A 115,343-nucleotide genomic window follows, 5' to 3' on the forward strand; every position below is an offset into this window, starting at 1 on the left:
GTCAGGCCCCGGCGAGTGCCGGCTGGCCTTCATTCTCCGGATGCAACGGCAGCAGCGGCGAATGCGGGTCGTTCTTGATGGAGGCACGCCACACATCGATCCACGCCGCATTGTGCTCGGCCCAGACCCGCTCGTGCAGGCGGCTCAAGGCGACCGGGTCGCTGAGCAACGCCAGGCGGGTATTGAGGTCCAGCCCTTTCGGCCCGACCTCGATGGCCTTGGCCACGCGCTCGGCACGCAGCGCCTCGATCGGCGCCGCCTGCCCGTGGCGGGCCGTGGCCATGGCGCAGGCCAGGGCGTTCTGCCGCGGGTCGACCACTGCGTGCACGAAACCGTCATGCAGGGCATGCCAGCGGTTTTCGTGGGTGTACTGGTCGGTCGCCAGCAGCTCCTGCGGCGTCGCGTATTCCTCGGGGATCAGGAACAGCTTCTCGTCCTTGGCCGCCAGCCCCAGGCGGGTGCGGCTGGAAATGACCGATACCGGGATCGACAGCATCAGCGAACCGACGATCGGCGCCAGCCACCACAGGAAGCTTGGGTTCAGCCATGCCACCAGCCCGGCCCAGGCGATGCCCAGCAGCGTCTGCGGGCCATGCCGACGCACCGCTTCGCTCCACGGTGTGGAGTCGTCGTCGCGCTGCGGCGAGTTCCAGGTCGCCGCCCAACCGAGGAACGCGGCCAGGACGAAGCGGGTGTGGAAGATCATGCGCACGGGCGCCAGCAGCATGGAGAACAGCATCTCCATCAGCATCGACAAGGTGACCTTGACTCGCCCGCCGAACTCGACGGCGCCCTTGGCCCAGATCAGGATGACGCTGAGCAGCTTGGGCAGGAACAGCAGCACGATGGTGGTGGAGAACAGCGCCACGGCCTTTTCCGGGTGCCACTGTGGCCACAGCGGGTACAGCTGGTACGGCTCGATGAAGTACTGCGGCTCCATCAGCGTGTTGGTCGCCAGCAGCGCGGTCGACAGTACCAGGAACAGGAACCACAACGGTGCCGACAGGTACGACATGACCCCTGTCAGGAACACCGCGCGGTGAACCGGGTGCATGCCCTTGACCAGGAACAGGCGGAAGTTCATCAGGTTGCCGTGGCACCAGCGACGGTCACGCTTGAGCTCGTCAAGCAGGTTCGGCGGTAGCTCTTCGTAGCTGCCCGGCAAGTCGTAGGCGATCCACACGCCCCAGCCGGCACGGCGCATCAACGCCGCTTCGACGAAGTCGTGGGACAGGATGGCGCCGGCGAAGGCCCCCTTGCCCGGCAACGGCGCCAGCGCGCAGTGCTCGATGAACGGCTTCATGCGGATGATCGCATTGTGGCCCCAGTAGTGCGACTCGCCCAGCTGCCAGAAATGCAGCCCGGCAGTGAACAGCGGACCGTACACGCGGGTGGCGAACTGCTGCATGCGCGCATACAGGGTGTCCATGCCCGAGGCTTTCGGCCCGGTCTGGATGATACCGGCGTCCGGGTTGGCCTCCATCAGGCGCACCAGGCTGCTCAAGCATTCGCCACTCATGACGCTGTCGGCGTCGAGCACGACCATGTACTTGTACTCGCCACCCCAGCGACGGCAGAAGTCGTCGAGGTTGCCGCTCTTGCGCTTCACGCGCCGCCGGCGGCGGCGGTAGAAGATCCGGCCAAAGCCCTTGGTTTCACGGCATACGTCCAGCCAGGCCTGCTGTTCGGCCACGGCGATGTCGGTGTCGTTGGTGTCGCTGAGCACGAAGAAGTCGAAACGGTCGAGGTTGCCACTGGCGGCCACCGATTCGAACGTCGCCCGCAGGCCGGCGAATACCCGCGGCACGTCCTCGTTGCAGATCGGCATCACCAGCGCGGTACGCGCCTCGGGCGCAATCGGCTCGTTGCCAGCGCTGCTGCCGGAGATCTTGTACTTGTCGCGCCCGGTGAGCAGCTCCAGGAAGCCCATCAGCGCGGTCCAGAAGCCCGCCGACACCCAGCAGAACAGGATGCCGAAGAGGATCAGGATGGAAGTCTGCAAGGCATAGGGCCATACCTGCACCACCGTATCCCACAACGGCTGGTTGAGCACTTCGTCGAGGTCGACGAACGACCAACCCTGGTACGGCAGGATGCTCTTCATGTACCAGCCGGCAACGATGGTCTGACCGATCATCAGGGCCAGCAGGATGTAACGGCGGATCGAGCCGACCGTACGCCAGCGCGCTGCCGGGAGCTCGCGCTTGGGCGGCTGCGGTGCATTGGGGCGCCCGGTCATGCGGCGCCACATGCGGACCAACAGGTTGGTGCGCCACGGCTCCGGCACGACCTTGGTACGCTTGATCGGCGGGGCAATCTTCAGGCACAGGCGGCCGCTGCCGTCGACGCCGAGCATTTCGGCCTCTTCCAGCTCGGCGGCGCTGCCTACGGTGAGGCGCGGGCCCACCGAGGCCTGCACGGCCTCGGCAGGGCTGGCGGCCGGGTTGGCCGCCAGGCGTTGGTGCAGTTCACTGAACGAGGTGCAGCTGGCCAGTTCTGCCCGCTGCTCGTCGCCCAGTGGTAGGTGGGCCAGGTACTCGCCAAGCGATTCCGGCCTTGCGCTTGAGTTACTCATCGGCAGGCAACTGATAGCTCCAGGTCTCGGTCAGCACCTTCTCGGTGGTGGCCGGGGCCCCGTTGGTGGGCGCCGCGTCGGCGGCAGGTTGTTCGGCCTTGGCGGCCTTGTCCGCTTTGTCGGCCTTGGCAGGCTTGGCGGTGGCCTTGTCCTGCTTGGCGTCCTGGGCAGGCTTGGCCGGTTCGGCTGGCACATCACGCACCAGCGCGGCACGCATTTCGGTCGACTTGTTGGCCTCTTTGACCTTCAGCCGCAGGGTCAGGCGCCAGCCCTTGGTCTCTGGGTTATAGCGCAGATTGTTCTCGACCACTTCAGCATTGTCGCCCACGCTGACCTGGCTGCGCAGCGGAGTGTCCTCAGGCAGGGCAGCCAGCGCCGGGCCATCGAAGTCGACCACGAAGGCCACGCTGCCGTCTGGCTGGCGGATCAGGTTGGACTGCTTGACGTCACCCGTGGAGCGCAGGGTCTGCTTGACCCAGCCCAGGTCAGGGGCCTGGAACTTGGGTTCATCGATGGTGAAGTGCAGACGATAGGCGTACTCGAACGGCTTGCCGGGTTCAGGCAGCTTTTCCGGGCTCCAGAACGCCACGATGTTGTCGTTGGTCTCGTCGGCAGTCGGGATTTCGACCAGGTCGACGGTACCCTTGCCCCAGTCACCCTTCGGCTCGATCCAGGCGCTTGGGCGCTTCTGGTAGTTGTCGTCGAGGTCTTCGTAGTCGCTGAAGGCACGCTGACGCTGCATCAGGCCGAAACCGCGCGGGTTTTCCACGCTGAAGTTGCTGACCGACAGGTGTTTCGGGTTGTTCAGCGGGCGCCAGATCCACTCGCCGTTGCCAGCGTGGATGGACAGGCCTTCGGAGTCATGCAGTGCCGGGCGGTAGTTGAGCACTTTGGACGGCTGGTTAGGGCCGAACAGGTACATGCTGGTCAGCGGGGCAATGCCCAGGCGGCTGACCTGATCACGCAGGAACACGCGGGACTGCACGTCGACCACGGTGTCGGTACCTGGGCGCAGGATCAGTTTGTAGGCGCCGGTGGAACGCGGCGAGTCCAGCAGGGCGTAGATCACCAAGTGCTTGTCAGCCGGCTTGGGCTTCTCGACCCAGAACTCGGTGAAGCGCGGGAACTCCTCGCCCGACGGCAGCGCGGTGTCGATGGCCAGGCCACGGGCCGACAGGCCGTATACATGGCCCTTGCCGACTACGCGGAAGTAGCTGGCACCCAGCAGGGTCATGATTTCGTCCTGCTTGTCTGCCTTGTTGATCGGGTAAAGCACGCGGAAACCGGCGTACCCCAGGTTCTTGGTGGTATCCGGGTCGTGTGGCACGTCACCGAACTCGAAACGGCTCGGGTCGTACTTGATTTCCTCGACCTTGGTCGCGGTGACTTCGTTGATTTTCACCGGTGTGTCGAAGTGCATGCCCTGATGGTAGAAGGACAGCTTGAACGGGGTCTTGTCCTTGGCCCACTCGGCCTTTTCCTGCAGGAAGTGGATCTTCTGGTAGTCAGCGAACTTCATGTCGCGGAACACTGCCGGCAGGTTGCTTTTCGGTGCCTCGTACTTCTGGCCGGCCAGATCCTTTGCCTTGGCTGCAACATCGTCAAGATTGAATGCCCACAGCTGGCCCGCGCTCATCAGGCCAACCAGGGCCATGCTGGCCATCAGGGCCTTGCGCAACCGGATGCCGGGGATTCTTGATGCTTTTTGGGGACTAACAATCACGAGCAACCCTCGCCGAAAACAGATCATGAAACCAACGGCCAGCGACAAATGCCGGGTTGGCGAGCACTGTTCGGACCCCGAGAGGGCGTAATGATTCCCCAAACGGTTCCAGACAATGCTCGAGTCAGAGTGAAACGAACCTGCGAACGCAGGTCCATGCAGCGCGCGATTATCCAGCAGGTCGCGTGACAACGCATCAGGCTGGAACAACTATTTATCGTACAAAACCCCTTGTTTTCCTGTGAACAAGGGGTTTATTGACCTCAAATTTGTAACATAAATGTCACAGGGCCATCATTTACCAGATGCACCTGCATGTCTGCGCCAAAACGGCCGCTGGCCACAGGGGCATATTGGCTGTTGGCCTGCTGCAAAAGATAGTCGAACAGTTCGGCCCCGAGCGCCGGCGGCGCAGCCGTCGAGAAGCTCGGGCGCAGGCCGTTGCGGGTGTCTGCCGCCAAGGTGAACTGCGACACCAGCAGCAAGCCGCCGCCCACATCCTTGAGCGACTTGTTCATCTTGCCCTGCTCGTCGCTGAACACCCGGTAGTTCAACAGCTTGTGCAAAAGCTTATCGGCGTGTTCGCGGGAATCTTCAGGCTCTACAGCAACCAGCACCAGCAACCCCTGGTCGATGGCACCTACCACCTCGCCCGCGACTTCTACCCGCGCCCCACGCACCCGTTGCAGCAGGCCCCTCATGCTTCTTCCAGCGGCAGGTCGAGCAAGCGGCGTGCCATTTGGTCGGCGGCACGGACCAGTGCATCGGTAATGCCAGGCTCGGAGGCCGCATGGCCAGCGTCACGGATCACCTTCAGCTCGCTGTTCGGCCAGGCCTGGTGCAGGGCCCAGGCGTTGTCCAGCGGGCAGATCACATCGTAGCGGCCGTGCACGATCACTGCCGGCAAATGGGCGATTTTCGGCAGGTCGCGGATCAACTGGTCCGGCTCGAGGAACGCGTTGTTCATGAAGAAGTGACATTCGATACGGGCAATCGACAGGGCCCGCTGCGGCTCGGAGAAGCGGTCGACCACCAGCGGATTGGGGCGCAGGGTGGCGGTGCGACCTTCCCAGGTGGACCAGGCCTTGGCGGCGTGCATCTGGGCGATCTGGTCATTGCCGGTAAGGCGTTTGTGGAAGGCCGCCACCAGGTCTCCACGCTCCTGTGCGGGGATCGGCGCAATGTAGTCCTGCCAGTAGTCGGGGAACAGGCGACTGGCGCCCTCCTGGTAGAACCACTGGATTTCCTGCGGCCGGCACAGGAATATGCCGCGCAGGATCAGGCCATGCACCCGCTCGGGGTGGGTCTGGGCGTAAGCCAGGGCCAAGGTGGAGCCCCACGAGCCACCGAACAGCACCCATTTATCGATACCCAGGTGCTCGCGGATACGCTCCATGTCTTCGACCAGGTGCCAGGTGGTGTTGTTCTCCAGGCTGGCATGGGGCGTGGAGCGGCCACAGCCGCGCTGGTCGAAAGTGATGATGCGATACAGATTGGGGTCAAAATAGCAGCGGCTCTGGGCGTCGCAACCAGCGCCAGGGCCACCGTGGATGAATACCACGGGCAAACCTTCCGGCGAGCCGCTTTCGTCGACATACAACACATGCGGCGCTTCCACGGCCAGATCGTGCCGGGCGTAGGGTTTGATCTGCGGGTAGAGGGTCTGCATCGCGCACTCCGTGTGAGGATATATTCGGCCGTTGGCCATCATAAACCTGAATTGCGCTTAGAGCATGTACCTAAGCGAGATCATCTTATGTGCAGGGCGCAGGCGAGCCTCCCTAGCATCGGGGAACACCCTCGAAGTGAGACTCCCCATGATCGATTCCACCAAACCTGCAGCCTGCGAGCCCGACTTCTACCACCAGTTGGTCAGCAGCAAGCTACCCGCCTGGGTGGTCGACGCCCGGCCAGAGCAGCGCCGCCAGCTGCGCCAAGCGGCCAGCCAGCGCGACCACAGGCTGGAACGCGCATGCCTGGCAAACCCAACGGTAGCCAAGGCCCTGGTGCAAACCTATGGCCAACACGTGCAAGCCGAGGCGAACCTGAGCGCACTCCTGGCAACCCTGCCCGACCTGCAGCGCTATGCCACCGAGCTGCTGTCCACCGCGGTCAGCCAGCGCTTCGGCACCACACTCGATGTCGAGCGTACCTACCTGATGAACCTGAACAGGGCGGCCGCCCTTACCGAGGCGCTCTCCAGCCCTGGCGGCGATCCTTTCGTCACCTCGTCCCGCGCGCTCAAGCTGGCCACCCAACCCCTGCTGCACAGTGCCTTGCAGAACTTCGAGGCCTTCGAGGCCCAGCCCAACGGCTTGCGCGCCGGCGGCCAAGCCTCGGCCATTCTCGATAGCAACGACGTTGGCCTGGCCTCCCAGGCGGTGCAACTGCCCATCGTCGCGGAAGCGTTCGCGGCCCTGGCACGCGAGCTGGATATCGGCGGCAAGTATCAACGGCTGCTCGACGCGCTCGACCCACCGGACGAGCAGCCCAACGCGCCGGCCATTGCCGGCGTGTTCAAGGCTGCCGAGCGCTCCACATTCGAGCTGCAGGTTCACCACGCCTGCCTGCTGGGCCGGATCGACACGGCCCTCCATGCAACCTTGCTCAAGCTCGCCAGTGAGCCAAAGGTTGAACACGATGGCCGCCCGGTTCTGTGTGCGGGCATCGAGTTGCTGCATGTTCCTCTGACCGGGGCCATGGCGATTGGCCTCGACGCACGCCGGCCAGTGGGCGCCGGCCGATTCCCACCAGGGCCGGTGTACCCGTATGCGGGTTGGGTGGTGCTTTACCTGCCCGGCATGCCCGAGCCGTTGACCCAGCACGCCAGTAGGGCCGATGCCGAAGCGTTCCTGCGTGAACAGTTGCCTGCGTTCCGCCGCCCGGAATGCCAGCGCCTGCTACCCGATCGGCACAAGCGCTCCTTCCTGGAGCGCATCGCCAACGCGCAGGTGCGTCTGCACGTGCAGCCCTTCACCCGCCCGTACCTGGACGAGCTGGCCTGCCAACGGCAGAAGCGGCTGAGGGATGACGGGCTGTTCCATGCGGTGCCGACAGCCATGCAAAACGGCAAGACTGCGCAACGCCACCTTGACTACTTCAAGGCCCTGGCCTTCGTCAGCCTGAACGTTGCCGCCCTGTTCATCCCCCCGCTCGGCGCCGCGATGCTTGGGGTAACGGCCCTGCAACTGGCCAATGAAACGTTCGAGGGCATCGACAGCTGGCTCGACGGTGATCGCCAGCAGGCATTCGACTACTTGATGGACGTGATCGACAACGTCGCCATCATGGCCGCACTCGCGGCAGCCGGCGGGGGGCAGGCTACCCCGGTGGTCGAGCGGATCCCCGTGGAGACGCCATCATTCATCGAGGAACTGCAGCCGATCGACCTGGCCGACGGCGAGCGCCGCCTGTGGCACGCGGACCTGGCGCCCTTCGCCCACGACCGGGTATTGCCGGGTGGGCTGGAGCCAGACGAATCCGGCCTGCTTCACTACGGCGGCAAAACCTGGCTGCCCGTGGAAAACCGGGTCTACTCGGTGACCCCCGCTGCGACGGGTTACCGCCTTGAACACCCGACCCGCCCGGCAGGCTACCAGCCCAAAGCGCTGCACAATGGTGCAGGGGCATGGTTGCTGGAGTCCGAGCAGCCCCAAAACTGGGACGGCGCACGCCTGCTGCGCCGCCTGGGGCACCTGAGCGGGTCTTTCGATGAAGCGACCTTGCAGCGGATCCTGCACGTCTGCGATATCCACGAAGACACGTTGCGCCACTGCCTGGCCCACAACCGGCGGTTGCCCGCACTGCTGGAAGACACCCTGCAGCGGTTCAAGCTGGATGCCCACATCCGCCAGTTGCCAGACCAAAGCGCCTGGCCTGCAGCGTTCACCACGGCGTACGCGCGCCTCGCTACCCCCCTACCGGCCACCAGCGAGGTGATCCGCCGGGTCTACCCCAGCCTGCCAGCGCCGATCATCGATGAACTGGTGCGCAACGCGAGTGCCATTGACCTGCAAGCCCTGGGTGCCGGCAAGGTGCCTCTGCACCTGGCCGAGGAAATTCGCGCCTACCAACAACACGTGCGCCTTGCCCGCGCTTATGAGGGCCTGTACCTGGCCGGCGCGCAAAGCTGGGACAGCGACCGGCTGATCATGCAAACCTTGCCCCGCCTGCCGGGCTGGCCCGCAGACACGCGGCTGCGCCTGTTGCAGCGCAGTCACTGGCCCGACCAGGACCATGCCATCGGCGCGCACGGCAGCAGCCCCTGGGCGACCATCACCCACTCGCCGGCCGGCTACATCGTTCACGCGCAGGGCGAGCCTGGGGCGGCGGTGCGTCGCTACCCGCAGCTCTTCAGCGCGCTGCATGCAGCCTTGCCCGAAGCCATGCAAGGCCTGGGCGTCGCCAGCGGCGAGGCCCTTCAGCACCTGCTGCAACAGAGCCCGCTGTTACCCCGCCCGGCCTTGCGCGATGCGTTGGGCATGCAACCGCCCCGGCCCGGCTATCGCTCGCCGATGCGTCTTGCCGATGGCCGCGTTGGCTACCGTTTGAGCAGCGGTGATGACCAAAACCAGGGCAGCATGCGCCAGCACCTGCTGAGCACGCTCAGGGCCACCGGCATTCCGGAGCGCACCGGCAGGCCGGCCGAGCAGGTGCTGATGTCGCTTGCCGCCAACGGCCGCAACCGGCTGCAGATCCTCGAATACCTGACCACGCTGATGGAGCAACGCAACGCCTTGCAACGCAGCCTGGACGACTGGAGCGAAGCCATTTCACCGGCCTCCGACCAGGCGGCCCGCACCTATGACACCCTGCGTGAAGCGATCATGCAGCACTGGTACGACACCGCCCTGGAGGATGATGCCGCGCTCGGTGCCGAACTGCGCGTGCAAGGCGTACCGCTGACTGACATCCCGCTGACCCTGCCCGATTTCTTCTACCGCCGCGTGCGCAGCCTGCACCTGCTCGACCTACCAAGCGGCACCCTGGCAGGTTGGGGCCAGAGCGAGCGGCTGATGCAACGCTTGCTGCGGCTGATGCCCGGGCTGGAAGCACTGGAAATCAGCAGGCCGTACAACCCCAGAGCAACCCCCTCGCTGCTGCTGCCCAGCGTGCCGACCATTGCCTCGACCCTGCCGAACCTGCGCAGGCTGGCCATGACCAACCAGAACCTGGCGTTCAGCAACAGCCACCTTGGCGAGCTGGCAGGCCATGCACGGCTTACCCATCTGGACCTCAGTGGCAACCGCCTGCAGCAAGGCATCGACAGGGCCAGCTTCCACTGGTTTACCTTGGATTACCTGGGCTTGAACCGGATGCAACTGAGCCAATGGCCCACCGGTATCGACAGCGAAACCCTGAATCGTATCGGGCACCTGTCGTTACAGGACAACAACCTGACGTCACTGCCCGCGTTCCTGCTGGGGGAGACGCCGCTGCAACGCGCGCCGGTGATTTCGCTGCAAGGCAACCCCATCAATGAAATGCACCTGCAACGCCTGCTGCTCAACGAACGCCCGGAAACGGCCCAGGTCACCGTGGATCAGCCCCTGGCGCTGAACCAACGGCTGGAACGCATCCGCAGCGAGCGGCAACTCATGCGCGATGCGATCGATGGCTGGGTCCAGGCCTCGAGTTCGAGCAACCCGTTGACCCAGGCGGCCCTGACCGACCGGCAGCGTATGGCAACGGCGATAAACGCATTCTGGGAGCGCCAGGAGCAGGGCCAGCAATACCTTCGCCTGCAACTGGAGGACGTTGCCATCGAACACTTCCCGCGCCGCCTTCCGGCGTTCTTCGGCGAGCGTGTGCATGCGATGACCCTGACCCGCCTCAGTGGCACTTCAGCACAACTCAGCGAACTGCTTGCCCGCTTTCCGAACATCACCCGCCTGACCATCGATGCCCACCAAGGTGCTACGCCTGCACTGGCATCGGCCTTGCCACGCCTGCCGCGCCTGACCTACCTGGAGTTTCGCAACATGGGCCTGGAGGTCGACCAGACCATGCTGGAAACCTTTGCCGAGCTTGAGCACCTGACCTCGCTCGACCTGTCTGGCAACCGCATCGGCAGCATCACCCAGGTGCCTGCGCGGTTGTCCTCCAACCTGACGTCCCTCGAACTGACCAACATGAACCTGCACGCGTGGCCAGACTGGTGTGACGCGCTGCTACCCCTGGAGTTGCTGGACCTCAGCTCGAATAACATCACCCAACTGCCCGAGCACATCCTCTCCAACCTGAACAACGCCATGCCGATTTCGTCGATTTCGTTGTTCGACAACCCCTTGCCCGACGCCACCATCCTGCGCGTGCGGGCCTACTCGGATAGCCAGCGCAGTTACTCGTTCGCCCTGGACATCCCAGACAACCTGATGCTGGTCAACTCCTCCAGTGAAGGCTCGCTCGACCACCCACATTTCCCGTTGCAGGGCGACGACACCCCCAGGCTCGAAGACTGGCTGCTGGGTGACGAGGCTCAGAACGAAGCCTTGCGCAGCTGCTGGCAACAGCTGGAGGGCAGCGACCTGCTGCGGCTGGCAGGCCGTTTGCACAATGCCGCGCCGTTCGTCGACCCCACCACCCGGGGCGACTTCTGTGCGCGGGTGCGCCTGATGCTGGTGGCTGCCGCAGCCAACCAGGATGAACGGCCGATCATGGAAAGCATTGCCGCAGCGGCGCTGCCCGACCCTGAAACGGGGTCGCAGACGTGCCACGACGGCGCACTTCAGGAGTTCAACAACATCGAACTGTACCTCATGGCCAACCGCCTGCTGATCGACGCTGGCGATACCCTGCACAGCCTTCACCAGCGCCTGTTACGGCTGTTCCGCGTCGACCAGCTGGAAAAGCTTGCTGCCACGCGCACCGGTTCAGGCGACCTGGTCTCGGTGCGCCTGGCCTACCGTCGCGAGCTGGCCAGGGAGCTGGACCTGCCGATCGCCGACAGCATGCGTTTTCGCGGGGCCGCAAACCTGGCCCGAGGCGAGCTGTCGCGGGTACTGGAAAGCGTGCGCCAGAGCGAACACAGTGAAGTGTTCATCGATTACCTGCTGGCCAATTCCGGCTGGACCCAGCGCCTGCGCGGCGAACATGCGCCGCGCTTCGCGCAGATAGAGGCCCGTTACCGCCAGCGGGTACTGGAGCTGTCCGGCAGCGAGCACCCGCTGCACGAGGAAGTCGCTCTGCAGCAGGGCCTTTGGGAGGACAAGCACCAGGAAGAACTGGCGCTGCTGCGCGAACTCACCCTCACCTTCGTGGGTAACAGCTGAGTAAACCCACGCGACGGCGCGCCGCCCATTACTTGCCGTGATGCTCCCGGCCCCATGCCAATGCGGCCTGGAGCAACGCCTTCAACACCTCGCGCGTCGGCTGGGCGCGGTCTTCGCGGTAGGTAAACGGCTCCTGCTCTTCCATGTAGGTGCTTTGCGCCAGCTCCAGCTGTACGGCATGGATGTCATGCGCCGGGTCGCCGTAATGCCGGGTGATGTGGCCGCCCTTGAAGCGCCCGTTAAGCACATGGCTGTAACCCTGGGCTTGGCTGCACACCTGCACCAGCCGCTCGGCCAGGCCCGGGTCGCAACTGGCGCCATTGAACGTGCCCAGGTTGAAGTCCGGCAGCTTGCCTTCGAACAGGTGCGGGATCAGCGAACGAATCGAGTGGGCATCCCACAGCAGCGCGTAGCCGTAGGTTTCCCGCAGGCGCGCCAGCTCATTGCGGATCGTTTGGTGATAAGGCTGCCAGATTGTCGCCAGGCAGGCCCTGCGCGCTTCGGCAGTGGGCTCCAGCCCCTGCTTGAACAAAGGCTCGCCATCGAACAGCGTGGCCGGATACAAGCCGGTTGTAGCGCCGGCATATAACGGTTTGTCGTCAGCCGGGCGGTTCAAGTCGATGACGAACCGCGAATATTGCGCGGCGACCACGCTGGCCCCCAGTTCCCGGGCAAAGTCGTAAAGACGTGGTATGTGCCAATCCGTGTCGGGCAGGCTGCGCGCTTGGTCGACCAGGCCCTGGTCTACGGCCGGGGTCAGCTTGAGGCCGGCGTGGGGCATGCTGATCAGCAACGGCAAATGCCCCTGGTGGAAACTCAATACCTTGTCCATCTTGCCTCCCTCAATTGGAAATCTCATGGCCACTGCGCACCACGCGCTTGGGCAGGTCGCCGCCGAGCCAGTACGCCAGATCGGCGGGGCGCTCGACCTGCCAGGCGACGAAGTCGGCCACCTTGCCAACTTCCAGCGAGCCGTGGCTGTCACCCAGGCCCAGCGCGGTGGCGGCATGCACCGTGACGCCGGCCAGGGCTTCTTCCGGCGTCATACGCAAGCACGTACAGCCCATGTTCAGCATCAACCGCAGCGACAACACGGGCGAGGTACCCGGGTTGAGGTCGCTGGCAAGGGCGATCTTCACCCCATGGCGGCGCAAGGCGTCCATCGGCGGCAGTTGCGTTTCGCGCAAAAAATAGAAAGCGCCCGGCAGCAGCACCGCGACCGTGCCCGCCTTGGCCATGGCCATGGCGTCTTCTTCAGTCATAAATTCCAGGTGGTCGGCCGACAGCGCCCGGTAACGCGCAGCCAGGCTGGAGCCGTGTAGCGAAGACAACTGTTCGGCGTGCAGCTTGACCGGCACCCCCAATGCCCGCGCCTTGATGAACACCCGCTCGACCTGGGCCGGGGTGAACGCCAGGTGTTCGCAGAAGGCGTCCACTGCGTCCACCAGGCCTTCGCCGACCAGGCTTGGCAGCAGTTCGTCGCAGATGTGCGTGATGTAGTCGTCCGCCCGGCCGGTGTACTCCGGTGGCAAGGCATGAGCAGCCAGGCAGGTGGCCCGCACCGTCAGTGGCAGGGCATCCGCCAGCCGCCTGGCCACGCGCAGCATCTTGCGTTCGTTGGCCAGGTCCAGGCCGTAGCCGGATTTGACCTCAAGGGTTGTCACGCCGTCGCGCATCAAGGCTTGAACCCGCTGGCGCGCACTGGCGAACAGTTCATCCTCGCTGGCCGCGCGGGTGGCCCGCACGGTGCTGGCAATGCCCCCGCCCTGAGCGGCGATTTCGGCATAGCTGACGCCTTGCAGGCGCTGTTCGAACTCGCCACTGCGGTTGCCACCGAATACCGCGTGGGTATGGCAGTCGATCAGCCCGGGGGTGACCCAGGCGCCGCCCAGGTCCACCGTGCGCTCGGCCTCGACCGGGCCCAGCCCGGCCCGCGGGCCGATCCATTCGATCAGCCCGGCGTGGGTGACGATGGCCGCATCTTCGATAAGCGAATAACGGCCTTCGGCCATGGTTGCCGCATGGCAGTGCTGCCAGAGGGTTCTCATGCACAATCTCCTGTACTAGCGGTGTAGCTCAACCGGCTCTGCAACTGGCTGGCCCTGCCCTGCCCGCGGCTTGCACCACAGCAGGTAGGACGCCACCAGGAACACCACCCAGACCACACCGACGATCAACGCCGCCTGGGTGTCCGGGAAGTAACCGAGCACGCCAAAGATGAACACCATGAAGGCAATGGCCATGGCCGGGCCATAGGGCCAGAACGGTACCGGGAACTTCAGCTGGGCGACCTCTTCACGGCGCATGCTGCGGCGCATGGCCACCTGGGTAACCAGGATCATCAACCACACCCAGACGGTGGCGAAGGTGGCGATCGAGGCGATCAGCAGGAAGACGTTCTCGGGGATAAGGTAGTTGAGCAGCACGCCGACCAGCAGTGCGGCCCCCATCACGACCACGGTCATCCACGGCACGCCGTGCCTGGACAACTTGCTGAAGCCGCGCGGCGCATGGCCTTGCTGGGCCAGACCATACATCATGCGGCCGGCACCGAAGATGTCGCTGTTGATGGCCGAGATCGCCGCCGAGATCACCACCACGTTCAGCACCGCAGCCGCCGAGCCGATGCCCAGGTTGCTGAAGATCTGCACGAACGGACTGCCCTGGCTACCGATCTGCGGCCATGGGTACAGGCACATCAGCACGAACAAGGTGAGCACATAGAACAGCAAGATGCGCAGCGGCACCGCGTTGATCGCCTTGGGGATCACGCGCTGTGGGTCTTTGGCCTCACCGGCCGTGACACCGATGATCTCGATGCCGCCAAAAGCGAACATCACCACGGCGAACGAGGCGATCAGGCCACCGACGCCATTGGGCATGAAGCCGCCATGGTCGAACAGGTTGCTCACGCCAACGGCCTGCCCGCTGCCCACCTGGCTGAAGCCGAAGGCCATGATGCCCAGGCCGGCGAGGATCATCGCCACGATGGCGCCGACCTTGAGCAACGACAGCCAGAACTCCATTTCGCCAAAGACCTTGACGTTGCACAGGTTCAGGCCGCCAATCAGGAACACGATGCCCAGCACCCAGATCCAGCGGGCGACCTCGGGGAACCAGAACCCCATGTAGATGCCGAAGGCGGTCACATCGGCGATGGCGACGATGACCATCTCGAAGGCGTAGGTCCAGCCGAGGATGAAGCCGGCCATAGGGCCGAGGTAGGTGGTGGCGTAGTGGCCGAAGGAGCCGGCCACCGGGTTGTGCACGGCCATTTCGCCGAGGGCGCGCATGACCATGAACACGGCGGCGCCGCCGATCAGGTAGGCCAGCAACACGGCTGGGCCGGCCATCTGGATGGCCGAGGCAGAGCCGTAGAACAGCCCGGTGCCGATGGCCGAACCGAGGGCCATGAAACGGATGTGGCGGGCGCTTAGCCCACGCTTGAGACCTTGAGCTTGTTGCATGTCACGTCCTTGAATTGTTTTTGTGGTCGTGAGGTCGAGAGGGGGGCTGCCTTGCAGCCAGATCGCCGGCAAGCCAGCTCCCTCACTGTGGGAGCCGGCTGGCCGGCGATTGGGCCGCATGGCGGCCCCAGAGGCATTACAGGCTTGGCAGCACACCGGCCGGCAGCAAACCGGTCAGGCTCCCCTTGGCCAACAGTTCCACGGCCTTCTCGATGTCTGGCGCAAAGAAACGGTCACGGTCGTAGTGCGGCACTTCGCTGCGCAGTGCCTGGCGCGCCTGCTCCAGCTTGGTGGAGGTCTTCAGGCCTTTGCGCAGGTCGAGGCCCTGGCAGGCACCCAGCCATTCGATGGCCAGGACGCCTCGGGTATTCTCGGCCATTTCCCACAGGCGCTTGCCGGCAGCCGGGGCCATCGAAACGTGGTCTTCCTGGTTCGCCGAGGTGGGCAGGCTGTCGACGCTGTGCGGGTGGGACAAGGCCTTGTTCTCGCTGGCCAGCGCAGCAGCGGTCACCTGGGCAATCATGAAGCCGGAGTTGACCCCGCCATTTTCCACCAGGAACGGCGGCAGCTGGGACATGTGCTTGTCCATCATCAGCGAGATGCGGCGCTCGCTGAGCGAGCCGATTTCGGCGATGGCCAGGGCAATGTTGTCGGCGGCCATGGCCACCGGCTCGGCGTGGAAGTTGCCGCCGGAAATCACGTCCCCTTCGGCAGCGAACACCAGCGGGTTGTCGGATACGGCGTTGGCTTCGACCGCCAGCACTTCGGCGGCCTGGCGCAACTGGGTCAAGCACGCACCCATGACCTGCGGCTGGCAGCGCAACGAATACGGGTCCTGCACCTTGTCGCAGTTCTTGTGCGACAGCGACACTTCGCTGGCGTCGCCCAGCAGGTCGCGGAAGCACGCCGCGGTGTCGATCTGGCCGCGCTGGCCCCGCACTTCGTGGATACGCGCATCGAATGGCGAACGCGAACCCAGCGCGGCTTCGACGCTCAGGCCACCGCAGGCAATGGCGGCGGCGTAAAGGTCTTCACCCTGGAACAGGCCGCGCAGGGCATAGGCGGTGGAAGCCTGCGTGCCGTTGAGCAGGGCCAGGCCCTCCTTGGCGGCCAGGGTCAATGGCTCGAGGCCGGCCACAGCCAGCGCTTCGGTCGCTGACAGCCACTGGCCCTTGTAGCGTGCCTTGCCTTCGCCCAGCAGCACCAGCGACATGTGCGCCAAGGGGGCGAGGTCACCGGAAGCCCCGACCGACCCTTTCAGCGGGATGTGCGGGTAGACTTCGGCGTTGACCAGGGCGATCAGCGCGTCGATGACCTTGCGGCGAATGCCGGAGAACCCGCGGCTGAGGCTGTTGATCTTCAGCACCATGATCAGCCGCACCAGGTCGTCATCCAGCGGCGCACCGACACCGGCAGCGTGGGACAGCACCAGCGAGCGTTGCAGGTTTTCCAAGTCGTGGCTGGCGATACGGGTCGACGCCAGCAGGCCAAAGCCGGTATTGATACCGTAGGCGGTGCGGTCTTCGGCAATGATCTGCTCAACGCAGGCCACACTGGCGTCAATGGCTGGCGCGGCGCTGGCAGCCAGCTGCAGGCGCACGGGCGCGGCGTGAATGGCGCGCAGCTGGGCCAGGGTCAGGGTGCCTGGCTTGAGGGTGAATTCGGTCACGTTGCTACTCCAGTCGCTTGGAGCCACAGGCCCGTCTGTGGTGCCTGCGCGCTCCTTCTTGTTGTTGAGTATCACCCCTTGCGGGGTGCGAGCCAAAGCCGGCGATCAGCCCGTGATCATCGGCAGATCCAGGCCCTGCTCCCTGGCGCAGTCGATGGCAATGTCGTAGCCGGCATCGGCGTGGCGCATGACACCGGTCCCCGGGTCGTTGGTCAGCACGCGGGCGATACGCTCGGCGGCTTCGTCGGTACCGTCGCAGACGATGACCATGCCCGAGTGCTGGGAGAAGCCCATGCCCACGCCGCCACCGTGGTGCAGCGAGACCCAGGTGGCGCCGCCTGCGGTATTGAGCAAGGCGTTGAGCAGCGGCCAGTCGGAGACAGCGTCCGAGCCGTCGCGCATGGCTTCGGTTTCGCGGTTGGGGCTGGCCACCGACCCGGAGTCCAGGTGGTCGCGGCCAATCACTACCGGCGCCGACAGCTCGCCGCTGCGGACCATTTCGTTGAACGCCAGGCCCAGCTTGGCACGCAGCCCCAGGCCAACCCAGCAGATACGCGCCGGCAAGCCCTGGAAGCTGATGCGCTCGCGGGCCATGTCCAGCCAGCGGTGCAGGTGGGCGTCGTCGGGGATCAGCTCCTTGACCTTGGCGTCGGTCTTGTAGATGTCGACGGCCTCACCGGACAGCGCCGCCCAGCGGAACGGGCCAACGCCGCGGCAGAACAACGGGCGGATGTAAGCGGGTACGAAACCTGGGAAGTCGAAGGCGTTCGCTACGCCTTCTTCCTTGGCCATCTGGCGGATGTTGTTGCCGTAGTCGAACGTCGGGACGCCCTGCCTCTGGAAGTCGAGCATGGCCTGCACGTGCACGGCCATCGACTGCTTGGCGGCCTTGACCACTGCCGCAGGTTCGGTCTGCGCGCGGTCGCGGTACTGTGCCCAGGTCCAGCCTGCGGGCAGGTAACCGTTGAGTGGGTCGTGGGCGCTGGTCTGGTCGGTGACCATGTCCGGGCGCACGCCGCGCTTGACCAGTTCGGGCAGGATTTCGGCGGCGTTGCCGTGCAGGGCGATGGAGATTGCCTGGCCTTCGGCGGTGTACCTGGCGATGCGGGCCAGGGCGTCGTCGAGGTCGGTGGCCTGCTCGTCGACGTAGCGGGTTTGCAGGCGGAAGTCGATGCGGCTCTGCTGGCATTCGATGTTCAGCGAGCAAGCCCCGGCCAGGGTCGCCGCCAGTGGCTGGGCACCGCCCATGCCGCCCAGGCCGGCGGTGAGTACCCACTTGCCTTTCAGATTGCCGCCATAGTGCTGACGACCGGCTTCGACGAAGGTTTCGTAGGTGCCCTGGACGATGCCCTGGCTACCGATGTAGATCCAGCTGCCGGCGGTCATCTGGCCGTACATGGCCAGGCCTTTGGCATCCAGCTCGTTGAAGTGCTCCCAGCTGGCCCAGTGCGGCACCAGGTTGGAGTTGGCGATCAATACACGTGGGGCGTTGCTGTGGGTCTTGAACACCCCGACCGGCTTGCCCGACTGCACCAGCAGGGTTTCGTCGTCTTCCAGGCGGGTCAGGGTTTCGACGATCTTGTCGTAGCACGCCCAGTTGCGCGCGGCACGGCCGATGCCCCCGTAAACCACCAGCTCCTTCGGGTTCTCCGCGACCTGCGGGTCGAGGTTGTTCATCAGCATGCGCAGTGGCGCTTCGGTGAGCCAGCTTTTGGCGGTGAGCTTGTTGCCACGTGGGGCACGGATTTCAACGTCACGGTATTTATTGTTGTCGGTCACGGGAAGGGTCCTCTGCGGTCGTCCGCGGGCGGGTATGTCGTGGTCGATATACAAACACACCTTTACTTGTATGTACAAGCATGGACAACCAAAATAATCGGAACGGTCCGCTGAATGGATAGGACAACAAAGGGGCCGCTGCGCGCCCCAATCGCCGGCAAGCCAGCTCCCACAGGTAAACCTTAGCCTTCGAGACTTGTGGCATACCTGTGGGAGCTGGCTTGCCGGCGATTGGGATGCAAAGCAGCCCCGGCTATCTCAAGTTGGAATGAGTTCGATCAGGCAGCACCGCCCCTGCACATCCAGCTCCAGCAACGCTTCGTTGCCCTCCAGCCGCAGGCAGTCATACAACCCCAGCCGCTGCGTCTCACGCCCAGCCAAGGCCACCTCGACCTGGCTACAGGCCGCAAACAGCAACACCGTCGACGCCGAGCTGTACATGCGCTGGGTACCGTCCAGCCACTGCAACCGCGCGCGATAACGCTGCGGCGCATAGATCAGGTTGAAATCGCGTATCGCCCCGCCCAGCAACCTGCAACTGACCTGGCTCTCGCCACTGAAGGCAAATGCATCGCAGGCCAGCAAAGGCCGGCTGGCCTGGCCGTCCACCACCAGGCGCATGCCGTCGCCCTGCAGCACAGTGATGATCCGCTGGTAACCGGCAAACGTGGAAAAGCCGCCCGAGTCCTCGATATCGGCGATCGACAGACGCCAGCCGAAGCCGTCCAGGCCTTCGCCGCTGTCGCGGGTGATTTCTTCAGTGAAACCGCCACCGTTCTTCCATGGCATGCGCGGGTAATCCTGCGCGCGCAGCACCTGCAACTGGCTCATTTGCTGAAACGCCCCTCCAGGCGATGACGCGATCCGGGGTGGATCAGCCGCGCGGCAGTCACCGGCTGGCGGCCCGACCAGGTGCGGCGCCGGATCAGCAGGCAAGGCTCGCCCCGCTCGATCTGCAGCAGCCGGCATTCCTCCGGCTCGGCGAGGATCGCCTCGACCACGTGCTCGCCTTCGGTCAAGGGCGCGACCTGGGACAGGTAGGCGTAGGGCGTCTGCCGGGTAAAATCCTGCTTGAGGTAGTCGGGTGCGATCGCCGCATTGACGTAACGGTCCTCGATCTGCACCGGCACGCCGTTCTCGAAATGCACGATCAGCGAATGAAACACCCGCTGGCCCTCGCGCATGTCCAAGGCCAGGGCGCGCTCGGAGCCGGCCGCTTCCTCGGTGAGGGTGATGACCTGACACGTATGCTTGTGGCCACGGGCGGCAATTTCGTCGGCGATGTTGTTCACCTCGAACAGCGCCGACCGACCTTTGGGCTCAGCCACGAAAGTGCCCACCCCTTGCATGCGCACCAGCAGGCCTTCGGCCGTGAGTTCTCGCAGGGCGCGGTTGATGGTCATGCGGCTGAAGCCGAGCTCGTTGACCAGCTCGCTCTCCGAGGGGACCCGGTGATGCGGCGGCCAGCTGCCGTTGTCGATCTGCTGGGCGATCATCTGTTTGACCCGCGCATACAGCGGCGCCGGGCCCTCGCCCATCTGGGCAACCAGCGCGGAGACAGGAGGTGTCGGCACGGCGTTGGATCCTTGTGCAAATGTAATGGGCGGTAGCTTGCCGCAGTTTACCCGGCAGGCAAACGCCTGTATATGTATATACAAGCTAACAATAACAGGATTTGCACCATGCCCGCCTACTTCGCCGAACGTGCCCTGCTGCCCAGCGGCTGGGCCCGCCATGTCCGCATCGAGGTCGCCGGCGATGGCTACGTGGCCAGTATCGAGCCTGGGGCTGCGCCTGAGGGGGCCGAACGGCTCGCCGGGCCTTTGGTCCCCGGCATGCCCAACCTGCACTCGCATGCCTTTCAACGCGCCATGGCGGGGCTGGCCGAGGTTGCTGGCAACCCCAACGACAGCTTCTGGACCTGGCGCGACCTGATGTACCGGCTGGTCGGCCAGGTCAGCCCAGAACAGCTGCAGGTCATTGCCCGCCAGCTGTACATCGAGATGCTCAAGGCCGGCTACACCGCGGTCGCCGAGTTTCACTATGTGCACCATGACCAGGCCGGCAAGCCCTACGCCGACCCCGCCGAGTTATCCCGCCGCATCAGTGCGGCCGCCGCTGACAGTGGTATCGGCCTGACCTTGTTGCCGGTGCTGTACAGCCATGCCGGGTTCGGCGGCCTGGCGCCGAACCACGGCCAGCGACGCTTTATCAACACTACCGACCAGTACCTGCAACTGCAGGCGCAACTGGCCCCCGCGCTGGCCGCACAGCCCGCGCAGCGCCTGGGCCTGTGCTTCCACTCGCTACGGGCGGTGGCGCCGGCGCAGCTCGCCGAAGTGCTGGCGGCCAGCAACACGCAAGCACCGGTGCATATCCATATCGCCGAGCAGCAGAAGGAAGTCGACGACTGCCTGGCCTGGAGCGGCCTGCGGCCCCTGCAGTGGCTGTACGAGCATGTCGACGTCGACCGGCGCTGGTGCCTGGTACACGCCACCCACGCAGCAGCCGACGAAGTGGCAGCCATGGCCCGCAGCGGCGCAGTGGCAGGCCTGTGCCTGACCACTGAGGCCAACCTGGGCGACGGGATTTTCCCGGCCGTGGAGTTCCTGGCCCAGGGCGGGCGCATGGGCATTGGTTCAGACAGCCATGTATCGCTGAGCGTGGTCGAGGAATTACGCTGGCTGGAATATGGCCAGCGGCTGCGTGACCAGCGCCGCAACCGCCTGTATCGCGGCGACCAGCCAATGGTCGGGCGCACCCTGTATGACGCCGCGCTGGCGGGCGGCGCCCAAGCTCTGGGGCAGCCAATCGGGGCGCTGGCCGTGGGCAAACGTGCCGACTGGCTGGTGCTCGACGGGCATGACCCTTACCTGGCGATGGCCGAGGGTGATGCCATCCTCAACCGCTGGCTGTTTGCCGGCGGCGATCGCCAGGTGCGCGATGTGATGGTGAATGGGCAGTGGGTAGTGCGCCAGGGGCGGCACGCCCAGGAGGAACAAAGCCGGGTGGCGTTTGCCGAGGTACTGCGGCAGTTGCTGGGGTAATTCAGGGCCATCACAAAGCTTGAGAACTACGTAGCACCTGTGGGAGCTCACACAGCCCTACGGGCTGCGCTGTCCAATTCGTAAGCGCGATGCGGGCCTGTGGGAGCGGGCGCGCCCGCGAAAAATCCACCGCGGTGGCTTGCACCGGCTCCGCCGGTGTTCGCGGCGGTTCGACGCCTCGACACGCCCGCTCCCACAGGGCCCCTGCTAAATCTATAAGTTATGTAGTGCTCTATGAGAGATGGCTTGCCGGCGATAAGGCCGGCAACGCTGCCATCAATGCATCTTGACGATTTGCTGGTCGGAAGCGCGCCAGATCAAGCGGCTGGTGTCATAGCCCTGCTGGCGGGCCTTGGCCAACAGGTTCTCGCGCTGCCAGGCCGGTAGGGTCGGCGTGCGTGACAGGATCCACAGGTACTTACGGTCCGGGCTGCCGACGATGGCAGTGCGGTAGCGTTCGTCGACGTACAAAATCCAGTACTCACCCCGCGCCACGCCCGGCACCAGCTTGGTGAACCAGTTATCGAACTCGACCCACAACTTATCGGTATGGCCCGGCTCCTGGATATTGGCATGTCCCTCGGCGCGCAACCATTCGTCACCCATGGTGCGGCAACGGTTGAGTACCCCGTAGCTGCCATCGGGCTTGAGGTTGTAATGGGCCTCGGACTGTTCGCAGCCCTCCTGGAAGCGCATGGGCAGGCGTGCCAGCTCGTACCATTTGCCCTGGTAACGCTTGAGGTCTACGTTGCCGGCGGTTTTCGGCGCCAGCGGGTCATGCACAGAGCCCGCGCAACCGCCCAGCAGCACCGCCAGGCAGACCGCCATCAGCAGGTACACACACCTCATTTGAGGCCCTGCCCTGAGTACATCAGCACTTTGTCAGCCGCATACTGCACGCTGATGAAGCTCTTCTCGTCCCCCCAGGTGCAGCTGCTCATGCCCAACGCGCCGGAACATTCGGTCGGTGTGCCGAGCAACTGCTCGACCTCGGCCTTGCTCATACCGGCCTTGATCTTGGAATAGTTTTCCTGGTTGATTTTGCTGCAGGCAGTCAGCACGACGCACAGCGACAACAGGGCGAGGGAACGCAACGACATTGAAGGACACTCCTGGGTAGATGAGACAGGCGAGTGGCCTGCAGTGACCTTCGACGTGAAAATCCCTCCTTTGTTCCCTGCCCTCCCCCCTATACCCCTACACCATTGGTCGGGTGGCCACTACTGTGCGATTAATCACAAAGCATTAGTTAACGGGCAATAAAAAAGCCGCCCCTTGTGGGAGCGGCCTTGTGTGGCGATGGCCTGCGTAGCAGGGCCCTGCAATCTCAGAACCTGGACCCGGGCTCCAGCAGGAAGTCCATCTCTTCGCTGGTGCTCGGGCGATCCAGCACCAGGTTGCGGTGCGGGAAGCGACCGAACCGGGCGATCACCCGCTGGTGCTGCTGGGCGTAGTCGAGGAAGCCTTCGAACAACCGGCGGCTGGCCTCGGGCTGCTCGGCCAGCAGCACCTGAAAGCGCTCGACGCACAGGTTTTGCCAATCCAGCACCTCGGCGTGCTCCAGCACCACCAGCACGAACACCCGCTGGATCGGCAGCAGCTGGTAGTCCCAGCCCTTCTGCAGGCCCTGCATGGCCACCACCTGGGCACGCCGGTCACCCTCGAAGGCGCGCGGCGTGTCGCGGTAGATCATGCGTGGCAGCTGATCCAGCAGCAGCAGCAGACCCAACCAGCCCTGCGGGCTTTGCTGCCACTCGTCGAGCCCGCCGGCCAGGGCCTGCTCAACCAGTTCACCGAACTGCGCATGGGCCTCGGCATCGTGGTGCTTGCCGAACCACAGCGTGCTCTTCTCGTCAGCCACGGCCTGGGCACTGGTGCCCCAACCGAACCACCATTCCAGCAACGGCTGCCAAGGTGCGAGCATGACTTACTCCTTGTGGTAGGCGGTAACGCGCTCGACCTCTTCTTTCGAGCCGAGAATGACCGACACACGCTGGTGCAGGCTCTCTGGCTTGATGTCGAGGATGCGATCGTAACCATTGGTAGAGGCGCCACCGGCCTGTTCGATGATGAACGACATAGGGTTGGCTTCGTACATCAGGCGCAGCTTGCCCGGCTTGCTTGGCTCGCGGGCGTCACGTGGGTACATGAACAGGCCGCCACGGGTCAGGATGCGGTGCACGTCGGCCACCATCGAGGCGATCCAGCGCATGTTGTAGTTCTTTTTCAGCGGGCCGGTCTCGCCTGCCAGCAACTCGCCGACGTAGCGCTGCACCGGGGCTTCCCAGTGGCGCTGGTTGGACATGTTGATGGCGAACTCGGCGGTGGTTTCCGGCACGCGGATGTTCTCGTGGGTAAGCACGAAGCTGCCCAGCTCGCGGTCCAGGGTGAAGCCCTTCACGCCGTTGCCCAAGGTGAGGATGAGCATGGTCTGCGGGCCGTAGATGGCGTACCCGGCAGCCACCTGCTGGGTGCCTGGCTGCAGGAAGGCGTTTTCGTTCAGGGTTTCATTCTGGCTCAGGTACTCGTTAGGGCAACGCAGTACCGAGAAGATGGTGCCGACCGACACGTTGACGTCGATGTTCGACGAACCGTCCAGCGGGTCGAAGACCAGCAGGTAGGCGCCTTTGGGGTACTTGCCAGGAATCTGGTAGGCGTTGTCCATTTCTTCCGAGGCCATGCCGGCCAGGTGGCCGCCCCACTCGTTGGCCTCCAGCAGGATATCGTTGGAAATCACGTCCAGTTTCTTCTGGACTTCGCCCTGCACGTTTTCCGTGCCCATGCTGCCCAGCACACCGCCGAGGGCGCCCTTGGACACGTGATGGCTGATTTCCTTGCACGCACGCGCCACCACTTCGATCAGGAAGCGCAGATCGGCAGGGGTATTGTTGCTGCGGGTCTGCTCAATCAGATAGCGACTCAGGGTAACGCGGGACATGTATGGCTCCGAAAGGATGGGGGAGATGAAAAACCCCCGCAGTTTACAGGGAGAGTTGCAGGCTAGCGAGTGATGAGACTCGCCACGGCACTCTGACGGCACAATCGGTCGGTAGTTCAGCGTGTGCCAGGCCGGTGGTCGGCGCCCGCCTTCTTCGCGAGCGAACCCGTGAAGAAAGCGGTGCAGGCATCTTCAATCCAGCGCCTTCCAGATCTGCGTAGCATATTCGCGAATGGTCCGGTCCGATGAGAACCAGCCCATCCGCGCCGTGTTCAGGACCGCCATACGCCACCATTGCTCCGGCGTGTGCCACAAGTCCTCGACGCGCTGCTGGGCATCCCAGTAGGCATCGAAATCGGCGCATACCAGGAAGCGGTCGTAGGCCACCAGCCCATCGATCAAGCCGGTGTAGCGCGAAGGATCGTCCGGCGAGAACACGCCGCTGCGAATCGCCTGCAATACGTCGTTGAGGCGGTTGGACGCAGCAATCGCCGCAGTGGCGCCAAAATCACCCGCCCGCTTGCGCGCCTCGACCTGCTGGGCGGTCAGGCCGAATATGAACATGTTGTCGGCACCGACCTGCTCGCACATTTCCACGTTGGCCCCATCCAGGGTACCGATGGTCAGTGCGCCGTTCAGGCCGAACTTCATGTTGCTGGTGCCCGAGGCTTCGTAACCGGCCGTGGAAATCTGCTCGGAGAGGTCCGCAGCCGGGATGATGCTCTCCGCCAAGCTGACGTTGTAGTTGGGCAGGAACACCACCTTCAACAGGCCACGCACGGTCGGGTCGTTGTTCACCACCCGGGCGATGTCGTTGGTCAACTTGATGATCAGCTTGGCCTGGTGGTAGCTGGCCGCCGCCTTGCCGGCGAAAATCTTCACCCGCGGCACCCAATTGGTGCCAGGGTCGTTGCGCATGGCCTGGTACAGGGCCACGGTATGCAGCAGGTTGAGCAACTGGCGCTTGTACTCGTGAATACGCTTGACCTGCACGTCGAACAGCGCTTCGGGGTTGACCGTTACGCCAACGCGGTCCTGGATGATGCTGGCCAAGGCACGCTTGCTGTGCAGGCGCTGAGCCGCGAACTGCTTGCGGAAACCCGCCTTGTCGGCGAACGGCACCAAACCGGCCAGGCGCCCCTCCGGGTCGTCCTTGAGCTCCGGCCCCAGCGCCGCCACCAGCATGTCGGTGAGTTGCGGGTTGGACTGGTACAACCAGCGGCGGAAGGTAATGCCGTTGGTCTTGTTGTTGATACGCTGCGGATACAACTTGTGCAGCTCGGCGAACACCGTGCTCTTCATCAGCTGGCTGTGCAACGCCGAAACCCCGTTGACGCTGTGCGAGCCGAGGAATGCCAGGTTGCCCATGCGAACTCGGCGGCCGTTGTCTTCCTCGATCAGCGACACCGCCCGCAGCACGTCGAAGTCGTGCAGGCCTTTGGCACGCAGGCTGTCGATATGGTACGCGTTGATCAGGTAGATGATCTGCATGTGCCGCGGCAGCATGCGCTCCATCAACGCCACCGGCCAGGTTTCCAGCGCTTCGGGCAACAGGGTGTGGTTGGTGTAGGCCAGGGTGCCGACGGTCAGCTCCCAGGCCTTGTCCCATGGGATTTCGTGCTGGTCCACCAGCAAGCGCATCAGCTCCGCCACGGCAATGGACGGGTGCGTGTCGTTGAGCTGGATGGCGGCCGCATCGGGCAGATTAAGCAGCGAGGCATGCTGGTTCAGGTGGCGGCGCAGCAAGTCCTGCAGTGACGCGGATACGAAGAAATACTCCTGGCGCAGGCGCAGTTCCTGCCCGGCCTCGGTACTGTCCGCCGGGTACAGCACACGCGAAATGCTCTCGGCACGCGCCACCTCGGCCACTGCGCCCAGGTGGTCACCGGCGTTGAAACGCTCCAGGTGCAGCTCTTCCAGCGCCCGTGCCCGCCACAGGCGCAGGGTGTTGACGCTCGAACCCCGCCAGCCGACCACCGGCGTGTCGTACGCCACCGCACGCACGGTCTCGCCAGGTGACCACACCTGGCGTTGGTTGCCGTTACTGTCGTGCACCGTTTCGACGCTACCGCCAAAGCTGATCGGGTAGATGACTTCGGCACGCTCGAACTCCCAAGGGTTGCCGAAGTCCAGCCAGTTTTCGGTCTGCTCCTGCTGCCAACCATCGACCAGTGCCTGGCGGAACAAGCCATGCTCGTAGCGGATCCCGTAGCCATGGGCGGCAATGCCCAGGGTCGACATGCTTTCCATGAAGCAGGCGGCCAGACGCCCCAGGCCACCGTTGCCCAATGCGGCATCGGGCTCCAGCAGGCGGATGCGCTCCAGGTCCACGTCCAGGTCTTCCAGGGCCTCTCGGGCGATGTCCAGCAAGCCCAGGTTGCTCAGGCTGTCGTAGAGCAGGCGGCCAATCAGAAACTCCAGGGAGAGGTAGTAGACCCGTTTCTGGCTGCGTCGATAGGCCTGGCGGGTGTGGTCCATCCAGTGGTCGACCATGTGATCGCGCGCGGCCAGGGCGATGGCTTCGAACCAGTCATGGTCGAAGGCGTGCTCCGGGTCCTTGCCAACCGCGTAGGTCAGCTTGTTCAGTACGGCAGCGCGAAAATCCGCGACTTCGGCGTCACGAGCTTCAGGTTCCTGAGACATGGGGCATCCTCGGGCAAGTTGACGAAAGCGGAGGGAGAGTGTTCAGACTAGACCCTTCGACAGGGGGAGACAGTTACGGTTCGCAGTTTTCATGCCGACTTGGTGATTCCGGCAAAAGGTTGTTCATAAATTGAACAATTCCGGTATCATCGCGCGCCCCAAGACCGTGATCCGCCCTTTATAAAGATGAAAACGACCCTGATCGCCGCAGCCGAAGTCGACCGCCTGGAGACCTGGCAGCGCTACACCAGCAACATGTGCCATGGCTGCCATTCGACCTGCTGCACCCTGCCGGTGGAGGTGAAGATCAAGGATCTGATCCGCATCGGCGTAGTCGACGAATTCGAGAAAGACGAACCGCCGAAGAACGTGGCCAAGCGCTTGCAAAAAGAAGGCATCATCGAGCGCTTCAACCAGAAGTCAGGCATCTTCACCCTGACCCGGATGAGCAACGACGACTGCATGTATCTGGATCGTAAAAGCCGCCTGTGCACCATTTATGACAAGCGCCCGGACACCTGCCGCAACCACCCCAAGGTTGGCCCGCGGCCGGGGTATTGTGCGTACAAGCCCAAGGTGGTCGGGCGCTGATCAGGTAGCTGGGCGGGCTTTCACCCGCTGCCAGCAGGGAAACTCTGGCAGGCCCCGCCGTGGTCTGTTGGCGGATGCTCCGGATACGCCTGCGGCACCACGCTGACCGCACTGGTGGCGATGAACCCGTCCGCGAATTTCGCTTCTACAAACTGTGCCTGCCACCCCACGGCCGGCATCGGCCGCTGCAGCATGAAGCGCTGGCTGGGCGCGAGCGCTTCAGCTTGATAGCGCACGCCGCAGGCATAACGGAAGTCGCGGTCCTGGCTGTTGGTTGCCGTCCACACCGTCACGGCCACAGGCCGCTCGGACAGCTCGAAAAGTGTTTGTCCTGGCTGCTCGCCGGCTGACGCTCTTACGCTGGGCAGCGGTTTTTCATCGCGCAGACGCACCAGCGCCGGCACCAAGGTACTGATTACCGCGTGGCGCACGCCGCCATGGTCGGAGTTGGGCAGCACCCTCAGGCTGGTCTGCCCTGGGAGGCGTTGCTGATAATCGGTGACCGGGTCAGGGGCGAAGAAATCGTCACCACTGGCCGATACCAGGTATTTGGGTATCGCCAGGCGCTGGCCGTCCTCGTCCAGGTACTGCATCGGGTCCATCATCGCCATCAGCTTGTCGAAGGGCGCAGTACCCAGTTGTTGCAGCACCCCGGCCTGCTGGTAAGGGGCCAAAGCCAATGGCCAGTTGCCGCCATAGCGCTTGCGCAAACCAGCCAGCATGGCTGAGGTATCCGCAACGTCGATCACGCTGGGCACGATGGCCATTACTCGCTCGTCGGCCAATGCCGTCAGCCAAGCGCTCCAGCCACGCTTGGAGGCGCCGGTGATGATGAATTGGTTCACCGTGAGCCCTTGCAATTGCAGCTCCTTGACGGCCAGGTCCATTGCCCGGCTTGCCGCTGCAGCCATGGGCACATGCAGGGGCAACTCCGGGGCTGCGGCCCCACGTAGCGCGTGCGCCCAGGTATGCGCTACGGCGTCATCTTCACGCAGGGGCTCGCTGGCATCGCTGAAAGTCACGTACTGGTTGGGCGCGTCGCTGACCATGACCACGGCCATCTGCGTCTTCATGGCGACCTCACGCAATGCGTCGCGAGCGTAGTCCGGGGTTTGCGCCGGACCGTGGCGCACGCCGTTGTTCACCACCAGCAGGGCTTTGCCGGGCACCGCATTGTGCGGGATGTGCAGCTCCACATCATGCTGCCAGCGGCGTGGTTCCACCACCGGCTCCGGCGCCCACGATTGCGAAACCATCTGTAGCCGGCGAAACGCGTAACCAGGCTCGAACACCTGTTCAACCAGCACGGACTCCAACGGGGTTTGGCGTACGTTGTCGATATGGCAGCGCGCAACGTGCTGGGGGCGCAGGCCTGTGCAGTCCTGCAGCGCGCTAGCGGGCAAGCTCGCCACCAGGCAGGGGACGAGGAGCGCGAACCGGTATTTCATGAGTGCTTCCTTATCTAGACATCACTCCACGCTAGGTCACCCTGCCGCCCCCCACAAGGGCGGAAAGCCCATGAGTGGCGTAACTTACGCCTGCTTAAGACATAGACTACAAACCACTTCGCCAAACAAACGAAAACGCCCCCGGCCTTTCGACCGGGGGCGTTTTCATTCAGCCTGAGCTAACTCAGTTCTTGGCTTTCTTGGCAGCGCGGGTACGCTCGCCTTCGTCCAGGATCTTCTTGCGCAGACGGATCGACTTAGGCGTGACTTCGCACAGCTCGTCGTCCTGGATGAATTCCAGGGCCTGTTCCAGGGTGTGGCGAACTGGCGGTACCAGGGCGATGACTTCGTCTTTGCCCGAAGCACGCATGTTGTCCAGCTTCTTGCCCTTGGTCGGGTTCACGCCCAGGTCGTTGTCACGGCTGTTCAGGCCGATGATCTGACCGTTGTAGATCTCCTGGCCGTGTTCAACGAACAGCTTGCCGCGAGCCTGCAGGGTTTCCAGCGAGTAGGTCAGTGCCTTGCCGGTCTCGACCGAAACCAGAACACCGTTCAGGCGGCCAGACATCTGGCCCGACTTCATGGTGTCGTAGCGGTCGAAGATCGAGGTCAGGATGCCTGCACCGTTGGTCAGGGTCAGGAACTGGTTACGGAAGCCGATCAGACCACGGGCTGGAATGTTGTATTCCAGGCGAACACGGCCCTTGCCATCCGGCACCATGTTGGTCAGGTCACCCTTACGCAGGCCCATCTCTTCCATGACCTTGCCCTGGGATTCTTCAGGGATGTCGATGGTGACGTTCTCGAACGGTTCCTGCTTCACGCCGTCGACTTCGCGGATGATCACTTCAGGGCGGCCAACAGCCATCTCGAAGCCTTCACGACGCATGGTTTCGATCAGTACCGACAGGTGCAGCTCGCCACGGCCCGATACCTTGAACTTGTCAGGGGAATCGGTTTCCTGAACGCGCAGGGCTACGTTGTACAGCAGCTCCTTGTCCAGACGGTCCTTGATGTTGCGGCTGGTGACGAACTTGCCTTCTTTACCGCAGAACGGCGAGTCGTTGACCTGGAAGGTCATCGAAACAGTTGGCTCGTCAACGGTCAGCGGCTTCATCGCCTCTACCGCGTCCGGGGCGCACAGGGTGTCGGAGATGAACAGCTCATCGAAACCGCTGATGCAGACGATGTCGCCAGCCTGGGCTTCTTCGACGTCGACGCGGTGCAGGCCGTGGTGGCCCATCAGTTTCAGGATACGGCCGTTACGTTTCTTGCCGTTGGTGTCGATGGCGACCACCGGGGTGTTCGGCTTGACGCGACCACGGGCGATACGGCCAACGCCGATAACACCGAGGAAGCTGTTGTAGTCCAGTGCGGAGATCTGCATCTGGAACGGGCCGTCACGGTCAACAGACGGTGCAGGTACGTTGTCGACGATCGACTGGTACAGCGCGGTCATGTCTTCGCCCATGGCGGTGTGGTCCAGACCGGCAATGCCGTTCAGGGCCGAGGCGTAGACGACTTTGAAGTCCAGCTGTTCATCGGTGGCACCGAGGTTGTCGAACAGGTCGAAGATCTGGTCCAGAACCCAGTCCGGACGCGCGCCCGGGCGGTCAACCTTGTTGATCACGACGATGGGCTTGAGGCCGGCTTCGAAGGCCTTCTTGGTCACGAAGCGGGTTTGCGGCATCGGGCCGTCCTGGGCGTCGACCAGCAGCAGCACCGAGTCGACCATCGACATTACACGCTCGACCTCGCCACCGAAGTCGGCGTGGCCGGGGGTGTCGACGATGTTGATGTGGTAGCCGTTCCAGTTGATAGCGGTGTTCTTCGCCAGAATGGTAATACCGCGCTCTTTTTCCTGGTCGTTGGAGTCCATGACGCGCTCGTCGTTGAGCTCGTTACGCTCCAGGGTGCCGGACTGACGCAGGAGTTTGTCGACCAGGGTGGTTTTACCATGGTCAACGTGGGCGATGATGGCGATGTTACGCAGATTTTCGATCACAAGTGTATCTCGATCAGAGGATTCGGTTGCCGCCCAGTGTAGGCGGCGAATATGTACTGTTTGAGGCTCAGCGGGCCCGGCGGTCGGGAGGGCGATGGCGGATACTGCCGCCATACAGCCCCGGCGTCTTATGTCGGACGATAAACACGCACATTGGCATGTCCCTCACTGAGCAGGTGGTGTGCGTGCAAACGGCTCATCACACCCTTGTCGCAATACAGCAAGTACTGGCGCGTGGGGTCCAGGTGCTTGAACTTGCTGTTGATGGCATAGAACGGCATGGCCTGAACCTCGATACCTTCCAGTACCAGAGGCTGATCTTCCTGGGCGTCGGGGTGACGAATGTCGATGACGACCTGGCCTGGCAGCGCCTCGGCCACTTCCTCGATTTCGATGTCCTTGCCCAATTCATCGATTACGTGGTCGATGGAAATGAACTTGGCGCGCTCCAGGGCGCGCTCCAGCACGGCCATGTCGAACTGCTTTTCTTCGTGCTCCATGCGGTGACGCTTGGCATGGGTGGTCGGGTTCACCGAGATCACGCCACAGTATTCCGGCATGTGCTTGGCGAAGTCGGCGGTGCCGATTTCGGTGGCCTGGTCGATGATGTCCTGCTTATGCGTGGCCAGCAGCGGGCGCAGCACCAACTTGTCGGTGGCCGAGTCGATGATCGACAGGTTCGGCAAGGTCTGGCTCGATACCTGGGAAATCGCCTCGCCGGTCACCAATGCGTCGATCTGCAGGCGGTCGGCCATATGCGCGGCACCGCGCAGCATCATGCGCTTGAGGGTCACGCCCATGTAGCTGTTGTCGACCTTGTTGAGGATTTCGCCAACCACTTCCTCGAACGGCACGCTGATGAACAGCACGCGCTGACTGCTGCCGTACTTCTTCCACAGGTAATGGGCCACTTCCATCACGCCCAGCTCGTGGGCACGGCCGCCGAGGTTGAAGAAGCAGAAGTGGGTCATCAGGCCACGGCGCATCATCTGGTAGGCCGCCACGGTAGAGTCGAAGCCACCGGACATCAGCACCAGGGTCTGCTCCAGCGCACCGAGCGGGTAACCGCCAATGCCATTGTGCTGGTTGTGGATCACATACAAGCGCTGGTTGCGGATCTCGATGCGTACCATCACCTCGGGGTTCTTCAGCGAGATACCGGCAGCGCCGCACTGCTGGCGCAGCTGGCTGCCGACGTATCGGTCGACGTCCATCGAGGTGAAGTCATGGTGACCCCCGCGTTTGCAGCGCACGGCGAAGTGCTTGCCGGCCAACAGGTGGCCAAAATGGTGCTTGCACTTGGCGACGATATCGTCGAAGTCACCCAGCGGGTATTCCTCTACCTGCAGGAAATGGGTGATACCCGGGGTGCAGGTGAGGCGCTCGATCATCTCGCGCTGGACCTTCTCGTCTTCGACGCGGGTAACCACTTCGAGGTTGTCCCACACACCATCCACCGCAAGCTCAGGGTCGAGGTCCTTGAGCACGTTGCGGATATTCTTGCCGAGCTGGCGGATGAAGCGCTTGCGCACCGGCCGGCTCTTGATGGTGATTTCTGGGAAGACTTTGACGATGAGTTTCATTGGTTAACAGCGCGCGCAGGGCCTGCCGAAAATGAGGGGCGCGAATTATATCGGAAATTGCTCAGGATTTGAGCAACTTTTGTACAGAAGGTCGGATTTTATTGCCTGTGTCGCCCTCATAGCCGGCAAACCGGCGCCCACAGGTCATTCGCAGGCCTCAAGTGTTGCGCCTTACCGGTGGGCCCCGCTTGCCGGTGATAAGGCCCTCAAAGAAGGCACACCTCCCAAGATTCGCACCATATCGGTGCGTAAATGCCAAAATCCGCATCTAAAGAGTGCACACTTCAATCCCAGCCCCGGGCAAAATGCCCGTAAACGCCCCCTTTTATCCCGCGCTCGCCATTTTCGGGCACTGGCATGCAATTTGCTCCCTTGTGAGGCAGGTAAGCTTGGCCGACTATCCGCGCCCAGCAACACCCTTTTTCCAGGGCAGCGGCCCACCGCGCTCTAGACCATCCGGAGGACAACATGTCGAAGTCGGTTCAACTCATCAAAGATCATGACGTCAAGTGGATTGATCTGCGTTTCACGGACACCAAAGGTACTCAGCACCACGTGACCATGCCGGCGCGCGATGCGCTGGACGAAGACTTCTTCGAAGTCGGCAAGATGTTCGACGGCTCCTCCATCGCTGGCTGGAAAGGCATCGAAGCTTCCGACATGATCCTGATGCCGGTTGACGAGACCGCCGTTCTGGACCCGTTCACCGAAGAACCAACCCTGATCATCACCTGCGACATCGTCGACCCGTCGAGCATGCAGGGCTACGACCGCGACCCACGCGCCATCGCCAAGCGTGCCGAAGAGTACCTGAAGAGCACCGGCATCGGTGACACCGTCTTCGCAGGCCCGGAGCCTGAGTTCTTCATCTTCGACGAAGTCAAGTTCCAGTCGGACATCTCCGGCTCGATGTTCAAGATCTTCTCCGAGCAAGGCTCGTGGATGACCGGCGCTGACGTGGAAGGCGGCAACAAAGGCCACCGCCCAGGCGTGAAAGGCGGCTACTTCCCGGTTCCGCCGTTCGACCACGACCACGAAATCCGTACTGCCATGTGCAACGCACTGGAAGAAATGGGTCAGACCGTCGAAGTTCACCACCACGAAGTGGCAACTGCCGGCCAGAACGAAATCGGCGTCAAGTTCAACACCCTGGTGAAGAAGGCTGACGAAGTACAGGCGCTGAAGTACGTTGTGCACAACGTTGCCGACGCCTACGGCCGTACCGCTACCTTCATGCCGAAGCCACTGTACGGCGATAACGGTTCGGGCATGCACGTTCACATGTCGATCTGGAAAGACGGCAAGAACACCTTCTCCGGCGAAGGCTATGCCGGCCTGTCCGACACCGCCCTGTACTTCATCGGCGGTATCATCAAGCACGGTAAGGCCCTGAACGGCTTCACCAACCCGTCGACCAACTCGTACAAGCGTCTGGTTCCAGGTTTCGAAGCCCCGGTGATGCTGGCCTACTCGGCGCGCAACCGTTCCGCTTCGATCCGCATTCCTTACGTCGGCAGCCCGAAAGCCCGCCGTATCGAAGCCCGCTTCCCGGACCCATCGGCCAACCCGTACCTGGCCTTCGCAGCGCTGCTGATGGCTGGCCTGGACGGTATCCAGAACAAAATCCACCCAGGCGACGCGGCCGACAAGAACCTGTACGACCTGCCGCCAGAAGAAGCCAAGAACATCCCGCAAGTGTGCGGCAGCCTGAAAGAAGCTCTGGAAGAGCTGGATAAAGGCCGTGCGTTCCTGACCAAGGGCGGCGTGTTCTCCGACGACTTCATCGACGCCTTCATCGAGCTCAAGAGCGAAGAAGAAATCAAGGTCCGCACCTTCGTGCACCCGCTGGAATACGAGCTGTACTACAGCTGCTGATCTGATCGGCGCCCGGCGCCGGTGAGCTGATCAAACGGCCTCCCTCGGGAGGCCGTTTTCGTTTCTGCTGTCACCATTTTCGGAAGCGTCCTACCCCCGATGATCTGCCAACACCGCCAAACTCGGGCCTTCACCCTATGCTCTGGAGGTTTGTCATGCGTCATTTCCCCTTCGCCGCAGTGGCTGTATTGGCCCTGACCGGTTGCACTGCAGAAGCCCCGCCGGATACGGCGTTGTCCGCGTTGCTCGACAATATCGAACGGCGCCTGGCCCTGGCTGAAGCCGTGGCGCTGCACAAGTGGGACACAGGCCAGCCCGTGCAGGCAACACTGCGCGAGCAGCAGGTGCTGGCCAATGTCCGTGCTGCCGCACCTGGCCACGGCCTGGCGCCACAACGCGCCGAAGCGTTTTTCGCCGACCAGATGGAAGCCAACAAGTTGCTGCAATACACCCTGCTGTCGGACTGGCACCGCGAGGGCACGGCGCCGCACACGCAACGCCGCGACTTGCAGACAGACATCCGCCCGCAACTGGATGACCTGCAAGGCACACTCCTGCAACGGCTGGCAGCCTTCGACCGTGAGCCCGCGGCAGGCTGCAGCACACGGCTGGCCAAGGAACTGGCCGGCCGGTCCGCGCCCCAGCCACTGCACCAGGCCTTGGTTCGTGCCACGGGTCAACTGTGCGATAAATCCTGAAAGCTCTATGCTCCTTATTGGTGCATTCTTGCGACCGACGCCCTTGAATGCACCCCAAAAAAGGTCACAAGAAACGTTAAACCAGAACATTCTGGTGCGAATCTGCGCAGTTTCGGGTGCTTATCGGACAATTCCGCTTCTTTTCGGAGCTTTGGTTTGTTTCTTGCATTTTATGCACTGAAACTGGAATCAGCGGATTCACTGCGCCCCGGGTTCTGGCTGCACCCTGCCAGACAAGCGCCAAAAGAGGTCAACGACGCCTTATGACCATCAGCGATGCACAGCACCGTCTGCTTCTGGACAACCTGACCACTGCCACGCTATTGCTCAACGGTGAGCTGCGCCTGGAATACATGAACCCCGCTGCAGAAATGTTGCTGGCGGTCAGTGGCCAGCGCAGTCACGGGCAGTTCATCAGCGAACTGTTCACTGAATCGACCGAAGCGCTCAGCTCGTTGCGCCAGGCGGTCGAGCAGGCGCACCCGTTTACCAAGCGCGAAGCACAGCTGACTTCCCTGACCGGGCAGACGATCACGGTTGACTACGCAGTAACGCCAATCCTGCACCAGGGCCAGACCTTGCTGCTGCTGGAGGTGCACCCGCGCGACCGGCTGCTGCGCATCACCAAGGAAGAGGCCCAACTGAGCAAACAGGAAACCACCAAGATGCTGGTGCGGGGCCTGGCTCACGAAATCAAGAACCCCCTTGGGGGCATCCGCGGAGCTGCCCAGTTGCTGGCCCGCGAGCTGCCCGAGGACGGTCTGCGCGACTACACCAATGTGATCATCGAAGAGGCCGACCGCCTGCGCAACCTGGTCGACCGCATGCTGGGCTCGAACAAGCTGCCCTCGCTGGCCATGACCAACATCCATGAAGTACTGGAGCGGGTCTGCAGCCTGGTCGAGGCTGAAAGCCAGGGTTGCATCACATTGGTGCGCGACTACGATCCAAGCCTGCCGGATGTCCTGATCGACCGCGAACAGATGATCCAGGCGGTGCTCAATATCGTGCGCAATGCCATGCAGGCCATTAGCTCGCAGAACGAACTGCGCCTGGGCCGCATCACCTTGCGCAGCCGCGCCTTGCGCCAATTCACCATCGGCCACGTGCGCCATCGCCTGGTGGCCCGGGTGGAGATCATCGACAACGGCCCCGGCATCCCGCTGGAACTGCAAGACACCCTCTTCTATCCCATGGTCAGCGGTCGCCCGGACGGTACCGGGCTCGGCCTGGCCATTACCCAGAACATCATCAGCCAGCACCAGGGCCTGATCGAGTGTGAAAGCCACGCAGGCCATACCGCCTTCTCGATCTACCTGCCTCTGGAACAAGGAGCCACCGCCTCATGAGCCGAAGTGAAACCGTATGGATCGTCGACGATGATCGCTCCATCCGCTGGGTCCTGGAAAAAGCCCTGCAACAGGAAGGCATGACCACCCAGAGCTTCGATAGCGCAGACGGTGTCATGGGGCGCCTGGCCCGCCAGCAGCCGGACGTGATCATTTCCGACATCCGCATGCCGGGGGCCAGCGGCCTCGACCTGCTGGCACAGATTCGCGAGCAGCACCCACGCCTGCCGGTCATCATCATGACCGCCCACTCCGACCTGGACAGCGCGGTGGCATCGTACCAAGGCGGTGCTTTCGAGTACCTGCCCAAGCCGTTCGATGTGGACGAAGCGGTTTCGCTGGTCAAGCGGGCCAACCAGCACGCCCAGGAGCAGCAAGGGCTGGACGTGCCACAGAGCCTGGCACGCACGCCGGAGATCATCGGTGAAGCCCCGGCGATGCAGGAAGTGTTCCGCGCCATTGGCCGCCTCAGCCACTCCAACATCACCGTGCTGATCAATGGCGAGTCCGGTACCGGCAAAGAACTGGTAGCCCACGCCCTGCACCGCCACAGCCCGCGCGCGACGGCACCGTTCATTGCCCTGAACATGGCCGCCATCCCCAAGGACCTGATGGAGTCCGAGCTGTTCGGCCACGAAAAAGGCGCTTTCACTGGCGCCGCCAACCTGCGCCGGGGCCGCTTCGAGCAGGCCGATGGCGGCACCCTGTTCCTCGACGAGATCGGCGACATGCCCGCCGATACCCAGACCCGCCTGCTGCGGGTGCTGGCAGACGGCGAGTTCTACCGGGTCGGCGGCCACGTGCCGGTCAAGGTAGACGTGCGTATCATCGCCGCTACTCACCAGAACCTCGAGTCACTGGTGCAGGCTGGCAAGTTCCGCGAAGACTTGTTCCACCGCCTGAACGTGATTCGCATCCATATCCCGAGGTTGGCTGACCGGCGCGAAGACATCCCCGCACTCGCCCGCCACTTCCTTGCCCGTGCCGCTCAAGAGCTGGCGGTCGAGCCGAAGGTTCTCAAGCCGGAAACCGAGGAGTTCATCCGCAACCTGCCATGGCCGGGCAACGTGCGGCAGATGGAGAACACTTGCCGCTGGATCACCGTTATGGCCTCCAGCCGCGAGGTATTGATTGGTGACTTGCCGCCAGAGTTGCTGAACCTGCCCCAAGACGCGGCACCCGTAACCAACTGGGAGCAGGCGCTGCGCCAGTGGGCTGACCAGGCACTGGCGCGTGGGCAATCCAACCTGCTGGACAGCGCGGTGCCAAGCTTTGAGCGGATCATGATCGAGACCGCCCTCAAGCACACCGCCGGCCGGCGCCGCGATGCGGCGCTGTTGCTGGGCTGGGGGCGCAACACCCTGACCCGCAAGATCAAGGAACTGGGGATGAATGTGGCGGGTGGCGATGACGAGGAAGGTGACGAGCACTGAGCATCAGGTTAACCCTCGAGATCTTTGGGGCTGCTGCGCAGCCCTGTCGCGACACAAGGCCGCTCCTACACGATTCATCTCTGCCTCCGGGCTGATGCGTTACCTGTAGGAGCGGGTTCACCCGCGAAAGGGCCAGGCCTGCGGGCCAGTTTCTGCCAGGCATTGTGCATTGCCGGTACCACCGTATTCGCGGGTGAACCCGCTCCTACATCGATAGATGATGCCGGCCCGACTCCGCAGGACTGCCGGCCACCCCCGCCCATTCTAACCGGCCTTGTGCCGCGACAGGGCCGCAAAGCGGCCCCAGCTGTTTCAGCCTTCCGATGCACCGTTCCTGTGCCCGCTGCACCTCGCCAAGGCACAAACCCCCTCAAAAACCGGCCGAATCCCCCTCAAAACCCAGTATTTCCGGGTTTTGTAAAATTGGCACGCCCCCTGCAATAGCTAATACATACCCAGTTTCGGGGGCCCTGGTACAGGCAGGCCGGGTGAACCCCTCTTTTATTAGCAGCACCGCCGTTTTTGGGGACCTCGGTACAGGCAGGCCGGGCCATCCCCCCTTTACACGCAGTACGCCGTAGCCCTTTTGGGGACCCTGGTACAGGCAGGCCGGGATATCCCCTCTTTTATTCCTGCAGGCTCACCTGCAGCCGCCAGCGCCCAGCGTCTTCTGCACCGGCCCATTGGCCGTGCAGGGGGCGCGCGGCCACCACCGTCAGCAACAACCCCTCCTGGCTGTTCTGCAGCCGCCAGCTTACCGGTTTGCCATTCAGGCTCAATTGGCCCTGCCGGGCCGTGCCCTGGGCCTGGAACAGCACAGCCACCGTGCCCTGGACGTTCTCCGCGTGCAGCTTGGGTTCTTCGTTGAACCACAGCGCCAGACCATCCGGCAGCACCTCTACCTGCTGCAACTGGCGTTCCACAGGGGCGGTCAGGCGGCCGATCATCAGCCCCACCATTACCCCGACGATCGCCAGCGACAGCAGCATGCGCGGCAACGCCTTCGAACGCACATCCGGTTCGGGGGTAGAATGCCCGTCATCCTCTTGCTTGGAGCCGTGCATGTTTCACGTCATCCTTTTTCAACCAGAAATTCCGCCGAATACCGGCAATATCATTCGCCTGTGCGCCAACAGTGGCTGCCACCTGCACCTGATCGAACCCATCAGCTTCGAACTGGATGACAAGCGCCTGCGCCGCGCGGGGCTGGATTACCACGAGTATGCCACGCTCAAGCGCCACCAGAGCCTGGCCGAATGCCTGGAAAGCCTGGGCAACCCACGGCTGTTCGCCTTTACCACCAAAGGCTCGCACCCGTTCCACGAGGTCGCTTACCAGCCAGGTGACGCGTTCCTGTTCGGGCCGGAGAGCCGCGGGCTGCCGGCAGAAGTCTTGGACAGCCTGCCCGCCGAGCAACGCCTGCGCCTGCCCATGCGCCCAGGCTGCCGCAGCCTGAACCTGTCCAATACGGTGGCGGTGACGGTCTATGAGGCGTGGCGGCAGAACGGGTTTGCCGGGAGCTGATGTGTAAGCCTGCACTGGCCCTATCGCCGGCAAGCCGGCTCCCACAGGGACCACGTGCGGCTTCCCACACAGGCAACAAAAAAGCGCCCCGAGAGGCGCTTTTCCGATACCGGCAGCAGTTACTGAACGGTTGGCGCTTCGCCGGCTTCCTGCATGCGCTGCATTTCTTGCGCGTACAGGGCGTCGAAGTTGACCGGCGACAGCATCAGCGCAGGGAACGAACCACGGGTCACCAAGCTGTCCAGGGTCTCGCGGGCATACGGGAACAGGATGTTCGGGCAGAACGCACCCAGCGTGTGGCTCATCGAAGCAGCATCGAGGTTGGCGATGAGGAAGATACCCGCCTGCTGCACTTCAGCGATGAACGCGACTTCGTCGCCGTTCTTCACGGTGACCGACAGGGTCAGCACCACCTCATGGAAGTCGCCTTCCAGGGCCTTTTGCTTGGTGTTCAGGTCCAAGGCAACGCTCGGCTCCCAGGTCTGACGGAAGATCTGCGGGCTTTTCGGGGCCTCGAACGACAGGTCGCGCACATAGATGCGCTGCAGGGAGAACTGAGGGCTGTTGTCTTCTGCAGCAGCGCCGTTGGTCTGTTGGTCAGTCATGGCAGATCCTTATCCTAATGTTTTCGAATGCAGTGCAAATCAGGCCGCCAGCAACGCGTCGAGCTTGCCGGCGCGTTCCAGGGCATAGAGGTCATCGCATCCACCGACATGGGTACTGCCGATCCAGATCTGCGGCACCGACGTGCGGCCGGCTTTCTGGGCCATCTCGGCGCGCAGTTGCGGTTTGCCGTCGACCTTGATTTCCTCGAATGCCACGCCCTTGCTCTCGAGCAGGTACTTGGCACGCATGCAGTAGGGGCAGTAGTCGCTGGAATAAACGATGACGGGCTTCATATCACTTCACCAGGGGCAGGTTATCGGCTTTCCAGCTGGAAACGCCACCGCTCAGCTTGGCGGCGTTGTAACCGGCCTTGAGCAGGTCGCGGCAGATGCTGCCGGACTGCTGGCCCATCGCGTCGACGACGATCAGGGTCTTCTCTTTGTGCTTGTCCAGCTCGGCCATGCGGTTGGCCAGCTTGTCCTGCGGAATGTTCACCGCACCCACGATGTGACCGGCGGAGTACTCCTTGGCCGGGCGGATATCGATCACCAGCGCCTTCTCGGCATTGACCAGGGCAGTCAGCTGGCCGTTGCTCAGGCTCTGCCCGCCACGGCGGATTTCATTGATGAGCAGCAGGACCAGCAGAATGAAGAAGATCGCAACCAGGATGTAGTGATCTGTCGCGAATTGAATCAGGTGAGCAACCATCAGCGGTGTTCCAGGCGATTGAAAATGCCGGCCAGTATACACAGCCCCTTGGTACCACCAAAGCCCGACGGGCCGGCCACCAGACCAGCTTCATGTTGCCAGCGCACGCGCGCCGGTCGGGGGATGGGACGATTATTCGCCGCACGTGGCGTATTTGCCCTAAAATGCGTTTCTTTATCATCTTTGAACAACCGTGAGTTTGATTGATGACGAGTACGCCCAAACCCCTGGTCCTGATCATCCTGGATGGCTTCGGCCACAGCGAAAGCCCTGAATACAACGCCATCTACGCCGCTAACACGCCGGTCTACGACCGCCTGCGCGCCAGCCAGCCGCATGGCCTCATTTCCGGCTCGGGCATGGATGTCGGCCTGCCGGACGGGCAGATGGGCAACTCCGAAGTCGGTCACATGAACCTGGGCGCGGGCCGCGTCGTCTACCAGGACTTCACCCGGGTAACCAAGGCCATCCGCGACGGTGAGTTCTTCCACAACCCGGTGCTCACCGGTGCGGTGGACAAGGCTGCCGGTGCCGGCAAAGCCGTGCACATCCTTGGCCTGCTGTCCGATGGCGGCGTGCACAGCCACCAGGACCACATCGTTGCCATGGCCGAACTGGCCGCGCAGCGCGGTGCGGAAAAAATCTATCTGCACGCCTTCCTCGATGGCCGTGACACCCCGCCACGTAGCGCCCAGTCGTCCATCGAGCTGCTCGACGCCACCTTCGCCAAGCTGGGCAAGGGCCGCATCGCCAGCCTGATCGGCCGCTACTACGCCATGGACCGCGACAACCGCTGGGACCGCGTCAGCGCCGCCTATAACCTGATCGTCGACAGCAGCGCCGAATACACCGCTGACACCGCCGTGGCAGGCCTGCAAGCGGCCTACGCCCGTGACGAGAGCGACGAGTTCGTCAAGGCCACGCGCATCGGCGCAGCAGTCAAGGTCGAAGACGGCGATGCCGTGATCTTCATGAACTTCCGCGCCGACCGCGCTCGCGAGTTGTCGCGCGCCTTCGTCGAGCCCGATTTCACCGAATTCGCCCGTGCACGCCTGCCAAAAATGGCGGCCTACATCGGCCTGACCCAGTATTCGGCGAAAATCCCGGCACCCGCTGCCTTTGCCCCGTCCAGCCTGAACAACGTACTGGGCGAGTACCTGGCAAAGCACGGCAAGACCCAACTGCGTATCGCCGAAACCGAAAAATACGCCCACGTCACCTTCTTCTTCTCCGGTGGCCGCGAAGAGCCATTCGAAGGCGAAGAGCGCATCCTGATCCCATCGCCGAAGGTCGCCACCTACGACCTGCAGCCGGAAATGAGCGCACCGCAAGTGACCGACCGCATTGTCGAAGCCATCGAGCAACAGCGCTTCGACGTGATCGTGGTCAACTACGCCAACGGTGACATGGTCGGCCACACCGGCGTGTTCGAAGCGGCAGTCAAGGCTGTCGAAGCGCTGGACAACTGCGTTGGCCGCATTGTCGAGGCGCTGGACAAGGTCGGTGGCGAAGCGCTGATCACTGCCGACCACGGGAACGTCGAGCAGATGGAAGACGAGTCCACCGGTCAGGCCCACACCGCACACACCACCGAGCCGGTGCCGTTCATCTATGTCGGCAAGCGCAACGTGAGAGTGCGTGATGGCGGCGTGTTGGCCGATGTTGCGCCGACCATGTTGAAGCTGCTGGGGCTGGAAAAGCCTGCCGAAATGACCGGTACTTCGATTCTGGTCGACGCCTGACGGCTGCAAGCTGCAAGCTGCAAGCTGCAAGCTGCAAGCTGCAAGCGAGAGGTTGCGCGCTTTTTCTTGCCGCTTGTAGCTTCACGCTTGCAGCTGATTCAATTTGCCCGCCCAGGCGGGCATACTAGGCCAGTCTCCATCCTTGGTACGCCAAACCCCATGCTTCGCGCCCTGATCCTCCTAGCCTTGTCATGCCTGCTCAGCCCGGCCTTTGCCGATGAGCGCGCACAGACCCAGCAGCAACTGGACGCCACCCGCCAGGACATTGTCGAGCTCAAGAAAACACTGGGCAAGCTCCAGGAAGAAAAAGCCGGTGTGCAAAAGGACCTCAAAGCCACCGAGACCGACATCGGCAACCTCGAAAAGCAGGTGGAGGCACTGCAGCAAGCGCTAAAAAAGACCGAGGGCGAGCTGGAGCGCCTTGAAACCGAGAAAAAAAAACTCCAGACCGCCCGCGTTGAACAGCAACGGCTGATCGCCATTCAAGCCCGCTCGGCCTACCAGAACAACGGTCGCGAGGAATACCTCAAGCTGCTGCTCAACCAGCAGAACCCAGAGAAATTCGCCCGCACCCTGACCTACTACGACTACATGAGCAAGGCGCGCCTGGAGCAGCTGCGCACCTTCAACGAAACCCTCCGCCAGCTGGCCAGTGTCGAGCAGCAAATGTCTGCTCAACAGCAACAGCTGCTGGCCCAGCGTGCCGACCTCGACAGCCGCCGCCAGGCCCTGGAGAGCGAACGCGGCAAGCGCCAGCAGGTGTTGGCCAAGCTCAACAGCGACATGAAAGACCGCGACCAGAAGCTCCAGGCCCGTGAACAGGACCAGGCCGACCTGGCCAAAGTCCTCAAGACCATCGAGGAAACCCTGGCACGCCAGGCCCGCGAGGCTGAAGAGGCACGCAAGAAAGCCTTGTTGGCGCAGCAGGAAGCGGAAAAACGCCGGCAGCAAGAGGCCCTTGCCGCCGCTGCGCGCAATCAGGCGCGCGAGCCTGAAGCGCCGGCAGAGCCGCCGAAAAAGGCCCGTACCACCCTCGGGCCGATGGTTTCCAGCGACGGTGCCAACTACGGCGGTGCATTTTCTGCAGCACGGGGCAAACTTCCTTGGCCAGTCAATGGTCGATTGCTGGCACGCTTCGGCGATGCACGCGGCAACGATGCCCGGGCCAAATGGGACGGCGTGATGATCAGCGCCAACCCTGGCACACAAGTGCGCGCCGTGCACGGCGGGCGCGTGGTGTTCGCCGACTGGTTGCGCGGCGCCGGGCTTCTGGTCATTCTCGATCATGGCAACGGTTACCTGAGCCTGTACGGCCATAACCAGAGCCTGCTGAAAAGTGCCGGTGACATCGTCAAGGCCGGTGAAGCCATATCCACCGTCGGCGACAGCGGTGGCCAGGACGCGGCAGGCTTGTACTTCGCCATCCGCCAGCAGGGCCGGCCTACCGACCCTTCGCAGTGGTGCCGGGGTTAGTCAACTTTCTACGGCGCGGCCCAAAGGCTGCACCGATGCTCCGCAGGGAGCGCTTACAGGATCAGGAGTCCGTTCGACATGCTGCACTCGCCTCGTCTCACCCAGCTGGCCCTGTCCATCGCCCTGGCGGTCGGCGCGCCCCTGGCCACTGCCGCGGAGCCGGCCAAGGCGGCAGCTGTGCCGGCCACCGAGGTCACTGCCAAGGCGCCACTGCCACTGGAAGAGCTGCGCACCTTCGCCGAAGTGATGGACCGCATCAAGGCCGCCTATGTCGAGCCGGTGGACGACAAGACCCTGCTGGAGAACGCCATCAAGGGCATGCTCAGCAACCTGGACCCCCACTCGGCCTACCTGGGCCCCGAGGACTTCCAGGAACTGCAGGAGAGCACCAGCGGCGAGTTCGGCGGGCTGGGTATCGAAGTGGGCCAGGAAGATGGCTTCATCAAGGTGGTCTCGCCGATCGATGATACCCCGGCCTCGCGTGCAGGCGTCCAGGCCGGCGACCTGATCGTCAAGATCAACGGCGCCCCGACCCGCGGCCAGACCATGACCGAAGCGGTGGACAAGATGCGCGGCAAGGTCGGCGACAAAATCACCCTGACCCTGGTTCGCGACGGCGGTAACCCCTTCGACGTGACCCTGGCCCGCGCCGTGATCCAGGTCAAGAGCGTGAAGAGCCAGCTGCTGGAAAACGACTACGGCTATATCCGCATCACCCAGTTCCAGGTCAAGACCGGCGACGAGGTGGGCAAAGCCCTGGCCAAGCTGCGCAAGGACAACGGCAAGAAACTGCGCGGTGTGGTGCTCGACCTGCGCAACAACCCGGGTGGTGTGTTGCAATCGGCCGTGGAAGTGGCCGACCACTTCCTCACCAAGGGCCTGATCGTCTACACCAAGGGCCGCATCGCCAATTCCGAACTGCGCTTCTCGGCCGACCCGGCCGACGCCAGCGAAGGGGTGCCACTGGTGGTGCTGATCAACGGTGGCAGCGCCTCGGCTTCGGAAATTGTGGCAGGCGCACTGCAAGACCAGAAGCGCGCCGTGCTGATGGGCACCGACAGCTTCGGCAAAGGCTCGGTACAAACCGTGCTGCCATTGGCCAATGACCGCGCCCTGAAGCTGACCACCGCTCTGTACTTCACCCCCAATGGCCGTTCGATCCAGGCCCAGGGTATCGTCCCCGACATCGAAGTACGTCAGGCCAAGCTCACTGCCGAGGTCGACACCGACAACTTCAAGGAAGCCGACCTGCAGGGCCACCTGGGCAACGGTAACGGCGGCGCCGACCGCCCGACTGGCAGCAGCAAGCGCAAGGAGCGCCCACAGGACGACGACTTCCAACTGAGCCAGGCACTGAGCCTGCTCAAAGGCCTCAACATCACCTCGGGCAAATGATCCGGCCCATGCGGTACCTGCTGTGCCTGGTGTTCTGCCTGTTGGCCGGGGTCGCGCAAGCGGCACCGGCCGGCAAGGCCTACATGAGTATCATCATCGACGACCTTGGCCAGAGCCCCGAACGGGACAGCCGCACCTTGGCCCTACCCGGCCCGGTGACCATGGCCATCATGCCCGACACCCCGCATGCAACCGACTTCGCCCGCCAAGCGCACAAGGCCGGCAAAACGGTGATCCTGCACATGCCAATGGACCCGGCCACCGGGCCCTATGCCTGGCACCCCGGCATCGCCGGCGCAGAGCTGGCCCGGCGCCTGGACAGCGCGCTGCTCAAGGTGCCTTACGCGGCCGGCATCAACAACCATATGGGCAGCCGCATGACAGCCCAGCGCGAACCCATGGCCTGGCTGATGGGCGAATTGCAGCGCCGCCACCTGTTCTTCGTCGACAGCCGCACCAGTGCCGCCACCGTCGCGGCTGCAGAGGCACAGGCGCAAGGCTTGGCGCATGTCTCGCGGGATGTGTTTCTCGATGACGTGCGCACCACCGAAGCCATTACCGGGCAGCTGCAACAAGGCGTGGCCCTGGCGCACAAGCAAGGCTCGGCAGTGCTGATCGGCCACCCTTACCCGCAAACGCTCGAGGTTCTGGCCCGCGAACTGCCTCGCCTGAAAAGCCAGGGCATCACGCTGCTGGGCCTGCCACAGATGATCGCCGAGCGGAGCAACCAGGCCATGCCGGCACATGGCCGGCAGGGCCGCTACAGCAACCGATGAGCCTGGGTTCGGCCAGAGGCAAGCCGCCCCGAGCCTACTATGCTGTTGGAGGATTGAAAGGAACGATCCCCGTGGCTTGCTGTAGCGTCAGCTTGCCACGGTAAAGCTGCTGCCCTGTATCCTTGGCAACCTGGCTGCTCAGGAAACGCTGGGCCCACACTTTCAGGTGTCCTGAAGTAACTTCCCAGGGGAAGGCAGCCTGCGACCGCAAATGGAAATGCACAGCCCAGAGTTTATGGTTGTTTGACAAGAGCTGTACCAGGTACTCATCGAAAGCGCTAGTGTCGTTCATAACATGCCGCTTGAGGTATACGACCTTGATCGCCCCCAAATCGTGAAGATAGCGCAGAGCTTCGGCAGTGGGGCGGCTGGTGTGGGTGTACAGGGCGGTAAGTTGCTCCTCCTTCTCTGTACGCAGCGCATTCACTTCCTGTTCCAAGGTCCTGATCAGCGCATCGTCGCCACCGGCGGCGCGCAGTACGCTCACTGCCTCGGTCAGTTTGCTCAGCTGAAGGTCGTATATCCTGGCAACCAGCGGCCCGCTGATATCGATCTGGACATAGGCCTTGGCTGAGGCTCGCTGGGCATTGCTCTCATTCAGTAGAGACTGCACCCAACCAGCGAGATCGGCTAAGGGGGCTTCGTCGGATAACGATGGCTGCTGGACCTCGCGCTCGCGCCACTGGCCATCTACTTGTTCAAAGGTGGCCAATACCTTATTGCTGATCTTCTCACGCACCTCGAGCAAGGATTGCCCTTCGATAACATCGCCGATCATCAGTTGGCCCTGGGCATTACGCACCAACCGCTGCGGCACGCGGGCCGCCGGATAAGGCCTACGAGCGATCGGTAAATGGGGGCGATCCTGTTCATCATACGCAGTGCTCAGACGTACGTTCACATCGAGCTTGAGTTTGCGGATGTGCTCCCGATAGCGGTCGATCATGGCCGGTTCGATCAACGCCCCACCCTCCCGGCGAACGCGATCGCTGTTGACCAGCGCAGCACTGTACTCGTCCCAGGCTTCGTGCAGGATGACGATCCTGTCCTGGGCGGGCAGGTTGGAGAAGGCCAGCTCGCCGTGGGCTTCGGCCGCGTTGCGCAGCCTTGGGCTGGCCAGGGCAGCTTTGTAGTCTGCAATTACGTCCGGCCGGTCGTTTTCCACGTGCAGCGCCAGCTCGGCCAGATTCATCACCTGGTGGAAACGCAGTTGAACTGTACTGACGGTGCGCTTGGCAATTATCTCTGCGACGGTGCGTTTGTTGTTGCCACTCCAATCCTCTACCTCGAAATCGTCCGGCGTTTCGGTCAACAATTTATCCAGCTGCTCACTCCCGACCAACATGCGATCCTGCACGTCGATCACGACTTGCTGTTTGACGCGCAACTTCTCATACAAATCCGCGGATTCGCGGACTGGCCGCCCATACAGTGCGTTTTGCATCTCCACAAGTTCGGGGTAATTGGCAAGGCTCCAGAGCTCGGTGAAAATAACCTCGGCATCGTTGATAGCGCTGTTGCGAACGCCTTTATCGTGCTCGGCAAGCACCCCGTCCCAGCCGCCCTCTCTCCGCTCACTAGCAAATTTTTCTTCTTGCATGGTTGCGTGTAGCGCCAGTATTTCAATATCGGCGCTGACCGCAGCTTCCAGCTCCTTCAGCGTCAGGCTCATCTGGGTGAAGTGGTCCTGCTCGAACGTAATCATGCGCTCATCGTAAAGCCCGAGCGTTGTGCGCAACTGCGACTTCCCCGCCTCGTCTTCGGCGGGCAACGCGGCCAGCCTTTCGGATGCGCTGGCCCGGAGCCCCTTGAGTTTCTGCAGGTTTTTGCGCAATTCGTCCGCAGCCTTTGCAAGAGGCCGGGCTTGCTCTCTGGCCTCCCGGGCGCGATTGTCAAGGAGGTTTATCTTTTGGCGCATGTCGCGAAACCGATCCCTCAGCGACTTTTGTGTACGCTCTCGCCCCATGCCGCCCCGCAGACCAAGCGCCGTGTCCACACGCCACACGCCGTCGACGAAACGCAGCCAGGGCCCCGCGGCTCCGCCACCATCGACCACCCGTACACCCTCTGGCAACCGCTCCACGCGGTAGGTATCACCGGCCAGGGCTACATAATGATCGCCGTCGATCAGATACAAGCCCGCCGCCGTGCCGTGGTTCAAGGGCTGCACGCCCGCAAGCGAGACCGGTGCACGCATGGCCCTGAGTGCTTCGCGCTGTTCGCGCGGCAGCCAGTTGAAGCCACTCTGACCTCGCCATGAGAAATCGAGCCAGCGGCTCGGCAGCGCTTGGCCAGGCGCAGGCGTTTCCTCGATAGGCGCGATGGCAATTTCGGCAAATGCGCCGCGCTGCGCTTCAGGCCCCTCGACCTCCGCCGCACCGGGCAATGCATAGGCGGGAAAGGCTTTGGCGGGTTGCCTGGCATGCAGCAACACCATGCCCAGGTTCAATATCAGGTCAACCGTTGCCGCCGACCGATCGAACTCATTGCCCCGTTCCAAGGCCTCAATGTCTTGCTGCAACGCGTTCAGCAATTGCACCAACCAGGCCACCGCGGCCACCGGCCCCCGAAGCCCCAAGGTCACGACATCGAACAACAGCCATGCCCCCTCGCACAATGTCTGCCAGCGGCTCTCGGCGTTGGACACAGACTGTTCATCAGCGAGCGTCAGCAGCAGGTCCCGATTGGCTGTATAAAGTTTCTCGTCAATGTTGCCACGCCAGTATTCGATCGCCAGCCTGGCAGGTTCCGGACGCTCAGGCAGCACATAGGGGTCGATGCCGATGACACTGATGTGCGGTTCGCGGAAACCGCCATGGTCGTAGACAGGCCTGACGCTGGGCTGCATCCAGTCAAGAATACTCTCCTGCAAAAGCTCCGATTCACGCACGTGTTCGAGCAAAGCCGACAGGCTGGCATATTCACGCAGCGTGTCTTTGGCGAACAAAGGCCGGTACAGCAAGACCAGCGAGGGTTCCGCGCAGAACAGGATGTACATGCAGCGTACCGTGTCCGTGACCGAAGACGCTGCGCTACGCTTGAACGCCAACGGAAACAGCATCATGCGCGGCGTGTCGGGGTCAACATGACCTGCGCAATAGTCGACCACGCATTGCAGGCCTGGCTCCTTGATCTTGCCGTCCATCTTGGCAGTGAGCGCAGCCGCGAGCAGTGCTGCACGCCATTCCCGCCCCAGGCGCGTGACCCGGTCCGCGCGCTTGGCCGGATCGTCCAGTTGCGCCGCGACATAGGCAGGATAGTGGCTACCGATGTCCACTTTGGTCACCAGCGCTCTGGCTGCCTCGGCATCGAGCCACGCCGGTGCCTCGCCTCCGCCACGCTGATAAATGCGCTCGATCGCCGCCCCCTTGAGCGACGCGAGGTTGCCAATGGCAAATTCGGTGAGTGTCTTGCTCCCAACGAAAGCCAATGGTTCGCCGCCGCCGGTGCCTGTGCCCGCCCCACCAGGGATCCCACGGGCCAGGTAAAGGTCGAATACAAGATCGTCCGGCGAGCTGTCCACACCGTGATCCTCGCGGATCTGCGTGGTCAGCCGTTGACGGGCGTAATCGGTCAGCGATTGAACGCCATCCAGTGCTGAGACCCCACCCGAGTCGAGCTGGTAAAGCGCGAGCTGCAGCAAGGCAGCGCTGCAGGCAAAAGTGTCCTGCGCACGGGCCATCAACCCAGGGGGAGGTTGCACCGCCGGGGTTTCATCCGGGTACCCCACGAACCAGGAAGAAGGGTCGCCAAGCTGGTCAAAACGCTGCTCAAGGGCCGGAACATCCTGGATATCGGCATAACGCGCAAGCTCGACCCTGGCGAGCACCGTATCGAGCAGCAGCGAGACCTGCTGGGCAAACACATTGCCGGTGGCGGGATAGCGTTGCCAACTCATCCGTTCGAAGGCGTAGCGTTGCGCCAGTTCGTCACGCAAGGCCAGGCCGAACGCGTGCAACGACTGGAAACTGCGTACTATCCCCGAAGGTGCGCACCACAGGATGACCTCACGCTCATCCCACTCGGCGGCTATCAGCATCTGGCATTGCAGTTGATCGTATTGCATGGAGGCACTGGTCAGCCGGGTCTGCACGAAGTACACCGCGGGCTGTTCATCACCGCCGTGCAGCAGGCCGCGGATACAGGCCTGCTCCTGCGGGTCCAGTCCCTGCCAGGGCAAGCTGCGCAGTAGCGCGATCCTGAGCAGCAACTGCAGCCATTCGTCGCGACTGACCCCGGCGCTGCCCTTGCCTCGCCAGTACTCGAGCTGAGCCTCGCAGAAGTGTCGTGGCAAGTCCTCGACCAGCTGGTTCAGGGCTGCTGACAAGTCAGGCAACTGCCGGGTGTCGAACTCGCTCGACGAGCCGGCAAAACGATGGCTGCCGGTCAGCCCGAGGTTGTAATGGCGCCCATCCGCCAGTGGCGCCAGGCTCAACGCCTGAGGGTCGAGCACAGCTTCCAGAACCCGGTCCACAAAGGGTGCGGTGGTCGAGTACGCAGTAGAAGGGTCTGGGCTGTCCAGCATCAGTGGGTCAGCATTTGTCAGGGCAGGCGTGGTGCTGGCCAACCATGGCAGGTTCGACAGCAGCACGCGCAGTAGCTGGGCACTGGCGACCTCGCGCAGGGTCGGCCGGCCGTCGAACTGCCCGGCCACGGCCTGGCGGAAATCGAAGGGGGGTATCTTGTAACTCGTCATGCTGGGTGCCTCCGCTGAAAAACCGCAGGCTGCGGCATTCAGGCGCGATACCCGCGCTACATATTGCTCAAAAAAAAGGCCTTGCACGCGGGCAAGGCCTTTTTTCGTTGCAGCAGCGTCAGCTGTACACTCGCCCCAGCAACTGGCGATGGCTTTCGAACTGGTCCAGCACGTCACGCACGATCTGCTCGGGCGCAAAGCCCATCAGGTCGTACTCCTGGCTGCCGTCGTGCAGGTACACCTCGGCACGGTAGAAGCGTTGACGGACTTCGGGCTCGCCTTCCACCGGCGCCTCGCTCGGCGCCGCCAGGTAGCCGTCCAGGCTCACTTCGTAGACGAACGGGTTACCTTCTTCCATCATCACCCGCAGGCCCATCATGTCGCGCGCCTGGCCAACACGGGACTCCACGTCGAAGCCCAGGGTCTGCAACTGCGCAGCAGCCTCTTTCAGGGCCGGGCTGACCTGCTTGTCCATGAAGCGCTGCACCACGGCCTGGGTCGGCTGCAGCTCCAGCTGGGTCAGCCGCTCACTGAACCCACGTCGGCCACGGGCAGCCAGTTCGGCGCGCTCCTGCTCTACCGCCACGTCCTGTTTCATGGCCTTGTACAGGCCGAACATAAACAGCACCAGCACCACCGAGAACGGCAGGCCTGCCAGCACCACCATCGTTTGCATGGCCTCGAAATTACCGGCGAACAGCAAACCGATGGTCACCAGGGTGATCACCACCGACCAGAACACCACCATCCAGTGTGGGGCATCCTCGTCGACCTTGCCGCCTTTGCAGGACAGGTTGGCCATCATCACCGCACCGGAATCGGCCGGCGTCAGGAACAGCACGAAGCCGACGAACACCGCCACCCCGATCACGAGCTTGGCTGCCGGGAAGTATTCCAGCAGCTGGTAGATCGACATCGAAGGTTGTTCCAGCGCAGTCTTGCCCAGCTCCACCGCGCCCTGGTTGATCACCAGGTCCAGCGCGGTATTACCGAAGATCGACAGCCAGGCCAAGGTGAAGCCCAGCGGGATCAGCAGCACACCCATGACCAGCTGGCGCACGGTGCGGCCTTTGGAAATACGGGCGATGAACATGCCTACGAACGGGCCCCAGGAGATCCACCAGGCCCAGTAGAATACGGTCCACAGGCCCAACCAGCGTTCGGACTTGCCAGCCTCGCCCTCATACACGTACAGGTCGAAGGTTTTCAGCACGATACCGTTGAGGTAATCGCCTACGTTCTGCACGAAGCCGTTCAGCAAGTGCAGAGTCTCGCCGCCCAGCAGGACGAAGATCAGCAAGCCGCTGAACAGCATGATGTTCAGGTTGGACAGGCGGCGAATGCCGTTTTCCACACCCGAAACCGCCGCCACGGTAGCAACGCCAGCCATCACCAGGATCACCACCAGCAGGTTGGTCTTGCTGTGATCCATGCCGAACAGGTACTCCAGCCCGGACGACACCTGCATGGCACCGATGCCCAGGTTGGTGACCAGGCCCAACAGGGTGACGAACATGCCGAAGATGTCCACGGCATTGCCGGCGGCACCCTTGACCCAACGTTCGCCGACCAGGGGGTACAACGCCGAGCGCAGCGCCAACGGCTGGTTATGCCGGTAGGCGAAGTAGCCCACGGCCAGGCCGACCAGCGCATAGATCGCCCAGCCATGCAGGCCCCAGTGCAGGAAGGTCAGCTGCAGGCCCTGGCGCGCGGCTTCGAGGCTTGCCGGGGTGCCCTCTGGGGGATTGAAGTAGTGGTCCAGGGGCTCGGAGGCGCCAAAATACAGCAGCGAAATACCGATGCCCGAGGAGAACAGCATGCCAGCCCAGGCGCCATAGCTGAAGTCGGGCTGGTCGTCCTTGCCGCCGAGCTTGAGGCTGCCGTAATCGGAGAACGCCAGGTAGACGACGAACAGCAGGTAACCGCAGATCACCAGCATGTAGTACCAGCCGAAGGTGCGCGTCAGCCACTTCTGGGCCACGCCCAGCACCTGGCCGGCAGTTTCGGGTACAGCGATCAGCAAGGCAGTCAGAACAAGGATCATCAGCGCGGAGGTGAAGAACACCACGCGGTTGACCCGTACCCTCTCGGCGGGGGGCTTGGTAAGTGAGGCAGAACTCATTGCACGAATGCTCCGGGCAGTGCGGCTGTGGAGGCTAATCATTATTTCCCGAGCAATTGGTGGAATATCCCCACTGCATCAGGTGTTATAAAAGCACCCTGGAAACCGTGATCCCGAATCGATACGTTGCAAAAAACAGACAGGTGGTCTGCTGCAAATGCCACGCTTTACCCGCTGGGTGCGCGCATTCGTCACAGATCACCCCGCCCGCTCCAAGGGCCCGCCGCGGGCCATGGCCACGGGGCAGAATCTGCATTTCGCATCGCTGATGCCCGTCAACGCCTTGTATTCCGGGGGTTACGCGATTTCCTGGGGTGTCAATTCGTGCCTGCTCGACGGCCTGAAAGACTGTCAATGGCACAAATTGTCGCAGAGCTTATTCTTTATTGATTGAACGTTCAATCAAAACAAAATAGACTGGTCTTCGCCGAGTCAGCCGCCTGTCGCCTGCTCGCAGGCCTGAGGAGATAGCAAGATGCCCAAGGTCGGTATGCAACCCATCCGCCGCCAGCAATTGATCGAAGCCACGTTGCAGGCTGTCGACCAGGTCGGCCTGGGGGACGCCAGCATTGCGCTGATTGCCCGTTTGGCCGGGGTGTCGAACGGCATCATCAGTCACTACTTTCGGGACAAGAACGGCCTGATTGCAGCGACGATGGGTTACATCATGAATATGCTCAACGAAGGCGTTCGAGCACGTCGCCAGGCCCTGACGGACGACAGCCCGCGCGCTCACCTGAAAGTGATCATCGAGGGCAACTTCGATGCCAGCCAGGTGAACGGCCCGGCGATGAAAACCTGGTTGGCCTTTTGGGCTTCCAGCATGCACCAGCCCGATTTGCACAGGTTGCAACGGATCAACGACCACCGTTTGTACTCCAACCTGTGTTGCCAGTTTCGCCGTGCCTTGCCGCTTTACCATGCGCGCAAGGCCGCCCGTGGCCTGGCAGCCCTGATCGACGGTCTGTGGCTGCGCGGTGCCCTGTCGGGTGATGCATTCGACACTGGCCAGGCAGTACGGATTGCTTACGAATACATGGATCTACAACTGGCTAAGCAGCACACCCTGGGCACCAACGACCCGGCTGCTGAACTAGCGCGCACGGCCCTTGCCCACCCGGCAGGAGCGTGACGCAAAGCCAAACCACACACTGCACTTGCGAGGACACTATGGCCCGTTTCGGAACGCAAAAACTCTACATTGATGGCGCTTACGTCGACGCTGGCAGCGATGCCACTTTCGAAGCCATCAACCCGGCTACCGGCGAAGTCCTTGCCCACGTGCAGCGTGCGACCGAGGCTGACGTCGAGAAAGCCGTCGAAAGCGCCGAGCGTGGCCAGAAAGTCTGGGCTGCGATGACCGCGATGCAGCGCTCGCGCATCCTGCGCCGCGCCGTCGACATCCTGCGCGAGCGCAACGACGAGCTGGCCATGCTGGAAACCCTGGACACCGGCAAGTCGTACTCGGAAACCCGCTACGTCGACATCGTCACCGGCGCCGATGTGCTGGAGTACTACGCAGGCCTGGTACCGGCCATCGAGGGCGAGCAGATCCCGCTGCGTGAATCGTCCTTCGTCTACACCCGCCGCGAGCCGCTGGGCGTGACCGTAGGTATCGGTGCCTGGAACTACCCGATCCAGATCGCCCTGTGGAAATCCGCACCGGCCCTGGCCGCTGGCAACGCGATGATCTTCAAGCCATCGGAAGTCACGTCGCTGACCACCCTCAAACTGGCCGAGATCTACACCGAAGCCGGCCTGCCCAATGGCGTGTTCAACGTGCTGACCGGCAGCGGCCGTGAAGTCGGCACCTGGCTGACCGAGCACCCACGCATCGAAAAGGTTTCCTTCACCGGCGGCACCACCACCGGCAAGAAGGTCATGGCCAGCGCCTCGAGCTCGTCGCTCAAGGAAGTCACCATGGAACTGGGCGGCAAGTCGCCGTTGATCATCTGCGCCGATGCCGACTTGGACAAGGCCGCCGACATCGCCATGATGGCCAACTTCTACAGCTCGGGCCAGGTATGCACCAACGGTACCCGCGTGTTCATCCCCGCTGAAATGAAGGCTGCCTTCGAAGCCAAGATCGCCGAGCGCGTAGCGCGCATCCGCGTTGGCAACCCGGAAGACGAAAACACCAACTTCGGCCCGCTGGTCAGCTTCCAGCACATGGAAAGCGTGCTGGGCTACATCGCCAAGGGTAAAGAGGAAGGTGCCCGCCTGCTGTGCGGCGGCGAGCGTCTGACCACCGGTGAGTTCGCCAAAGGCGCCTTCGTGGCCCCGACCGTGTTCACCGACTGCAGCGACGACATGACCATCGTCAAGGAAGAGATCTTCGGCCCGGTGATGAGCATCCTCACCTATGAAACCGAAGAAGAAGTGATCCGCCGCGCCAACGACACCGACTACGGCCTGGCCGCCGGTGTCTGCACCAACGACATCACCCGCGCCCACCGCATCATCCACAAGCTCGAAGCTGGTATCTGCTGGATCAACGCCTGGGGTGAATCGCCGGCCGAGATGCCGGTCGGTGGCTACAAGCAGTCGGGCGTAGGCCGTGAAAACGGCGTCAGCTCGCTGGCTCAATACACCCGTATCAAGTCGGTACAGGTCGAACTGGGCGGCTACAACTCGGTCTTCTGACCGACAGTTGCAAGCCGCAAGCTTCAAGCTGCAAGTAAGAGCCGGTCGGCGTCAGACCGCCGGCCCTTGCAGATACCATCTATTCGCAAGCTTCGCCCAACTGCTTTTTCTTGCAGCTTGTAGCTAGAAGCTTGCCGCTGCATTTCGGAGAAATGCCATGGAATACGATTACATCATCGTCGGTGCCGGCTCCGCCGGTAACACACTGGCCACCCGCCTGACCGAAGATGCCGGCGTCACCGTACTGCTGCTGGAAGCCGGCGGCCCCGACTACCGCTTCGACTTCCGCACCCAGATGCCAGCAGCCCTGGCCTTCCCGCTGCAAGGGCGCCGCTACAACTGGGCCTACGAGACCGACCCGGAGCCGTTCATGGACGGCCGCCGCATGGAGTGCGGCCGCGGCAAGGGCCTGGGTGGTTCGTCGCTGATCAACGGCATGTGCTACATCCGCGGCAACGCCATGGACTTCGACGGCTGGGCAGAACTGCCAGGCCTGGAAGACTGGACCTACCTCGACTGCCTGCCGTACTTCCGCAAGGCCGAAACCCGCGATATCGGCCCTAACGACTACCACGGCGGTGACGGCCCGCTCAGTGTCGCCACCCCCAAAGCCGGCAACAACCCGCTGTTCAACGCAATGGTCGAAGCCGGTGTGCAGGCCGGTTACCCGCGTACCGAAGACCTCAACGGCTACCAGCAGGAAGGTTTTGGTCCGATGGACCGTTCGGTGACCAAGAACGGCCGCCGCTCCAGCACCGCCCGTGGCTACCTGGACCAGGCCAAGAAACGCCCGAACCTGACCATCGTGACCCACGCCCTCAGCGACCGTGTGCTGTTCGAAGGCAAGCGCGCGGTTGGCGTCACCTACTTGGTGGGCGACAGCGAAGAGCGCGTAGAAGCCCGTGCCCGCAAGGAAGTGATCGTCAGCTCCGGCGCCATCGCTTCGCCGCAGCTGCTGCAGCGCTCCGGCGTCGGCCCGCGTGCCCTGCTGGAAAGCCTCGACATTCCGGTGGTGCACGACCTGCCGGGCGTGGGTGAAAACCTGCAGGACCACCTGGAGCTTTACCTGCAGTACGCCTGCACCCAGCCGGTGTCGCTGTACCCGTCGCTGCTGTGGTGGAACCAGCCGGCCATTGGTGCCGAGTGGCTGTTCAACGGCACCGGCATCGGCGCCAGCAACCAGTTCGAAGCTGGCGGTTTCATTCGCAGCCGCCCTGAATTCAAGTGGCCGAACATCCAGTACCACTTCCTGCCGGTGGCGATCAATTACAACGGTTCCAATGGCGTGAAGGAGCATGGTTTCCAGGCGCACATGGGTTCGATGCGCTCCCCTTCCCGCGGCCGCATCCAGGCCAAGTCGAAAGACCCGCGCCAGCACCCGAGCATCCTGTTCAACTACATGTCCTCCGAGCAGGACTGGCAGGAATTCCGTGACGGCATCCGCCTGACCCGCGAAATCATGGCCCAGCCGGCACTGGACCCGTACCGTGGGCGCGAAATCAGCCCCGGCGCGCATGTGCAAACCGATGAAGAGCTGGACAAGTTCATCCGCGAGCACGCCGAAACCGCCTTCCACCCGTCCTGCTCGTGCAAGATGGGCACCGACGACATGGCGGTGGTCGATGGCGAAGGCCGTGTGCACGGTATGCAGGGCCTGCGCGTAGTGGATGCTTCGATCATGCCGTTGATCATCACCGGCAACCTCAACGCCACCACGATCATGATCGCCGAGAAAATCTCGGACAAGATCCGGGGTCGCAAGCCGTTGCCACGCAGCACCGCCAAGTACTACGTGGCAGGTGATGCCCCGGTCAAAGGCAAGCCTATGCGTGAAGTGAAGCAGGCGTAAGCCTGCACCGGCCGCATCGCCGGCAAGCCGCCTCCCACAGGTTGAGCACCGGCAACATGACAAAAGGCACCCACCGCGGTGCCTTTTTCACATCTGCAGAAACGCTTTACATGCTGCCAATTCATCAGGTTAGAATCGATTGGCACGCGACTTGCCAGTCATTCCCCTTTCCCGCGTTGTCCTGGAGTACCTGCCTTTGGATGCCAGCACCATCAACAGCCTGTTTCTGATCGGCGCATTGCTGGTGGGCGCGAGTATTCTGGTCAGTTCGCTGTCGTCGCGCCTGGGCATCCCTATTCTGGTCATCATTCTCGCCGTGGGCATGGTCGCCGGTGTCGATGGTGGCGGCATCATCTTCAACAACTACCCGACCGCCTACCTGGTGGGCAACCTCGCCCTGGCGGTGATCCTGCTCGACGGCGGCCTGCGCACACGGGTGGCGAGCTTTCGCGTAGCGCTATGGCCGGCTCTGTCGCTGGCCACGGTCGGGGTCATGATCACCACAGCCCTGACCGGCCTTGTCGCTGCCTGGCTGTTCAACCTGAGCCTGATCCAGGGCCTGCTGATCGGCGCCATCGTCGGCTCCACCGACGCCGCAGCGGTGTTTTCGCTGCTGGGCGGCAAGGGCCTGAACGAACGGGTCACCGCCACCCTGGAGATCGAGTCGGGCAGCAACGACCCGATGGCGGTCTTCCTGACAGTTACGCTGATCGACATGATTGCCAGCGGCCAGACCGGCCTGCACTGGAGCCTGCTTGCCCACCTGCTGCGCGAGTTCGGCATCGGCGGGTTGCTGGGCCTGGGCGGCGGCTGGCTGATGCTGCAACTGGTCAACCGGATCAACCTGGCCGGTGGCCTCTACCCCATCCTGGTGGTGGCCGGTGGCCTGGTGGTGTTCTCGCTGACCAACGCTCTGCACGGCAGCGGCTTCCTGGCTGTGTACCTGTGCGGCCTGGTGCTGGGCAACAAGCCGATCCGCAGCCGCCATGGCATCCTGCACATGCTCGACGGCATGGCCTGGCTGGCGCAGATCGGCATGTTCCTGGTCCTGGGGCTGCTGGTGACACCGCACGACCTGCTGCCCATTGCCCTGCCGGCACTGGGCCTGGCGTTGTGGATGATCCTGGTGGCGCGGCCTCTGTCGGTGGTGGCGGCATTGCTGCCGTTCAAGGCCTTCCACGGCCGCGAAAAAGGCTTCATCTCGTGGGTTGGCCTGCGCGGCGCGGTGCCGATCATTCTCGCGGTGTTCCCGCTGATGGCCGGCCTGCCGGACGCCCAGCTGTTCTTCAACCTGGCTTTCTTCATCGTGCTGGTGTCGCTGCTGGTGCAAGGCACCAGCCTGCCGTGGATGGCCAAGCTGCTGAAGGTGACGGTACCACCGGATCCGGCGCCCATCTCCCGCTCTGCGCTGGAGGTGCACATCACCAGTGAGTGGGAAATGTTCGTCTACCGCCTGGGCAAGGAAAAGTGGTGCATCGGCGCCGCCCTGCGCGAGCTGAAGATGCCGGAAGGCACACGCATCGCCGCCCTGTTCCGCGGCGAGCAGTTGCTGCACCCCTCTGGCAGCACCGTGCTGGAGGTCGACGACATGCTCTGCGTGATCGGCCACGAACACAACCTGCCGGCGCTGGGCAAACTGTTCAGCCAGGCGCCGCAGCGTGGCCTGGACCTGCGCTTCTTCGGCGACTTCGTTCTCGAAGGCGATGCCGAACTGGGTGCGGTGGCCGCACTGTATGGCCTGAAACTCGATGGCCTGGACGCGAAGATGCCGTTGGCGCAGTTCATCCGACAGAAGGTCGGAGGCGCTCCAGTAGTAGGTGACCAGGTGGAATGGCACGGCACGATCTGGACCGTGGCGACCATGGACGGGAACAAGATCCAGAAAGTGGGCGTCAGATTCCCCGAAGGAACGCGACCCGGACCAGGATTGTTCCTCTAAACTTCGTTTCTGCCGGATCCACAAGTAGTCTGCCTATGTCCCTGCGCGCATACCTTCGCACAGCCCTGCTCGGGCTGTGCCTGTCCCTTTCCTTCGCGGCCACCGCGGCAGAGCCGCCAACGGCTGCCAGCATTCAGAACAGCCTCGACAAGATTGCCGAGCGCAAGCTGCCCGAGGCCGACCAAAAAGCCTTGCAGCAGGTACTGGAACAGACCCTGAGCCTGCTGGCCAGCAAGGAAGACAACGAGAAGAAGCTGGCCGCCCTCAAGCAGCAACTCAGTGCCGCACCCAAGGAAACCGACGACAGCCAGAAAGAGCTGGCCCGGCTCAAGCAAACCAAGGTTCAGCCGGTTGCCCAACGCTATGCCAACCTCACCGTGCAGCAACTCGAACAGATGCTCAGCGAGCGCAACACCCAGCAGGGTGAGCTGCAGAAGTCACTGTCCGACGCCAACAGCCTGATCATCAACTCGCAGACCCGCCCCGAGCGTGCCCAGGCCGAGATCAGCAGCAACCAGACCCGCGCCCAGCAGATCAACAGCATCCTCAAGACCGGCAAGGACGGTGGCAAGTCGATCAACGCCGACCAGCGCAACCAGCTGAATGCAGAACTGGCTTCGCTCAACGCGCTGACCCTGCTGCGCCGCCAGGAACTGGCCGGCAACAGCGTGCTGCAGGACCTTGGCAACGCCCGCCATGACCTGCTGATCGAGCGTGCCGCGCGCCTTGAGCAGGAAATCCAGGACCTGCAGACGCTGATCAACGACAAGCGCCTGGCCCAGTCCCAGGAAACGGTCACCCAGCAATCGATCGAGGCGCAGAAGGCGGGCGGCAGCAGCCTGCTGGCCACCGAAAGCGCAGCTAACCTGAAGCTGTCCGACTACCTGCTCAAAAGCACCGACCGCCTCAATGAGCTGACCCAGCAGAACCTGCGCACCAAGCAGCAACTGGACAGCCTGACCCAGGCCGACCAGGCGCTGGACGAGCAGATCAACGTGCTCAAGGGCAGCCTGCTGCTGTCCAAGATCCTCTACAAACAGAAGCAGACCCTGCCACACCTGAAACTCGACCGCGACCTGGCCGACCAGATCGCCGACACCCGCCTGTACCAGTTCGAGGTCAGCCAGCAGCGCGAGGTGATGAGCAGCCCGGTGACCTATGTCGACAAGCTGCTGGCAGCCCAACCGCAGGAACAGGTAACCCCGCAGCTGCGCAAGGCCCTGCTGGAGCTGGCAATCACCCGCAGCGACCTGCTGGAGCGGTTGAACCGCGAGCTTTCGGCGCTGCTCAACGAATCGATCACCCTGCAGCTCAACCAGAAACAATTGCTGGGCACTGCCCAGAGCCTGCGCACCACCCTCGACGAACAGATGTTCTGGATCCCCAGCAACAAGCCCTTGGACTGGGACTGGTTGCGCACCGTGCCGCAACGGCTGGCCGACCAGGTCGCCAACCTGCCGTGGGCCTCCAGCCTGAGCGAGCTGACCGACGGCCTCAGCCACCGGCCGCTGCTGTTCCTGCCGCTGTTGCTGGTGATCGGCGCTCTGTTATGGCGGCGCAAGTACCTGTACCAACGGCTGGGCAAGGTGCACCAGGACATTGGCCATTTCCGCCGCGACAGCCAGTGGCATACGCCACAGGCAATTCTTATCAATATCCTGCTGGCGATGCCGGTCAGCCTTGTCCTGGCGTTGTGCAGCTATGCCCTGCAGATCGACGCCCGCGGGCAGAACGCCAACCTCGGCGCGGCCCTGTGGCAACTGGCCCAGGCGTGGCTGGTGTTCTATACCGCCTACCGCATCCTTGCACCCGGCGGCGTGGCGGAAGTCCATTTCCGTTGGTACAAACCCCAGGTCGAGTTCCTGCGGGGCTGGGTACGCCGCCTGGGCACCGTGGTGCTGGCCCTGGTCGGGGTAGTGGCGGTGGCCGAGCACCAGCCGTCGGCGCTGGCCGACGATGTACTGGGTATTGGCGTGGTGCTGGCCTGCTATGCGCTGATGGCCTGGCTGCTCAGCCGCCTGCTGCTCAGCAGCCCGGCGCACCGTGACACTTCGCTGTTCCGCAAGGCGGTCGGCGTGGCGTTCACTGCGCTGCCTATCGCCCTGTTCGTCGCGGTGTGCTTCGGCTACTACTACACCGCCCTGAAACTCACCGACCGGCTGATCTACACCCTCTACCTGCTGCTGTTCTGGCTGGTCATCGAGGCCGCTTTCGTGCGCGGCCTGTCGGTTGCGGCCCGCCGCCTGGCCTACCAACGGGCATTGAGCAAGCGCGCAGCGGCCAAGGAAGGGCTGGACGGCGAAGTGGTCGTCGAAGAGCCGACCCTGGACATCGAGCAGGTCAACCAGCAATCGCTGCGCCTGATCCGCCTCGCCCTGCTGGGCGGTTTCATCGCTGGCCTGTACTGGGTATGGGCCGACCTGCTCTCGGTGTTCGCCTACCTCAACAACTTCGTGCTGTACGAATACACCAGCGGCACCGGCGCCGCTGCCAGCATGGTGCCCATCAGCTTGGGCGACCTGTTGGGGGCACTGGTGATCGTCGGCATTACCTTCGCCCTGGCCGGCAACCTGCCAGGCCTGCTGGAGGTGCTGGTGCTGTCACGCCTGAACCTTGCCCAAGGCAGCGCTTACGCCACCACCACCCTGTTGTCGTACACCATCGTCGGCGTGGGTATCGTCAGCACCCTGTCGACCCTGGGGGTCAGCTGGGACAAGCTGCAATGGCTGGTGGCGGCGCTGTCGGTGGGCCTGGGCTTCGGCATGCAGGAAATCTTCGCCAACTTCATTTCTGGCATCATGATCCTGTTCGAGCGTCCGGTACGCATCGGCGACACCATCACCATCGGCAACCTGTCGGGCACGGTGAGCAAGATCCGCATCCGCGCCACCACCATCACCGACTTCGACCGCAAGGACATCATCGTCCCCAACAAGACCTTCATCACCGGCCAACTGATCAACTGGTCGCTGACCGACACGGTCACCCGGGTCACGCTGAAGCTGGGCATCGACTATGGCTCCGACCTCGACCTGGTGCGCGAGCTGCTGCTCAAGGGCGCGCATGAAAACCCACGGGTGCTCAAGGACCCGGAACCGATCGTGTACTTCCTCAACTTCGGCGAAAGCTCGCTGGACCACGAACTGCGCATGCACGTGCGCGACCTGGGTGACCGCAACCCGACGCTGGACGAACTCAACCGCTTCATCAGCCGCGAGTTCAAGGCGCATGACATCAAGATCTCGGTACGCCAGGTCGAGGTGTTCCTGATGGACGCAGCCGGCGGCAAGCAGCAGCTGATACCAATGGAACAGCCCAAACCCGATGACACCCAACCTGTGTGAGTGGACGCCATAGGGCATGAACGCCCAGAATGCCTGCGAGGGCTTGGCCCTCGATCGCCGGCAAGCCAACCCCCACAGGTGGGCCCCGCAAAGCGGCCCCAATGGCACCGACTTCCAGGAGCAGCCCGTGAAAGCCCTCGACCAACTCACGTTCGACAACCGCTTCGCCCGCCTGGGCGATGCGTTCTCTACCCAGGTGCTACCCGAGCCCATCGCCGAGCCCCGCCTGGTGGTGGCGAGCGAGTCGGCCATGGCGCTGCTGGACCTCGACCCGGCCCAGGCCGAACTGCCTCTGTTCGCCGAACTGTTCAGCGGCCAAAAGCTGTGGGATCAGGCCGACCCAAGGGCGATGGTGTACTCCGGCCACCAATTCGGCTCGTACAACCCGCGCCTGGGCGATGGCCGCGGTCTGTTGCTGGCCGAGGTCCTGAACGACGCCAACCAGCACTGGGACCTGCACCTCAAGGGGGCCGGCCAGACGCCGTACTCGCGCATGGGCGACGGCCGCGCCGTGCTGCGCTCATCGATCCGCGAGTTCCTCGCCTCCGAAGCCCTGCACGCCCTGCACATTCCCACTAGCCGCGCGCTGTGCGTCATCGGCTCGAGCACCCCGGTATGGCGCGAAACACGTGAAAGCGCGGCCATGCTTACCCGCGTGGCGCAGAGCCACGTACGCTTCGGTCATTTCGAGTATTTCTACTACACCAAGCAGCCTGAGCAGCAACGGGTGCTGCTCGACCACGTCTTGCAACAGCACTACGCCGAGTGCGGCACCGCCGAGCAACCTTACCTGGCAATGTTCCGCACCATCGTCGAGCGCAATGCCGACCTGATCGCCCGCTGGCAGGCCTATGGCTTCTGCCACGGGGTCATGAATACCGACAACATGTCGATCCTCGGCATTACCTTCGACTTCGGCCCGTATGCCTTCCTCGACGACTTCGACGCCAATTTCATCTGCAACCACTCCGACGACCGCGGCCGGTACAGCTACGCCAACCAGGTGCCCATCGCCCACTGGAACCTCAGCGCGTTGGCCCAAGCGCTGACCACGGTGGTCGAGGTGGAGGCGTTGAAGCAGGCGTTGGGCTTGTTCCTGCCACTGTACCAGGCCCATTACCTGGACCTGATGCGCAGGCGCCTGGGCCTGACCACGGCCGAGGATGACGACATGGCGCTGGTCGAGCGCCTGCTGCAGTGCATGCAGCGCGGTGGTGTGGACTACAACCTGTTCTTCCGCCGGCTGGGCGAGCAACCGGTGGCCGAAGCGTTGAAGGTGGTACGCAATGACTTCATCGACCTGGCCGGCTTCAATGCCTGGGGCGCCGATTACCTGGCCCGGTGCGAGCGTGAAGCCGGTAATGCCGAGGGGCGCCGCGAACGCATGCATGCAGTGAACCCGTTGTACGTGCTGCGCAACTACCTGGCGCAGAAAGCCATCGAGGCAGCTGAAGCGGGTGATTACAGTGAAGTGCGGCGGCTGCACCAGGTGCTGAGCAAGCCCTTCGCGGAGCAACCCGGGATGCAGGCCTACGCCGAGCGCCCACCGGAATGGGGCAAGCACCTGGAAATCAGCTGCTCTTCCTGAATGGCGCTTGCCCCCTGTGGGAGCGGCCTTGTGTCGCGATGGGCTGCAAAGCAGGCCCAACAATCTTGAGGAACCAACATGTCCGAACCACTGGTCATCCCCTGCCCCCACTGCAACGGCCTCAACCGCTTGCCTGCCGAGCGCCTGGGCGACGCGCCGAAATGCGGCCGCTGCAAACAGCAGGTGCTGCTGAGCGCCCCTTTCGAACTCACAGAAGCCAGCTACGCCTGCCAAATCAAAGGCGACCTACCGCTGTTGGTGGATGTCTGGGCCGACTGGTGCGGCCCGTGCAAATCGTTCGCCCCCACCTTCGAACAAGCCGCCCGCCAACTGGCCGGCCGCTGCCGCCTGGCCAAGCTCGACAGCGAAGCCAACCGCAACCTGGCCGGGCAACTGGGCATCCGCTCGATCCCCAGCCTGCTGCTGTTCAAGAACGGCCGCGAAGTCAGCCGCCAGGCCGGGGCGTTTCCACTCCAGACGTTGTTGGAGTGGGTACGCAGCCAGGGGGTTTAGTGTTCAAGCGCTTGCCAGCAGCGACTCATAGGGAATGCGAAGGCCATCATGCAGGCGCTTGATCATGGAAAGGCTCAGCCCGCGCTTCCCGCTCAGTACTTCCGAAACTCGCCCGCTTGGACCGATGTACGGTTCAAGATCTCTTGGCGTGAGCCCCTGCTGATCCATACAAAACTTGATAGCCTCGATGGGATTGGCGGGGTGAATGGGATAGTGCCTGTTCTCGTACACTTCGATCAGTGTCACAAGCACTTCCATTTCATCAGCCTCAGGCGTGCCCGCTTCAGACTGAAAAATGGCTTCGAGGCGCTGGAATGCTGCTCGAAGATCGTCCTCGTTACGAATCGGCTTAATATTCACAGATTGTCTCCACGTCAATCTCGTCATAGCGCTTGTGCGTACCGACGAACTTCACCCAGGCGATACCGGCGCGGTATTGCATCTCAACCACAAGCCGGTACTTGTTACCCCCAATGTTGAAGACCACGCGGTTGTTGCCACAGATGCTCGCGTTGCCAATCTGGTCCTTTACATCCTGCGGCGTTCGCCAGACGGCCTTGATCGCTATATCGTGCCAACTTTCCAAAGGGGCCTTGGCATCCTCGTATCCGGGCAGCTCCCAGAACTTCACCAAGGTGCTTTTGGCTATGACGCGCATGCAAGCAAATCTCCCGTTTTGGGAGATTATGCGTCGGAATCAGAGGTGGTGCAAGGAAGCGGGCTAGATACCTACTCGCTGCGCTCCAGCAAATCATGCAACTCGACAAACTGCTGCGTAAGCTTGTGCCTGGGCTCCAGGTGAATCAGCGGCAGGCTGGCGTGGTGCGATTCACGCATCTTCACCGAGCTGCCAAGGTACACCGGCAGCACCGGTAGCCCTTCGGCCAGCAGTTCGTCGAGCATCTGCTGCGGCAAGCTGGCACGCGACTGGAACTGATTGACCACGATGCCTTCGACCATCAGGTCTTCGTTATGGTCGTCCTTGAGGTCTTCGATTTCGGCCAGCAGGCCATACAGGGCCTGGCGCGAGAAGCTGTCGCAGTCGAAGGGGATCAGCACACGGTCAGCCGCGATCAGCGCCGAAACCGCATAAAAATTAAGTGCCGGTGGGGTGTCGATATAGATCCGCTCGTAATCCTCGTCCAGCGCATCGAGCAGCTTACGCAGCTTGTTGATCTTGTGCTTGGCCTCGAGCTTGGGCTGCAGGTCGGCCAGTTCAGGCGTTGCAGTCACCACATGCAGGTTGTCGAACGGGGTTTCATAGATATCCACCTTGTTCTTCTTGCTGAAAGGCCCGCTGGACAGGCTCTGCTTGAAGAAATCGGCGATACCCATGGGGATATCCTCACCCGTCAGCCCGGTAAGGTACTGTGTCGAGTTGGCCTGGGCATCCAGGTCGATCAGCAGGGTCCGGTAGCCTTCATTGGCACTGACCGCCGCCAGGTTGCAGGCGATGCTCGACTTGCCCACGCCACCTTTCTGATTGAACACCACGCGCCGCATGGTTGACCTCCGTGTTTCAACGAATGCCCGAGTATGTGGCGGTGTCGCCGCCATGGCCAGTGCCATTCGCCTGAAGCAGCTGCGCAAACGCCTTGGCCATGGCCGACCCGCCGCGTTCGCGCTGCACCAGCCACACCGCGGTCATCGCCCCCTCGTCGAGCAAGGTGCGGTACACCACCCCTTCGATACGCATGCGCTGGAACGAGGCCGGCAGCACCGACACCCCCAACCCCGCCGACACCAGGCCGATGATGGTCATCGCCTCCCCTGCCTCCTGGGCAAAATGCGGGCTGAACCCGGCCTGCCGCGCCAGGCTCAGCAACTGCGCATGCAAGCCGCTGCCATAACTGCGCGGGAAGAACACAAACGGCTCATGGGCCAGCGCCGCCATATGCACGCCTTGCCCGCTGGCTTCGGCCAGCGGGTGTGAGGCATTGATCACCGCCACCAGTGGCTCGCGGAACAGCTCCGTGGCCAGCAACCCTTCCGGCAGCGGCATCGGCCGCATCAGGCCGACTTCGATGGACTCATCGAACACCCCTTCGGCAACATCGCGGCTGCTCATTTCCTTGAGGTTCAGGTGCACTGCGGGGAAGCGCTGGCGAAAGGCATGAATGGCCTTGGGGATCTTCGATGTGAACGGGGCCGAGGAGGTAAAGCCGATCTTCATCTCGCCCAATTCACCCAGTTGTGCACGCCGCGCCACATCCGCGGCCTTCTCCACCTGCGCCAGCACCTGACGCGCTTCATCCAGGAACAGCCGGCCTGCCTCGCTCAGTTCGACCCGGCGGTTGGTACGCTCGAACAAGCGCGCCCCCAGCTCCTGTTCCAGCGCCTGGATCTGCTGGCTCAGCGGCGGTTGTGAAATGCCCAGTTGCTGGGCGGCTCGGCCGAAGTGCAGCTCTTCTGCCACGGCAATGAAATAACGCAGATGGCGCAGTTCCATGGTTCGCTCCAAACAAGTCGCACAACGTCTTAAATAGGTCGAACAATATATTGAATCTAATCATTAGCCAGCTATATGCTTTTTTCATTGCACCAGAGGTACCCGCCGTGAAAACTGCTGTAGCCGCGCAGCCCATCGAACTCGAACCTGCCACCTTGACCGACATGTGGATCGAAAAAGGCACCCCCGCCTTCATGAAGACCGTGCTGGCCCTGTTCAGCGGCGGCTTCGCCACTTTCGCCCTGCTGTATTGCGTACAGCCGATGATGCCGTTGCTGTCTAAAGAATTCGCCATCAACGCCGCACAGAGCAGCCTGGTGCTGTCGGTGTCGACCGCGATGCTGGCGTTCGGCCTGCTTGTCACCGGCCCGATCTCGGACCGCATCGGCCGTAAGCCGGTGATGGTGTTCGCCCTGGTGTGCGCCGCGCTCTCCACCCTGGCCAGCGCGGTGATGCCGAGCTGGGAACTGGTGCTGGCCACCCGCGCGCTGGTCGGCCTGTCGCTGAGCGGCCTGGCAGCAGTGGCCATGACCTACCTGAGCGAAGAGATCCACCCCCAGCACATTGGCCTGGCCATGGGCTTGTACATCGGCGGCAACGCCATTGGCGGCATGAGCGGGCGGCTGATCACTGGCGTGTTGATCGACTTCGTTAGCTGGCACACAGCCATGCTGACCATCGGTGGCCTGGCCCTGGGCGCCGCCTTGGTGTTCTGGAAGGTGCTGCCGGAGTCACGCAATTTCCGCCCGCAAACGATGAGCCCGCGCAGCCTGCTGGACGGGTTCGTCATGCATTTCAAGGATGCCGGCCTGCCCTGGCTGTTCCTGGAGGCCTTCCTGCTGATGGGTGCCTTCGTCACCCTGTTCAACTACATCGGCTACCGCCTGCTGGCCGAGCCCTACCACATGAACCAGGCGCTGGTCGGCTTGCTGTCGGTGGTGTACCTGTCCGGCATCTACAGCTCGGCGCAGGTCGGCGCCTTGGCGGACAAGCTGGGCCGACGCAAGGTGTTCTGGGCCAGCATCGTGGTCATGGCGTGTGGTTTGCTGATGACCCTGGCCAGCCCACTGGCCATGGTGATCGTGGGCATGCTGGTGTTCACCTTCGGCTTCTTTGGCGCGCACTCGGTGGCCAGTAGCTGGATCGGCCGGCGGGCGCTGAAGGCCAAAGGGCAGGCGTCGTCGCTGTACCTGTTCAGCTATTATGCCGGCTCGAGCGTGGCCGGTACGGCGGGCGGCGTGTTTTGGCACCAATGGGGCTGGAATGGCATCGGCCTGTTCATAGGCAGCTTGCTGGCAGTGGCGTTGCTGGTGGCGCTGCACCTGAGCAAGTTGCCACCGAAGTCGGGGTGAGGCATTCGCGGGCACGCCCGCGAACTGGCCCGGGAATCAGTTGATGATTTCGACGATATCCACATCCACTTCACGGCTCATCAGGTGTTTCTCCACCTCACCGGTCAGCTTGACCTTGGTCTTGTCGTTGAACGGCGTCGGTGGCAGGTCTTCATCATCGATTTCCACGGTGATGGTGCCGGTGTTGTCCTTGAATTCGTATTTGTCGTCGTTGTTGATCTTCTTGGTGACGAAGCCCTGCAGCACCACCGGCGTGTCATCGGCGGCATCGTTCGCAGCGGCCACGGTGGTTACTGCTTGCGCACCCGGGCCGGTATAGCCGGCAGCCAGGGCAGCAGTGCTGAACAGCGGGGCGAGGATCAGGGCAAGGTAACGGGTTTTCATGGAGGCAGGTCCTGTTTCGGTTTGGATGGGAATAGCCTACCGAAGCTGGCTGAATCCAATCTTAATCGCCCCAGGCTTCGTCCAGTTCCAGCGCCAGCTGCACCTGCAACTGCTCGCCAGTCACCTGTAGCTGCACACTGCGCAGCTGTGCGCCTTCACGTTCCAGCGTGTGCAGCCAGCTCAGCACTGCCGTGGGCTGGCCTTCGAGGCTGACGTCGAGCTGCGTGGCCCGAGCCTGCAGCCCGAGAACGCGCAACCCGGCGGCCAAGGCACGCTCATTGAGCGCGGCGGGCGTCAGTGCCCGCACCGCTTCGCGCCCCCCGACCGGCGCTGACGCCACCTGCTGCAACTGCCCGGCCAGCTCCAGCGCCTGCCCATGGGCAAGCTCGGCCTGCAGCGAGCGCTGCTTGCCAGGCACCCAGGCCAGTTGCCAGAGCACCAGCATGGCAACACCCCATAGCGTGACCCTGATCAGTGCCCGGCGAGTGGCAGGTAGCGTTTGCCATTGGCGCACAAGGGCCTGCTCAAACCTGTGCTTCATCGAGTCCCGCTCCAGGTCAGGGTTGCCCGCACCCCTTGGGCGGTCTGCCGGGCCTGGTCCATCAGCACGGCAGGAGCCAGCAGGCGCAAGCGCTCGAGGTCATCGAACCCTAGGGCCAGCACATCCATACGCCACCCTTGCGCCGGGCTGAACGCGGCCCGTTCCAGGGTGATGTTCCCGGTTTCCACCAGTTGCTGCGCGAATGCCGCCAGGCCTTCCATGCGGGTGGTCGCACGCGGCCCGGCCTGCAACGCCCTGACGCGCATCGCCAGGTCACCGGTGACAGGTTCCCCAGGCGCCCACCGCTGGAATGCCTGAACGTTCTCGGCATGCTGTTGAGCCACGCGCTGCAACAGCCCCTCGACACGCAGATGATCGGCCCCGCACAGCATGGCGAACGCCAGCAGCCCTGCGCCCGCCAACGCCGACCAGGGTAACGCCAGGCGCTGTCGGCGGAATGGCCCCTGGCGCAGGTCCAGCGCCTTGGCTCGCCCTTGCAGCAAGGTCTGGAAGGCATTGTCGACCCTGTGGTTGGCCAGCGCTTGCCCGCCATCGGCAGCGGCGGCCTGCCAGGCCATCGGCGGCAATTGCCGCGCCACGATTTCGGCTGCCTGGGGCGTGGCGACCAGCCACGGCCCACCTCCGCCGCCCACCAGCCAGCGCCCATCAAGCCACAGTGCACTGGGCTGCTCGCCACCCAGCAGGTCGGCATCGACATGGATCGCGACCGGGTCGATACCCAGCGTTTGCAACAGGGTCAAAACATTGCGCAGCACCTGACGCTCTATCACCAGCGCACGGCGGTGCCCTTGCATATCTGCTGCGGCAAAAACCAGGTGCACCGATTCCAGCGCCGCTGCCAACTGCTCTTCGGCGGCGTAGGCCAATGCTTCAGGCTTCGGCCGCTTGCCTGGCACGGGGCCGATTTCGCAACTGCCGAGCATTTCCATCGGCAAGACAAGGATCACAGGGCCGGCCAGGGTCGCCCCGAGCGCGTCCAGACGCGTCTTGCGCACGCTGCCATCGGCAGCTCGCAGCCACACCGGCCACTGCGCATCGGCCGCCGCAACGCCCGCGGGCAATAGGTACAGCCAGGTTTCACTCATCTGCTCTTCGCTCCCGCAATGCAGTAAATACACGCCGCACCACACGAACCTGGTGCGTGTTCAAATCGATCTCCAGGTCGCTGTACAGGTACATGCGCCTCCCTGCCTGCTGTGCCTGCACCTCAAGGCGAAACCAGCGGCTGGTCACCGCAAGCCCGCGCCTGTTCACGCCCACGCCCTCCAATTGCGCAGAGGCCAGAAAACGCTCCACTGTCGGGTAGCCCGCCTCGGGGCGTTGCCGTACCAGGTCGGCGGCCACCGCGGGCGACAACTCGGCCAGTGCTGCCAACAGACGTGCCGGGGCCGTGTTGATGTTGAGCCGCGCCTCCTTGGGCAACACCACTACCCAAGGCTGCAAACGCGCCATCACCTCGGCAGTGACGCCCGGCAGGGCCCGCAACTGGGTAGGGTCCAGCAGCGGCTGGCCCGCCAGCGCCTCCAAGGCCGGCGGCGCCACCTGCAGTGCATGGCACAGGCGCTGCCAACGCTCGAGCAGCAAGGGGTCGGGGGTTTTACCTGCGGTCAGGGCGCCGAGGTTGAAGCGCCCTGCGAGGTCCTCCAGTTGTAGTTGCACCCGGCCTTCGCCCAAGGTCAACATACGGGGTTGGCCCCAGCCCTGCCGCCCGTGGGTCACCTGCAGGATCTCCCCTACCTCACCCCGCAGGCTCGCAAGCGCCTGTTGTTCGCCGGCTTGCGCCAGGCGCAACAGGCGCGTGGCATCGAGCTGCTGGGCAACACCGCCAAGCAGCAGGCGATGACTGTGCAACATGCCGGCTACCAATAACGTCAGCAGCGCCATCACCAGCAGCACGGTAATCAGCGCCAGCCCCTTCTGCCGTTGACGCTTCACTGGCTGGCCCCGCCAAGCGGCAGTACCCGCCGAATCTGCGCCAAGCGCCGGGTGGACAGGGTCACCTCCAGCGCCTGCGGTGGCAGGGCGCGGCGCTGGGCCATTGGCCAGTGCGCCTGCCAGCCGCTACCGGGTACATGCAGGCGCCACTGCAGTTCGCCCACACCTTCGAGCAAACGCTGCGGGCGCGGCTGGCCCTGCCCCTGGGTGCGCCGCTGGCGCCACAGCACGCCGTCGGCGAGCCAGTATTCGACCACCCTCAGTTCGCTGCGCTTGAGCGCCTGGTGGTCGGGTTCGCGGGTCAGCCAATGGGCCCGATCGCCGTTCAGCAGGATGCCGTAACCGCCCTTGCCCAGGCTCGCCGGCAGATACCCTTGCAAGGCATCGCGCTGGATCAGGCTCATGGCCCTGCCCAGCGCATGCAACTGCTCGGCCTGGGCCTGGCGCGCACGCTCGGCCCGCATGACCACATCCAGCACACGCGCACTGCCCACCGCCAACAAGGCAAAGAGGGCCATGGCCAGCAGCAGTTCGATCAAGGTGAAACCGCGCTGGCGGGGCCTAGCGTGACGCATCGCTGCCCCCCTGCCACCCGGTGGCCTGGTGCAACACCTGGCGATCGGCCGCAAGGCCCACGCGCACCTGAACCTCCAGCAGGCCAGCCGCGCCCAGCCGTTGCCGGCTTTCCTGCAGCGTCCAGCGACGCTGGCCAAACATCACCTCCACGCTGCGCTGGCCGGGCGCCAGGGCCGGTTGCAAGCGCATCTCCATCAGGTGGTTGTCGGCGACCCAGCTGGCAAAAAGGCGGTCCTGCAACCCCTGCGACTGCACCAGTATGCGCTGGCTGGCCGTGCTCACCGCCACGGCCAGCACCGCGAAGATCGCCAGCGCCACCAACACCTCCAGCAGGGTGAAGCCGCGTTCAGGGCTGGAACTGCGGGGCATTGAGGCCATCGCTCGACAGGGAGACCAGGCGCACAGTGTCGGCCTCGAAATACAGGGAAAACGGCGTGTGCTCGTCATTGCCGTACATCACCAGTTGCGGCGCCTTGCCAGGCACGGCGGGTGGCACTGGCAGCCCATCGATCTGCAGGCGCAGGTCCAGGCCAATATTGCGCTGCTGGCCCGCGGGCTCCCAGCTGTCACCGCGGGCCTTCAGCAGTTGATAGCCTTGGGGGTCGATTCGAATACCCAGCGCCACGCCCTCCAGCACAGCCTGTTGCCGTGCGTGTTGCACCAGTTGCAGGAACAGGTTGGCCTCCTGGCTGGCCAGGCGCTGCGGGTCGCGCCCGATACCGAGCCCCGCCATGCCCATGACGATGCTCAGCAGCAGCAGGACCAGCAGCAGTTCCAGCAGTGTGAAGCCTTGCGCGCGTGGCCGTTTCATTCAGACCAGTTACCGATATCGGCATCCATCTGTTCGCCGCCCGGCTGCCCGTCGGCACCCAGCGAGTAAAGGTCATACCCCTGGTTCGATCGGCTGCCCGGGTTCACGTACTGGTAAGGCGAGCCCCAAGGGTCGGTAGGCGTACGCTTCAGATAGCCCTGGGCACTCCAGTTGCGCGGCAATGGCGCCACGCTGGGGCGTGTTACCAAGGCGTCCAGGCCTTGCGCGGACGTTGGATAACGGCCGTTGTCCAACCGATAGATTTCCAGCGCGGTGGCGATCGACTGCAGGTCGGTGCGGGCCGCGGTCAGCTTGGCATGGTCGGGACGGCTCATCACGTTGGGCAGCACCAGTGCGCCAAGCACGCCCAGGATGATGACCACCACCATGATTTCGATGAGTGTGAAGCCACGTTGCGCGTGGCGTGTAGAACGAAGGGACATGTCAGTTGACCAGTTGGTTGAGGTTGAGGATCGGCAGCAGGATGGCCAGCACGATGAACAGCACGATGCCCCCCATCACCAGCAGCATCAGGGGTTCGCAGAGGCTCACCAGCAGCGCGATACGCCCTGCCAGTTGCCTGGCCTGGAGGTCTGCAGCACGTTCAAGCATGGTGTCCAGTTCACCGGCGCGTTCGCCGCTGGCGATCATGTGCAGCATCAGCGGTGGCAGGGTGTCGCTGCGTGTCAGGCAACTGGCCAAGGCGCTGCCCTCGGCCAGCTCGCGGGCGGCCTGCAGCAGACGCTCGCGCAGGGTGAGGTTGCCGATCACCGCCGCAGCGATGTTCATCGCTTCTACCAAGGCCACGCCGCTGCGCCCCAGGATCGCCAGGGTGCTGATGAACCGCGCCGCCTCGCTGGCCCGCGCGAATTCGCCATAACCTGGCAGGCGCAGTGCCAAGGCATGCCACCGGCTACGCCATGGCGGTTGTTGCAGGGCCCACGCGCCCAGAGCAATGCCGGCCAGCAGCAGCGTGAGCGCTGCCAGGCCGTACTGGTTGGCGGCATCGCTCAGGGCAATCAGCACTTGCGTGGCCAACGGCAGGCGCGCCTGGTCGCGGGAGAATGCCTGCACCACATCAGGCACGACATAGCCCAGCAGAAACCCCACCACCAGCAACGAGACGGCCAGCAGAATCACCGGGTAGACCATGGCCAGCTGCACTTTCTGCCGCAAGGCTTGCTCGTCCTCGCCATGCGCGGCCAAACGTTCGAGCACGTCCGCCAAGCGCCCAGAGCGCTCCGCAGCGGCCACGGTGGCCCGGTAGATGACCGGGAACGCCCGCGGGTACTGGGCCAGCGCCTGGGCAAGGGCATGGCCTTCGGCAACCCGCTCTGCCACGCCGCGCAACACCTGCCGCTCCTGGCGCCGGGTGCCTTGCTCGGCAACCGCCTGCAAGGCTTCGGTCAACGGCAGCCCGGCCTGCAGCAGGGTCGCCAGCTGGCGGGTCAGCAGCGAACGCCGGGCCAGGCTCAAACCGCTGCGGTTCAGCACGCCCGCCAGCAGTGACCGCGGCACGGGGCGCAGTTTCAGCACCTGCCAGCCTTGCTCGCGCAAGGTTTGCCGAGCCTGACGCGCCCCTGGGGCTTCCAGCGTACCGCGCTGGCGCGCGCCCTTGGCGTCCTGGGCCTGATAGCGAAACAGCGGCATGTCAGTCCTGCCCGGTCACGCGCAGCAGTTCTGCCACGCTGGTCTGCCCTTGGCAGACACGCTGAACACCGTGCTGGAACAGGCTCGGCGTGTCCTGGCGAATCAGTTCATGCATGGCGGCCTGGGATGCCTGGGTGTGGATCGCCTGAGCCAGTGCGGGCTTGACCACCACCATCTCGTGCAAGGCCAGGCGCCCACTGTAGCCCGCCTGGCATTCACTGCAGCCCTGCGCCTGGTAAAGCTGCGCGGGCAGCCCGGCAGGGTTGCCCAAGGCGCTGGCCATGGCCTGGTCCACCTCGCAGGCCACCTTGCAGTGCGGGCAGAGCCGGCGTACCAGGCGCTGGGCCATCACCCCGGCCAGCGACGAAGCCAGCAGGCAGGTATCGATGCCCATGTCGGCAAGCCGCGTGATTGCCCCCAGCGCGCTGTTGGTGTGCAGGGTGGAAAGTACCAGGTGGCCCGTCAGCGACGCCTGCACCGCGATGTTGGCGGTTTCCTTGTCGCGGATTTCGCCCACCATGACCACGTCCGGGTCCTGACGCAGAATGGCGCGAAGGCCACGGGCGAAGGTCATGTCGACCTTGGGGTTGACCTGGGTTTGCCCGATGCCCGCCAGGTGGTACTCGATCGGGTCCTCCACGGTGAGGATATTGCGCGACTCCTGGTTCAGGTACGCAAGCGCGGTGTACAAGGTGGTGGTCTTGCCCGAGCCGGTTGGGCCGGTGACCAGGAAAATGCCGTGTGGCTTTTCCAGCATGCTCATGAAGCCAGCACGCACAGCCGCCGGCATCTGCATGTGGTCGATGTCCAGGCGCACGGCTTGCTTGTCCAGCAACCGCAGCACCACCCGCTCGCCATGGGTGGCAGGCAAAGTCGATACGCGCACGTCGACTTCATGGCCAGCCAGGCGCAGGCTGATGCGACCGTCCTGGGGCACGCGCTTCTCGGCGATGTCCAGGCGCGCCATGACCTTGATGCGCGAAACCAGCAGGGCAGACAGTTCCCGCGGGGGTGACAGCACTTCGCGCATGACGCCGTCGATGCGCATGCGCACGCGCAGCTGATGCTCGAAGGTTTCCAGGTGGATATCCGAGGCCCGCGAGCGCACCGCTTCGCTGAACAGGGCATTGAGCAGGCGGATGATCGGCGCATCGTCTTGCTGCTCGAGCAGGTCGCTGGTTTGCGGCAAGGCCTCGGCCAGCCGTGGCAGGTCGATTTCCTGGTCCAGGCTCTGAACGATCGATTGCGCGGCATCCTCACCCAGGCCGTAGCAACTGGCCAGGCGCTCGGCGAAGTCGGCTTCGCTCACCTGGCGCAGCGGCCAGGTATTGCCCAGCAAGCGGCAGGCTTCGGCCAGGGCGGCCAGGGAGGCGCCTTCTCGCATCAGCAGCACCGGCTCGGGCGCCTGGCGGTCGAGCAAGATCCCGTGACGCCGGGCGAAGCCGAATGGCAGCTCAGGGCTCATGGCTGTGGCACTTGCGCGCTTGGCAAACGACGCGGCTCGAACAGGCGCTGGGCATCAGCCGGCAAGGGCGAATCATCGGCTGCGCGCACCCCGTCGTAGGCCCTGCGCCCTACCTCGACCCGCTCCGCCTGGCTACGCAGGATGGTTGGCCGCAGGAAGACCATCAGGTTGGTTTTCTCCTGAATGTCGCTGCGCCAGCGGAACAGACCGCCAAGCCACGGAATGCGGCTGAGCAACGGTACACCACGCTCGACCTTGCGCATGCTGTCCTTGATCAGGCCGCCAATCACGATGATCTCGCCGTCGGAGGCCAGGATGGTGCTCTTGAGCGTACGCTTGTTGGTGACCAGGTCGTTCTCGGCCGTGCTCGGCGCGATTTCGGAGCTTTCCTGCTCGACCTCCAGGCGCAGGCTTTGCCCTTCATTGATGTGCGGGCGCACCTTCAGGCTGATACCGATATCCTTGCGTTCGACCGTGGTGAACGGGTTCTCCGAACCACTGCCTGGGGTGACGTAGGAGCCGGTCTTGAAGGCGACGTTCTGCCCCACCAGGATATGCGCCTCCTGGTTGTCCAGGGTCAACAGGCTTGGCGTGGACAACAGGTTGCTGCGGCTGCTGCTGGCCAGGGCCGATATCAGTGCGGCAAAACGGTCCGTGCCAATGGCCAGGGCAGCACCACCCGGCAGCTTGGCCTCCTTGCCCAGCAGATCGGCCAGCCCGGCGCCACTTTCGCTGAACGTGACGCCGCCGTTGAGCCCGCCTGTGCCCACGCCCCACTGCACACCCAAGGCTTCATCAATACTGCCGCTGACTTCGACGATTGCCGCATGGATGAGTACCTGCGCCCGTGGCTGGTCCAATTGCTGGATGATCTGCTCGACGCTGCCCAGTGTCTGCGGCTCGCCCAGCAGCACCAGCGCATTCTGGTCGGCATCGGCCTTGACCACGGCGTCGCCAGTGAGGTTGGCGCCCAAGTCACGGGTGCCCGGCGCGCCATCCAGGCGCTTGCCCACCTCACCCAGCACGTCGGCAAGCTGCTCGGCGTTACTGTGCTGCAAGCGCACCACACGCCAGTTCTGCGCGGTGGCGGGTGCCGCCACATCCAGCGAGCGGGTCAGTTGTGCCAGGCGCTGCCTGGACTTGGTCGGGCCGAGGATCAGCAGGCGGTTACCGTTGGCGTCGGCCACCACCTGCACACCGCTGTCCGGTCCCCCGGCGGCCGCTTCGACCACGGCGAACACGGCCTCGGTCTGGGCGTTACGCAGGGTCACCAGCTCATAGTCGTGCCGCTGGCCGCTGTCCAGCTGCAAAACCAGGCTCTCCAGGCGTTCAAGGTTGGCTGCAGAGTCGGTCACCACCAGGGCGTTGGCCGAGCTGGAAGGGCCAATGTAGCCGCTGCTGGACACCAACGGCCGCAACAGGCCGGCCAGGTCGGCCGCGACGCTGCCCGACAAGGTAAAGACGCGCGTGGTGAACGCGGCCGGTATGGCCTCCACCTGTTGGTTGGCCCAGGCCTTGGCTTCGCTGGCCGGCAGCACCAGCAAACGGTCGCCGTCGTTCACGGCGGCAAAGCCCTGGGCATTGAGCACCGAGTAGAACAGCCGGCGTATGCCTTCACGATCCAGGGCTTCGTTGGAAAGCACCGTGATGCGCCCCTGCACGCGGGGGTCGAGGATGATGGTCTGGTCAAGGATTTCCCCCACCTCACGCACCACCTCGCGCACATCGGCATCGCTCATCGCCAGTTGCCAGGTGGGCGTTTCAGCCAGCGCCAGTGAACAGCACAGGGTCAAACAGGCGCCGAACGAGGCGCCTTGCATATATCGCTTGAAAGTCATTGCACCTCCCGCAACAGGCGGGATGAAGGATCAGAAACCGGGCGCGGGCGAGGGGCCGCACCCATGGGCAGAAAAACGCTGGGGCCAGGGGTAGCCAACGCCACGACTTCCTCGCGGCCGTCGACCCACAGCACGATGGAGCGCACGTCGATACGGCGCAGCACACCGTGGCCCGCAATCCGCTCACCCACCCGGTAGACAGCCTCGCCCTCAGCGCTTTTCACCAACGCCCGCGCCCCGCCCTGGCTGGATACGAAGCAGGCCTTGAGCGTGATGTCCGCCCGGCTCGACTGCCGCTGGCGCACAGGCTGAAAGCCGAATGCCAAGGCCAGGGCGGTCGTCGAGAACGGTTGCTCCGGGGCGGCTGCCGTGGCCAGCGCCGGGGCCGGGGCCGGCAGCAGCGGGGGCGCAGCCAACGGATACAGCCGTTCCCGCACTATCAGCCCGGCAAGCGTTACCAGCACCAGCGCCAGCCAGATCACATGTGATGGGCGCTTCATCCGAATCAGGGCAGCATGCGCCGCAGTACACGGCGCCCGGCCAGCTCATGCAGCACCACGGCGCCAATGTGCACCGACACGCCCAGGGCCAGCAGCAGGCACGCGCAGATGTGGACCTTGAACCACAGGCCGTGCCAGAACGGTTCGCTCAACAGCGGCGCGAGGGTGAACCAGCCGAACACGTCGATGGGCCGGTCCATCATCAATACGCCGGACAGCAGCACGATCGCGGTGGTCCAGTACAAACCTTCATGGACAAGATGGGCGATCCGCTCGCCCCTGGCTGCACCCTCCAGGCTGCCGGGTTTGAACAGGGTCCGCCGCAGCAGCCAACGCACCAGGAATATCGGGATGAACAGGGTGGTCATGGCCACGTTGACGAACGCAACCAAGTGAAACGTGGTCGGGGTGACATTCAGGTGCGCCACGTAGAAGCCGCTGAGCAGTACCCAAATGATGACCAAGGCAGAGACCCAGTGCAGGAGGATCTGCTGCCAGGCATATTTTCGTGCTTGCATAAACAGTACTCGAAGGGCCTGGCCCCCCGTCGAGGGGCCAGGTGTGCTGCATTACTTCTCGGTCCAGGCCATGTTCCAGTGAGAGCCGGTACCTGGCTCGAACTGGGCGGCATTGGCGGAGTACTGCACGCAGTAACCCGAGTTCGGGAAGGGCTGGCACTCGTAGACCTTGCCATTCTTGGGCTGCAGTACCTTGGTGCCGGCCTGGTAGCTCGACAGCGACTCCGGGAAGACAAAGTCGTACGACCCGTCACCCGTCGCCTTGAGCTGGACCGTGCGCTCATCCTGCAGCAGCTCGCGCTCGCGCTTGTCTACGCCGACGACCTTGAGGGTGTGCTCACCCGGCACGCTGGCGACGTTCAAGGCGAACGGCGCGCTGCCGTTGACCAGTTGCCGTGCGTAGCCGACCTGCTTGTTGCTGGCGTCGAACAGCCGCGCCGATACGGTCAGGGCCTTGTTGGTCATGACGGTAAAGTCCACGCTACCCTGGCCATCAGCGATGGTGTACTCAGGTTTGACATCATGCAGGTGCAGGGTGGCGGGCTCACCGGCAGCGGCCTTGAAGTCGAGGATGTAGTTGGTCAGGCCACTTTCGGCTTTGGCGAAGATGCTGTTGGAACCCTGGACAGGCTCGATGTTGCCGTCGGCATCCATTTGCCCGGCACGGACCAGCGTCTGGGTTTCGTTGATCTGCCTGGCGAGCTTGTAAGCCCAGTTGGCAGCGATACCTTCTTCGGCGTTGTCGATGGTGACGCTCACATGGTGCGACGGACGCTCGCCATTGGCATCGAATGCGCGGGCAGTCACCTCGTCGCCGACTTCAAGGTCTCGGCTGGCGCTGATCTCGGCCAGGCGCGGCCATTCGGGCGCTGGCCCGCCGTCAAGTTGAATATCGACGTCAGCCACGCTGTGGAAAGCCTTGTCGGTGTCCCCCACTTTCCAGACACCCAGGATCACGTGATGGCCCGCGCGGTCGGCTGGCAAGGTGCAGCTATGCTTGGGGTTGGTGCCAGTGCCGCTGGCGGGCACCTGGTTGTTGCCATCGACTACACAGAACGGCGCTTCGTCGAACGAGGCGCGGCTCAGTGCCGTATTGGGGTTCCAATCCGCTTTGGTGATGAAGTATTCCCACGTGGTTACCGGGTGCGGCGCCTGGTAATGCCAGTCGAACTGAATGTTCCGGTCAACGATGGGCGTCAGATGCCAGCGGTTGGCCGACTGCTCGTCGAGGGCACCGAAATCGCCACGAACACCACCGCTGGCAATTTTCCCGTCAACTGGGCCGGCCCCCGGGAAACGCCCAATGGCCTCACCGACCGACCACGGTTCGTACTGAGCGCCGCCACAGTTACTGTTCAGGTTCTTATGGTTGGCATGGCACAGCGCTGCACGTGAAGGCGGGTCAGCCAGATGGCCGTGTGCCTGGGCAACCTGAACCTGCAAACCTGCACCTGCGATAGCCACCCACACACCGGTGGCAACAACGCTTCTGCGCAGGGTTTTTCTTGTACTCATCACGAACTCCGAAGGTTGAATGCAAAAGGGCACATTCACGCGCGGCGAATGTGCCCTCTGCTCAAGGGAGGTCGGACATTAGAAGAAACATCTGTGCCTATATGTAGGAATACGGCTGAACGTTCGGCACATTTTCGCAAATGCACGGCAGCGGCAGCCACAGGCTCCCCAAACCCTGGTTCGGGGAGCCTGGAAACTCAAACGTGGTATTGCGCCGACAGCTCGTGCACCGCGTTGATGAACACGCCTGCGTGCTCCGGGTCGACTTCCGGGGTGATGCCGTGGCCCAGGTTGAACACGTGGCCGTTGCCGTGGCCGTAGCTGGCCAGGATGCGCGCCACTTCCTGGCGGATGGCCTCTGGCTTGGCGTACAGCACGGTCGGGTCCATGTTGCCCTGCAAGGCCACCTTGTCGCCTACACGGCGACGGGCGTCGCCAATGTCACAGGTCCAGTCCAGGCCCAGGGCATCGGCACCGGCGTCGGCGATGCTTTCAAGCCACAGGCCACCGTTCTTGGTGAACAGGATGACCGGCACATTGCGCCCTTCGTGCTCGCGGATCAGGCCGCTGACGATCTTGCGCATGTAGGCGAGGGAGAACTCCTGGTAGGCCGCCGCTGACAGGTTGCCGCCCCAGGTGTCGAAGATCTGCACGGCCTGGGCCCCGGCAAGGATCTGCCCGTTGAGGTAGCTGGTGACCGACTGGGCCAGCTTGTCCAGCAGCAGGTGCAGCGCTTGCGGGTTGTCATAGGCCATGGCCTTGGTCTTGCGGAAGTCCTTCGACGACCCGCCTTCGACCATGTAGGTGGCCAGGGTCCAGGGGCTACCGGAAAAACCGATGAGCGGAACGCGGCCGTTGAGTTCGCGGCGGATGGTGCTGACCGCATCCATTACGTAGCCCAGGTCTTTTTGCGGGTCGGGAACCGGCAGGGCTTCGATATCGGCCGGGGTACTGACGACCTTCCTGAAACGCGGGCCTTCGCCGGTTTCGAAGTACAGGCCCAGGCCCATGGCATCGGGGATGGTGAGAATGTCGGAGAACAGGATCGCAGCGTCCAGCGGGTAGCGGTCCAGCGGCTGCAAGGTCACCTCGCAGGCGAACTGCGGGTTCATGCACAGGCTCATGAAATCGCCTGCCTTGGCACGGCTGGCGCGGTACTCCGGCAGGTAGCGCCCAGCCTGGCGCATCATCCACACAGGGGTGACGTCTACGGGTTGCTTGAGCAGTGCACGCAGGAAACGATCGTTCTTCAGGGCAGTCATGTCGGCATCCGGAAAAATAGTGGGGGCATTTTCTCAGACGCCAGCGCAAAAGGCACGGCCATGGCCATGCGTTTTGTCTATTGGATGCTACAGATCAAGCGTTTTTGTATACAAAAGCTTCGCGGGCACGCCCGCTCCCACAGGTTCTGCGCCGAACCCTGTGAGAGCGGGCGTGCCCGCGACCAGATCGAGAATCAGACTTCCAGGTAGTCCAGGATACCCTCAGCAGCAGTGCGCCCTTCGAAGATCGCCGTCACCACCAGGTCCGAACCGCGCACCATGTCGCCACCGGCAAACACTTTCGGGTTGCTGGTCTGGTGCTTGAACTTGCCCTTCTCCGGCGCCACCACACGGCCCTGGCTGTCCAGCTGGATGTCATGCTGCTCGAACCACGGCGCCGGGCTTGGGCGGAAGCCGAAGGCGATTACCACGGCATCGGCCGGCAGGATTTCCTCCGAACCCGGAATCGGCTCGGGGCTGCGACGGCCACGGGCATCCGGCTCGCCCAGGCGGGTTTCGACCACCTTCACACCCTCGACCTTGTCCTCGCCGACAATGGCGATGGGTTGGCGGTTGTAGAGGAATTTCACACCTTCTTCCTTGGCGTTCTTCACCTCTTTGCGCGAACCCGGCATGTTGGCTTCGTCACGGCGATAGGCGCAGGTCACCGCCTTGGCACCCTGGCGGATCGAGGTACGGTTACAGTCCATGGCAGTGTCGCCACCGCCCAGCACCACAACCTTCTTGCCCTGCATGTCGATGAAGTCTTCAGGCGACTTCTCGAAGCCCAGGTTGCGGTTGACGTTGGCAATCAGGAAGTCCAGCGCGTCATGCACGCCCGGCAGGTCCTCACCCGGGAAGCCACCCTTCATGTAGGTGTAGGTACCCATGCCCATGAACACTGCGTCGTACTCGGCGAGCAGTTGTTCCATGGTCACGTCCTTGCCCACCTCGGTATTGAGGCGGAACTCGATACCCATGCCGGTGAACACTTCGCGGCGGTTGCTGAGCACGCTCTTTTCCAGCTTGAACTCGGGAATACCGAAAGTCAGCAGGCCACCGATTTCCGGGTTCTTGTCGAATACCACCGGGGTCACCCCGGCGCGCACCAGCACGTCGGCGCAGCCCAGGCCCGCAGGGCCGGCGCCAATGATGGCGACGCGCTTGCCGGTGGGCTTGACCTTGGACATGTCCGGGCGCCAGCCCATGGCAAAGGCGGTATCGGTGATGTACTTCTCCACCGAGCCGATGGTCACCGCACCAAAGCCGTCGTTCAGGGTGCAGGCACCCTCGCACAGGCGGTCTTGCGGGCACACCCGGCCGCACACTTCGGGCAGGGTGTTGGTCTGGTGCGACAGCTCCGCCGCCGCCAGGATGTTGCCTTCGGACACCAGCTTCAACCAGTTGGGGATGAAGTTGTGCACCGGGCACTTCCACTCGCAGTACGGGTTACCGCAGCCCAGGCAACGGTGCGCCTGCTCCACGGACTGCTGCGGCTTGAACGGCTCGTAAATTTCCACGAACTCTTTCTTGCGCTGGCGCAGCAGCTTTTTCTTCGGGTCCTTGCGGCCCACTTCGATGAACTGGAAGTCGTTGTTCAGACGTTCAGCCATTTTTCAAAACCTCTTTACAGCAGCTGCAAGCTACACGCTGCAAACTGCAAGACGATCACTTAAGCCGGGCAAACCTCGTGCTGCTTCTGCGTGCAGCTTGAGGCTTGCCACTTGCAGCTGTTGTTACTGCGGGTTGGCGCGAGTGCTGGACAGCAGTTGCTTCAGGTTGGCTGCCTTGGGCTTGACCAGCCAGAAGCGCCGCACGTAGTCGTCCAGGTTCTCCGAGAGCTCACGCCCCCACTCGCTGCCGGTCTCCTCCACATACTCGGCAAGGACCCGCGCCAGATGGCTGCGGTAAGCTTCCATGGCTTCCCCACTGATACGCTGGATTTCCACCAGCTCGTGGTTGAGCTTGTCGACGAAGCTGTTGTCCATGTCGAGCACGTAGGCGAAGCCGCCAGTCATGCCAGAACCGAAGTTGTAACCGGTGTTGCCCAGCACGCAGACAAAGCCGCCGGTCATGTATTCACAGCAGTGATCGCCGGTACCCTCGACAACAGCGTGGGCGCCGGAGTTACGGACAGCGAAGCGCTCGCCGGCGGTACCGGCGGCAAACAGTTTGCCGCCAGTGGCACCGTACAGGCAGGTGTTGCCGAGGATGGCGCTGTCCTGGGTGGCGAACGGGCTGCCGGCAGGCGGCACGATGGTGAGCTTGCCACCGGTCATGCCCTTGCCGACGTAGTCGTTGGCGTCGCCTTCCAGGTGCAGGTTCAGGCCACCGGCGTTCCACACGCCGAAGCTCTGCCCTGCGGTCCCTTTGAAGCGGAACGTGATCGGCGCCGCGGCCATGCCCTGGTTGCCGTGCAGGCGGGCAATCTCGCCCGATACCCGCGCACCGATGGAACGGTCGCAGTTGCAGATGTCGAGGCTGAACTCGCCACCGGCCTGGTCACGAATGGCCGGCATGGCCATTTCCACCATCTTCTCGGCCAGGTGGCCTTCGTCGAACGGCGGGTTCCTGTCGACTTCGCAGAACTGTGGCTTGTCTGCCGGAATGTGCGAGCTGCCCAGCAGCGGCGACAGGTCCAGGTACCGCTGACGCTCGGTGTCGCCTGGCAGCACGTCGAGCAGGTCGGTACGGCCGATCAGTTCGCCGAGGCTGCGCACGCCCAGCTTAGCCAGCCACTCACGGGTTTCTTCGGCGACGAAGGTGAAGAAATTGATCACCATGTCGACGGTGCCGATGTAGTGGTCCTTGCGCAGCTTGTCATTCTGCGTGGCTACGCCGGTCGCGCAGTTGTTCAGGTGGCAGATGCGCAGGTACTTGCAGCCCAGGGCGATCATGGGCGCGGTGCCAAAGCCGAAGCTTTCGGCGCCGAGGATGGCAGCCTTGATCACGTCCAGGCCGGTTTTCAGGCCACCGTCGGTCTGTACCCGCACCTTGCCGCGCAGGTCGTTGCCGCGCAGGGTCTGGTGGGTTTCGGCCAGGCCCAGTTCCCACGGGGCGCCGGCGTACTTGATCGAGGTCAGCGGCGACGCACCGGTACCACCGTCGTAGCCGGAAATGGTGATCAGGTCGGCATAAGCCTTGGCCACACCGGCAGCAATGGTGCCCACGCCGGCCTCTGCCACCAGCTTGACCGACACCAGGGCCTGCGGGTTGACCTGCTTGAGGTCGTAGATAAGCTGGGCCAGGTCTTCGATCGAATAAATGTCGTGGTGCGGTGGCGGCGAGATCAGGGTCACACCCGGTACCGCATAGCGCAGCTTGGCGATCAGGCCATTGACCTTGCCGCCTGGCAACTGGCCGCCCTCGCCGGGCTTGGCGCCCTGGGCCACCTTGATCTGCAGCACTTCGGCGTTCACCAGGTATTCCGGGGTCACACCAAAACGGCCGGTGGCCACCTGCTTGATCTTCGAGCTGCGGATGGTGCCGTAGCGCGACGGGTCTTCGCCACCCTCACCGGAGTTGGAGCGCGCGCCCAGGCGGTTCATCGCCTCGGCCAAGGCTTCGTGCGCTTCCGGCGACAGTGCGCCAAGGGAAATCCCGGCGGAGTCGAAGCGCTTGAGGATGGCCTCCAGCGGCTCGACCTGTTCCAGCGCCAACGGCTGGTCGGCCACCTTGACCTTCAGCAGGTCGCGGATCATCGACACCGGGCGCTGGTCGACCAGCGTGGTGTATTCCTTGAACTTGGCGTAGTCACCCTGCTGCACTGCAGCCTGCAGCGTGTTGACCACGTCCGGGTTGTAGGCGTGGTACTCGCCACCGTGCACGAACTTCAGCAGGCCGCCTTGCTGGATCGGCTTGCGCGCGCTCCAGGCTTCGGCTGCCAGCAGCTTCTGGTCGTTTTCCAGGTCTTCGAAGCGTGCGCCCTTGATGCGGCTGGACACACCCTTGAAGCTCAGGCCGACCACTTCTTCGGACAGGCCGATGGCTTCGAACAGCTGCGCACCCCGGTACGAGGCGATGGTGGAGATACCCATCTTCGACAGGATCTTCAGCAGGCCCTTGGAGATGCCTTTGCGGTAGTACTTGAACACCTCGTCCAGGTCGCCCAGCACTTCACCGGTACGAATCAGGTCGGCGAGCACTTCGTAGGACAGGTACGGGTAGACGGCCGAGGCGCCGAAGCCCAGCAGCACGGCGAAGTGATGCGGGTCGCGAGCTGTGGCGGTTTCCACCAGGATGTTGCTGTCGCAACGCAGGCCCTGCTCGGTCAGGCGGTGGTGTACGGCACCCACGGCCAGCGAAGCGTGCACAGGCAGCTTGCCCGGGGCAATGTAGCGGTCGCTCAGCACCAGCTGGGTCTTGCCCGCGCGCACGGCTTCTTCAGCCTGGTCGGCAATGTTGCGGATCGCCGCTTCCAGGCCGACGCTCTGCTCATAGTTGAGGTCGATCAGCTGACGCTCGAAGCCTTCACGCTCCAGGTTCATCAGCGAACGCCACTTGGCCGGCGAAATGACTGGCGAGCTGAGGATCACCCGCGAGGCGTGCTCCGGGGACTCCTGGAAGATGTTGCGCTCAGCGCCGAGGCAGATTTCCAGCGACATCACGATCGCTTCGCGCAGCGGGTCGATCGGTGGGTTGGTCACCTGGGCGAACTGTTGGCGGAAGAAGTCGTATGGCGAACGCACACGTTGCGACAGCACAGCCATCGGCGTGTCGTCACCCATCGAGCCAACGGCCTCCTGGCCCTGCTCACCCAACGGGCGCAGCACCTGGTCGCGCTCTTCGAAGGTGACCTGGAACATTTTCATGTATTGCTTGAGCTGGTCAGCGTCGTAGCTGGCCACGCCCTGGTCGTCGGTCAGCGTCGCCTGGATACGCGTGGCGTGCTGACGCAGCCAACGCTTGTACGGGTGGCGCGACTTCAGGCGGTCGTCGATGGCATCGGTATCGAGGATCTGCCCGGTTTCGGTGTCCACGGCAAGGATCTGGCCCGGGCCGACGCGGCCCTTGGCCAATACTTCCTCAGGCTGGTAGCCCCACACGCCGATTTCAGAGGCGATGGTGATGTAGCCATTGGTGGTGGTCACCCAGCGCGCCGGGCGCAGGCCGTTTCGGTCGAGCAGGCACACCGCGTGGCGGCCTTCGGTCATGACGATACCGGCCGGACCGTCCCACGGCTCCATGTGCATGGAGTTGTATTCGTAGAACGCGCGCAGGTCGGCGTCCATGGTCTCGACGTTTTGCCAGGCTGGTGGTACCAGCATGCGCACGCCGCGGAACAGGTCGATCCCGCCGGTGACCATCAGCTCCAGCATGTTGTCCATGCTCGAGGAGTCCGAACCGACGCGGTTGACCAGCGGGCCAAGCTCTGCGAGGTCGGGGATCAGGTCGTTGGCGAACTTGGTGCGACGGGCCATGGCCCAGTTGCGGTTACCGGTAATGGTGTTGATCTCGCCGTTGTGGGCGAGGAAGCGGAACGGCTGCGCCAGCGGCCACTTCGGCAAGGTGTTGGTCGAGAAGCGCTGGTGGAACACGCAGATCGCCGTTTGCAGGCGCTCGTCACCCAGGTCCGGGTAGAACGCCGCGAGATCGCGCGGCATCATCAGGCCTTTGTAGATGATGGTCTTGTGCGAGAAGCTGCAGATGTAGTGGTCGGCGTCATCGGCGTTGGCAACCGACGAACGGCGCCGGGCGCTGAACAGCTTGATGGCGAATTCCTGGTCGCTCAGGCCCTCACCGCCGATGAACACCTGCTCGATCTGCGGCAGGCGCTCCATGGCCAGGCGGCCGAGAACGCTGGTGTCGATCGGCACCTTGCGCCAGCCAACCAGCTTCAGCCCGGCAGCGATGATCTCGCGATCCATGTTGGCACGTGCAGCTTCGGCTTTGACCGGGTCCTGGTTGAAGAACACCATGCCGACGGCGTACTGCTTGGGCAACTCGACGGCAAAATGCTCCTGGGCCATGGCGCGCAGGAACTGATCGGGCTTCTGTATCAGCAGACCGCAACCGTCACCGGTCTTGCCGTCGGCGTTGATGCCACCGCGGTGGGTCATGCAAGTCAGTGCCTGCATGGCGGTTTGCAGAAGGTGGTGGCTCGCCTCGCCCGTCATATGGGCGATCAGGCCAAAACCACAGTTGTCCTTGAATTCTTCGGGATGGTACAGACCTGTTTTCATAGACACATTCTCACCAGGTTCACCTCTCAACGGAGGCAAATCTCTTTTTTAACAACCACTTACCATCCACGCCGATCAAACGCCAGCTTTTTTGCGGTGGCCATGGAAAACCATTGTTGCACAGCGACAGCGATGCCCACAAATTTTCATGTCTCACCATTGAAAATTTATGTCGCCATTTTGAATGTTTTTGCGTCATGCACCGTGGTAGGTGCTTGACTTGAGTCTGAAGCGTTTCAGCCATGACTGCAACTCGGGGCTTGTGGCCGGCAGTCTGGGACAGAAAAGCCTGCCGCGCTCGGGCGCAGCAGGCTAGTCGAAAGCTAGAATTCGCTTAGCAACAGGGCAGCGGGGTGGTGCCGCCCGGCAGGTATCAGCGGGCCGAGGCCAGCTCTTGTTGGACGCTGGCGACGGTACGTGGCCAAGGTTTACCAGCCTGGACCTTCGCTGGCAAGTTCTTGATTGCCGCAACCGCAGCATCGCGGCTGGCGAAACTGCCGTAAGTGACCACATACAGCGGCTTGCCTTGCAGGTCTTTCTTGAAGTAGCGATAGTCGCCACCCTGGGCTTTCACGTACGCCTGCGCCGAGGCCTCGGAGCTGGTGCCGAGGATCTGCACCACGTAATTGCCCGGTTTCTGCCCGGCGTACCAGCTGCTGTTGCCAGTGCCGCCAGCGGCTGGTTTTTCAGCAGGCTTGGCGGCCGGCTTGGCCACGGCGACCTGGGTCGGTGCCGGGGCCGGCTTGGCTGTCGCAACCGGCTTGGCAGGCTGGGTTGCGACCGGTTTTTGCGCAGGCGCAACCTGCTGCACGGGTTGCGCAGGCGTGGGCGCAGGGCCCGCCGCTACGCCTTGCGGCGGAGCGATGGTGGTCACGGTCGGCGGCGGGTTGCCAGGCTGCAGGGCGGTGTCGCCAGCCGGGCTGCCTTCTTCCCCATCACCCATGCCTGCGGCCTGGGCCAGCGGCTCGCGCATCACCGGCTGCGACTGGCCTCCCAGTGGCAGCGGCACCGGCTGGGACGAGCCAGAGAATTCGATGTTGGCGCCTGGCTTGCCGTCGCCAAGCGGTAACTGAGCCTGGGCAGCCGGTGCGTCGGCCGGCGCTTTTTCGCCTTTCTTGGGCATCAACACGGCAGCTGCAACGGCAACCACGACCACGGCAGACAACGCGAGCACATGTTTTTTTGGCATCTTGAACCCCATGGATGGTCGCTTGGCCGTCGTCCGGCTGGCGATCATGGCTTCGATCAAAGTGTCACGGGCGACCTGGTTGATGTTGCCAGGCCAGCCGTCGGAGTTTTCATGGATATCGGCGATCTGTTCACGGCTGAACACCTCGATGCCCCGGCCTGCGCCTTCCAGGCGCTGTTCCAGGTATTCGCGGGTTTCCTCTTCACTGTAGGGGGCCAGCTCGATAATGTGGAAGCGTTCTTCCTCGACATTGAGCTCGTCCAACCCTGCAATCAGCGAGGGCTCACCAAACAGGAACACGTGCGGGCGCCCTTCCGGCACCCCCGCCGCCAACTCCAGCAACGCTTGGAGTGCCGACTCGTCGAGTTGTTCCGCATCGTCCACCAGCAAGTACACTTCCTGCCCGGTGAGTGCCAGCTGCACCACCTTGGACAGGATCGCCTGCATTTCCGGCTGGGCCACGTCCAGGTTCTGCGCGACCTGGCCCAATACACTGGCAGCATCGCTGGCGCCACGGGCGGACACCACAACGCTCTGCACCGCCTGCTTGTTGGTGCTGGCCACCAGCGCCTGGCGCAGCAGGGTCTTGCCGCTACCCTGCGGGCCGGTGACGACCAGCATCAGTTGGCTGTAGCGAGCCAGGTGGTGCAGCTGGCCGAGCACAGGCTTGCGCTGGGCAGGGAAAAACTTGAAGCCGGGCACGCGCGGTGCGAACGGATCGTGGCTCAACTGGTAATGGTCGAGAAAGGCCTCATCGGCATGCAAACTGGTCATTGCGCTGTCACAACCTCAAAGCTGGGCCACGATCGCGCGGTAATCCGCCGACAGCGTGGCCTGTAGAATCTCTTTCGGATAGTCGTCGGTGACCACGGCCTCGCCCATCTGGCGCAGCAGCACCAGACGCAGACGCCCGTCGAGCACCTTCTTGTCGACCGCCATGTGCTCCATGAAATGCGCCGGGGTCATTTCCTGTGGTGGCACCACCGGCAAACCTGCGTCCTGCAACAGGCGGATTCCGCGATCGCGCTCGGCCTGGTCGAGCCAGCCAAGGCGCATGGACATTTCCAGGGCCATGACCGTGCCCGCCGCCACGGCTTCGCCGTGCAGCCACACGCCATAGCCCATGTGGGTTTCGATGGCATGCCCGAAGGTATGCCCCAGGTTCAGCGTGGCCCGCACGCCAGACTCGCGTTCGTCGGCGCCCACCACTGCGGCCTTGGCCGCACACGAGCGGCGAATGGCTTCGGTCAGGGCTGCCGAGTCGAGGGTACGCAGGGCCTGCATATTGTCTTCGAGCCAGGCGAGGAAGGGCTTGTCACAGATCAGCCCGTACTTGATCACTTCGGCCAGGCCTGCCGAAAGCTCGCGCGCCGGCAAGGTCTTCAGACTGGTGGTATCGATCAGCACCGCGTTGGGCTGGTAGAAGGCGCCGACCATGTTCTTGCCCAGCGGGTGGTTGATGCCGGTCTTGCCGCCAACCGAGGAATCGACCTGGGACAACAGGGTGGTCGGCACCTGGATGAAGTCCACGCCCCGCTGATAGCAGGCAGCGGCAAAGCCGGCCATGTCACCGACCACCCCGCCGCCCAGGGCGACCACGGTGGTACGGCGGTCATGCCGCGCCGTCAGCAGGCCATCGAAGATCAGTTGCAGGGTTTCCCAGTTCTTGTGGGCTTCGCCATCGGGCAGTACCACTGGCAGCACCGAGTAGGCCCCCAGGGTCTTGGCCAGGCGGTCGAGATACAGCGGCGCGACGGTCTCGTTGGAGACGATGGCCACCTGCCGGCCGGCAATGTGCGGCGCCAGCAGCTCGGGCTGGTCCAGCAGGCCTTCGCCAATGTAGATCGGGTAGCTACGCTCGCCCAGGTCGACCTTCAGTGTCTGCATGTATCCCCACAATGTTCTTGGGCGCGGTGCCGTTCTGGCGACCTGCGCGGTAACGTTGAACCTCGCCTCGGCGCTGGTCGCCGAGAATAGTCCCGGGCTAACGGGGCGGCAACTGCTGCAAGCGCTCGAGGATGTCGATCACCACCATGCGTGGTGGCCGCTCGTCGGTTTCTACGACCAGGTCGGCGATCTCGCGGTAGAGCGGGTCGCGGGTTTCCAGCAGGGTCCGCAAGGTCGCCTCGGGGTTGGCGGTGCGCAGCAGCGGGCGATTGCGGTCGCGCGCCGTGCGGCCGACCTGTTGTTCGACCGAGGCGTGCAGGTAGATTACCCGGCCGCCCTGGTGCAGCGCCTGGCGGTTGGCTTCGCGCATGACCGCACCGCCACCGGTGGCCAGGACCACGCCGTCGAGGCCACACAGTTCGGCAATCATCGCTTGCTCGCGATCACGGAAACCGGGCTCGCCTTCCTTGTCGAAAATCCACGGGATGTTGGCGCCGCAACGCAGTTCGATTTCCTTGTCGGAATCCTTGAACAGCAGGCGCAGCTCTTTGGCCAATAGGCGGCCGATGGTGCTTTTACCAGCACCCATGGGCCCCACAAGTATCAAATTTCGCACAGAATCAACGACTCACAGCAATCGCCTGGTCACTCATGATACGCGGAGTCAGGAAGACCAGCAGCTCGGATTTTTTCTCTTGTAATGCATCGCGTCGAAACAGCCGCCCAACATACGGCAGATCACCCAAAAATGGCACCTTGTCGACCACATTGTTTTGCGAAGTCGAGTACACGCCGCCAATCACGATCGTTTCGCCGTCGGCCACGCGAACCTTGGCATTCACCTCGTTCTTGCGGATCGGCGGTACATTGTTCAAGGCATTGACGTAATCCGGTTCGTCCTTGGTCACCCTGACAGCCATGATTACCTTGTTGTCCGGGGTAATTTGCGGGGTCACCTCCAACGACAGCGAGGCCTCGCGGAACGACACGGAGGTAGCGCCGCTCTTGGTGGTTTCCTGGTAGGGCACCTCGGTGCCCTTGAGGATCCTGGCCGTTTCCTTGTCGGCCGTGACCACCTTGGGTTGCGAAATGATCTCGCCATTGCCGCTTTTTTCCATGGCGCTGAGCTCGAGGTCCAGCAGCACATCCCCGCGCAGCAGGCCAAGGCCGATGCTGCTGCCAGCCCGCTCGACACCCAGGTCGACGAACAGCGACTTGCCCGGCAGTGGGTTGTCGCCATACAAAGGGCCGCCCCAGCGCACCCCAAGGGCTTTCTCGTAATCGACGTTGGCCTCGACGATGCGCGCCTCGATCGCCACCTGGCGCACCGGCACATCCAGCTGCGCCACCAGTTGCCGCAGTTCATCGAGGCGTTCGGCCGGCAGGTAGGCCACCAGGGTATTGGTGCGCTCATCGACACTCAGGCTGCCCCACCCGGCGAACAGGCTGTCGTCGGCCAGGCTGGTCTTGAGCAGTTCCGCAAGTTCGGCAGCCTTGGCATGGTGAACAAGCAACAGCTCCCGGCGCATGGGCTGCAACTGCGCCTCCAGCACCTGCCCCGCACGCGCTTCGGCAGTTTGCGCAGCCAGGGTGGCCGCCGGCGCCACCAGCAGCACATTGCCCTCCTGGCGCCGGGCGAGGCTTTTGCTGCGCAAGACCAGGTCCAGCGCCTGATCCCACGGCACGTCCTGCAAGCGCAGGGTGACATTGCCCTGCACGTCGTCACTGGCGACCAGGTTGACGCCGGCATAGTCGGCGAGCACCTGCAAAACCGAGCGAATCTCGACATCCTGAAAGTGCAGCGACAAAGGCTCACCCTGGTAAGGCGTCGCGGCCGCCAGAGGCATGGGCAGCAGGGCCGCCAGCAGATAGATCATCCTCTTTCTCATTCTGATCCGGGGCCTCCTTGCCCAGGCGTTTTGCGAGGGTGATGAACGCCGTGCGTTCATGCCACACCCCTGCCATGAACAACCGTTCGCGCACTTCGACCTGGCGCTGGCCGATGTGCATCACTATCCCTTGATCACGCCCTACCCTGTCTCCAAGGCGAACGCGGTAGAGCCTGCCGGCCGCCCGCAGCAGCGCTTGATGTTCCTGCCCACGCGTCAGGCTGCCGACCATTTCCATCTGGGCGAGGGGCGCGCGGGTCAAACCAGCCGACAGGTGCGTTGCCAACGCGGCAAACGGATCTAGGGCCGGTGCGCGCGTTGCCGGCCTGGCAGGCAGCCGCGCAAGCATGGCGACTGCCGCCCCGGAAACCGGCGCGTGATAGGCATCGACCCGCAGCTGCAAACGCAGCAGGCCTGGTTCGCCATCGCCGGCTGCCAGGCGCATGCTGCGACCGCGCATGACACGCGCCTGACCCAACCACTCGTCCAGCCAGCCCCGCAAGGCTGGGTAGCTGCCCACCACCTGCAACTTCAGTGGCACTACGCTGAAGCCCTGCCGCTGCTGCTGCTCGTGCACATCGAGGCGCTCGACGAGCAGGCCGTGCTCGCGCCCCGAAACCGACAGACGGTCTAGCAGGTCGCTCATGCTTTCGCCGGCAGCCAGCTGCCATTGTGCCTTTTGCAAGCGCTGCCCATCGCTCGCCAGCTGTGCCCGCACCCCCTGCAACTCGGCAATCTGCGCCTGCGTGGCAGCCTGCTGCCGGGTCAGCTCGGCGTGCTTGCCCTCTTCCTCGCCCTGCTGCTGCAACATGCCCGGCAGGCGAATCGCGCAGCCCAGGCCGAACAGCAGCACCGCCAGTGCCAAAGGTGCCAGCCGCCGGAAGCGGCTGGAGCGCTCGGCTGCGCCAAGCCATGCGAGCAATTGCACGCTGGTCACGACCAGAACGCCGCAACGCGCGCAGCCAGCAAGAATTCATCGCCGCCTGGCTGGCTCTTGATATGTTTGAGCTCCACGTCCAGCAGCACGCCGGAGCGCTCGAGGTCGCGCATGAACTGGGCCAGTACGGCGCCGGAGGTGGCGAGCCCGGTCAACTCCAGGCGGCCGTTTTCCAGGTTGAGGCCAAGCAGCTGCATGCCCAATGGCAGTGCCCTTTCGAGGTCGGCGAATAGGCCAGGCAGAATCCCTTGCTGAGCCTGCAGGCCCTCCAGCACCGCCAGGCGGCCGAGCAGTGCGGCATGCTGGGCACGCACATCAGCCAGTGGCTGAGCCTCCAGGGCCAGGGTTTCCAGGGCTGCTTGGCGCTGGGTGTTGGCCAACGCTTGCTGCTGGCCGCGCTGGCGTGCCTGTTGGTCGACCAGCGTCACGGCGCACAATGCCAAGAGGGCGCCAGCCACCAGATGGCTGCGAAACCGGCGCATGGCCGCCTGGCGCTGGCGTTCGCGCCACGGCAGAAGGTTCAGCCGCATCATGGTCGCGCCCCGCCAAGGGCCAGGGCACACGCCAGCAGCATCGGCCCATCGACCTGCGCAAGCCCGGCCAGCGCAGGCAGTTCGTGGCACGGCAGTGCCAGGCTTTGGCCCAGGGCCTGCAGCCAACCCGGCTGCAGCGGTGAGCAGTTGCTGACCCACAACCTGGCAGGCAAAAGCCCTTCGGCGAGCAGCGCAGGCAGCCGCTCCGGCAGTTGCGCGGCCATATCCCCGTCAGCTGCCCGCAGCTCCCGACGCTGCAGCGCCCCGCCAGGCGCCCAGGCATGAACAGTCGCCCTGTGGGGCTCAATACGCAGCAACGCCGCCCCAGCCTGCTCACCCACAGGCAGCATGCGGCGCAGGGCAATGCTGTCGACCTCGACCGCCTCCAGTTGCAGCCCCGCCTGCTGCACCAGCGCCTCGAGGGGTGCCAGTGCACTCTGCCGACACGCTGCAACCAGCACCTCGCTGCAGGCTGGCTGAACACCTGAAGCCCCCAGGACCTGGAAGTCCAGGGCCAGGTCCTCCAGCGGGAATGGAAACAACCGTTCGGCATCCGCCAGCAACTGCGCCTCCAGTTGCTCCTCACCGGGCCCCACTGGCAGGTGGCACAGCTTGCAGATGACCTGGCTGGCGGGCAGCGCCAGCGCTACCCGGCGCTCGCCGAGGCCGCTGCGCCTATGGGCGCGCTGCAATGCCGCCGAGACCTGCTCGGGCGCTGCTGCCCAGTCATTGCCTGCCCCGAGCTGCAGCGGCTCATGGGCCCAACCCAGCACCCGCCAGCCGCGTTTGCGCTGTTGCAGTTGCAACAGATGAATGGCGTGAGCGGTAATTTCCACCCCTACCAGTGAACCGGCGTCCTTCCCGAAGCGTCCAAGCATTGCGAATTCCTTGCTGTATGTCGCGCCCCCGCGGCAACACTGGGCCGCGGCCACCCGTCAGGGCGACGGGCTGCCTGGCCGGTGGCCCGGAAAGGCGAAAAAATGCGTATAATGCCCAGCGTTTTTTGGTCCGCCGGACCTGCGTGCAATTCACTTTCAACCTGGACACCGAAAAGCCTTGATACGTCTGCTGAAGTTCTTCTGGTGGTCTTCCGTCGCAGTCATTTGCGCGCTCGTACTCGGTGTGAGCGGTGCGTTTCTGTATCTTAGTCCCAACCTGCCCTCGGTCGATTCGCTCAGAAGCATCCAGTTGCAGATCCCCCTCAAGGTGTACAGCAGCGATGGCAAGCTGATTGCCGAATTTGGCGAAATGCGCCGTTCGCCAATCCGTTTCGCAGACATTCCCCCACAGTTCATTCAGGCATTGCTGTCAGCCGAGGACGACAATTTCCTCAACCACTACGGCGTGGACCCCAGCAGCCTGATGCGCGCGGCCACCCAGCTGGTGAAAACCGGGCACATTCAGACCGGCGGCAGCACCATCACCATGCAGGTGGCCAAGAACTTCTTCCTGACCAGCGAGCGCAGCTTCTCGCGCAAGACCAACGAAATTCTGTTGGCCCTGCAGATCGAGCGGGAGTTGACCAAGGACGAGATTCTTGAGCTGTACGTGAACAAGATCTACCTCGGCAACCGCGCCTACGGCATCGACGCCGCGGCCCAGGTGTACTACGGCAAGTCGATCCGTGACGTGAGCCTGGCACAGATGGCGATGATCGCCGGCCTGCCCAAGGCGCCCTCGCGCTTCAACCCGCTGGCCAACCCGGTGCGCGCCAAAGAGCGTCGCGACTGGATCCTGGGCCGCATGTACAAGCTGGGCAAGATTGACCAGGCCAGCTACCAGGCCGCCCTGGACGAGCCACTCAACGCCAGCTACCACGTGCCAACGCCCGAAGTGAATGCACCGTACGTCGCCGAAATGGCACGCGCGGAAATGGTTGGCCGCTACGGCAGCGACGCTTACACCGAAGGTTTCCGCGTTACCACCACCGTGCCCAGCGACATGCAGGAAATGGCCAACAAGGCCGTCCTCAATGGCCTGTCCGATTATGATGAGCGCCACGGCTACCGCGGCCCTGAAGCACGCTTCCCGGGGCGCACCGAGGCCGCCTGGCGCCAGGAACTGGGCAAGCAACGCACCCTGGGCGGGCTGGAGCCCGGCATCGTCACCCGGGTCGAAAAAACCGGCCTTGCGGTGCTGACCCGTGACGGCCAGCAGGTGCATGTGGCCTGGGACACCATGAAATGGGCGCGCCCGTTCATCAACAGCAACGCCCAGGGCCGCACCCCGCAATCGCCCGCCGATGTCGCCCAGGTCGGTGACCTGGTGCGCCTGCAGCGCCTGGACGATGGCACCTTCAAGTTCAGCCAGGTGCCGGGGGCGCAGAGTGCGCTGGTCACCCTCGACCCTAACAGCGGCGCCATCCGCGCCTTGGTCGGCGGCTTCTCGTTCGAGCAGAGCAACTACAACCGGGCGATGCAGGCCAAACGCCAACCGGGCTCGAGCTTCAAACCATTCATCTACAGCGCTGCACTGGACAGTGGCTATACCGCCGCCAGCCTGGTCAACGACGCGCCGATCGTATTCGTCGACGAATCGGTCGATAAGGTGTGGCGACCGAAGAACGATACCAACACGTTCCTCGGCCCGATCCGCATGCGCGAAGCGCTGTACAAGTCGCGCAACCTGGTTTCGATCCGATTGCTGCAGGCCATGGGCGTGGACCGCACCATCGACTACATCGCCAAGTTCGGCTTCAACAAGCAGGACCTGCCGCGCAACCTGTCGCTGGCCCTGGGCACCGCCACCCTGACGCCGATGGAAATCGCCACAGGCTGGAGCACCTTTGCCAACGGTGGCTACAAGATTGCCCCCTACCTGATCGACCGTATCGAGAGCCGCAGTGGCGAAACGCTGTTCACCGCCAACCCGGCTCGCGTACCCCAAGGTACTGAGGACCAGGCCGGCCTGGCCGCCCCCGAGCAGCCGATCAGCACCGCCAGCATGCCCGGTGAAGCACCGGCGCCCCCCGGCCAAATCCCTGCGGCAGCGCAGCCACCAGCGGTTGCCGAGCGCATCATCGACGGGCGTACCACCTATATTCTCACCAGCATGCTGCAGGACGTGATCAAGCGCGGCACCGGCCGCCGGGCGCTGGCTTTGGGCCGCACCGACCTGGCAGGCAAGACCGGTACCACCAACGAGTCCAAGGACGCCTGGTTCTCTGGCTACAACGCCGACTACGTGACCACCGTGTGGGTTGGTTTCGACCAGCCGGAAACCCTGGGCCACCGCGAGTACGGCGGCACAGCGGCGCTGCCGATCTGGATGAGCTTCATGGGTGCGGCACTCAAGGACAAGCCTGCACATGCGCCGGCCGAGCCAGAAGGTATTCTCAGCCTGCGCGTAGACCCCGTCAGCGGCCGGGCCGCTTCGCCGGGTACACCCAATGCCTACTTCGAGCTGTTCAAGGCCGAGGATTCGCCGCCATCGGTGGACGAACTGGGCAATGGGGCCGTGCCGGGCAGCCCGTTGCCAGCGGATGAAGCGACGCCGATGGACCTGTTCTAAGGCAGGGGCCCCGATCCGGGGCAGGTGCACGGCGGCGTTCGACCCTACGGGCGCCGACACCGGCGCGCCCCTGCCCCTCACCTGCCGGCACCGACGCATTCCCACCGCGCATAAAAAAGCCCCGGCTCGAAAGAGCCGGGGCTTTTTACACCGCTACAACAGCAATCAGCCGTTGAACACGTCATCCACGCTCTTGAGCGGGTAGTGCTTTGGATACGGCAGGGTAGCAACGCCAGACTCGATGGCAGCCTTGGCCACGGCGTCGGAAACGACGGTGATCAGGCGGGCATCCAGCGGCTTCGGAATGATGTACTCACGGCCGAACTCCAGCGCTTGCACGCCGTAGGCATCGCACACTTCCTTAGGTACCGGCAGCTTGGCCAGGTCTTTCAGGGCGATGGCCGCAGCGATTTTCATTTCTTCGTTGATGCGCTTGGCGCGTACGTCCAGGGCACCACGGAAGATGAACGGGAAGCCCAGTACGTTGTTGACCTGGTTCGGGTAGTCCGAACGGCCGGTGGCCATGATCACGTCGTTGCGGGTGGCGTGAGCCAGCGCTGGCGAAATTTCCGGATCAGGGTTGGAGCAGGCGAACACGATCGGGTTGGCCGCCATCGACTTCAGGCCTTCCGCGCTCAGCAGATTCGGGCCGGACAGGCCAACGAACACGTCGGCACCGTCCAGGGCGTCGGCCAGGGTGCGCTTGTCGGTCGCATGGGCGAACTGAGCCTTGTACTGGTTCAGGTCGTCACGGCCAGCGTGGATCACGCCGCTGCGGTCGATCATGTAGATGTTCTCGACCTTGGCACCCATGCTCACCAGCAACTTCATGCAGGAGATGGCAGCTGCACCGGCACCCAGGCACACGATCTTGGCTTCTTCGAGCTTCTTGCCGGCGATTTCCAGGGCGTTGATCATGCCGGCCGCAGTAACGATGGCGGTACCGTGCTGGTCATCGTGGAACACCGGAATGTCGCACTGCTCGATCAGCGTGCGCTCGATCTCGAAGCACTCTGGCGCCTTGATATCTTCGAGGTTGATGCCACCGAAGGTGATCGAGATGCGGCGAACGGTGTCGATGAATGCTTGCGGGCTTTCCGATTCGACTTCGATGTCGAATACGTCGATACCTGCGAAACGCTTGAACAGAACGCCCTTGCCTTCCATGACCGGCTTGGAAGCCAGTGGGCCGAGGTCACCCAGACCGAGGATGGCAGTGCCATCGGAAATCACCGCAACCAGGTTGCCTTTGCCGGTGTATTTGTATGCCAGCTCTGGATCCCGGCCAATTTCACGCACCGGCTCGGCAACACCTGGGCTGTAGGCCAGGGCAAGGTCACGGGCAGTGGCAGTTGGCTTGGAAAGTTCGACGCTCAGTTTCCCCGGGCGAGGTTGAGCGTGATATTCGAGAGCGGCAGTTTTCAGGTCTGACATGGTGGGCATTCCGCTATTTACTGTTCTGACGGACCGCCGAGGATACGCAAAGAGCCGGGTAGTCACAAGACTGGTCGGTCACTTGTGTCAAGGCCTTTAGCCTACGACTTTCCGCTAAAACCCACGGGGGCATACGGCTAACAGTGTGTACAATCCAATAGCGAACTGTCTACATTTTTTAGCCAGAAGTACGCGCCAGCATGCTTGGGTCGGTCAGTGGCAATACCCAGCGCCGCTGCCCTGGCTTGAGGCCACCCTTACGGGAACGGTCCACCACCCAGCCACGCACCTCGACCTGGCGCCCTTTGAGGTTAGCGAAGAAACTGGCCGGGAAGTTACGCTGCAGACGAGCGGAGACCTGCACCACCACCGCACGGTCAAGGTTCAACCAGACACCACCACGGTTGCGTTCGATGCTCATGATTTGGCCACTGAGCACAGCAAAACCGGGCTGCCTGACGGCGTCTGCCGGCACCACGGGCGACTGCCGCCAGAGGCCGGCACCGGCCTGGCGTGCTGCCTGCTCGGCGCGTTGCTGGCAGGCACTGAGGCGCACATTGGGGGCGACGGCCACCCGGTAGCCCAAGCCTTCACTGAGCAATTGTGCTTCGAGATTGTCGCCATTACGGCCATAAATGTGCGCCAGTGTGCGTCCATACTTGTCTTTGGCTTGCACACCTGGCACCAGCCCGATACGCCCGCCACTGGCCTTGACCAACGCCTGCAGGCGCCGCTTGGCAGCTTCGGCATAGGGCTCGCTGCTACGCCCCTTGCGACCGATCTCCGGCGTGTTGATGCCGATCAGCCGCACACTGCGGCCATCCACCAGACGCACGGTGTCGCCGTCGACCACCTGCCGCACCCGAACCTGCTCGGGTTTGACCGGCACCGGGCAGAAGGCCTGGGCCGGCAAATGCCAGATCGCACCCACAAAAAAGGCGCCCACGAGGGGCGCCTTTTTCAGCAACAATGCGAAGCCCGAAGGACTCGCCATGCGCATGATTACTTCTTGGTACCGAACATACCGAAGCGGTCGGCGAACTTCTGTACGCGGCCACCGGTGTCCAGGACTTTCTGCTTACCGGTGTAGAACGGGTGGCACAGGTTGCAAACGTCGATCGACAGGGTGCTGCCCAGGGTCGAACGGGTTTCGAACTTGTTACCGCAGCTGCAGGTGACTGCAACAGCTTCGTAGTTCGGGTGGATACCTTCTTTCATGGTCACTTCCTCGAGCTGCGTGCCGCCACCCAACACCAATTGTTGAATACCGCACGTAATTAGGCGGCGAATAATACCAGAGCACACCGTCAGTGCAAGATGTCGCTTGCACCGACCGTCGTCTGCTAGGCTCGCCAGTTCTTGTAATGCCCTCCGAGACTTTCTGCGTGTCCGACGTCATCCTGCGCCTTGCCCTGCCCTCGCCGTTGCGGCGCCTGTTCGACTACAAGGCGCCAGCGAGCATGGCGCGCCAGGCCCTGGCCCCGGGGATGCGCATTCGCGTGCCCTTTGGGCGACGCGAAATGATCGGCGTACTGGTCGAAGTGTGCGCGCAGAGCGAGGTGCCCGCCGACAAGCTGAAGCCGGCCAGCGCCTTGCTCGACCCGGTATCCCCGATTCCGCCTTCGCTGTTCAAGCTGTGCCTGTGGACCGCGCAGTACTACCAGCACAGCCTGGGTGACACCTTGAGCTGGGCCTTGCCCACGCTACTGCGCCAGGGCGAGCCCGCAGAAATGCGCCAGGAGCGCTTTTGGCACATTGCCCCCGACGCCCGCCTGGACGACCCGCGCATCGCCCGGGCACCGCGCCAGCGCGATGCCCTCAAGACCCTGGCGCAGCACCCGCACGGGGTGGCGCATAGCCTGCTGGCCAAGCTCAACCTGAACAAGGACAGCCTCGACCTGCTGCTGGCCAAGGAACTGGTGCAGATCGAGGTCCGCCGCCAGAAGCCGGGCTCGCGCCACGAACACTGGCTGGCACAACCGGAGCTGCCGCTCAATGACGAGCAACGCGATGCCTTCGAGGCGGTGTGCGAGGGCTTCGGCGGTTTTGCGGCCTTCCTGCTGGCCGGCGTGACCGGCAGCGGCAAGACCGAAGTGTATCTGCAACTGATCCGCGAAACCCTTGAGGCCGGCAAGCAGGCGCTGGTACTGATCCCGGAGATCAACCTCGGCCCGCAAACCCTGGCGCGCTTCGAGCAACGCTTCAACGCCCGGATCGCCTTGCTGCATTCGGCGGTGAATGACCGCGACCGCCTGGACGCCTGGCTGGCGGCACGCGATGGCGAAGCCGACATCATCATCGGCACCCGTTCGGCCCTGTTCACGCCCATGAAAAACCCTGGCCTGATCATCATCGACGAAGAACACGACGGCTCTTATAAACAGCAGGAAGGTCTGCGCTACCATGCCCGCGACCTGGCGCTGGTGCGGGCGCACCAGGAGAACATTCCGATCCTGCTCGGCTCCGCCACGCCCTCGCTGGAAACCTTGCACAACGCCCTCACCGGCCGCTACCGCCTGTTGCGCATGAATCAGCGCGCGGGCGGCGCACGCCCACCGCGCATGCTGCGCCTGGATGTCAAAAGCCTGCCGCTGGACAGTGGCATCAGCGGCCCCCTGCAGCAAGCCATCCGCCTTACACTGGAAGCCGGCCAGCAGGTGCTGGTGTTCCTCAACCGCCGCGGCTTCGCCCCGACGCTGCTGTGCCACGATTGCGGCTGGCTGTCGGAGTGCCCGCGCTGCGACGCGCGCATGACCGTGCACCAGCGCTCCGGGGTGTTGCGCTGCCACCACTGCGGCTATGACGAACGCCTGCCACACCAGTGCCCCCAGTGCGACCACGTCGACCTGCGCCCGGTCGGTGCGGGCACCGAACGCGCCGAGGAACGCCTGAAAGTGCTGTTCCCGGACTACCCGATTCTGCGCGTGGACCGCGACAGCACGGCGCGCAAGGACGCCATGCACCAGCTGGTCAGTACCATCCAGAAAGGCCAGCCGAGCATTCTTGTCGGTACCCAGATGCTTGCCAAAGGGCACCATTTCCCGCGGGTAACCCTGGTGGCCATCCTCGATGCCGACGGGGGGCTTTTCTCGGGCGACTTCCGCGCCAGCGAGCGCATGGCGCAACTGATCGTGCAGGTCGCCGGGCGCGCCGGGCGTGCCGAGGAACCGGGCAAGGTCATCATCCAGACCCACCTGGCCGATCACCCGCTGCTGGTGCAACTGACCGAACAAGGCTACTTCGCCTTTGCCGAACAGGCCCTGGACGAACGCCGTGCCGCCGGGCTGCCACCCTACTCGCACCTGGCCTTGCTGCGCGCAGAAGCGCACAAGCCGGGGCAGGCTGAAGGTTTTCTGGACGAGGCCTGCGCCGCCGCCGAGCGCCTGGTCGCCGAACAGCGGCTGCCAGGCATCGAGCTGCTGGGCCCGGTTCCAGCCCCCATGGAGCGCCGCGCCGGGCGTTTCCGCGCGCAGTTGTTGATACAGGCCAACACCCGGGCGCCTTTGCATCGACTGATCAGTGCCTGGTTGCTAGTGTTGGAGCAGATGCCAAGCGGGCGCCAGGTACGTTGGTCGCTGGATGTCGACCCGGTTGACCTTTATTGAGCTGCAAGCTGCAAGCTGCAAGCTGCAAGCTGCAAGCTGCAAGCTGCAAGCTGCAAGCAAGAGCGGAACAGGGCCAGGCGCTGCAACCAAGCTTTTTCTTGCGACTTGCTACTTGCGACTTGCTACTCGCGACTTCCAACGTGAAGCCCAAAGGTTGGCAACCCGCTCCCAGGCACGGATAATGCCCAGTTTTTCCACCTGCGCATCCAAGCGCTGCACCGCGCTTGCGGTCGAAAAGAGACCCCCATGAAAGACACCATTCGCCAGCTGATCCAGCAAGCCCTCACCCAACTCGTCACCGACGGTGTGCTGCCTGAAGGGCTGTCGCCGGCGATCCAGGTGGAAAACGCCCGGGACAAGACCCACGGCGACTTCGCCAGCAATATCGCGATGATGCTGGCCAAGCCGGCCGGCATGAAGCCGCGCGACCTGGCGGAAAAACTGATCAACGCCCTGCCGGCCAGCGCCGATATCAGCAAGGTCGAGATCGCAGGCCCAGGCTTCCTCAATTTCTTCCAGAACACCGACGCCCTGGCCAACCGCCTGGACGCTGCCCTGGCCGACGCCCACCTGGGCGCGCGCAAGGCCGGCCCGGCGCAAAAAGTGGTGGTCGACCTGTCGGCCCCCAACCTGGCCAAAGAGATGCACGTCGGCCACCTGCGCTCGACCATCATCGGTGACAGCGTGGCGCGGGTGCTGGAGTTCTTGGGCGACACCGTCATCCGCCAGAACCACGTGGGCGACTGGGGCACCCAGTTCGGCATGTTGATGGCCTACCTGCAGGAAAACCCGATCACCAGCGATGAGCTGTCGGACCTGGAAAACTTCTACCGCGCGGCCAAGAAGCGTTTCGACGAGTCCGAGGCATTCGCCACCCGTGCCCGCGGCCTGGTGGTCAAGCTGCAGGCCGGTGACCCGGAATGCCTGGCCCTGTGGACACGCTTCAAGGACATTTCGCTGTCGCACTGCCAAAAGACGTATGAACTGCTCAACGTCAAGCTGACCATGGCGGACGTGATGGGTGAAAGCGCCTACAACGACGACCTGGCCAATGTCGTGGCGGACCTCAAGGCCCAGGGCCTGCTGGTCGAAGACCAGGGCGCCCAGTGCGTGTTCCTCGACGAGTTCAAGAACAGCGACGGCGACCCGCTGCCAGTGATCGTGCAGAAGGCCGACGGCGGTTACCTGTACGCCACCACCGACCTGGCCGCCGTGCGCTACCGCAGCAACGTGCTCAAGGCCGACCGTGCCCTGTACTTCGTCGACCAGCGCCAGGCCCTGCACTTCAACCAGGTGTTCGAAGTGGCCCGCCGCGCAGGCTTCGTCGGCCACCCGATGCAAATGGAGCACATGGGCTTCGGCACCATGAACGGCGCCGATGGCCGCCCGTTCAAAACCCGCGACGGCGGCACCGTGAAGCTGATCGACCTGCTGACCGAGGCCAAGGAACGGGCCTACGCACTGGTCAAGGAAAAGAACCCGAGCCTGGCCGACGACGAACTTCGCCGCATCGGCGAAGTGGTGGGCATTGGTGCGGTGAAATACGCCGACCTGTCCAAACACCGCACCAGCGACTACAGCTTCAACTTCGAGCTGATGCTCAACTTCGAAGGCAATACCGCGCCTTACCTGCTGTACGCCTACACCCGTGTTGCTGGCGTGTTCCGCAAGCTGGGCAAGCGCTTTGACCAAGCCGATGGCAAGATCGGGCTGCAGGCCGCCCACGAGCAGGACCTGGCCGCACGCCTGGCGCAGTTTGGCGAAACCCTGAACAGCGTTGCCGAGAAAGGCACACCGCACGTGCTGTGCAGCTACCTGTACGACCTCGCCGGCCTGTTCTCCAGCTTCTACGAGAACTGCCCGATCCTCGCCGCTGAAACCTCCGAGCAGCAACAGAGCCGCCTGCGCCTGGCCGCCCTGACTGGCCGCACCCTCAAACAAGGTCTGGAACTGCTCGGCCTGGAAACCCTGGAGCGCATGTAAGTTGGCTGCCAAGAAAAAACCCGCACCCAAACGCGGCGCCAGCCGCCAGACAGCGCCAGCCAAACAGCCGATCCCCGGCTGGGTATGGCTGGCGGTCGGCCTGACCGTTGGCGCGTTCATCGTGTTCCTGATGAAGCTCGAACCCGGCGGCGATGACATCAAGCGGGCCAAACCCGAGCAGCAAAAGGCCGACAAAGTGGCCGAAGCCAGCAAGCCTGCCCAGGCCACACCGCAACAGCCGGTGAAACCCAAGTACGACTTCTACACCTTGCTGCCAGAGTCGGAAGTCATCGTGCCGCCAGAGGCCGTACCGGAGAAAACACCCCCGGTTCCGGCCCAGCCGGTCACACCGGTTACCCCCGCTGAAGCGGCGAAAATCGACACGGCGCGGGCCCAGGCAGCACTGCTTGGCCAAACCCCGCCTCCGGCCCCGCCAGTGATCAAGCCGGCAGCGACCACCCAGTACTTCCTGCAGGCGGGCTCGTTCCGCAAACAGGCCGACGCCGACAAGGTGCGGGCCCAGATCATTCTGCTGGGCCAGTCAGTGAAGGTGGAGTCGGGTACGGTCAAGGAAGAAACCTGGTACCGCGTGATGGTCGGGCCGTTCAGCAACCGCGAACAGCTGACCGGTGCGCAGAAACAGCTCGCCGGCGCTGGTTTCGCCAACCTGTTGCTGCAACAGCGCCAGACCCGCCAGTAACCTTTGAAGGGGCGCTGTGCGCCCCGGTCAGACTTGAGCCGCCCCAGTGCCGCGGCTTACCTTGCGACAGGGCTGCAAAGCAGCCCTTGCCCTCTCAGCCCCGCCCCGCGTTGCGCTCGGACACCTGGCTATTGAGTGTCCAGAAGTCGTACAGCACCCCTACCAGGAACAGGCCACCGGTCAGGAAGTAGATGATCGCGGTCACCCACTTGCCCTGATACAGCCGGTGCAGGCCGAACACGCCGAGGAACGTCAGCAGGACCCAGGCGATGTTGTAGTCGATGCGCCCAGACTGGAACCTCAGGTCGGCCTCACGGTCCATGGACGGGATCAGAAACAGGTCGATCAGCCAGCCGATACCCAGCAGGCCGAAGGTGAAGAACCAGAGGGTGCCGGTTACCGGCTTGCCGTAGTAGAAACGATGTGACCCGGTGAAGCCGAAAATCCACAGCAGATAACCGATGGTCTTGCTGTGCGTGTCGTGGTAGGGCGTTCCCTGTTGATAACTGTTCATGCCTAGCCCTCGTGGGTTATGGGAAAATTTTCTAAGAAAAAATGTGACTTTTTCGTCACAGGCCGACGTATGGCACCGTGCCAATCGACCAACGGATCATAAATTGATCAAAAAGCTGTTATAAAGTTGCGCGCCCAACACATAACTATTCACAAGAGCTTCATCTATGCCGCCTTTACTCAAGACATGGCTGACCCTCTGCCTATTATTGCCCCTGGCCGCCCACGCCACCAATCGTGAGCAACGTCTTCCCAATGGTTTCACCGGCTACACCAGCAATGCCGCCGTGAGGCATGCAGCGGTCAAGCAGACTGCGCCCCATGCTCGCACTGTCAGCGCCGCCAGCACCCGCGGTAGCAAGGTGGCCGCGATGTCGCCCAAGCAGAGCAGCGATGTGCTCAGCCGCGCGGTCAATGTACTCGGTACACCCTACGTTTGGGGTGGTAGCAGCCCGAAAAAGGGTTTTGACTGCAGTGGCCTTGTCAAGTACGCCTTCAACGACGTGGCCAACGTAGACCTGCCACGCACGTCCAATGCCATGGCCCAGGGCCATGGGGTGAAAGTGGCCAAGGGCGAGTTGAAGCCGGGGGACCTGATCTTCTTCAACATCAAAAGCCGCCGGGTGAATCACGTTGCCATCTATCTGGGCAACGACCGTTTCATCCACGCGCCCCGGCGCGGCAAGCGGGTGAGCATCGACAACCTGAGCAAGCCTTACTGGCAGAAGCATTACGTGGTCGCCAAACGGGTGTTGCCGAAAGAGCAGCAGCTGAGCCTGGCCAAGCGCTAAGCTTTTTCCACCTGTAATGGCGCGATCGCCGGCAAGCCAGCTCCCCCACAAATCTGTAGAACTGTGGTGAACCTGTGGGAGATCACACAGCCCTACGGGCTGCGCTGTCGCACAGAGAACTCGATTCGTAACCGCGACGCGGCCTGTGTGGGAGCGGGCGTGCCCGCGAAGAAGGAGACGCGGTGGCAGGCACCGGCTACGCCGGTGTTCGCGGGCACGCCCGCTCCCACAAAGACCCCGCTAAATCAATAAGTTATGTACTGTTCTATGAGAGCTGGCTTGCCGGCGATAAGGCCTGTAGAGGCACTATAAATCGTCAACCAGGCCCCTCTCTCGCAACCCACACAATGCCCCTTCCATCGTCCGCATCCCTTGCGCACCACCCGCCTGCATCACCGAACACAACTGCGCCATCCGCCCCTCGCGCACCAGGTTGCGCACCGCCGGCGTCGCCACCAACACTTCCCGCGCTGCAACCCGCCCACCGCCCACGCGGCGTACCAGCACCTGCGCCACCACCATTTGCAACGACTCCGCCAGCATCGCCCGCACCAACGGCTTTTCATCGGCCGCAAATACCTCCACCAGCCGCTCGATGCTGCTGGCCGCCGAGCGCGCATGTACCGTCGCCAGCACCAGGTGCCCCGTCTCAGCCGCTTGTAAGGCCAGGCGAATGGTCTGCAGGTCGCGCAACTCGCCGATCATGATCACGTCCGGGTCCTGGCGCAGCGCGCTGCGTAGCCCCTGGGCAAAGCCGCTGCTGTGGCAACCAACCTCACGCTGGTTGACCAGACTACGCTGGCTGCTGTGGATAACTTCAACAGGGTCTTCCAGGGTAATGATGTGCAGCGCTTTTTTGCGGTTCAGCTGGTCCAGCAACGTTGCCAGTGTGCTGGACTTGCCACTGCCGGTCGGCCCACCCACCAGCACCAGGCCATCGCGGTACTGGACCACAGCTTGAAACACATCGGTCAGCGCTAGCTCATCCAGCGTAGCGATACGCCCTGGGATCAGGCGGAAGGTCGCCGCAGGCCCATTCAGCTGACGAAACAGGTTCACGCGAAAGCGCCCAAGAGCAGGCAGCGCCAGCGCCAGGTCCAGTTCATCCCCCTGCGCCCACTGCTCGCGCTGCGTGTCATCAAGCAGGGTTGCCATGCCCTCGCGCAAGGCGCCCGCGGCGAGCGGCGGCATGGCCATGCGCTGCAGCTCGCCATCCAGGCGCAGCATGGGTGCCTGGCCGGCCGCCAGGTGCAGGTCCGAAGCCCGCACCGCCACGGCACGTGCCAACAGGTCGGTCACATCCATGAGACTCCCCAAAGGCTTTCAAGTAGGTAGAATGCGGCAAAACCAACACTAGCCGGCCACCCTCCATGTCCACCCTAGCAGACAACCTTTCCGCGATTTCCGCCCGTATCGCCAGTGCTGCACAGGCAGCCGGGCGTGAGCCGGCCAGCGTCCAACTGCTGGCCGTGAGCAAAACCAAGCCAGCCGCTGCGATCCGCGAGCTGTACGCCGCTGGCGTGCGCGATTTCGGGGAAAATTACCTACAGGAAGCCCTGACAAAGCAGCAGACACTCGGCGATTTGCCCTTGATCTGGCACTTCATTGGCCCCATTCAATCGAACAAGACCAAAGCCATTGCCGAGCATTTCGACTGGGTGCATTCCGTGGACCGCCTGAAAATCGCCCAACGCCTTTCAGAACAGCGCCCTGCCGGGCTGGCACCGCTGAACATATGCCTACAGGTGAACGTCAGTGGCGAAGACAGCAAGTCCGGCTGCGCTGCCGCTGAACTGCCGGCCTTGGCCAAGGCCGTGGCGGCCCTGCCCAACCTGCGCCTGCGCGGGCTGATGGCGATCCCCGAACCCACCGACGAGCGCGCCGCTCAGGAGGCCGCGTTCGCCAGCCTGCGTAACCTGCTGGAACAGCAGCACCTGGGGCTGGACACCTTGTCCATGGGCATGAGCCACGACTTGGAAGCGGCCATTGCACAAGGTGCGACCTGGGTACGCATCGGTACCGCCCTGTTCGGCGCCCGCGCCCCACTCAATCCCGGCCAGGGCTGATTGCATGCTTTACTCACTCTTTTCCACAAGGACCTGACATGAGCAAGACTCGTATTGCCTTTATCGGCGCCGGCAACATGGCCGCCAGCCTGATCGGAGGTCTGCGTGCCCAGGGCCTGGACGCCTCGCAGATTCGCGCCAGCGATCCGGGCGCCGAGACCCGCAGCCGCATCCAGGCCGAACACGGCATCCAAACCTTCGAGGACAATGCCCAGGCCATCGACGGTGCCGACGTGATCGTGCTGGCGGTCAAGCCGCAGGTCATGAAAGCGGTGTGCCAGGCCTTGCAAGCCAGCCTGCGCGATGGCCAACTCATCGTTTCCATCGCTGCCGGCATCACCTGCGCCAGCCTGCAAAGCTGGGTGGGCGCGCGCCCCGTGGTGCGCTGCATGCCCAACACGCCGGCGCTCCTGCGCCAGGGCGTGAGCGGCCTGTACGCCACCGCCGAGGTGTCCGCCGCACAGCGCCAGCAGGCCGAGCAACTGCTGTCGGCGGTAGGCACGGCGCTGTGGCTTGAGCAGGAACAGCAACTGGACGCCGTGACCGCGGTTTCCGGCAGCGGCCCGGCCTACTTCTTCCTGCTGATAGAAGCCATGACTGCCGCAGGCGAAAAGCTTGGGCTGCCGCGTGAAACCGCCTCTCAACTGACCCTGCACACGGCCTTGGGCGCTGCACGCATGGCGGTCGCCAGCGATGTCGACGCCGCCGAACTGCGCCGCCGTGTCACCTCGCCCGCCGGCACCACTGAAGCGGCGATCAAGTCGTTCCAGGCCAGCGGCTTCGAAGCGATCGTCGAGCAGGCCCTGCAGGCTGCCGCGACGCGCTCCGCGGAACTGGCCGAACAACTGGGCAAATAAGGAGTTATCGATGAATGCACTCTCCGGCGCCGCGATCTTCGTGGTGCAAACCTTGGTCAGCCTGTACCTGGTGATCGTGCTGCTGCGCTTCGTGCTGCAGCTGGTCAAGGCCAATTTCTACAACCCGCTGTGCCAGTTCGCGGTGCGCGCCACCCAGCCGCTGCTCAAGCCGATCCGCCGCATCATCCCCAGCGTGGGCGGCCTGGACACCTCGTCGCTGCTGCTGTCGGTGCTGATCCAAGCGCTGCTGATGGCCTTCGTGCTGATGGTCACCTACGGCACCTTCGGTGACGTCCTGCACCTGCTGATGTGGGCGATCATCGGTATTACCTCGCTGTTCCTGAAGATTTTCTGGGTGGCGATGATCGTCATGGTGATCGTTTCCTGGGTTGCGCCCAACAGCCACAACCCGGCCGCCGAACTGGCCTACCAGATCAGCGAACCGGTGCTGGCCCCCTTCCGCCGCATCGTGCCCAACCTGGGCGGCATGGACATTTCGCCGATCTTCGCCTTCCTGGCGATCCAGGTGATCCAGTCGTTCGTCATGCCGCCGCTGGCTGCCTACGCCGGCATGCCCCAGGAGCTGTGGCGCATGATCTGACCCCGCATGCACCCGGCGGCAAGCCTTTGCTTGCCGCTGGGGGTAGCGCTCTTTAGACTTACGCCTCCGTCAAGCGTGAGCAGGGTCGATGTCCACTGTCTTTCCCGAAGATTCCGTCGGTCTGGTAGTACCGCAAACCGCCCGGTTCGATGAACCGCTGGCGCTGGCCTGCGGCCGCTCCCTGGCCGGTTACGAGCTGGTCTACGAGACCTACGGCACCCTCAATGCCAGCGCGAGCAACGCCGTGCTGATCTGCCATGCGCTGTCTGGCCACCACCATGCCGCCGGCTACCATGCCGCCACCGACCGCAAACCGGGTTGGTGGGACAGCTGCATCGGCCCTGGCAAGCCCATCGATACCAACCGTTTCTTCGTGGTCAGCCTGAACAACCTCGGCGGTTGCAACGGCAGCACCGGCCCCAGCAGCGTCAACCCGGCCACCGGCAAACCCTACGGCGCCGAGTTTCCGGTACTGACCGTGGAAGACTGGGTGCACAGCCAGGCGCGCCTGGCCGATCGCCTGGGCATCCAGCAGTGGGCAGCCATCGTTGGCGGTAGCCTGGGTGGCATGCAGGCGCTGCAGTGGACCATGACCTACCCGGAGCGCGTGCGCCACTGCGTCGACATCGCCTCGGCACCGAAACTGTCGGCGCAGAACATCGCCTTCAACGAAGTGGCACGCCAGGCCATCCTCACCGACCCCGAGTTCCACGGCGGTTCGTTCCAGGACCAGGGCGTGATCCCCAAGCGGGGCTTGATGCTGGCGCGCATGGTCGGCCACATCACCTACCTGTCCGATGACTCGATGGGTGAAAAATTCGGCCGCGAGCTCAAGAGCGACAAGCTCAACTATGACTTTCACAGCGTCGAGTTCCAGGTCGAGAGCTACCTGCGCTACCAGGGGGAGGAGTTTTCCGGGCGGTTCGATGCCAACACCTACCTGCTGATGACCAAGGCGCTGGACTACTTCGACCCCGCTGCCGCTCACGGCGGCGACCTGGCAGCCACCCTGGCCAACGTCAAGGCAGACTACTGCATCATGTCGTTCACCACCGACTGGCGCTTCTCCCCCGCCCGTTCGCGGGAGATCGTCGACGCCCTGATGGCAGCACGCAAGAACGTCTGCTACCTGGAGATCGACTCACCTTATGGGCACGATGCCTTCTTGATCCCCACACCTCGCTACATGCAGGGTTTCTCGAACTACATGAACCGCATTGCCATCTGAGGACAGCATGAGAGCCGATCTGGAAATCATCCACGACTGGATCCCCGCCGGCAGCCGGGTACTCGACCTGGGCTGCGGCAGCGGCGAACTGCTGGCCTCGCTGCGTGACCGCAAGCAGGTCACCGGCTATGGCCTGGAGATCGACCCCGACAATATCGCCGCCTGCGTGGCCAAGGGTGTGAACGTCATCGAGCAAGACCTGGACAAAGGCCTGGGCAACTTCGCCAGCAACAGTTTTGACGTGGTGATCATGACGCAGGCCCTGCAGGCCGTGGAGTACCCCGATCGCATCCTCGACGAGATGCTGCGCGTGGGCCGCCAGTGCATCATCACCTTCCCCAACTTCGGGCACTGGCGTTGCCGCTGGTACCTGGCGACCAAAGGCCGCATGCCGGTATCGGACTTCATGCCCTATACCTGGTACAACACACCGAACATTCACTTCTGCACCTTCGCCGACTTTGAAGAGCTGGTGCATGAGCGCCGGGCCAAGGTGCTCGACCGCCTGGCGGTCGACCACCTGCACCGCAATGGGTGGGGTGGCCGGCTTTGGCCTAATCTTCTGGGTGAGATCGGCATCTACCGCGTCAGCAGCCCGAGCCTGCAAGAGCACCAGCTCGCGGTCTGACACACACCGGAGGAAGCGCCCATGCGTCGCCCCGTGCGCAGCAGCCCGCTAGGGTTCAAGCAGATTATCGAAACCGGCGGCATCAGCAACTCCATCAGTTTCAACCAGGAAGTGTTCCCAGGCGAATGATGAATTTCCAGCAACTCGTATTGGCCAGCCACAACGCCGGCAAACTCAAGGAACTCCAGGCCATGCTCGGCCAATCGGTGCAACTGCGCTCGATTGGCGAATTCAGCCAGGTAGAGCCAGAAGAAACTGGCTTGTCGTTCGTCGAAAACGCCATCCTCAAGGCGCGCAACGCTGCACGTATTTCCGGCCTGCCGGCCTTGGCCGACGATTCCGGCCTGGCCGTGGACTTCCTCGGCGGTGCGCCGGGCATCTACTCGGCGCGCTATGCCGATGGCAAGGGTGACGCGGCAAACAATGCCAAGCTGCTCGACGCGCTGAAAGATGTGCCAGAAGCCGAGCGCGGTGCACAGTTCGTCTGTGTGCTGGCACTGGTCCGCCACGCGGATGACCCGCTCCCGATCCTCTGCGAGGGCCTGTGGCAAGGGCGCATTCTGTTCCAGGCCAGTGGCGAGCATGGCTTCGGCTACGACCCGCTGTTCTGGGTGCCCGAACGCAACTGCTCCAGCGCCGACCTGGCACCTGTGGACAAGAACCAGCTCAGCCACCGCGCCCGCGCCATGGCCCTGCTGCGCCAACGCCTGGGCCTGGCATGATCGCAACGCTGGCTACCCCTGGCGCGGCGGGCTTTACCAGCCTGCCGCCGCTGGCGCTGTACATCCACATTCCGTGGTGCGTGCGCAAATGCCCTTACTGCGACTTCAACTCCCACGCGGCCGGCCCTGAGCTGCCGGAAGACGCCTACGTCGCGGCGCTGTTGACCGACCTGGACCAGGAGCTGGCGGCGGTGCAAGGCAGGCCGATCAGCTCGATCTTCTTCGGTGGCGGTACGCCCAGCCTGTTCAGTGCAGGCTCCCTGGGCCGCCTGCTGCGCGGCGTGGAGCAGCGCATACCGTTCGCAGCAGACATCGAGATCACCCTGGAGGCCAACCCGGGCACCTTCGAGCAGGACAAGTTCAAGGCCTACCGGCAAACCGGCATCAATCGCCTGTCCATTGGCGTGCAGAGCTTTCAGCCGGCCAAGCTGCAGGCCCTTGGGCGCATCCACAATGGTGACGAAGCTGTCCGAGCCGCCGGCATGGCGCGCGCGGCCGGCTTCGATAACTTCAACATGGACCTCATGCACGGCCTGCCCGATCAGTCGCTGGAAGACGCCCTGGGCGACCTGCGCCAAGCCATGGACCTGGGGCCCACTCACCTGTCGTGGTACCAACTGACCGTCGAGCCCAACACGGTATTCTGGAACCAGCCGCCGGAGCTGCCCGAGGACGACATTCTCTGGGACATCCAAGAAGCCGGCCAGGCGCTGATGGCCGAGCATGGTTTTCGCCAGTACGAGGTCTCGGCCTATGCTCAGGCTGGCCGCGCTGCGCGGCATAACCTCAACTACTGGCGTTTTGGCGACTTCATCGGCATCGGCGCCGGCGCCCACGGCAAACTGACCTTCGCTGACGGCCGCATCCTGCGCACCTGGAAGACTCGTTTGCCCAAGGACTACCTGAACCTGGCCAAACCGTACAAGGCCGGTGAGAAGCTGCTGCCAGTTGACGAGTTGCCGTTCGAGTTCCTGATGAACGCCCTGCGCCTGACCGATGGTGTGGAAGCCCAGCTGTTCACCCAGCGCACCGGCTTGCCGCTGGAGCAGTTGCGCGAAGCCCGTCGGGCAGCCGAACAAAAGGGCCTTTTGCAGGTCGAACCGGATCGACTGGTGGCCACGCCAAGGGGCCAGCTATTCCTCAATGACCTGCTGCAGTATTTCTTGACCTAAGGATGACCCATGGATCTGGTACTTGATCTGCTCGCGACGGTTTCCCGCTGGAGCCGCGGCAACCTGTCAGAAATTTCGCTGGCCTTGGTAGGCTGCATGCTTGTGCTGTTCGGCAGCGACGTCAAAGGCTGGGCCGAACAACGGCTGGGCAGCCTGGCGGGCGCCCTGCGCGTACCGTTCATGGCGGTGATGGTGATGATCGGCAGCGGCGCGGCACTGATCTATGCCACACCCTGGGTGGTGAAGGGGCTGAGCCAGTTCAACAACTACGCCCTGGCGCCCGTGCTGCTGGTGGTCGTGGTGCTGATTGGCGTGGTGGCCGACCGGCGCGGCTGAAACACAGCCTGGGGCTGAACGCGTGTGGGAAATTCTGTCTTGCCCAGTTTCCAGAAGCTGGCGCGATCACTGTAGGAGCGGGTTTACCCGCGAAGAGGTCGGCACTGCCAGCAGAAGGCTTGAGATAGCCGGGGCTGCTTTGCAGCCCATCGCGACACAAGGCCGCTCCTACACCGATCGCGCTAGTTGATCAGCGCAGGAAACAAGCGGGGCGCAGATTCTAAAAGCTGCCCCGGCAAACCAGGGCAGCCCTACCACTTGACTAGCCTTTAACGGGCGTCATCGAAGTGGTCGCGCATGAAGTCCCGAACGGTCTTGAGCAAGATCAAAATCCGGGCGAGCCTCCAGACACGGCTCAGCGCATCAAGCAATCGCTTCATGTGCATTGGCCTCCGTGTTGGCGGGCCAATCTTCCAGCATCTAACCGGTACTTCGATGCCTTCGAAAGCTGTGTAGAGCGTTCAGTGAAGTGGCCAGGTTAATGGCCCTTCGAAGAAGTCACCGGCACGGTTCTCAGGCCATGTCGAAGGGGCCGGAAAGCAGAATTCTTCTCCTACCCGACCCATCACTGAATGGACTCTCACAGGAGCAGCTAGATGATACCCGGTCTACTTGACCGAGACTGTTAACTGCTTCGACACACTTGATGCCGGGTATTTCCGCACATTGACCCTGCTTCTGAAGGTGCCTATGATCACCTGACTGTGTAGAGCTTTCAGTGAAGCCTTGAAGCGAAGGATACTCAGTCCTT

92 protein-coding genes and 2 pseudogenes are annotated in these 115,343 nt (G+C 63.4%); 35 read left to right on the plus strand and 59 right to left on the minus strand.

The features are described from left to right. Position 1 precedes the first annotated feature (1 nt). The 4 genes from mdoH to pip all read right to left on the minus strand — a co-directional run bounded on the left by mdoH (position 2) and on the right by pip (position 5,967). The gene (gene mdoH / locus ACF8SD_RS17680; protein ID WP_392484906.1) at positions 2 to 2,575 is read right to left on the minus strand and encodes a glucans biosynthesis glucosyltransferase MdoH; all 2,574 of its coding nucleotides are present in this window, start codon (positions 2,573 to 2,575) and stop codon (positions 2 to 4) included. Then, on the minus strand, positions 2,568 to 4,298 hold the full coding sequence (locus tag ACF8SD_RS17685; protein WP_218581700.1) for a glucan biosynthesis protein G: 1,731 nt from the start codon (positions 4,296 to 4,298) through the stop codon (positions 2,568 to 2,570). The genes mdoH and ACF8SD_RS17685 overlap by 8 nt, the downstream gene beginning before the upstream one ends. A gap of 263 nt (positions 4,299 to 4,561) precedes the next feature. Then, on the minus strand, positions 4,562 to 4,999 hold the full coding sequence (gene dtd, locus ACF8SD_RS17690) for a D-aminoacyl-tRNA deacylase (RefSeq protein WP_009684267.1): 438 nt from the start codon (positions 4,997 to 4,999) through the stop codon (positions 4,562 to 4,564). After that, on the minus strand, positions 4,996 to 5,967 hold the full coding sequence (pip, locus tag ACF8SD_RS17695; protein WP_029885408.1) for a prolyl aminopeptidase: 972 nt from the start codon (positions 5,965 to 5,967) through the stop codon (positions 4,996 to 4,998). Before pip ends, dtd begins: the two co-directional genes overlap by 4 nt. A gap of 148 nt (positions 5,968 to 6,115) precedes the next feature. Here pip and ACF8SD_RS17700 point away from each other — a divergent pair, with 148 nt between their 5' ends. Then, positions 6,116 to 11,569, plus strand: a complete 5,454-nt coding sequence (locus tag ACF8SD_RS17700) for a dermonecrotic toxin domain-containing protein (protein WP_392484907.1) — start codon at positions 6,116 to 6,118, stop codon at positions 11,567 to 11,569. 28 nt (positions 11,570 to 11,597) lie between these two features. Here the strand turns inward: ACF8SD_RS17700 and hutG are convergent, their stop codons facing one another. From hutG to hutC, 7 genes are all read right to left on the minus strand, one after another. Further along, positions 11,598 to 12,401: an N-formylglutamate deformylase gene (gene hutG, locus ACF8SD_RS17705; RefSeq protein WP_173891366.1), complete on the minus strand. Its 804-nt coding sequence runs from the start codon at positions 12,399 to 12,401 to the stop codon at positions 11,598 to 11,600. Positions 12,402 to 12,411: 10 nt separating this feature from the next. Next, positions 12,412 to 13,617, minus strand: a complete 1,206-nt coding sequence (gene hutI, locus ACF8SD_RS17710) for an imidazolonepropionase (protein ID WP_173891367.1) — start codon at positions 13,615 to 13,617, stop codon at positions 12,412 to 12,414. Positions 13,618 to 13,632: 15 nt separating this feature from the next. Then, positions 13,633 to 15,036, minus strand: coding sequence for an amino acid permease (locus ACF8SD_RS17715; protein WP_173891368.1), 1,404 nt, complete (start codon positions 15,034 to 15,036; stop codon positions 13,633 to 13,635). Positions 15,037 to 15,172: 136 nt separating this feature from the next. After that, positions 15,173 to 16,705 (minus strand): histidine ammonia-lyase, encoded by a 1,533-nt coding sequence (gene hutH, locus ACF8SD_RS17720; RefSeq protein ID WP_173891369.1) that lies wholly within the window; start codon positions 16,703 to 16,705, stop codon positions 15,173 to 15,175. 105 nt (positions 16,706 to 16,810) lie between these two features. Next, a complete protein-coding gene (gene hutU / locus ACF8SD_RS17725) occupies positions 16,811 to 18,484 on the minus strand; it encodes a urocanate hydratase (RefSeq protein ID WP_173891370.1) in 1,674 nt (557 codons plus the stop codon). Between the two features lie 258 nt (positions 18,485 to 18,742). Continuing rightward, positions 18,743 to 19,315 carry a HutD family protein gene (locus ACF8SD_RS17730; protein ID WP_173891371.1) on the minus strand — a complete coding sequence of 191 codons (573 nt, stop codon included), beginning with the start codon at positions 19,313 to 19,315 and terminating at the stop codon, positions 18,743 to 18,745. Continuing rightward, a complete protein-coding gene (gene hutC / locus ACF8SD_RS17735; protein WP_173891755.1) occupies positions 19,312 to 20,022 on the minus strand; it encodes a histidine utilization repressor in 711 nt (236 codons plus the stop codon). Before hutC ends, ACF8SD_RS17730 begins: the two co-directional genes overlap by 4 nt. Positions 20,023 to 20,166: 144 nt before the next feature. Here hutC and ACF8SD_RS17740 point away from each other — a divergent pair, with 144 nt between their 5' ends. Continuing rightward, complete coding sequence (locus ACF8SD_RS17740) at positions 20,167 to 21,531, plus strand: formimidoylglutamate deiminase (protein WP_392484908.1); 1,365 nt, start codon at positions 20,167 to 20,169, stop codon at positions 21,529 to 21,531. A 276-nt stretch (positions 21,532 to 21,807) separates the two neighbouring features. On the opposite strand, the gene ACF8SD_RS17745 is transcribed toward ACF8SD_RS17740, so the two are convergent. From ACF8SD_RS17745 to ACF8SD_RS17765, 5 genes are all read right to left on the minus strand, one after another. Beyond that, positions 21,808 to 22,380, minus strand: a complete 573-nt coding sequence (locus ACF8SD_RS17745) for a lipocalin family protein (RefSeq protein ID WP_173891373.1) — start codon at positions 22,378 to 22,380, stop codon at positions 21,808 to 21,810. After that, positions 22,377 to 22,631 (minus strand): outer membrane protein assembly factor BamE, encoded by a 255-nt coding sequence (gene bamE, locus ACF8SD_RS17750; protein WP_009681214.1) that lies wholly within the window; start codon positions 22,629 to 22,631, stop codon positions 22,377 to 22,379. Before bamE ends, ACF8SD_RS17745 begins: the two co-directional genes overlap by 4 nt. Before the next feature lie 227 nt (positions 22,632 to 22,858). Further along, on the minus strand, positions 22,859 to 23,455 hold the full coding sequence (locus ACF8SD_RS17755) for a DUF924 family protein (RefSeq protein ID WP_173891374.1): 597 nt from the start codon (positions 23,453 to 23,455) through the stop codon (positions 22,859 to 22,861). A 3-nt stretch (positions 23,456 to 23,458) separates the two neighbouring features. Next, the gene (locus tag ACF8SD_RS17760) at positions 23,459 to 24,469 is read right to left on the minus strand and encodes a class 1 fructose-bisphosphatase (RefSeq protein WP_009681216.1); all 1,011 of its coding nucleotides are present in this window, start codon (positions 24,467 to 24,469) and stop codon (positions 23,459 to 23,461) included. A 192-nt stretch (positions 24,470 to 24,661) separates the two neighbouring features. Next, positions 24,662 to 27,112, minus strand: coding sequence for a glycogen/starch/alpha-glucan phosphorylase (locus tag ACF8SD_RS17765; RefSeq protein ID WP_392484909.1), 2,451 nt, complete (start codon positions 27,110 to 27,112; stop codon positions 24,662 to 24,664). 186 nt (positions 27,113 to 27,298) lie between these two features. Here ACF8SD_RS17765 and ACF8SD_RS17770 point away from each other — a divergent pair, with 186 nt between their 5' ends. Continuing rightward, the gene (locus tag ACF8SD_RS17770; protein WP_003249225.1) at positions 27,299 to 27,703 is read left to right on the plus strand and encodes a YkgJ family cysteine cluster protein; all 405 of its coding nucleotides are present in this window, start codon (positions 27,299 to 27,301) and stop codon (positions 27,701 to 27,703) included. A 20-nt stretch (positions 27,704 to 27,723) separates the two neighbouring features. Here ACF8SD_RS17770 and ACF8SD_RS17775 read toward each other — a convergent pair whose 3' ends face one another. The 3 genes from ACF8SD_RS17775 to thiI form a co-directional block, all read right to left on the minus strand. Continuing rightward, entirely contained in the window at positions 27,724 to 29,151 is a 1,428-nt protein-coding gene (locus ACF8SD_RS17775) for a PhoPQ-activated protein PqaA family protein (RefSeq protein ID WP_392484910.1), read from the minus strand. Positions 29,152 to 29,335: 184 nt separating this feature from the next. Then, on the minus strand, positions 29,336 to 31,156 hold the full coding sequence (gene typA, locus ACF8SD_RS17780) for a translational GTPase TypA (protein ID WP_009681218.1): 1,821 nt from the start codon (positions 31,154 to 31,156) through the stop codon (positions 29,336 to 29,338). 128 nt (positions 31,157 to 31,284) lie between these two features. Further along, complete coding sequence (thiI, locus tag ACF8SD_RS17785) at positions 31,285 to 32,739, minus strand: tRNA uracil 4-sulfurtransferase ThiI (RefSeq protein ID WP_173891377.1); 1,455 nt, start codon at positions 32,737 to 32,739, stop codon at positions 31,285 to 31,287. A 468-nt stretch (positions 32,740 to 33,207) separates the two neighbouring features. On the opposite strand from thiI, the gene glnA reads away from it, so the two are divergent. From glnA to ntrC, 4 genes are all read left to right on the plus strand, one after another. After that, a complete protein-coding gene (gene glnA, locus ACF8SD_RS17790) occupies positions 33,208 to 34,614 on the plus strand; it encodes a type I glutamate--ammonia ligase (protein ID WP_009685006.1) in 1,407 nt (468 codons plus the stop codon). Between the two features lie 155 nt (positions 34,615 to 34,769). Then, positions 34,770 to 35,312 (plus strand): chorismate mutase, encoded by a 543-nt coding sequence (locus tag ACF8SD_RS17795; protein ID WP_173891378.1) that lies wholly within the window; start codon positions 34,770 to 34,772, stop codon positions 35,310 to 35,312. A gap of 263 nt (positions 35,313 to 35,575) precedes the next feature. Continuing rightward, positions 35,576 to 36,661, plus strand: a complete 1,086-nt coding sequence (glnL, locus tag ACF8SD_RS17800) for a nitrogen regulation protein NR(II) (protein WP_009685004.1) — start codon at positions 35,576 to 35,578, stop codon at positions 36,659 to 36,661. Next, the gene (gene ntrC, locus ACF8SD_RS17805) at positions 36,658 to 38,094 is read left to right on the plus strand and encodes a nitrogen regulation protein NR(I) (RefSeq protein WP_173891379.1); all 1,437 of its coding nucleotides are present in this window, start codon (positions 36,658 to 36,660) and stop codon (positions 38,092 to 38,094) included. The genes glnL and ntrC overlap by 4 nt, the downstream gene beginning before the upstream one ends. Positions 38,095 to 38,720: 626 nt before the next feature. On the opposite strand, the gene ACF8SD_RS17810 is transcribed toward ntrC, so the two are convergent. Continuing rightward, positions 38,721 to 39,158 carry a hypothetical protein gene (locus tag ACF8SD_RS17810; RefSeq protein ID WP_054905874.1) on the minus strand — a complete coding sequence of 146 codons (438 nt, stop codon included), beginning with the start codon at positions 39,156 to 39,158 and terminating at the stop codon, positions 38,721 to 38,723. On the opposite strand from ACF8SD_RS17810, the gene trmL reads away from it, so the two are divergent. Continuing rightward, the gene (gene trmL, locus ACF8SD_RS17815; protein ID WP_009685001.1) at positions 39,157 to 39,618 is read left to right on the plus strand and encodes a tRNA (uridine(34)/cytosine(34)/5-carboxymethylaminomethyluridine(34)-2'-O)-methyltransferase TrmL; all 462 of its coding nucleotides are present in this window, start codon (positions 39,157 to 39,159) and stop codon (positions 39,616 to 39,618) included. The genes ACF8SD_RS17810 and trmL overlap by 2 nt on opposite strands. A gap of 119 nt (positions 39,619 to 39,737) precedes the next feature. Here trmL and secB read toward each other — a convergent pair whose 3' ends face one another. Genes secB through ACF8SD_RS17830 form a run of 3 tightly spaced genes read right to left on the minus strand, consistent with a single transcriptional unit; the run spans position 39,738 to position 40,932 of the window. Next, on the minus strand, positions 39,738 to 40,223 hold the full coding sequence (gene secB / locus ACF8SD_RS17820; protein WP_009685000.1) for a protein-export chaperone SecB: 486 nt from the start codon (positions 40,221 to 40,223) through the stop codon (positions 39,738 to 39,740). A gap of 39 nt (positions 40,224 to 40,262) precedes the next feature. Then, the gene (gene grxC / locus ACF8SD_RS17825) at positions 40,263 to 40,517 is read right to left on the minus strand and encodes a glutaredoxin 3 (protein ID WP_029886544.1); all 255 of its coding nucleotides are present in this window, start codon (positions 40,515 to 40,517) and stop codon (positions 40,263 to 40,265) included. Between the two features lies 1 nt (position 40,518). Beyond that, a complete protein-coding gene (locus tag ACF8SD_RS17830; RefSeq protein ID WP_173891381.1) occupies positions 40,519 to 40,932 on the minus strand; it encodes a rhodanese-like domain-containing protein in 414 nt (137 codons plus the stop codon). Between the two features lie 206 nt (positions 40,933 to 41,138). Here ACF8SD_RS17830 and gpmI point away from each other — a divergent pair, with 206 nt between their 5' ends. From gpmI to ACF8SD_RS17850, 4 genes are all read left to right on the plus strand, one after another. Next, positions 41,139 to 42,674, plus strand: a complete 1,536-nt coding sequence (gpmI, locus tag ACF8SD_RS17835) for a 2,3-bisphosphoglycerate-independent phosphoglycerate mutase (RefSeq protein ID WP_392484911.1) — start codon at positions 41,139 to 41,141, stop codon at positions 42,672 to 42,674. A 159-nt stretch (positions 42,675 to 42,833) separates the two neighbouring features. Next, positions 42,834 to 44,147 (plus strand): murein hydrolase activator EnvC family protein, encoded by a 1,314-nt coding sequence (locus ACF8SD_RS17840; protein ID WP_392484912.1) that lies wholly within the window; start codon positions 42,834 to 42,836, stop codon positions 44,145 to 44,147. 78 nt (positions 44,148 to 44,225) lie between these two features. Beyond that, a complete protein-coding gene (locus ACF8SD_RS17845; protein ID WP_009684994.1) occupies positions 44,226 to 45,542 on the plus strand; it encodes a S41 family peptidase in 1,317 nt (438 codons plus the stop codon). An 8-nt stretch (positions 45,543 to 45,550) separates the two neighbouring features. After that, positions 45,551 to 46,318, plus strand: coding sequence for a divergent polysaccharide deacetylase family protein (locus ACF8SD_RS17850; RefSeq protein WP_173891385.1), 768 nt, complete (start codon positions 45,551 to 45,553; stop codon positions 46,316 to 46,318). Positions 46,319 to 46,355: 37 nt separating this feature from the next. On the opposite strand, the gene ACF8SD_RS17855 is transcribed toward ACF8SD_RS17850, so the two are convergent. The 3 genes and pseudogenes from ACF8SD_RS17855 to ACF8SD_RS17865 all read right to left on the minus strand — a co-directional run bounded on the left by ACF8SD_RS17855 (position 46,356) and on the right by ACF8SD_RS17865 (position 53,079). Further along, entirely contained in the window at positions 46,356 to 51,014 is a 4,659-nt protein-coding gene (locus tag ACF8SD_RS17855; protein ID WP_392484913.1) for a dermonecrotic toxin domain-containing protein, read from the minus strand. Between the two features lie 118 nt (positions 51,015 to 51,132). After that, positions 51,133 to 51,489 (minus strand): hypothetical protein, encoded by a 357-nt coding sequence (locus ACF8SD_RS17860; RefSeq protein WP_370593771.1) that lies wholly within the window; start codon positions 51,487 to 51,489, stop codon positions 51,133 to 51,135. Between the two features lie 52 nt (positions 51,490 to 51,541). After that, a pseudogene (locus ACF8SD_RS17865) lies at positions 51,542 to 53,079 on the minus strand (BCCT family transporter). Positions 53,080 to 53,293: 214 nt separating this feature from the next. Between ACF8SD_RS17865 and ACF8SD_RS17870 the strand changes: the two are divergent. From ACF8SD_RS17870 to trxC, 8 genes are all read left to right on the plus strand, one after another. After that, positions 53,294 to 53,530 (plus strand): hypothetical protein, encoded by a 237-nt coding sequence (locus tag ACF8SD_RS17870; RefSeq protein ID WP_173891387.1) that lies wholly within the window; start codon positions 53,294 to 53,296, stop codon positions 53,528 to 53,530. Positions 53,531 to 53,611: 81 nt separating this feature from the next. Next, on the plus strand, positions 53,612 to 54,268 hold the full coding sequence (gene betI, locus ACF8SD_RS17875; RefSeq protein ID WP_173891388.1) for a transcriptional regulator BetI: 657 nt from the start codon (positions 53,612 to 53,614) through the stop codon (positions 54,266 to 54,268). A gap of 38 nt (positions 54,269 to 54,306) precedes the next feature. After that, the gene (gene betB, locus ACF8SD_RS17880; protein WP_009684988.1) at positions 54,307 to 55,779 is read left to right on the plus strand and encodes a betaine-aldehyde dehydrogenase; all 1,473 of its coding nucleotides are present in this window, start codon (positions 54,307 to 54,309) and stop codon (positions 55,777 to 55,779) included. 157 nt (positions 55,780 to 55,936) lie between these two features. Then, entirely contained in the window at positions 55,937 to 57,628 is a 1,692-nt protein-coding gene (gene betA, locus ACF8SD_RS17885) for a choline dehydrogenase (protein WP_009684987.1), read from the plus strand. Positions 57,629 to 57,824: 196 nt separating this feature from the next. Continuing rightward, positions 57,825 to 59,567 (plus strand): potassium/proton antiporter, encoded by a 1,743-nt coding sequence (locus ACF8SD_RS17890; protein WP_392484928.1) that lies wholly within the window; start codon positions 57,825 to 57,827, stop codon positions 59,565 to 59,567. Between the two features lie 35 nt (positions 59,568 to 59,602). Beyond that, the gene (gene mscK / locus ACF8SD_RS17895) at positions 59,603 to 62,911 is read left to right on the plus strand and encodes a mechanosensitive channel MscK (protein WP_173891389.1); all 3,309 of its coding nucleotides are present in this window, start codon (positions 59,603 to 59,605) and stop codon (positions 62,909 to 62,911) included. Between the two features lie 127 nt (positions 62,912 to 63,038). Continuing rightward, positions 63,039 to 64,499: a protein adenylyltransferase SelO gene (selO, locus tag ACF8SD_RS17900; RefSeq protein WP_392484929.1), complete on the plus strand. Its 1,461-nt coding sequence runs from the start codon at positions 63,039 to 63,041 to the stop codon at positions 64,497 to 64,499. A gap of 78 nt (positions 64,500 to 64,577) precedes the next feature. Then, entirely contained in the window at positions 64,578 to 65,012 is a 435-nt protein-coding gene (gene trxC, locus ACF8SD_RS17905; protein ID WP_392484914.1) for a thioredoxin TrxC, read from the plus strand. Positions 65,013 to 65,015: 3 nt separating this feature from the next. Here the strand turns inward: trxC and ACF8SD_RS17910 are convergent, their stop codons facing one another. The 4 genes from ACF8SD_RS17910 to ACF8SD_RS17925 all read right to left on the minus strand — a co-directional run bounded on the left by ACF8SD_RS17910 (position 65,016) and on the right by ACF8SD_RS17925 (position 67,461). Then, on the minus strand, positions 65,016 to 65,372 hold the full coding sequence (locus ACF8SD_RS17910) for a type II toxin-antitoxin system HigA family antitoxin (protein ID WP_009684982.1): 357 nt from the start codon (positions 65,370 to 65,372) through the stop codon (positions 65,016 to 65,018). Beyond that, on the minus strand, positions 65,362 to 65,670 hold the full coding sequence (locus ACF8SD_RS17915) for a type II toxin-antitoxin system HigB family toxin (RefSeq protein WP_274411138.1): 309 nt from the start codon (positions 65,668 to 65,670) through the stop codon (positions 65,362 to 65,364). Before ACF8SD_RS17915 ends, ACF8SD_RS17910 begins: the two co-directional genes overlap by 11 nt. Before the next feature lie 71 nt (positions 65,671 to 65,741). After that, positions 65,742 to 66,515, minus strand: coding sequence for a ParA family protein (locus ACF8SD_RS17920; protein WP_392484915.1), 774 nt, complete (start codon positions 66,513 to 66,515; stop codon positions 65,742 to 65,744). 16 nt (positions 66,516 to 66,531) lie between these two features. Next, complete coding sequence (locus ACF8SD_RS17925) at positions 66,532 to 67,461, minus strand: LysR substrate-binding domain-containing protein (protein WP_392484916.1); 930 nt, start codon at positions 67,459 to 67,461, stop codon at positions 66,532 to 66,534. A 107-nt stretch (positions 67,462 to 67,568) separates the two neighbouring features. Here ACF8SD_RS17925 and ACF8SD_RS17930 point away from each other — a divergent pair, with 107 nt between their 5' ends. Beyond that, positions 67,569 to 68,813, plus strand: a complete 1,245-nt coding sequence (locus ACF8SD_RS17930; protein WP_029885849.1) for an MFS transporter — start codon at positions 67,569 to 67,571, stop codon at positions 68,811 to 68,813. Positions 68,814 to 68,849: 36 nt separating this feature from the next. Here the strand turns inward: ACF8SD_RS17930 and ACF8SD_RS17935 are convergent, their stop codons facing one another. The 24 genes from ACF8SD_RS17935 to pilM all read right to left on the minus strand — a co-directional run bounded on the left by ACF8SD_RS17935 (position 68,850) and on the right by pilM (position 95,324). Beyond that, positions 68,850 to 69,197 carry a YgiW/YdeI family stress tolerance OB fold protein gene (locus ACF8SD_RS17935; protein WP_047149598.1) on the minus strand — a complete coding sequence of 116 codons (348 nt, stop codon included), beginning with the start codon at positions 69,195 to 69,197 and terminating at the stop codon, positions 68,850 to 68,852. A 61-nt stretch (positions 69,198 to 69,258) separates the two neighbouring features. Next, the gene (locus ACF8SD_RS17940) at positions 69,259 to 69,738 is read right to left on the minus strand and encodes a hypothetical protein (RefSeq protein ID WP_392484917.1); all 480 of its coding nucleotides are present in this window, start codon (positions 69,736 to 69,738) and stop codon (positions 69,259 to 69,261) included. Further along, positions 69,735 to 70,844: a type II secretion system protein GspL gene (gspL, locus tag ACF8SD_RS17945; protein WP_392484918.1), complete on the minus strand. Its 1,110-nt coding sequence runs from the start codon at positions 70,842 to 70,844 to the stop codon at positions 69,735 to 69,737. Before gspL ends, ACF8SD_RS17940 begins: the two co-directional genes overlap by 4 nt. Continuing rightward, positions 70,837 to 71,694, minus strand: coding sequence for a general secretion pathway protein GspK (locus tag ACF8SD_RS17950; RefSeq protein WP_392484919.1), 858 nt, complete (start codon positions 71,692 to 71,694; stop codon positions 70,837 to 70,839). The genes gspL and ACF8SD_RS17950 overlap by 8 nt, the downstream gene beginning before the upstream one ends. Next, a complete protein-coding gene (gene gspJ, locus ACF8SD_RS17955) occupies positions 71,691 to 72,269 on the minus strand; it encodes a type II secretion system minor pseudopilin GspJ (protein ID WP_054912250.1) in 579 nt (192 codons plus the stop codon). Before gspJ ends, ACF8SD_RS17950 begins: the two co-directional genes overlap by 4 nt. After that, on the minus strand, positions 72,256 to 72,639 hold the full coding sequence (gene gspI, locus ACF8SD_RS17960) for a type II secretion system minor pseudopilin GspI (RefSeq protein WP_392484920.1): 384 nt from the start codon (positions 72,637 to 72,639) through the stop codon (positions 72,256 to 72,258). The genes gspJ and gspI overlap by 14 nt, the downstream gene beginning before the upstream one ends. Further along, on the minus strand, positions 72,617 to 73,081 hold the full coding sequence (gene gspH, locus ACF8SD_RS17965) for a type II secretion system minor pseudopilin GspH (RefSeq protein WP_173891400.1): 465 nt from the start codon (positions 73,079 to 73,081) through the stop codon (positions 72,617 to 72,619). The genes gspI and gspH overlap by 23 nt, the downstream gene beginning before the upstream one ends. Next, entirely contained in the window at positions 73,078 to 73,524 is a 447-nt protein-coding gene (gene gspG, locus ACF8SD_RS17970; protein WP_054912252.1) for a type II secretion system major pseudopilin GspG, read from the minus strand. The genes gspH and gspG overlap by 4 nt, the downstream gene beginning before the upstream one ends. Before the next feature lies 1 nt (position 73,525). Continuing rightward, positions 73,526 to 74,731 (minus strand): type II secretion system inner membrane protein GspF, encoded by a 1,206-nt coding sequence (gene gspF, locus ACF8SD_RS17975; RefSeq protein ID WP_173891402.1) that lies wholly within the window; start codon positions 74,729 to 74,731, stop codon positions 73,526 to 73,528. Position 74,732: 1 nt separating this feature from the next. Next, positions 74,733 to 76,196: a type II secretion system ATPase GspE gene (gene gspE, locus ACF8SD_RS17980; protein ID WP_054912254.1), complete on the minus strand. Its 1,464-nt coding sequence runs from the start codon at positions 76,194 to 76,196 to the stop codon at positions 74,733 to 74,735. After that, positions 76,193 to 78,034 carry a type II secretion system secretin GspD gene (gene gspD / locus ACF8SD_RS17985; protein ID WP_392484921.1) on the minus strand — a complete coding sequence of 614 codons (1,842 nt, stop codon included), beginning with the start codon at positions 78,032 to 78,034 and terminating at the stop codon, positions 76,193 to 76,195. The genes gspE and gspD overlap by 4 nt, the downstream gene beginning before the upstream one ends. Next, on the minus strand, positions 78,031 to 78,534 hold the full coding sequence (locus tag ACF8SD_RS17990) for a type II secretion system protein N (RefSeq protein ID WP_173891404.1): 504 nt from the start codon (positions 78,532 to 78,534) through the stop codon (positions 78,031 to 78,033). The genes gspD and ACF8SD_RS17990 overlap by 4 nt, the downstream gene beginning before the upstream one ends. Positions 78,535 to 78,539: 5 nt before the next feature. Continuing rightward, entirely contained in the window at positions 78,540 to 79,052 is a 513-nt protein-coding gene (locus ACF8SD_RS17995) for a cytochrome b (RefSeq protein ID WP_173891405.1), read from the minus strand. A 51-nt stretch (positions 79,053 to 79,103) separates the two neighbouring features. Then, positions 79,104 to 80,567 carry an N-acetylglucosamine-binding protein GbpA gene (gbpA, locus tag ACF8SD_RS18000; RefSeq protein WP_249414303.1) on the minus strand — a complete coding sequence of 488 codons (1,464 nt, stop codon included), beginning with the start codon at positions 80,565 to 80,567 and terminating at the stop codon, positions 79,104 to 79,106. A 197-nt stretch (positions 80,568 to 80,764) separates the two neighbouring features. Beyond that, positions 80,765 to 81,829, minus strand: a complete 1,065-nt coding sequence (gene hemE / locus ACF8SD_RS18005) for a uroporphyrinogen decarboxylase (protein WP_392484922.1) — start codon at positions 81,827 to 81,829, stop codon at positions 80,765 to 80,767. 194 nt (positions 81,830 to 82,023) lie between these two features. After that, positions 82,024 to 83,442, minus strand: coding sequence for an FAD-dependent oxidoreductase (locus tag ACF8SD_RS18010; RefSeq protein ID WP_009684959.1), 1,419 nt, complete (start codon positions 83,440 to 83,442; stop codon positions 82,024 to 82,026). 123 nt (positions 83,443 to 83,565) lie between these two features. Continuing rightward, a complete protein-coding gene (gltB, locus tag ACF8SD_RS18015) occupies positions 83,566 to 88,011 on the minus strand; it encodes a glutamate synthase large subunit (protein ID WP_173891407.1) in 4,446 nt (1,481 codons plus the stop codon). A 373-nt stretch (positions 88,012 to 88,384) separates the two neighbouring features. After that, positions 88,385 to 89,974 (minus strand): SPOR domain-containing protein, encoded by a 1,590-nt coding sequence (locus tag ACF8SD_RS18020; protein ID WP_392484923.1) that lies wholly within the window; start codon positions 89,972 to 89,974, stop codon positions 88,385 to 88,387. A gap of 15 nt (positions 89,975 to 89,989) precedes the next feature. Beyond that, positions 89,990 to 91,087, minus strand: a complete 1,098-nt coding sequence (gene aroB, locus ACF8SD_RS18025; RefSeq protein WP_054904624.1) for a 3-dehydroquinate synthase — start codon at positions 91,085 to 91,087, stop codon at positions 89,990 to 89,992. Between the two features lie 97 nt (positions 91,088 to 91,184). After that, positions 91,185 to 91,703 carry a shikimate kinase AroK gene (gene aroK, locus ACF8SD_RS18030; RefSeq protein ID WP_178120140.1) on the minus strand — a complete coding sequence of 173 codons (519 nt, stop codon included), beginning with the start codon at positions 91,701 to 91,703 and terminating at the stop codon, positions 91,185 to 91,187. Between the two features lie 4 nt (positions 91,704 to 91,707). Further along, a complete protein-coding gene (locus tag ACF8SD_RS18035) occupies positions 91,708 to 92,976 on the minus strand; it encodes a type IV pilus secretin PilQ (protein WP_392484924.1) in 1,269 nt (422 codons plus the stop codon). Then, positions 92,900 to 93,898 carry a pilus assembly protein PilP gene (locus ACF8SD_RS18040; RefSeq protein WP_173891758.1) on the minus strand — a complete coding sequence of 333 codons (999 nt, stop codon included), beginning with the start codon at positions 93,896 to 93,898 and terminating at the stop codon, positions 92,900 to 92,902. The genes ACF8SD_RS18035 and ACF8SD_RS18040 overlap by 77 nt, the downstream gene beginning before the upstream one ends. 11 nt (positions 93,899 to 93,909) lie before the next feature. Then, positions 93,910 to 94,446 (minus strand): PilN domain-containing protein, encoded by a 537-nt coding sequence (locus tag ACF8SD_RS18045; protein ID WP_173891412.1) that lies wholly within the window; start codon positions 94,444 to 94,446, stop codon positions 93,910 to 93,912. Then, a complete protein-coding gene (gene pilM / locus ACF8SD_RS18050; protein ID WP_173891413.1) occupies positions 94,443 to 95,324 on the minus strand; it encodes a type IV pilus biogenesis protein PilM in 882 nt (293 codons plus the stop codon). Before pilM ends, ACF8SD_RS18045 begins: the two co-directional genes overlap by 4 nt. Before the next feature lie 181 nt (positions 95,325 to 95,505). On the opposite strand from pilM, the gene ACF8SD_RS18055 reads away from it, so the two are divergent. After that, entirely contained in the window at positions 95,506 to 97,956 is a 2,451-nt protein-coding gene (locus ACF8SD_RS18055) for a penicillin-binding protein 1A (protein WP_392484930.1), read from the plus strand. A 165-nt stretch (positions 97,957 to 98,121) separates the two neighbouring features. Here ACF8SD_RS18055 and ACF8SD_RS18060 read toward each other — a convergent pair whose 3' ends face one another. The 3 genes from ACF8SD_RS18060 to rpmE form a co-directional block, all read right to left on the minus strand. Continuing rightward, positions 98,122 to 99,390 (minus strand): malic enzyme-like NAD(P)-binding protein, encoded by a 1,269-nt coding sequence (locus ACF8SD_RS18060; protein WP_173891415.1) that lies wholly within the window; start codon positions 99,388 to 99,390, stop codon positions 98,122 to 98,124. A 178-nt stretch (positions 99,391 to 99,568) separates the two neighbouring features. Then, on the minus strand, positions 99,569 to 100,390 hold the full coding sequence (locus ACF8SD_RS18065) for a thermonuclease family protein (RefSeq protein WP_392484925.1): 822 nt from the start codon (positions 100,388 to 100,390) through the stop codon (positions 99,569 to 99,571). A 2-nt stretch (positions 100,391 to 100,392) separates the two neighbouring features. Further along, positions 100,393 to 100,608 carry a 50S ribosomal protein L31 gene (gene rpmE, locus ACF8SD_RS18070; RefSeq protein WP_009684941.1) on the minus strand — a complete coding sequence of 72 codons (216 nt, stop codon included), beginning with the start codon at positions 100,606 to 100,608 and terminating at the stop codon, positions 100,393 to 100,395. A 167-nt stretch (positions 100,609 to 100,775) separates the two neighbouring features. Between rpmE and ACF8SD_RS18075 the strand changes: the two genes are divergently transcribed. From ACF8SD_RS18075 to ACF8SD_RS18085, 3 genes are all read left to right on the plus strand, one after another. Next, the gene (locus ACF8SD_RS18075) at positions 100,776 to 102,995 is read left to right on the plus strand and encodes a primosomal protein N' (RefSeq protein WP_392484926.1); all 2,220 of its coding nucleotides are present in this window, start codon (positions 100,776 to 100,778) and stop codon (positions 102,993 to 102,995) included. Positions 102,996 to 103,241: 246 nt separating this feature from the next. Then, positions 103,242 to 104,978 (plus strand): arginine--tRNA ligase, encoded by a 1,737-nt coding sequence (argS, locus tag ACF8SD_RS18080; RefSeq protein ID WP_392484927.1) that lies wholly within the window; start codon positions 103,242 to 103,244, stop codon positions 104,976 to 104,978. A gap of 1 nt (position 104,979) precedes the next feature. Continuing rightward, positions 104,980 to 105,678 carry an SPOR domain-containing protein gene (locus ACF8SD_RS18085; protein ID WP_047149606.1) on the plus strand — a complete coding sequence of 233 codons (699 nt, stop codon included), beginning with the start codon at positions 104,980 to 104,982 and terminating at the stop codon, positions 105,676 to 105,678. 94 nt (positions 105,679 to 105,772) lie between these two features. On the opposite strand, the gene ACF8SD_RS18090 is transcribed toward ACF8SD_RS18085, so the two are convergent. Next, the gene (locus ACF8SD_RS18090) at positions 105,773 to 106,192 is read right to left on the minus strand and encodes a TM2 domain-containing protein (protein WP_173891419.1); all 420 of its coding nucleotides are present in this window, start codon (positions 106,190 to 106,192) and stop codon (positions 105,773 to 105,775) included. A gap of 166 nt (positions 106,193 to 106,358) precedes the next feature. Here ACF8SD_RS18090 and ACF8SD_RS18095 point away from each other — a divergent pair, with 166 nt between their 5' ends. Further along, positions 106,359 to 106,982: a C40 family peptidase gene (locus tag ACF8SD_RS18095; protein WP_009684936.1), complete on the plus strand. Its 624-nt coding sequence runs from the start codon at positions 106,359 to 106,361 to the stop codon at positions 106,980 to 106,982. 306 nt (positions 106,983 to 107,288) lie between these two features. On the opposite strand, the gene ACF8SD_RS18100 is transcribed toward ACF8SD_RS18095, so the two are convergent. Next, positions 107,289 to 108,287: a type IV pilus twitching motility protein PilT gene (locus ACF8SD_RS18100; protein WP_173891420.1), complete on the minus strand. Its 999-nt coding sequence runs from the start codon at positions 108,285 to 108,287 to the stop codon at positions 107,289 to 107,291. 65 nt (positions 108,288 to 108,352) lie between these two features. Here ACF8SD_RS18100 and ACF8SD_RS18105 point away from each other — a divergent pair, with 65 nt between their 5' ends. From ACF8SD_RS18105 to ACF8SD_RS18145, 9 genes and pseudogenes are all read left to right on the plus strand, one after another. Next, positions 108,353 to 109,048 (plus strand): YggS family pyridoxal phosphate-dependent enzyme, encoded by a 696-nt coding sequence (locus ACF8SD_RS18105; RefSeq protein WP_173891421.1) that lies wholly within the window; start codon positions 108,353 to 108,355, stop codon positions 109,046 to 109,048. Positions 109,049 to 109,086: 38 nt separating this feature from the next. After that, a complete protein-coding gene (gene proC, locus ACF8SD_RS18110) occupies positions 109,087 to 109,905 on the plus strand; it encodes a pyrroline-5-carboxylate reductase (RefSeq protein WP_173891422.1) in 819 nt (272 codons plus the stop codon). A gap of 10 nt (positions 109,906 to 109,915) precedes the next feature. After that, the gene (locus ACF8SD_RS18115) at positions 109,916 to 110,506 is read left to right on the plus strand and encodes a YggT family protein (RefSeq protein ID WP_173891423.1); all 591 of its coding nucleotides are present in this window, start codon (positions 109,916 to 109,918) and stop codon (positions 110,504 to 110,506) included. An 88-nt stretch (positions 110,507 to 110,594) separates the two neighbouring features. After that, the gene (locus ACF8SD_RS18120; protein WP_173891424.1) at positions 110,595 to 111,734 is read left to right on the plus strand and encodes a homoserine O-acetyltransferase; all 1,140 of its coding nucleotides are present in this window, start codon (positions 110,595 to 110,597) and stop codon (positions 111,732 to 111,734) included. A gap of 7 nt (positions 111,735 to 111,741) precedes the next feature. Continuing rightward, positions 111,742 to 112,362 (plus strand): methionine biosynthesis protein MetW, encoded by a 621-nt coding sequence (metW, locus tag ACF8SD_RS18125; RefSeq protein WP_009684928.1) that lies wholly within the window; start codon positions 111,742 to 111,744, stop codon positions 112,360 to 112,362. 36 nt (positions 112,363 to 112,398) lie between these two features. Next, positions 112,399 to 112,491: pseudogene (locus ACF8SD_RS18130) on the plus strand (DUF4426 domain-containing protein); the annotation flags it as partial. Beyond that, on the plus strand, positions 112,488 to 113,084 hold the full coding sequence (gene rdgB, locus ACF8SD_RS18135) for an RdgB/HAM1 family non-canonical purine NTP pyrophosphatase (protein ID WP_173891425.1): 597 nt from the start codon (positions 112,488 to 112,490) through the stop codon (positions 113,082 to 113,084). The pseudogene ACF8SD_RS18130 and the gene rdgB, both read left to right, overlap by 4 nt. After that, positions 113,081 to 114,256, plus strand: a complete 1,176-nt coding sequence (gene hemW / locus ACF8SD_RS18140) for a radical SAM family heme chaperone HemW (RefSeq protein WP_392483509.1) — start codon at positions 113,081 to 113,083, stop codon at positions 114,254 to 114,256. The genes rdgB and hemW overlap by 4 nt, the downstream gene beginning before the upstream one ends. A gap of 9 nt (positions 114,257 to 114,265) precedes the next feature. Then, positions 114,266 to 114,592, plus strand: a complete 327-nt coding sequence (locus ACF8SD_RS18145; protein ID WP_173891427.1) for a DUF3392 family protein — start codon at positions 114,266 to 114,268, stop codon at positions 114,590 to 114,592. Positions 114,593 to 115,343 lie beyond the last annotated feature (751 nt).

It is taken from the genome of Pseudomonas sp. CJQ_9 (genome assembly GCF_043106615.1).
Classification (GTDB): domain Bacteria; phylum Pseudomonadota; class Gammaproteobacteria; order Pseudomonadales; family Pseudomonadaceae; genus Aquipseudomonas; species Aquipseudomonas juntendi.

Excerpts from the sequence above, each read along its gene's own strand:
- mdoH (WP_392484906.1), bottom strand. The coding sequence starts at position 2,575 with ATGAGTAACTCAAGCGCAAGGCCGGAATCGCTTGGCGAGTACCTGGCC.
- dtd (WP_009684267.1), bottom strand. The coding sequence starts at position 4,999 with ATGAGGGGCCTGCTGCAACGGGTGCGTGGGGCGCGGGTAGAAGTCGCG.
- pip (WP_029885408.1), bottom strand. The coding sequence starts at position 5,967 with ATGCAGACCCTCTACCCGCAGATCAAACCCTACGCCCGGCACGATCTG.
- ACF8SD_RS17700 (WP_392484907.1), top strand. The coding sequence starts at position 6,116 with ATGATCGATTCCACCAAACCTGCAGCCTGCGAGCCCGACTTCTACCAC.
- hutG (WP_173891366.1), bottom strand. The coding sequence starts at position 12,401 with ATGGACAAGGTATTGAGTTTCCACCAGGGGCATTTGCCGTTGCTGATC.
- hutI (WP_173891367.1), bottom strand. The coding sequence starts at position 13,617 with ATGAGAACCCTCTGGCAGCACTGCCATGCGGCAACCATGGCCGAAGGC.
- ACF8SD_RS17715 (WP_173891368.1), bottom strand. The coding sequence starts at position 15,036 with ATGCAACAAGCTCAAGGTCTCAAGCGTGGGCTAAGCGCCCGCCACATC.
- ACF8SD_RS17730 (WP_173891371.1), bottom strand. The coding sequence starts at position 19,315 with ATGAGCCAGTTGCAGGTGCTGCGCGCGCAGGATTACCCGCGCATGCCA.
- hutC (WP_173891755.1), bottom strand. The coding sequence starts at position 20,022 with ATGGGCGAGGGCCCGGCGCCGCTGTATGCGCGGGTCAAACAGATGATC.
- ACF8SD_RS17740 (WP_392484908.1), top strand. The coding sequence starts at position 20,167 with ATGCCCGCCTACTTCGCCGAACGTGCCCTGCTGCCCAGCGGCTGGGCC.
- ACF8SD_RS17745 (WP_173891373.1), bottom strand. The coding sequence starts at position 22,380 with ATGAGGTGTGTGTACCTGCTGATGGCGGTCTGCCTGGCGGTGCTGCTG.
- bamE (WP_009681214.1), bottom strand. The coding sequence starts at position 22,631 with ATGTCGTTGCGTTCCCTCGCCCTGTTGTCGCTGTGCGTCGTGCTGACT.
- ACF8SD_RS17755 (WP_173891374.1), bottom strand. The coding sequence starts at position 23,455 with ATGCTCGCACCTTGGCAGCCGTTGCTGGAATGGTGGTTCGGTTGGGGC.
- ACF8SD_RS17760 (WP_009681216.1), bottom strand. The coding sequence starts at position 24,469 with ATGTCCCGCGTTACCCTGAGTCGCTATCTGATTGAGCAGACCCGCAGC.
- ACF8SD_RS17765 (WP_392484909.1), bottom strand. The coding sequence starts at position 27,112 with ATGTCTCAGGAACCTGAAGCTCGTGACGCCGAAGTCGCGGATTTTCGC.
- ACF8SD_RS17770 (WP_003249225.1), top strand. The coding sequence starts at position 27,299 with ATGAAAACGACCCTGATCGCCGCAGCCGAAGTCGACCGCCTGGAGACC.
- ACF8SD_RS17775 (WP_392484910.1), bottom strand. The coding sequence starts at position 29,151 with ATGAAATACCGGTTCGCGCTCCTCGTCCCCTGCCTGGTGGCGAGCTTG.
- thiI (WP_173891377.1), bottom strand. The coding sequence starts at position 32,739 with ATGAAACTCATCGTCAAAGTCTTCCCAGAAATCACCATCAAGAGCCGG.
- glnA (WP_009685006.1), top strand. The coding sequence starts at position 33,208 with ATGTCGAAGTCGGTTCAACTCATCAAAGATCATGACGTCAAGTGGATT.
- ACF8SD_RS17795 (WP_173891378.1), top strand. The coding sequence starts at position 34,770 with ATGCGTCATTTCCCCTTCGCCGCAGTGGCTGTATTGGCCCTGACCGGT.
- glnL (WP_009685004.1), top strand. The coding sequence starts at position 35,576 with ATGACCATCAGCGATGCACAGCACCGTCTGCTTCTGGACAACCTGACC.
- ntrC (WP_173891379.1), top strand. The coding sequence starts at position 36,658 with ATGAGCCGAAGTGAAACCGTATGGATCGTCGACGATGATCGCTCCATC.
- trmL (WP_009685001.1), top strand. The coding sequence starts at position 39,157 with ATGTTTCACGTCATCCTTTTTCAACCAGAAATTCCGCCGAATACCGGC.
- ACF8SD_RS17810 (WP_054905874.1), bottom strand. The coding sequence starts at position 39,158 with ATGCACGGCTCCAAGCAAGAGGATGACGGGCATTCTACCCCCGAACCG.
- secB (WP_009685000.1), bottom strand. The coding sequence starts at position 40,223 with ATGACTGACCAACAGACCAACGGCGCTGCTGCAGAAGACAACAGCCCT.
- grxC (WP_029886544.1), bottom strand. The coding sequence starts at position 40,517 with ATGAAGCCCGTCATCGTTTATTCCAGCGACTACTGCCCCTACTGCATG.
- ACF8SD_RS17830 (WP_173891381.1), bottom strand. The coding sequence starts at position 40,932 with ATGGTTGCTCACCTGATTCAATTCGCGACAGATCACTACATCCTGGTT.
- gpmI (WP_392484911.1), top strand. The coding sequence starts at position 41,139 with ATGACGAGTACGCCCAAACCCCTGGTCCTGATCATCCTGGATGGCTTC.
- ACF8SD_RS17840 (WP_392484912.1), top strand. The coding sequence starts at position 42,834 with ATGCTTCGCGCCCTGATCCTCCTAGCCTTGTCATGCCTGCTCAGCCCG.
- ACF8SD_RS17845 (WP_009684994.1), top strand. The coding sequence starts at position 44,226 with ATGCTGCACTCGCCTCGTCTCACCCAGCTGGCCCTGTCCATCGCCCTG.
- ACF8SD_RS17850 (WP_173891385.1), top strand. The coding sequence starts at position 45,551 with ATGCGGTACCTGCTGTGCCTGGTGTTCTGCCTGTTGGCCGGGGTCGCG.
- ACF8SD_RS17855 (WP_392484913.1), bottom strand. The coding sequence starts at position 51,014 with ATGACGAGTTACAAGATACCCCCCTTCGATTTCCGCCAGGCCGTGGCC.
- ACF8SD_RS17860 (WP_370593771.1), bottom strand. The coding sequence starts at position 51,489 with ATGGACAAGCAGGTCAGCCCGGCCCTGAAAGAGGCTGCTGCGCAGTTG.
- ACF8SD_RS17870 (WP_173891387.1), top strand. The coding sequence starts at position 53,294 with ATGCCACGCTTTACCCGCTGGGTGCGCGCATTCGTCACAGATCACCCC.
- betI (WP_173891388.1), top strand. The coding sequence starts at position 53,612 with ATGCCCAAGGTCGGTATGCAACCCATCCGCCGCCAGCAATTGATCGAA.
- betB (WP_009684988.1), top strand. The coding sequence starts at position 54,307 with ATGGCCCGTTTCGGAACGCAAAAACTCTACATTGATGGCGCTTACGTC.
- betA (WP_009684987.1), top strand. The coding sequence starts at position 55,937 with ATGGAATACGATTACATCATCGTCGGTGCCGGCTCCGCCGGTAACACA.
- mscK (WP_173891389.1), top strand. The coding sequence starts at position 59,603 with ATGTCCCTGCGCGCATACCTTCGCACAGCCCTGCTCGGGCTGTGCCTG.
- trxC (WP_392484914.1), top strand. The coding sequence starts at position 64,578 with ATGTCCGAACCACTGGTCATCCCCTGCCCCCACTGCAACGGCCTCAAC.
- ACF8SD_RS17915 (WP_274411138.1), bottom strand. The coding sequence starts at position 65,670 with ATGCGCGTCATAGCCAAAAGCACCTTGGTGAAGTTCTGGGAGCTGCCC.
- ACF8SD_RS17920 (WP_392484915.1), bottom strand. The coding sequence starts at position 66,515 with ATGCGGCGCGTGGTGTTCAATCAGAAAGGTGGCGTGGGCAAGTCGAGC.
- ACF8SD_RS17925 (WP_392484916.1), bottom strand. The coding sequence starts at position 67,461 with ATGGAACTGCGCCATCTGCGTTATTTCATTGCCGTGGCAGAAGAGCTG.
- ACF8SD_RS17935 (WP_047149598.1), bottom strand. The coding sequence starts at position 69,197 with ATGAAAACCCGTTACCTTGCCCTGATCCTCGCCCCGCTGTTCAGCACT.
- ACF8SD_RS17940 (WP_392484917.1), bottom strand. The coding sequence starts at position 69,738 with ATGAAGCACAGGTTTGAGCAGGCCCTTGTGCGCCAATGGCAAACGCTA.
- gspL (WP_392484918.1), bottom strand. The coding sequence starts at position 70,844 with ATGAGTGAAACCTGGCTGTACCTATTGCCCGCGGGCGTTGCGGCGGCC.
- gspJ (WP_054912250.1), bottom strand. The coding sequence starts at position 72,269 with ATGCGTCACGCTAGGCCCCGCCAGCGCGGTTTCACCTTGATCGAACTG.
- gspI (WP_392484920.1), bottom strand. The coding sequence starts at position 72,639 with ATGCCCCGCAGTTCCAGCCCTGAACGCGGCTTCACCCTGCTGGAGGTG.
- gspH (WP_173891400.1), bottom strand. The coding sequence starts at position 73,081 with ATGAAACGGCCACGCGCGCAAGGCTTCACACTGCTGGAACTGCTGCTG.
- gspG (WP_054912252.1), bottom strand. The coding sequence starts at position 73,524 with ATGTCCCTTCGTTCTACACGCCACGCGCAACGTGGCTTCACACTCATC.
- gspF (WP_173891402.1), bottom strand. The coding sequence starts at position 74,731 with ATGCCGCTGTTTCGCTATCAGGCCCAGGACGCCAAGGGCGCGCGCCAG.
- gspE (WP_054912254.1), bottom strand. The coding sequence starts at position 76,196 with ATGAGCCCTGAGCTGCCATTCGGCTTCGCCCGGCGTCACGGGATCTTG.
- gspD (WP_392484921.1), bottom strand. The coding sequence starts at position 78,034 with ATGACTTTCAAGCGATATATGCAAGGCGCCTCGTTCGGCGCCTGTTTG.
- ACF8SD_RS17990 (WP_173891404.1), bottom strand. The coding sequence starts at position 78,534 with ATGAAGCGCCCATCACATGTGATCTGGCTGGCGCTGGTGCTGGTAACG.
- ACF8SD_RS17995 (WP_173891405.1), bottom strand. The coding sequence starts at position 79,052 with ATGCAAGCACGAAAATATGCCTGGCAGCAGATCCTCCTGCACTGGGTC.
- gbpA (WP_249414303.1), bottom strand. The coding sequence starts at position 80,567 with ATGAGTACAAGAAAAACCCTGCGCAGAAGCGTTGTTGCCACCGGTGTG.
- hemE (WP_392484922.1), bottom strand. The coding sequence starts at position 81,829 with ATGACTGCCCTGAAGAACGATCGTTTCCTGCGTGCACTGCTCAAGCAA.
- ACF8SD_RS18010 (WP_009684959.1), bottom strand. The coding sequence starts at position 83,442 with ATGGCTGAACGTCTGAACAACGACTTCCAGTTCATCGAAGTGGGCCGC.
- gltB (WP_173891407.1), bottom strand. The coding sequence starts at position 88,011 with ATGAAAACAGGTCTGTACCATCCCGAAGAATTCAAGGACAACTGTGGT.
- ACF8SD_RS18020 (WP_392484923.1), bottom strand. The coding sequence starts at position 89,974 with ATGACCAGTTTGCATGCCGATGAGGCCTTTCTCGACCATTACCAGTTG.
- aroB (WP_054904624.1), bottom strand. The coding sequence starts at position 91,087 with ATGCAGACACTGAAGGTCGACCTGGGCGAGCGTAGCTACCCGATCTAC.
- ACF8SD_RS18035 (WP_392484924.1), bottom strand. The coding sequence starts at position 92,976 with ATGAGAAAGAGGATGATCTATCTGCTGGCGGCCCTGCTGCCCATGCCT.
- ACF8SD_RS18045 (WP_173891412.1), bottom strand. The coding sequence starts at position 94,446 with ATGATGCGGCTGAACCTTCTGCCGTGGCGCGAACGCCAGCGCCAGGCG.
- pilM (WP_173891413.1), bottom strand. The coding sequence starts at position 95,324 with ATGCTTGGACGCTTCGGGAAGGACGCCGGTTCACTGGTAGGGGTGGAA.
- ACF8SD_RS18060 (WP_173891415.1), bottom strand. The coding sequence starts at position 99,390 with ATGTCAGACCTGAAAACTGCCGCTCTCGAATATCACGCTCAACCTCGC.
- ACF8SD_RS18065 (WP_392484925.1), bottom strand. The coding sequence starts at position 100,390 with ATGCGCATGGCGAGTCCTTCGGGCTTCGCATTGTTGCTGAAAAAGGCG.
- rpmE (WP_009684941.1), bottom strand. The coding sequence starts at position 100,608 with ATGAAAGAAGGTATCCACCCGAACTACGAAGCTGTTGCAGTCACCTGC.
- argS (WP_392484927.1), top strand. The coding sequence starts at position 103,242 with ATGAAAGACACCATTCGCCAGCTGATCCAGCAAGCCCTCACCCAACTC.
- ACF8SD_RS18090 (WP_173891419.1), bottom strand. The coding sequence starts at position 106,192 with ATGAACAGTTATCAACAGGGAACGCCCTACCACGACACGCACAGCAAG.
- ACF8SD_RS18095 (WP_009684936.1), top strand. The coding sequence starts at position 106,359 with ATGCCGCCTTTACTCAAGACATGGCTGACCCTCTGCCTATTATTGCCC.
- ACF8SD_RS18100 (WP_173891420.1), bottom strand. The coding sequence starts at position 108,287 with ATGGATGTGACCGACCTGTTGGCACGTGCCGTGGCGGTGCGGGCTTCG.
- ACF8SD_RS18105 (WP_173891421.1), top strand. The coding sequence starts at position 108,353 with ATGTCCACCCTAGCAGACAACCTTTCCGCGATTTCCGCCCGTATCGCC.
- proC (WP_173891422.1), top strand. The coding sequence starts at position 109,087 with ATGAGCAAGACTCGTATTGCCTTTATCGGCGCCGGCAACATGGCCGCC.
- ACF8SD_RS18115 (WP_173891423.1), top strand. The coding sequence starts at position 109,916 with ATGAATGCACTCTCCGGCGCCGCGATCTTCGTGGTGCAAACCTTGGTC.
- ACF8SD_RS18120 (WP_173891424.1), top strand. The coding sequence starts at position 110,595 with ATGTCCACTGTCTTTCCCGAAGATTCCGTCGGTCTGGTAGTACCGCAA.
- metW (WP_009684928.1), top strand. The coding sequence starts at position 111,742 with ATGAGAGCCGATCTGGAAATCATCCACGACTGGATCCCCGCCGGCAGC.
- rdgB (WP_173891425.1), top strand. The coding sequence starts at position 112,488 with ATGATGAATTTCCAGCAACTCGTATTGGCCAGCCACAACGCCGGCAAA.
- hemW (WP_392483509.1), top strand. The coding sequence starts at position 113,081 with ATGATCGCAACGCTGGCTACCCCTGGCGCGGCGGGCTTTACCAGCCTG.
- ACF8SD_RS18145 (WP_173891427.1), top strand. The coding sequence starts at position 114,266 with ATGGATCTGGTACTTGATCTGCTCGCGACGGTTTCCCGCTGGAGCCGC.